Origin of the sequence: Priestia sp. SIMBA_032 (assembly GCF_046535215.1) — a bacterium.
In the GTDB taxonomy this organism is placed as follows: domain Bacteria; phylum Bacillota; class Bacilli; order Bacillales; family Bacillaceae_H; genus Priestia; species Priestia aryabhattai.
Genome location: NZ_JAWRXD010000001.1, coordinates 346,028 through 461,370, shown reverse-complemented (window position 1 = coordinate 461,370; position 115,343 = coordinate 346,028). Strand labels below are relative to the sequence as shown.

At 38.2% G+C, this 115,343-nt stretch carries 120 protein-coding genes, 1 other RNA gene and 2 riboswitches (1 of these 123 cut by a window edge); of the genes, 91 read left to right on the top strand and 30 right to left on the bottom strand.

The features are described from left to right. The 5 genes in view from coxB to ctaG are tightly spaced (at most 57 nt apart) and all read left to right on the top strand, a layout consistent with a single transcriptional unit that may run on beyond the window. Window positions 1-29: the 3' end of a cytochrome c oxidase subunit II gene (gene coxB, locus SB717_RS02320; RefSeq protein ID WP_410903132.1), read on the top strand. 1,027 nt of this gene lie to the left of the window's left edge; only the last 29 of its 1,056 coding nucleotides appear in the window; the start codon falls outside the window, past its left edge; it ends in the stop codon at window positions 27-29. Between the two features lie 34 nt (window positions 30-63). Beyond that, window positions 64-1,929, top strand: a complete 1,866-nt coding sequence (gene ctaD, locus SB717_RS02315; protein ID WP_045293824.1) for a cytochrome c oxidase subunit I — start codon at window positions 64-66, stop codon at window positions 1,927-1,929. Next, window positions 1,929-2,549, top strand: coding sequence for a cytochrome c oxidase subunit III (gene ctaE / locus SB717_RS02310; RefSeq protein ID WP_013056081.1), 621 nt, complete (start codon window positions 1,929-1,931; stop codon window positions 2,547-2,549). Before ctaD ends, ctaE begins: the two co-directional genes overlap by 1 nt. A 4-nt stretch (window positions 2,550-2,553) precedes the next feature. Then, window positions 2,554-2,886, top strand: coding sequence for a cytochrome c oxidase subunit IVB (gene ctaF / locus SB717_RS02305; protein WP_014460982.1), 333 nt, complete (start codon window positions 2,554-2,556; stop codon window positions 2,884-2,886). 57 nt (window positions 2,887-2,943) lie between these two features. Further along, on the top strand, window positions 2,944-3,882 hold the full coding sequence (gene ctaG, locus SB717_RS02300; RefSeq protein WP_081350922.1) for a cytochrome c oxidase assembly factor CtaG: 939 nt from the start codon (window positions 2,944-2,946) through the stop codon (window positions 3,880-3,882). 36 nt (window positions 3,883-3,918) lie between these two features. Here ctaG and SB717_RS02295 read toward each other — a convergent pair whose 3' ends face one another. Further along, the gene (locus SB717_RS02295) at window positions 3,919-4,278 is read right to left on the bottom strand and encodes a YugN family protein (RefSeq protein WP_034653451.1); all 360 of its coding nucleotides are present in this window, start codon (window positions 4,276-4,278) and stop codon (window positions 3,919-3,921) included. Between the two features lie 185 nt (window positions 4,279-4,463). Here SB717_RS02295 and SB717_RS02290 point away from each other — a divergent pair, with 185 nt between their 5' ends. The 4 genes from SB717_RS02290 to SB717_RS02275 all read left to right on the top strand — a co-directional run bounded on the left by SB717_RS02290 (window position 4,464) and on the right by SB717_RS02275 (window position 7,692). Continuing rightward, window positions 4,464-4,883 (top strand): CBS domain-containing protein, encoded by a 420-nt coding sequence (locus tag SB717_RS02290; RefSeq protein ID WP_410903131.1) that lies wholly within the window; start codon window positions 4,464-4,466, stop codon window positions 4,881-4,883. 189 nt (window positions 4,884-5,072) lie between these two features. Then, a complete protein-coding gene (locus SB717_RS02285) occupies window positions 5,073-6,089 on the top strand; it encodes a CAP domain-containing protein (RefSeq protein ID WP_410903130.1) in 1,017 nt (338 codons plus the stop codon). A gap of 84 nt (window positions 6,090-6,173) precedes the next feature. After that, a complete protein-coding gene (locus SB717_RS02280; protein WP_014460979.1) occupies window positions 6,174-6,950 on the top strand; it encodes a sporulation protein YpjB in 777 nt (258 codons plus the stop codon). Window positions 6,951-7,014: 64 nt separating this feature from the next. Next, entirely contained in the window at window positions 7,015-7,692 is a 678-nt protein-coding gene (locus SB717_RS02275; RefSeq protein ID WP_013056088.1) for a zinc metallopeptidase, read from the top strand. A 29-nt stretch (window positions 7,693-7,721) separates the two neighbouring features. Here the strand turns inward: SB717_RS02275 and SB717_RS02270 are convergent, their stop codons facing one another. Then, window positions 7,722-8,588, bottom strand: coding sequence for a YitT family protein (locus tag SB717_RS02270; RefSeq protein ID WP_013082317.1), 867 nt, complete (start codon window positions 8,586-8,588; stop codon window positions 7,722-7,724). A 312-nt stretch (window positions 8,589-8,900) separates the two neighbouring features. Here SB717_RS02270 and SB717_RS02265 point away from each other — a divergent pair, with 312 nt between their 5' ends. From SB717_RS02265 to SB717_RS02175, 19 genes are all read left to right on the top strand, one after another. Next, window positions 8,901-9,230, top strand: a complete 330-nt coding sequence (locus SB717_RS02265) for a nucleotide pyrophosphohydrolase (protein ID WP_013056090.1) — start codon at window positions 8,901-8,903, stop codon at window positions 9,228-9,230. Between the two features lie 13 nt (window positions 9,231-9,243). Next, complete coding sequence (gene dapB / locus SB717_RS02260) at window positions 9,244-10,044, top strand: 4-hydroxy-tetrahydrodipicolinate reductase (RefSeq protein ID WP_013056091.1); 801 nt, start codon at window positions 9,244-9,246, stop codon at window positions 10,042-10,044. 12 nt (window positions 10,045-10,056) lie between these two features. Then, entirely contained in the window at window positions 10,057-10,455 is a 399-nt protein-coding gene (mgsA, locus tag SB717_RS02255; protein ID WP_013056092.1) for a methylglyoxal synthase, read from the top strand. 10 nt (window positions 10,456-10,465) lie between these two features. Next, window positions 10,466-11,176: a bacillithiol biosynthesis deacetylase BshB1 gene (gene bshB1, locus SB717_RS02250; protein WP_074678396.1), complete on the top strand. Its 711-nt coding sequence runs from the start codon at window positions 10,466-10,468 to the stop codon at window positions 11,174-11,176. Then, complete coding sequence (gene bshA, locus SB717_RS02245) at window positions 11,177-12,304, top strand: N-acetyl-alpha-D-glucosaminyl L-malate synthase BshA (RefSeq protein WP_410903129.1); 1,128 nt, start codon at window positions 11,177-11,179, stop codon at window positions 12,302-12,304. Window positions 12,305-12,319: 15 nt separating this feature from the next. Further along, entirely contained in the window at window positions 12,320-13,513 is a 1,194-nt protein-coding gene (locus tag SB717_RS02240) for a CCA tRNA nucleotidyltransferase (protein WP_098621483.1), read from the top strand. Then, complete coding sequence (locus tag SB717_RS02235; protein WP_335707013.1) at window positions 13,498-14,487, top strand: biotin--[acetyl-CoA-carboxylase] ligase; 990 nt, start codon at window positions 13,498-13,500, stop codon at window positions 14,485-14,487. The genes SB717_RS02240 and SB717_RS02235 overlap by 16 nt, the downstream gene beginning before the upstream one ends. A gap of 272 nt (window positions 14,488-14,759) precedes the next feature. Then, the gene (gene panB / locus SB717_RS02230; protein WP_028407963.1) at window positions 14,760-15,593 is read left to right on the top strand and encodes a 3-methyl-2-oxobutanoate hydroxymethyltransferase; all 834 of its coding nucleotides are present in this window, start codon (window positions 14,760-14,762) and stop codon (window positions 15,591-15,593) included. A 1-nt stretch (window position 15,594) separates the two neighbouring features. Beyond that, a complete protein-coding gene (gene panC / locus SB717_RS02225; RefSeq protein ID WP_410903128.1) occupies window positions 15,595-16,452 on the top strand; it encodes a pantoate--beta-alanine ligase in 858 nt (285 codons plus the stop codon). After that, on the top strand, window positions 16,453-16,836 hold the full coding sequence (gene panD, locus SB717_RS02220; protein WP_028407965.1) for an aspartate 1-decarboxylase: 384 nt from the start codon (window positions 16,453-16,455) through the stop codon (window positions 16,834-16,836). It abuts the gene before it with no gap. Between the two features lie 202 nt (window positions 16,837-17,038). Further along, on the top strand, window positions 17,039-19,840 hold the full coding sequence (gene dinG / locus SB717_RS02215; RefSeq protein WP_074678390.1) for an ATP-dependent DNA helicase DinG: 2,802 nt from the start codon (window positions 17,039-17,041) through the stop codon (window positions 19,838-19,840). An 88-nt stretch (window positions 19,841-19,928) separates the two neighbouring features. Next, entirely contained in the window at window positions 19,929-20,726 is a 798-nt protein-coding gene (locus SB717_RS02210) for a ComEC/Rec2 family competence protein (protein ID WP_074678388.1), read from the top strand. A gap of 188 nt (window positions 20,727-20,914) precedes the next feature. After that, window positions 20,915-21,085 (top strand): YpmA family protein, encoded by a 171-nt coding sequence (locus SB717_RS02205; RefSeq protein WP_013056102.1) that lies wholly within the window; start codon window positions 20,915-20,917, stop codon window positions 21,083-21,085. An 11-nt stretch (window positions 21,086-21,096) separates the two neighbouring features. Beyond that, window positions 21,097-21,585, top strand: a complete 489-nt coding sequence (locus tag SB717_RS02200) for a cell wall elongation regulator TseB-like domain-containing protein (protein WP_025749368.1) — start codon at window positions 21,097-21,099, stop codon at window positions 21,583-21,585. A gap of 133 nt (window positions 21,586-21,718) precedes the next feature. Beyond that, window positions 21,719-22,903, top strand: coding sequence for a pyridoxal phosphate-dependent aminotransferase (locus tag SB717_RS02195; protein ID WP_410903127.1), 1,185 nt, complete (start codon window positions 21,719-21,721; stop codon window positions 22,901-22,903). 155 nt (window positions 22,904-23,058) lie between these two features. After that, on the top strand, window positions 23,059-24,351 hold the full coding sequence (gene asnS / locus SB717_RS02190) for an asparagine--tRNA ligase (RefSeq protein WP_074678384.1): 1,293 nt from the start codon (window positions 23,059-23,061) through the stop codon (window positions 24,349-24,351). A gap of 336 nt (window positions 24,352-24,687) precedes the next feature. Further along, window positions 24,688-25,395, top strand: a complete 708-nt coding sequence (locus tag SB717_RS02185; protein ID WP_045293840.1) for a DnaD domain-containing protein — start codon at window positions 24,688-24,690, stop codon at window positions 25,393-25,395. Between the two features lie 140 nt (window positions 25,396-25,535). Continuing rightward, entirely contained in the window at window positions 25,536-26,207 is a 672-nt protein-coding gene (nth, locus tag SB717_RS02180) for an endonuclease III (protein WP_013082330.1), read from the top strand. Beyond that, the gene (locus SB717_RS02175; RefSeq protein ID WP_410903126.1) at window positions 26,194-26,694 is read left to right on the top strand and encodes a YpoC family protein; all 501 of its coding nucleotides are present in this window, start codon (window positions 26,194-26,196) and stop codon (window positions 26,692-26,694) included. The genes nth and SB717_RS02175 overlap by 14 nt, the downstream gene beginning before the upstream one ends. A gap of 35 nt (window positions 26,695-26,729) precedes the next feature. Here SB717_RS02175 and SB717_RS02170 read toward each other — a convergent pair whose 3' ends face one another. Both SB717_RS02170 and recU read right to left on the bottom strand, forming a co-directional pair. After that, window positions 26,730-29,570, bottom strand: a complete 2,841-nt coding sequence (locus SB717_RS02170) for a PBP1A family penicillin-binding protein (protein ID WP_410903125.1) — start codon at window positions 29,568-29,570, stop codon at window positions 26,730-26,732. Between the two features lie 63 nt (window positions 29,571-29,633). Continuing rightward, on the bottom strand, window positions 29,634-30,233 hold the full coding sequence (recU, locus tag SB717_RS02165) for a Holliday junction resolvase RecU (RefSeq protein WP_045293843.1): 600 nt from the start codon (window positions 30,231-30,233) through the stop codon (window positions 29,634-29,636). A gap of 73 nt (window positions 30,234-30,306) precedes the next feature. Here recU and SB717_RS02160 point away from each other — a divergent pair, with 73 nt between their 5' ends. Continuing rightward, a complete protein-coding gene (locus tag SB717_RS02160; protein WP_074678378.1) occupies window positions 30,307-31,302 on the top strand; it encodes a DUF2515 family protein in 996 nt (331 codons plus the stop codon). Between the two features lie 11 nt (window positions 31,303-31,313). Here the strand turns inward: SB717_RS02160 and SB717_RS02155 are convergent, their stop codons facing one another. Beyond that, window positions 31,314-31,415: a hypothetical protein gene (locus SB717_RS02155; protein WP_016763465.1), complete on the bottom strand. Its 102-nt coding sequence runs from the start codon at window positions 31,413-31,415 to the stop codon at window positions 31,314-31,316. Window positions 31,416-31,642: 227 nt separating this feature from the next. On the opposite strand from SB717_RS02155, the gene SB717_RS02150 reads away from it, so the two are divergent. Further along, window positions 31,643-31,897, top strand: a complete 255-nt coding sequence (locus tag SB717_RS02150; RefSeq protein WP_029325131.1) for a hypothetical protein — start codon at window positions 31,643-31,645, stop codon at window positions 31,895-31,897. A gap of 45 nt (window positions 31,898-31,942) precedes the next feature. Continuing rightward, window positions 31,943-32,293: a YppE family protein gene (locus tag SB717_RS02145; protein ID WP_013056113.1), complete on the top strand. Its 351-nt coding sequence runs from the start codon at window positions 31,943-31,945 to the stop codon at window positions 32,291-32,293. Window positions 32,294-32,648: 355 nt separating this feature from the next. Here SB717_RS02145 and SB717_RS02140 read toward each other — a convergent pair whose 3' ends face one another. Further along, window positions 32,649-32,819: a hypothetical protein gene (locus SB717_RS02140; RefSeq protein ID WP_165573332.1), complete on the bottom strand. Its 171-nt coding sequence runs from the start codon at window positions 32,817-32,819 to the stop codon at window positions 32,649-32,651. A gap of 125 nt (window positions 32,820-32,944) precedes the next feature. Continuing rightward, complete coding sequence (locus SB717_RS02135) at window positions 32,945-33,139, bottom strand: YppF family protein (RefSeq protein WP_013056115.1); 195 nt, start codon at window positions 33,137-33,139, stop codon at window positions 32,945-32,947. A gap of 229 nt (window positions 33,140-33,368) precedes the next feature. On the opposite strand from SB717_RS02135, the gene SB717_RS02130 reads away from it, so the two are divergent. Beyond that, a complete protein-coding gene (locus tag SB717_RS02130) occupies window positions 33,369-33,782 on the top strand; it encodes a YppG family protein (protein ID WP_013056116.1) in 414 nt (137 codons plus the stop codon). 31 nt (window positions 33,783-33,813) lie between these two features. Here the strand turns inward: SB717_RS02130 and SB717_RS02125 are convergent, their stop codons facing one another. Both SB717_RS02125 and SB717_RS02120 read right to left on the bottom strand, forming a co-directional pair. Continuing rightward, window positions 33,814-33,960 (bottom strand): hypothetical protein, encoded by a 147-nt coding sequence (locus SB717_RS02125; protein WP_013082337.1) that lies wholly within the window; start codon window positions 33,958-33,960, stop codon window positions 33,814-33,816. Between the two features lie 145 nt (window positions 33,961-34,105). Then, window positions 34,106-34,648: a CotG/ExsB N-terminal domain-containing protein gene (locus SB717_RS02120; RefSeq protein ID WP_410903124.1), complete on the bottom strand. Its 543-nt coding sequence runs from the start codon at window positions 34,646-34,648 to the stop codon at window positions 34,106-34,108. Window positions 34,649-34,818: 170 nt separating this feature from the next. On the opposite strand from SB717_RS02120, the gene SB717_RS02115 reads away from it, so the two are divergent. The 5 genes from SB717_RS02115 to SB717_RS02095 all read left to right on the top strand — a co-directional run bounded on the left by SB717_RS02115 (window position 34,819) and on the right by SB717_RS02095 (window position 40,580). Further along, the gene (locus SB717_RS02115) at window positions 34,819-35,904 is read left to right on the top strand and encodes a CotH kinase family protein (protein ID WP_410903123.1); all 1,086 of its coding nucleotides are present in this window, start codon (window positions 34,819-34,821) and stop codon (window positions 35,902-35,904) included. 130 nt (window positions 35,905-36,034) lie between these two features. Then, window positions 36,035-37,186 (top strand): spore coat protein, encoded by a 1,152-nt coding sequence (locus tag SB717_RS02110; RefSeq protein ID WP_410903122.1) that lies wholly within the window; start codon window positions 36,035-36,037, stop codon window positions 37,184-37,186. A gap of 64 nt (window positions 37,187-37,250) precedes the next feature. Next, on the top strand, window positions 37,251-37,913 hold the full coding sequence (locus tag SB717_RS02105) for a DUF2642 domain-containing protein (RefSeq protein WP_074678370.1): 663 nt from the start codon (window positions 37,251-37,253) through the stop codon (window positions 37,911-37,913). A 167-nt stretch (window positions 37,914-38,080) separates the two neighbouring features. Next, a riboswitch (SAM riboswitch) is annotated at window positions 38,081-38,198 on the top strand. A gap of 71 nt (window positions 38,199-38,269) precedes the next feature. Further along, entirely contained in the window at window positions 38,270-39,415 is a 1,146-nt protein-coding gene (locus tag SB717_RS02100; RefSeq protein WP_074678368.1) for a trans-sulfuration enzyme family protein, read from the top strand. Further along, window positions 39,399-40,580, top strand: a complete 1,182-nt coding sequence (locus tag SB717_RS02095; protein ID WP_410903121.1) for a trans-sulfuration enzyme family protein — start codon at window positions 39,399-39,401, stop codon at window positions 40,578-40,580. Before SB717_RS02100 ends, SB717_RS02095 begins: the two co-directional genes overlap by 17 nt. A 35-nt stretch (window positions 40,581-40,615) precedes the next feature. Here the strand turns inward: SB717_RS02095 and SB717_RS02090 are convergent, their stop codons facing one another. From SB717_RS02090 to SB717_RS02075, 4 genes are all read right to left on the bottom strand, one after another. Next, complete coding sequence (locus tag SB717_RS02090; RefSeq protein ID WP_074678364.1) at window positions 40,616-40,882, bottom strand: hypothetical protein; 267 nt, start codon at window positions 40,880-40,882, stop codon at window positions 40,616-40,618. 62 nt (window positions 40,883-40,944) lie between these two features. Further along, window positions 40,945-41,604 (bottom strand): SIMPL domain-containing protein, encoded by a 660-nt coding sequence (locus SB717_RS02085; protein ID WP_074678362.1) that lies wholly within the window; start codon window positions 41,602-41,604, stop codon window positions 40,945-40,947. 228 nt (window positions 41,605-41,832) lie between these two features. Beyond that, window positions 41,833-43,311, bottom strand: coding sequence for a sodium/proline symporter PutP (putP, locus tag SB717_RS02080; RefSeq protein WP_074678360.1), 1,479 nt, complete (start codon window positions 43,309-43,311; stop codon window positions 41,833-41,835). A gap of 292 nt (window positions 43,312-43,603) precedes the next feature. Beyond that, on the bottom strand, window positions 43,604-44,149 hold the full coding sequence (locus SB717_RS02075) for a YhcN/YlaJ family sporulation lipoprotein (RefSeq protein ID WP_410903120.1): 546 nt from the start codon (window positions 44,147-44,149) through the stop codon (window positions 43,604-43,606). A gap of 111 nt (window positions 44,150-44,260) precedes the next feature. Here SB717_RS02075 and SB717_RS02070 point away from each other — a divergent pair, with 111 nt between their 5' ends. The 3 genes from SB717_RS02070 (at window position 44,261) to SB717_RS02060 (ending at window position 45,204) form a co-directional block, all read left to right on the top strand. Next, on the top strand, window positions 44,261-44,428 hold the full coding sequence (locus SB717_RS02070) for a hypothetical protein (RefSeq protein ID WP_176547858.1): 168 nt from the start codon (window positions 44,261-44,263) through the stop codon (window positions 44,426-44,428). Window positions 44,429-44,707: 279 nt separating this feature from the next. Continuing rightward, on the top strand, window positions 44,708-44,911 hold the full coding sequence (locus SB717_RS02065; protein ID WP_013056130.1) for a cold-shock protein: 204 nt from the start codon (window positions 44,708-44,710) through the stop codon (window positions 44,909-44,911). A 104-nt stretch (window positions 44,912-45,015) separates the two neighbouring features. After that, window positions 45,016-45,204: a hypothetical protein gene (locus SB717_RS02060; RefSeq protein ID WP_074678358.1), complete on the top strand. Its 189-nt coding sequence runs from the start codon at window positions 45,016-45,018 to the stop codon at window positions 45,202-45,204. A 277-nt stretch (window positions 45,205-45,481) separates the two neighbouring features. Here the strand turns inward: SB717_RS02060 and SB717_RS02055 are convergent, their stop codons facing one another. The 3 genes from SB717_RS02055 to SB717_RS02045 form a co-directional block, all read right to left on the bottom strand. Continuing rightward, complete coding sequence (locus tag SB717_RS02055) at window positions 45,482-45,793, bottom strand: DUF6509 family protein (protein ID WP_074679389.1); 312 nt, start codon at window positions 45,791-45,793, stop codon at window positions 45,482-45,484. A 160-nt stretch (window positions 45,794-45,953) separates the two neighbouring features. Continuing rightward, window positions 45,954-47,465 carry a sensor domain-containing diguanylate cyclase gene (locus tag SB717_RS02050; RefSeq protein ID WP_410903119.1) on the bottom strand — a complete coding sequence of 504 codons (1,512 nt, stop codon included), beginning with the start codon at window positions 47,463-47,465 and terminating at the stop codon, window positions 45,954-45,956. Between the two features lie 150 nt (window positions 47,466-47,615). Then, complete coding sequence (locus tag SB717_RS02045) at window positions 47,616-47,867, bottom strand: hypothetical protein (RefSeq protein WP_013056134.1); 252 nt, start codon at window positions 47,865-47,867, stop codon at window positions 47,616-47,618. Window positions 47,868-47,988: 121 nt separating this feature from the next. On the opposite strand from SB717_RS02045, the gene SB717_RS02040 reads away from it, so the two are divergent. The 6 genes from SB717_RS02040 (at window position 47,989) to rnpB (ending at window position 53,835) form a co-directional block, all read left to right on the top strand. Next, window positions 47,989-50,259 (top strand): DEAD/DEAH box helicase, encoded by a 2,271-nt coding sequence (locus SB717_RS02040; RefSeq protein ID WP_410903118.1) that lies wholly within the window; start codon window positions 47,989-47,991, stop codon window positions 50,257-50,259. A 4-nt stretch (window positions 50,260-50,263) separates the two neighbouring features. Beyond that, window positions 50,264-51,514 carry a ribonuclease H-like domain-containing protein gene (locus SB717_RS02035; protein WP_074678354.1) on the top strand — a complete coding sequence of 417 codons (1,251 nt, stop codon included), beginning with the start codon at window positions 50,264-50,266 and terminating at the stop codon, window positions 51,512-51,514. A gap of 346 nt (window positions 51,515-51,860) precedes the next feature. Next, window positions 51,861-52,331 (top strand): CotD family spore coat protein, encoded by a 471-nt coding sequence (locus tag SB717_RS02030; RefSeq protein ID WP_410903117.1) that lies wholly within the window; start codon window positions 51,861-51,863, stop codon window positions 52,329-52,331. A 63-nt stretch (window positions 52,332-52,394) separates the two neighbouring features. Continuing rightward, window positions 52,395-52,946, top strand: coding sequence for an SLOG family protein (locus SB717_RS02025; RefSeq protein WP_098621469.1), 552 nt, complete (start codon window positions 52,395-52,397; stop codon window positions 52,944-52,946). A gap of 104 nt (window positions 52,947-53,050) precedes the next feature. Then, window positions 53,051-53,383, top strand: coding sequence for a cell division regulator GpsB (gpsB, locus tag SB717_RS02020; protein WP_013056140.1), 333 nt, complete (start codon window positions 53,051-53,053; stop codon window positions 53,381-53,383). 63 nt (window positions 53,384-53,446) lie between these two features. Further along, window positions 53,447-53,835, top strand: an RNA gene (gene rnpB, locus SB717_RS02015) — RNase P RNA component class B. A 156-nt stretch (window positions 53,836-53,991) separates the two neighbouring features. Here rnpB and SB717_RS02010 read toward each other — a convergent pair. Beyond that, window positions 53,992-54,246 carry a hypothetical protein gene (locus SB717_RS02010; protein WP_410903447.1) on the bottom strand — a complete coding sequence of 85 codons (255 nt, stop codon included), beginning with the start codon at window positions 54,244-54,246 and terminating at the stop codon, window positions 53,992-53,994. 148 nt (window positions 54,247-54,394) lie between these two features. On the opposite strand from SB717_RS02010, the gene SB717_RS02005 reads away from it, so the two are divergent. The 7 genes from SB717_RS02005 to SB717_RS01975 all read left to right on the top strand — a co-directional run bounded on the left by SB717_RS02005 (window position 54,395) and on the right by SB717_RS01975 (window position 61,080). Further along, window positions 54,395-54,739: a lmo0954 family membrane protein gene (locus SB717_RS02005; RefSeq protein ID WP_410903116.1), complete on the top strand. Its 345-nt coding sequence runs from the start codon at window positions 54,395-54,397 to the stop codon at window positions 54,737-54,739. A 36-nt stretch (window positions 54,740-54,775) separates the two neighbouring features. Further along, window positions 54,776-55,402, top strand: coding sequence for a PspA/IM30 family protein (locus tag SB717_RS02000; RefSeq protein WP_074678346.1), 627 nt, complete (start codon window positions 54,776-54,778; stop codon window positions 55,400-55,402). Window positions 55,403-55,537: 135 nt separating this feature from the next. Continuing rightward, complete coding sequence (liaF, locus tag SB717_RS01995) at window positions 55,538-56,266, top strand: cell wall-active antibiotics response protein LiaF (RefSeq protein WP_074678344.1); 729 nt, start codon at window positions 55,538-55,540, stop codon at window positions 56,264-56,266. Beyond that, the gene (locus SB717_RS01990; RefSeq protein WP_098621467.1) at window positions 56,263-57,309 is read left to right on the top strand and encodes a sensor histidine kinase; all 1,047 of its coding nucleotides are present in this window, start codon (window positions 56,263-56,265) and stop codon (window positions 57,307-57,309) included. The genes liaF and SB717_RS01990 overlap by 4 nt, the downstream gene beginning before the upstream one ends. Then, entirely contained in the window at window positions 57,302-57,928 is a 627-nt protein-coding gene (locus SB717_RS01985; RefSeq protein ID WP_045293864.1) for a response regulator, read from the top strand. Before SB717_RS01990 ends, SB717_RS01985 begins: the two co-directional genes overlap by 8 nt. Before the next feature lie 132 nt (window positions 57,929-58,060). Beyond that, window positions 58,061-59,728, top strand: a complete 1,668-nt coding sequence (locus SB717_RS01980) for a glycoside hydrolase family 13 protein (RefSeq protein WP_074678340.1) — start codon at window positions 58,061-58,063, stop codon at window positions 59,726-59,728. 209 nt (window positions 59,729-59,937) lie between these two features. Beyond that, window positions 59,938-61,080: a THUMP domain-containing class I SAM-dependent RNA methyltransferase gene (locus tag SB717_RS01975; protein ID WP_410903115.1), complete on the top strand. Its 1,143-nt coding sequence runs from the start codon at window positions 59,938-59,940 to the stop codon at window positions 61,078-61,080. A gap of 44 nt (window positions 61,081-61,124) precedes the next feature. Here SB717_RS01975 and SB717_RS01970 read toward each other — a convergent pair whose 3' ends face one another. After that, entirely contained in the window at window positions 61,125-61,253 is a 129-nt protein-coding gene (locus SB717_RS01970; RefSeq protein ID WP_013056148.1) for a hypothetical protein, read from the bottom strand. Window positions 61,254-61,412: 159 nt separating this feature from the next. On the opposite strand from SB717_RS01970, the gene SB717_RS01965 reads away from it, so the two are divergent. Beyond that, the gene (locus tag SB717_RS01965) at window positions 61,413-61,907 is read left to right on the top strand and encodes a hypothetical protein (protein ID WP_410903114.1); all 495 of its coding nucleotides are present in this window, start codon (window positions 61,413-61,415) and stop codon (window positions 61,905-61,907) included. 34 nt (window positions 61,908-61,941) lie between these two features. On the opposite strand, the gene SB717_RS01960 is transcribed toward SB717_RS01965, so the two are convergent. Genes SB717_RS01960 through SB717_RS01945 form a run of 4 tightly spaced genes read right to left on the bottom strand, consistent with a single transcriptional unit; the run spans window position 61,942 to window position 66,081 of the window. Next, window positions 61,942-62,754 carry a carbohydrate ABC transporter permease gene (locus tag SB717_RS01960; protein ID WP_410903113.1) on the bottom strand — a complete coding sequence of 271 codons (813 nt, stop codon included), beginning with the start codon at window positions 62,752-62,754 and terminating at the stop codon, window positions 61,942-61,944. A 14-nt stretch (window positions 62,755-62,768) separates the two neighbouring features. Then, window positions 62,769-63,722 (bottom strand): carbohydrate ABC transporter permease, encoded by a 954-nt coding sequence (locus SB717_RS01955; RefSeq protein WP_410903112.1) that lies wholly within the window; start codon window positions 63,720-63,722, stop codon window positions 62,769-62,771. Then, window positions 63,706-64,953, bottom strand: coding sequence for an ABC transporter substrate-binding protein (locus SB717_RS01950; protein ID WP_410903111.1), 1,248 nt, complete (start codon window positions 64,951-64,953; stop codon window positions 63,706-63,708). Before SB717_RS01950 ends, SB717_RS01955 begins: the two co-directional genes overlap by 17 nt. 36 nt (window positions 64,954-64,989) lie before the next feature. Next, window positions 64,990-66,081 carry an ABC transporter ATP-binding protein gene (locus SB717_RS01945; RefSeq protein WP_410903110.1) on the bottom strand — a complete coding sequence of 364 codons (1,092 nt, stop codon included), beginning with the start codon at window positions 66,079-66,081 and terminating at the stop codon, window positions 64,990-64,992. A 332-nt stretch (window positions 66,082-66,413) separates the two neighbouring features. Between SB717_RS01945 and SB717_RS01940 the strand changes: the two genes are divergently transcribed. The 5 genes from SB717_RS01940 to SB717_RS01920 all read left to right on the top strand — a co-directional run bounded on the left by SB717_RS01940 (window position 66,414) and on the right by SB717_RS01920 (window position 72,605). Further along, window positions 66,414-66,593, top strand: a complete 180-nt coding sequence (locus SB717_RS01940) for a hypothetical protein (protein WP_013056154.1) — start codon at window positions 66,414-66,416, stop codon at window positions 66,591-66,593. A gap of 224 nt (window positions 66,594-66,817) precedes the next feature. Further along, on the top strand, window positions 66,818-68,755 hold the full coding sequence (locus SB717_RS01935) for an ATP-dependent DNA helicase (RefSeq protein WP_410903108.1): 1,938 nt from the start codon (window positions 66,818-66,820) through the stop codon (window positions 68,753-68,755). A 124-nt stretch (window positions 68,756-68,879) separates the two neighbouring features. Continuing rightward, window positions 68,880-70,397 (top strand): carboxypeptidase M32, encoded by a 1,518-nt coding sequence (locus SB717_RS01930; RefSeq protein ID WP_410903107.1) that lies wholly within the window; start codon window positions 68,880-68,882, stop codon window positions 70,395-70,397. A 97-nt stretch (window positions 70,398-70,494) separates the two neighbouring features. Continuing rightward, a riboswitch (purine riboswitch) is annotated at window positions 70,495-70,596 on the top strand. A gap of 103 nt (window positions 70,597-70,699) precedes the next feature. Beyond that, on the top strand, window positions 70,700-71,293 hold the full coding sequence (locus SB717_RS01925; protein WP_098621459.1) for a xanthine phosphoribosyltransferase: 594 nt from the start codon (window positions 70,700-70,702) through the stop codon (window positions 71,291-71,293). A 1-nt stretch (window position 71,294) separates the two neighbouring features. Continuing rightward, window positions 71,295-72,605: a nucleobase:cation symporter-2 family protein gene (locus SB717_RS01920; RefSeq protein ID WP_098621458.1), complete on the top strand. Its 1,311-nt coding sequence runs from the start codon at window positions 71,295-71,297 to the stop codon at window positions 72,603-72,605. Window positions 72,606-72,742: 137 nt separating this feature from the next. Here SB717_RS01920 and SB717_RS01915 read toward each other — a convergent pair whose 3' ends face one another. Then, on the bottom strand, window positions 72,743-73,603 hold the full coding sequence (locus tag SB717_RS01915; RefSeq protein ID WP_200508350.1) for a LysR substrate-binding domain-containing protein: 861 nt from the start codon (window positions 73,601-73,603) through the stop codon (window positions 72,743-72,745). Window positions 73,604-73,733: 130 nt separating this feature from the next. On the opposite strand from SB717_RS01915, the gene SB717_RS01910 reads away from it, so the two are divergent. From SB717_RS01910 to SB717_RS01865, 10 genes are all read left to right on the top strand, one after another. Further along, complete coding sequence (locus SB717_RS01910) at window positions 73,734-75,158, top strand: NAD-dependent succinate-semialdehyde dehydrogenase (RefSeq protein ID WP_410903105.1); 1,425 nt, start codon at window positions 73,734-73,736, stop codon at window positions 75,156-75,158. Window positions 75,159-75,601: 443 nt separating this feature from the next. Beyond that, the gene (locus SB717_RS01905) at window positions 75,602-76,144 is read left to right on the top strand and encodes a GNAT family N-acetyltransferase (protein ID WP_410903104.1); all 543 of its coding nucleotides are present in this window, start codon (window positions 75,602-75,604) and stop codon (window positions 76,142-76,144) included. Between the two features lie 224 nt (window positions 76,145-76,368). Next, window positions 76,369-77,454: a type III polyketide synthase gene (locus SB717_RS01900; protein WP_410903103.1), complete on the top strand. Its 1,086-nt coding sequence runs from the start codon at window positions 76,369-76,371 to the stop codon at window positions 77,452-77,454. A gap of 5 nt (window positions 77,455-77,459) precedes the next feature. Next, window positions 77,460-78,017, top strand: a complete 558-nt coding sequence (locus tag SB717_RS01895) for an isoprenylcysteine carboxyl methyltransferase family protein (protein ID WP_410903102.1) — start codon at window positions 77,460-77,462, stop codon at window positions 78,015-78,017. A gap of 374 nt (window positions 78,018-78,391) precedes the next feature. Beyond that, window positions 78,392-82,009 carry a dynamin family protein gene (locus SB717_RS01890; RefSeq protein WP_410903101.1) on the top strand — a complete coding sequence of 1,206 codons (3,618 nt, stop codon included), beginning with the start codon at window positions 78,392-78,394 and terminating at the stop codon, window positions 82,007-82,009. 5 nt (window positions 82,010-82,014) lie between these two features. Continuing rightward, window positions 82,015-82,788: a nucleotidyltransferase domain-containing protein gene (locus SB717_RS01885; protein ID WP_016763500.1), complete on the top strand. Its 774-nt coding sequence runs from the start codon at window positions 82,015-82,017 to the stop codon at window positions 82,786-82,788. Continuing rightward, window positions 82,785-83,042 (top strand): DUF2533 family protein, encoded by a 258-nt coding sequence (locus tag SB717_RS01880; RefSeq protein ID WP_013082381.1) that lies wholly within the window; start codon window positions 82,785-82,787, stop codon window positions 83,040-83,042. The genes SB717_RS01885 and SB717_RS01880 overlap by 4 nt, the downstream gene beginning before the upstream one ends. Window positions 83,043-83,147: 105 nt before the next feature. Continuing rightward, entirely contained in the window at window positions 83,148-83,462 is a 315-nt protein-coding gene (locus SB717_RS01875; RefSeq protein WP_013056168.1) for a hypothetical protein, read from the top strand. A 130-nt stretch (window positions 83,463-83,592) separates the two neighbouring features. Continuing rightward, the gene (locus SB717_RS01870) at window positions 83,593-84,054 is read left to right on the top strand and encodes a divergent PAP2 family protein (protein WP_013056169.1); all 462 of its coding nucleotides are present in this window, start codon (window positions 83,593-83,595) and stop codon (window positions 84,052-84,054) included. Window positions 84,055-84,115: 61 nt separating this feature from the next. Next, entirely contained in the window at window positions 84,116-84,391 is a 276-nt protein-coding gene (locus tag SB717_RS01865) for a DUF6123 family protein (protein WP_074678303.1), read from the top strand. 6 nt (window positions 84,392-84,397) lie between these two features. Here the strand turns inward: SB717_RS01865 and SB717_RS01860 are convergent, their stop codons facing one another. Further along, the gene (locus SB717_RS01860; RefSeq protein WP_016763502.1) at window positions 84,398-84,796 is read right to left on the bottom strand and encodes a reverse transcriptase-like protein; all 399 of its coding nucleotides are present in this window, start codon (window positions 84,794-84,796) and stop codon (window positions 84,398-84,400) included. A 219-nt stretch (window positions 84,797-85,015) separates the two neighbouring features. On the opposite strand from SB717_RS01860, the gene SB717_RS01855 reads away from it, so the two are divergent. From SB717_RS01855 to SB717_RS01845, 3 genes are read left to right on the top strand one after another with little or no spacing between them, the layout of a single operon-like run. Then, window positions 85,016-85,669 carry a ribonuclease H family protein gene (locus SB717_RS01855; RefSeq protein ID WP_016763503.1) on the top strand — a complete coding sequence of 218 codons (654 nt, stop codon included), beginning with the start codon at window positions 85,016-85,018 and terminating at the stop codon, window positions 85,667-85,669. 29 nt (window positions 85,670-85,698) lie between these two features. Next, entirely contained in the window at window positions 85,699-85,881 is a 183-nt protein-coding gene (locus tag SB717_RS01850; RefSeq protein ID WP_013056173.1) for a zinc-finger domain-containing protein, read from the top strand. Window positions 85,882-85,937: 56 nt separating this feature from the next. Beyond that, complete coding sequence (locus SB717_RS01845; RefSeq protein ID WP_013056174.1) at window positions 85,938-86,210, top strand: DUF2564 family protein; 273 nt, start codon at window positions 85,938-85,940, stop codon at window positions 86,208-86,210. A 59-nt stretch (window positions 86,211-86,269) separates the two neighbouring features. Here the strand turns inward: SB717_RS01845 and cspD are convergent, their stop codons facing one another. Then, window positions 86,270-86,473 (bottom strand): cold-shock protein CspD, encoded by a 204-nt coding sequence (gene cspD / locus SB717_RS01840; protein ID WP_013056175.1) that lies wholly within the window; start codon window positions 86,471-86,473, stop codon window positions 86,270-86,272. Between the two features lie 275 nt (window positions 86,474-86,748). On the opposite strand from cspD, the gene SB717_RS01835 reads away from it, so the two are divergent. The 3 genes from SB717_RS01835 to SB717_RS01825 all read left to right on the top strand — a co-directional run bounded on the left by SB717_RS01835 (window position 86,749) and on the right by SB717_RS01825 (window position 92,956). Further along, entirely contained in the window at window positions 86,749-87,036 is a 288-nt protein-coding gene (locus tag SB717_RS01835; protein ID WP_028414029.1) for a hypothetical protein, read from the top strand. 305 nt (window positions 87,037-87,341) lie between these two features. Then, window positions 87,342-88,583, top strand: coding sequence for a bacillibactin exporter BcbE (bcbE, locus tag SB717_RS01830; protein ID WP_410903100.1), 1,242 nt, complete (start codon window positions 87,342-87,344; stop codon window positions 88,581-88,583). Between the two features lie 167 nt (window positions 88,584-88,750). After that, on the top strand, window positions 88,751-92,956 hold the full coding sequence (locus SB717_RS01825) for a tetratricopeptide repeat protein (RefSeq protein WP_410903099.1): 4,206 nt from the start codon (window positions 88,751-88,753) through the stop codon (window positions 92,954-92,956). Between the two features lie 30 nt (window positions 92,957-92,986). Here SB717_RS01825 and SB717_RS01820 read toward each other — a convergent pair whose 3' ends face one another. Then, window positions 92,987-94,282 (bottom strand): purine/pyrimidine permease, encoded by a 1,296-nt coding sequence (locus tag SB717_RS01820; RefSeq protein WP_074678293.1) that lies wholly within the window; start codon window positions 94,280-94,282, stop codon window positions 92,987-92,989. A 252-nt stretch (window positions 94,283-94,534) separates the two neighbouring features. Between SB717_RS01820 and SB717_RS01815 the strand changes: the two genes are divergently transcribed. From SB717_RS01815 to SB717_RS01760, 12 genes are all read left to right on the top strand, one after another. Next, window positions 94,535-95,359, top strand: a complete 825-nt coding sequence (locus SB717_RS01815) for a M55 family metallopeptidase (protein ID WP_098621445.1) — start codon at window positions 94,535-94,537, stop codon at window positions 95,357-95,359. Between the two features lie 14 nt (window positions 95,360-95,373). Continuing rightward, the gene (locus tag SB717_RS01810; RefSeq protein WP_410903098.1) at window positions 95,374-96,303 is read left to right on the top strand and encodes an ABC transporter permease; all 930 of its coding nucleotides are present in this window, start codon (window positions 95,374-95,376) and stop codon (window positions 96,301-96,303) included. A gap of 1 nt (window position 96,304) precedes the next feature. Continuing rightward, on the top strand, window positions 96,305-97,243 hold the full coding sequence (locus SB717_RS01805; RefSeq protein ID WP_071276052.1) for an ABC transporter permease: 939 nt from the start codon (window positions 96,305-96,307) through the stop codon (window positions 97,241-97,243). Window positions 97,244-97,247: 4 nt separating this feature from the next. Further along, window positions 97,248-98,246: an ABC transporter ATP-binding protein gene (locus SB717_RS01800; protein WP_098621443.1), complete on the top strand. Its 999-nt coding sequence runs from the start codon at window positions 97,248-97,250 to the stop codon at window positions 98,244-98,246. A gap of 23 nt (window positions 98,247-98,269) precedes the next feature. Then, window positions 98,270-99,913: a peptide ABC transporter substrate-binding protein gene (locus SB717_RS01795; RefSeq protein ID WP_074678284.1), complete on the top strand. Its 1,644-nt coding sequence runs from the start codon at window positions 98,270-98,272 to the stop codon at window positions 99,911-99,913. A gap of 88 nt (window positions 99,914-100,001) precedes the next feature. Next, on the top strand, window positions 100,002-100,946 hold the full coding sequence (locus tag SB717_RS01790; RefSeq protein WP_410903097.1) for a S66 peptidase family protein: 945 nt from the start codon (window positions 100,002-100,004) through the stop codon (window positions 100,944-100,946). Between the two features lie 31 nt (window positions 100,947-100,977). Further along, window positions 100,978-101,886, top strand: coding sequence for a C40 family peptidase (locus SB717_RS01785; RefSeq protein WP_410903435.1), 909 nt, complete (start codon window positions 100,978-100,980; stop codon window positions 101,884-101,886). A 12-nt stretch (window positions 101,887-101,898) separates the two neighbouring features. Beyond that, complete coding sequence (locus SB717_RS01780; RefSeq protein ID WP_410903096.1) at window positions 101,899-102,906, top strand: ABC transporter ATP-binding protein; 1,008 nt, start codon at window positions 101,899-101,901, stop codon at window positions 102,904-102,906. A gap of 14 nt (window positions 102,907-102,920) precedes the next feature. Further along, a complete protein-coding gene (locus SB717_RS01775; protein ID WP_410903094.1) occupies window positions 102,921-103,682 on the top strand; it encodes a serine hydrolase in 762 nt (253 codons plus the stop codon). Window positions 103,683-104,024: 342 nt separating this feature from the next. Then, on the top strand, window positions 104,025-104,576 hold the full coding sequence (locus SB717_RS01770; RefSeq protein ID WP_013056190.1) for a hypothetical protein: 552 nt from the start codon (window positions 104,025-104,027) through the stop codon (window positions 104,574-104,576). Between the two features lie 109 nt (window positions 104,577-104,685). Beyond that, window positions 104,686-105,213 (top strand): GNAT family N-acetyltransferase, encoded by a 528-nt coding sequence (locus SB717_RS01765; RefSeq protein WP_098621437.1) that lies wholly within the window; start codon window positions 104,686-104,688, stop codon window positions 105,211-105,213. Between the two features lie 86 nt (window positions 105,214-105,299). Next, window positions 105,300-108,068 carry a bifunctional diguanylate cyclase/phosphodiesterase gene (locus SB717_RS01760; protein ID WP_410903093.1) on the top strand — a complete coding sequence of 923 codons (2,769 nt, stop codon included), beginning with the start codon at window positions 105,300-105,302 and terminating at the stop codon, window positions 108,066-108,068. Between the two features lie 38 nt (window positions 108,069-108,106). Here the strand turns inward: SB717_RS01760 and SB717_RS01755 are convergent, their stop codons facing one another. Both SB717_RS01755 and SB717_RS01750 read right to left on the bottom strand, forming a co-directional pair. Then, window positions 108,107-108,943, bottom strand: coding sequence for a TIGR03943 family putative permease subunit (locus tag SB717_RS01755; protein WP_410903092.1), 837 nt, complete (start codon window positions 108,941-108,943; stop codon window positions 108,107-108,109). Window positions 108,944-108,959: 16 nt separating this feature from the next. Further along, window positions 108,960-109,829, bottom strand: a complete 870-nt coding sequence (locus tag SB717_RS01750; protein WP_410903091.1) for a permease — start codon at window positions 109,827-109,829, stop codon at window positions 108,960-108,962. 261 nt (window positions 109,830-110,090) lie between these two features. On the opposite strand from SB717_RS01750, the gene SB717_RS01745 reads away from it, so the two are divergent. The 4 genes from SB717_RS01745 to SB717_RS01730 all read left to right on the top strand — a co-directional run bounded on the left by SB717_RS01745 (window position 110,091) and on the right by SB717_RS01730 (window position 113,922). Continuing rightward, window positions 110,091-111,041 carry an ABC transporter substrate-binding protein gene (locus tag SB717_RS01745; RefSeq protein WP_098621433.1) on the top strand — a complete coding sequence of 317 codons (951 nt, stop codon included), beginning with the start codon at window positions 110,091-110,093 and terminating at the stop codon, window positions 111,039-111,041. 90 nt (window positions 111,042-111,131) lie between these two features. Continuing rightward, window positions 111,132-112,139 carry a FecCD family ABC transporter permease gene (locus tag SB717_RS01740; RefSeq protein WP_045294378.1) on the top strand — a complete coding sequence of 336 codons (1,008 nt, stop codon included), beginning with the start codon at window positions 111,132-111,134 and terminating at the stop codon, window positions 112,137-112,139. After that, entirely contained in the window at window positions 112,136-113,116 is a 981-nt protein-coding gene (locus SB717_RS01735) for a FecCD family ABC transporter permease (protein WP_045294379.1), read from the top strand. The genes SB717_RS01740 and SB717_RS01735 overlap by 4 nt, the downstream gene beginning before the upstream one ends. A gap of 20 nt (window positions 113,117-113,136) precedes the next feature. Beyond that, the gene (locus SB717_RS01730; protein ID WP_098621430.1) at window positions 113,137-113,922 is read left to right on the top strand and encodes an ABC transporter ATP-binding protein; all 786 of its coding nucleotides are present in this window, start codon (window positions 113,137-113,139) and stop codon (window positions 113,920-113,922) included. 27 nt (window positions 113,923-113,949) lie between these two features. Here the strand turns inward: SB717_RS01730 and SB717_RS01725 are convergent, their stop codons facing one another. Next, entirely contained in the window at window positions 113,950-114,249 is a 300-nt protein-coding gene (locus tag SB717_RS01725; RefSeq protein WP_410903090.1) for a transposase, read from the bottom strand. 78 nt (window positions 114,250-114,327) lie between these two features. Continuing rightward, a complete protein-coding gene (locus tag SB717_RS01720; RefSeq protein ID WP_410903089.1) occupies window positions 114,328-114,888 on the bottom strand; it encodes a TVP38/TMEM64 family protein in 561 nt (186 codons plus the stop codon). Between the last annotated feature and the right edge of the window lie 455 nt (window positions 114,889-115,343).

The window sequence follows — 115,343 nt, the reverse complement described above, 5'->3', positions numbered from 1 at the left end:
ACTATTTAATGAGTTTAAAAGAAAAATAAACGTCCAGTCGTTTTTAAAAGGGGAGGTTTAACGATGAGTACACTCAGTCAAAAGAAGGGTGTAGGTGGAACAATTTGGGACTTTATGACAACCGTTGATCATAAGAAAATCGCCATTCTTTATTTAATTGCCGGCGGTATCTTTTTTCTAGTCGGAGGAGTGGAAGCGCTATTTATACGTATTCAGCTGGCTATACCAAGCAATGACTTTGTTAGTGCAGGAACGTATAATGAAATTTTAACAATGCATGGAACAACGATGATTTTCTTAGCTGCCATGCCGCTTCTTTTTGCTATGATGAATGCAGTTGTTCCGCTGCAAATCGGAGCTCGAGATGTAGCATTTCCATTTTTAAATTTGTTAGGTTTTTGGTTGTTTGCCTTTGGGGGACTCTTTTTAAATCTAAGCTGGTTTTTAGGAGGAGCACCTGATGCAGGTTGGACATCATATGCTTCGCTGTCTATTGCGTCGCCTGGTCACGGAATTGATTTTTATGCGATAGGTTTGCAGATTTCCGGAGCCGGGACATTGATTTCAGGTATCAACTTTCTCGTAACAATCATTAACATGAGGGCGCCAGGTATGACTTATATGCGTATGCCGCTGTTTACGTGGACGACGTTTGTTGCATCAGCTCTTATTTTGTTTGCGTTTCCAGCACTGACGGTTGGATTGTTTTTAATGATTTTTGACCGCTTGTTCGGCGGAAACTTTTTTGACGCCACAATGGGTGGAAATACGATTATCTGGGAACATCTTTTCTGGATATTCGGTCATCCGGAAGTATATATTTTAATTCTTCCAGCGTTTGGTGTTTTCTCGGAAATTTTACCTACTTTTTCAAGAAAGAGATTATTCGGGTACTCGTCGATGGTTTTTGCTACCGTATTAATCGGATTTTTAGGGTTCATGGTGTGGGCTCACCACATGTTTACAACCGGACTTGGTCCGATTGCAAATGCCATTTTTGCTGTCGCTACGATGGCCATCGCCGTTCCAACTGGAATTAAAATTTTCAACTGGCTGTTTACGCTTTGGGGAGGAAGTATTGAGTTTACGTCTCCAATGCTTTACGCTGTCGCCTTTATTCCGTCATTTGTTATCGGAGGAGTAACAGGAGTTATGGCAGCTGTAGCACCTGCAGATTATCAATTTCAAGATTCTTATTTTATCGTCGCTCACTTCCATTACGTTATCGTAGGCGGTGTCGTATACGCTATATTAGCAGGTGTCACATACTGGTGGCCAAAAATGTTTGGGAAGATGTTAGATGAAAAGTTAAGCAAAGCAACGTTCTGGCTCTTTTTGATTGGTTTCCACTTAACGTTCTTTATTCAGCATTTCTTAGGCCTAATGGGGATGCCTCGCCGCGTATGGACGTTCTTGCCTAATCAAGGTCTCGACCTTGGAAATGCAATCAGTTCATCAGGAGCTGCTTTCATGGCGGTTGCTACGCTCATTTTACTTGTTAACATTATAAAAACAACTGCCAAAGGACAAAGAGTAGGAGGAGACCCTTGGGGGGACGGACGTACATTAGAATGGGCTATTTCATCTCCGCCTCCAGAGTATAACTTTAAACAAACGCCGCTTGTACGCGGGTTAGATGCATATTGGATTGAAAAAATGGCAGGAAATAAAGAAATGACGCCAGCCGAACCTCTTGGTGATATTCATATGCCAAACTCGTCGTTTATTCCATTTATGATATCGCTTGGAATGTTTATTGCAGGGATTGGCTTTTTGTATCGAAATGATCATGCGTGGGGAGATGTTGTAGGGATTATCGGAATGATTGTCATGTTTTTATCGATGTTCTTCCGTTCATGGATTGATGATCACGGCTTTCATATTCACAAAGAGGACTTAGTTGATGATGACAAGGAGGCGAAGATGTAATGGAGACTGAACAAAAGCTAACTGCTGAAACTTTCCCTGCTTCGCCTGAAAAAGCAACGCTTGAAGGGAAAAATAAATTTACCGGCTTTTGGCTCTTTTTAGGCGGAGAGACGGTTTTGTTTGCTTCACTTTTTGCTACTTATTTAGCTTTGCGTAATTCAACGATGTCAGGGCCTAAGCCAGAAGAATTGTTTGATATTAAGCTTGTTTTTGCAGCCACCATGATTTTATTAACAAGTTCACTAACAAGCGTATATGCTATGTATCATATGAAAAATTTTGAATTTAAAAAGATGCAGCTATGGTTAGGCGTTACGTGGCTTTTAGGTTTAGCGTTTTTAGGGCTAGAAATTTATGAGTTCAGGCATTATGTTCATGAAGGGCATACGTTTACAAGCAGCGCATTCGGTTCTTCTTTCTACGCGCTGGTTGGGACACACGGAGCTCACGTAACGTTCGGATTGCTTTGGATTGGTTCTTTGATGATTCGAAATGCGAAGCGAGGGCTAAACTTATATAACGCTCCTAAATATTATGTCGCAAGTTTATACTGGCACTTTATCGATGTTGTGTGGGTCTTTATTTTCACGGTTGTATATTTAATGGGAATGGTGGGATAAGCTGATGACGACAAATCAATCAAACTCAGATAACCCAAGGCTCAATTTAGAGTATCGTAAAAAAAGAAACGCAGAAGATATGAAGATGCAAGTTATCTCTTTTGCGATGATGTTGTTTTTAACACTAATTGCTTTTTTTGCGGTTTATCAAGAGTTTAGCGGATGGTACATTATGCCGGTGATTGTGCTCTTGGCTGTTGTTCAAGTCATCTTTCAACTTTATTATTTCATGCATATGAACCACAAAGGACATACCATACCAGCATTTTTCTTGTATTCAGGCGTATTGGTAGCTCTTTTAACCATTTTAGCTTTTGTAACCATTATTTGGTGGTAAAGAGAAGGGCTGGCATACGCCAGTCCTTTTCATCATCTGTAGAAGGAGGAATAGACGTTGATTAACAATTTGCAGATGTTTGGTTTTGAAGCACTTTGGAGTCCTTACTATTTTTTAACCATTTGTCTGGTGACCGTCTTATATTTTGTCATCGTTGGTAGATGGAGAGGGAATTTTATAGGAGCGGCGGCCGTAGACAGAAAAACAAAAGCGTATTTTGTTATCAGCATGGTTCTTTTATATATATGCAAAGGAGGACCTGTAGATTTACTGGGGCATTTTATGTTTAGTGCTCATATGACGCAAATGGCAATTGTTTACTTGGTGATTCCTCCGCTTTTTATTTTAGGAATTCCGCCGTGGTTAGCTCGTTCTGTTATTTATGTAAGAGGGGTTAAACCTGTTTTTAAATTTTTTACAAAGCCCCTAATTGCACTACTATTATTTAATGGGTTATTTTCTTTGTATCATATTCCGCTGCTTTTTGATGTTATTAAAACGGATATGACGCTTCACGGAATCGTGAGTGTTGTATTATTTATCGCTGCATTTTGTATGTGGTGGCCACTCGTTAATCAGCTAGAAGAAGAACAAACGCTAAGTTCTTTAAAAAAGCTTGGATACATTTTTGCAGATGGTGTACTCCTTACTCCAGCGTGCGCGCTGATTATTTTTGCAAACCATTCTTTGTATGCAACGTATACAGACTCAAGCGCTTGGGTACAAGCTCTTTCCCTTTGTGTACCGCCTTCTATGATTGCAAGTTTAGGGCAGCTTGCTCCCGAGATGTTTAATACGCTGCCTCCCGTGGAAGATCAGCAGCTAGGCGGCGTTATTATGAAGATTATTCAAGAAATTGTGTATGGAACGGTTTTAGGATTTATTTTTTTTCAGTGGGCTCGAAAAGAACGAGAGAAAGATACGTACATGCCCGATTTTACTGAGCCTCAAGATATAAAACCAAAGGAATTTTCGACTACTCCTCCTTTGAATTAAAAAAAGCGCAGTGTGATTACTGCGCTTTTTCTAATTCTATAGCTGAACGGTTTCAAGCTGTGATTTGATTTGTGCTAATATCTTTTCACACTGTTCTACAAGAGATGGTGGAAAGTATTCGCCGTCTCCATATTCTACACCGTGAGGATAATAATGTTTGCCTAGCAGAGGTGTCATAAGGTGAATAACAGCATGCCTGCCCCCTACATCGCCTGAAATAGCATGTCCTTGGACTCGCAAATAGAAGGTATCTCGCTGAAACTCGAATTTTCGATCGTACGTGACGCGTTCATAATCCCATTGTCCGGCGCGGACCAGACCAAATTGATGCATAATCTCATCTAATAAATCTAAATCAACCTTTAATGAATCAAATTTTGCATATTCAAATTTCATATGAACTCCCTCCCAAAACAGATATACCCCAATTAAATCATAAGCCGAATGGATAAAACTTGCAATATCTAATAAGGAAAAATGTAAACGTTATCTATTTTTATTTAAACGTTTTAAATACGAAAGTTTACTAAAAAGTTGGTCACACTATAAAACGAGCACACGATGTAAAGGAGGATGAAACAATGAAAACTGTACAAGAGGTAATGACAGCTGATACGGAAACATGCACCACGCTTGATAACGTATATGAAGTAGCAGTGAAAATGAAGGAATGGAATGTAGGAGCAATTCCAATTGTCGATAGAAATCAGCTAGTAGGAATGATTACAGATCGAGACTTAGTTATAAAAGGCATCGCAGAAAAGAAGCCAAATTCAAGTAAAGTAACGGATGTTATGAGTGAAGAGCTTATCACTATTACAGCAGAAGCCTCTGTAGAAGAAGCTTCTAAGCTTATGGCTCAACATCAAATCCGTCGTCTTCCTGTTGTGGAAAATCAAAAGCTAGTAGGGATTGTATCGCTAGGTGATTTGTCAACGTTTCGCTATGCAAATGAACGCGCAGGAGAAGCGCTCTCAGACATTTCAGAACAACCGCATTAAAAAGCGAAGCCAACTGTTTGCAGGATATTCGTAAATAGTTGGCTTTTTCTTTTGTTTCCTTCATACCAATAGCTATTTTTTTTTGAATGCATGTATAATAGAGATAAAAATAAGTTAAACAGGTAAAGAAAACAGGTGTAAGGAGAGGAAGAAAAGCTGAAAAAAGTTATTTTTATTCTCGTATTAATAGTGGCATTTGTATACGCGGAGGATTATTTACCTCAGCTAGAAAAATATCTAACGGGTCAAAATAGTGAGCAAAACCAAACGGATTCCAAAAGTCAGCCCACACAAGAAGTGGCTTCTTATGAAAAACAAAATGAAAATATGATGAAGCTCATTGGAGATCATTCAGAACAGTTAATTGGAATGCTTGGAGAGCCGGATCGTATTGATTCTTCTGCATATGGCTATGACTGGTGGATTTACAAAAAGAATCGTCAAACATATGCGCAGGTAGGAGTAGAAAATAATCAAGTCGTATCTGTATACGTCATTGGCTCAAAAACAAATACAGATCCTTTTGAGATTGGTGAGAATCGAGAGGAAGTAGAAAAAAGAGTTTCACTTTCATCCCAACTCACGCTTCAAAAAGACGGAAATGAATACCGATTTCGTCTGAGTGAAGAAGATATGAAAATGCGTCCAATTATTAAATATGGAGATGTATACGTCCAACTATATTTTGATCAGTTCCTTAATACAATCTCAAGTATTCGAATTATGGACATGGAGACGCTATTAAAACAGCGTCCGTACGAAATTGTTTATCGCGGCGAGCTTCCTACAGCTCCGTCATTGACAGCAGAGGAGTGGAAAAGTGTCCAAGAAGGGGAAGAGCAGCAAATTATCGATATTACAAATGTAATTCGAGACCGGTTTCAGTTGTCACCTTTAGCTTGGGACGAAGCCACTGCCGGAGTAGCTTATTTACACAGTAAAGAAATGAGTGATTTAAACTATTTCTCTCACGTTTCACCAGCACAAGGTGATTTAGGCAACCGTCTGCAAAAAGGTGAGGTAGTATACCGTATAGCGGGCGAAAATATTGCCTCGAATTATCAGGATGGAATCGCTGCGGTTGAAGGGTGGCTTAATAGTGAGGGACATCGTAAGGCTTTACTCAATAAAGAGTTTACGCGTCTTGGTGTAGGTGTATATGAGAAATATTATACGCAAAACTTTATCACTCCGATGAATGAATAGTAAGATTAAAACTTCCTTTTGAAAATAGGTCTACTCTTGTCCTCTTTCTCATAAGTTTTAGTAGAGGTTAGAGGAGGGACGAGAATGAAAGGAAGAATAGTAGGAATATTGCTCGTACTTTTCTTTGCATATACGACTACTGTACATGCAGCTGAAGGGCAGTGGGAAAAGCTTGATAACTTATCTGATCAAACGCTATCGCTTGTAGAGCAAAAGGAGTATAAAGCAGCCCAACATTTGTTCAGAAACTTTTCGAATGAATTTACCAGTCTCAATACAGCTTCTTTGGGCGTATCGGCCGAAGATATACGTATTTTAACTCTTTGTTATGAACAGGTAGAAAGGTCTCTTTTATCTTCTGATTCCAGTGATGAAGAACGTCTTCAAAAAGCTACTCAATTTCGATTATTAGTCGATGCGCTGCACAGCAAGCATCAGCCTATGTGGACTGAGCTCGAAGGCAGTATGCTAGCAACATTTAAAGAGATGCGAAATGAAGCGGTAAAAGGAGAACAAGCGGCCTATGAAGCGCAGCTTAAGCAATTTTTGAAGGAATATGATATGATCTTACCGAGCGCGCAGGTAGACGTGTCGTCTCCCTACGTACAGCGTGTGAGCGCGGACGTTCACTTTTTACAAACTGAAGGAACGCTAAGTGAGATTAACGATGAGCAGTTTAACCAAATGGAACAAAATTTAAAAGATTTTTTTGAACAAGTAAAAGAAAATCGTACAGACCCGTCTTTTATTTGGGTTACAATTACCACCGGAAGTATTATTATTGCTACACTTTTTTATGTAGGAGCGCGAAAATATTTCGCTGACCAGAAAAGAAAGTCAGCCAGAGGGCGTAATGATTGACGTAAAAGCGCAGAATTGTCTAAAATAAAAGAGTAGTCAAACATATAATGAAAGGTGTGGGTAAATGAGCTTTTTGATTTATTTTCTCATTATTATCCTTGTGCCAATTTGGGCACAGTTTAAGGTGAGAAGTGCTTACAAAAAATATTCACAAGTAAGCAACTCATCAGGAATGACAGGCGCAGAAGTAGCAAGAAAAATTTTAGATGAAAACGGGTTGTACAACGTTCACGTAGAGCCTGTAGGCGGATTTTTATCCGATCACTACGATCCTCGTTCAAAAGTCATTCGTTTGTCAGAAGACAACTATTACGGAACGTCTGTCGCAGGTGCTGCCGTTGCGGCTCACGAAGTGGGACACGCGATTCAAGACAAAGAAAACTATTCGTTTTTACGTCTTCGCCACTCGCTTGTACCGGTGGCAAGCCTTGGATCAAACGCTTCTTGGATTTTAATTATGATTGGAATTATCGCGTCGATTAAGCCGTTGCTATTGTTAGGTATTATCTTCATGGCAGCAGCGGTCGTATTCCAAGTTGTAACACTGCCTGTTGAATTTAACGCTTCAAGCCGAGCGATGACGCAAATCGTCTCAGTCGGAGCGATTCGAAATGACGAAGAGCGCGAGACGCGCAAAGTGCTTAACGCAGCGGCTTTAACATACGTAGCAGCCGCAGCAGTAGCAGTTCTTGAGCTGGTTCGTTTAATCATGATTTATACAGGAATGAATAACGACGACTAATAAAAAAATACCGCATTAGCGGTATTTTTTTATCTTTCAAGCGGCTTTTTATTTTCATCAAGGGTAAATCCTTCGCCTAAGACATCATGAACATCGGTAACTGCAACGAATGCGTGTGGATCTACAGAAGTAATAACTTGCTTTAAACGGAAAATTTCATTTTTACTAACCACGCAGTATAGCACGTTGGTATCTTGCTTAGAAAAAGAACCTTGTCCTTTTAAAATCGTCACGCCTCGATCCATTTCTTTCATAATTTTATCCGATATGGCTTCGTTATGATTTGAAATGATCGTTGCGCCTTTGGCGGCATACGCGCCGTCTTGCATAAAGTCAATAACCCGTGCAGCGACAAAGACTGCAACAAGTGTGTACATAGCTTCTCGGTAGGATAAATAAATGAGAGACGCACTAATCACAATAAAGTCAAATAGAAACATCGTTTTCCCCATATTCCACCCGATATATTTTTGAACAACGCGTGCGATAATATCGACTCCTCCCGTTGTTCCTCCAAACCTGAAAATAATACCAAGACCCACTCCAATAAAAACACCGGCAAAAAGAGCTGCTAGAGTCATATCATGGCGCAGGGGCATATTCACCGGGAAACGCTGGAATATCCATAAAAATAGTGATAAGCTGACGACTCCGAGCATGGTATAAATAAAGGCTGTTCTCCCTAATAGTTTCCATCCTACAAAAAACAAAGGAATATTTAACACTAAGTTAGAATAAGAGGGATCAATGTTAAATAAGAAAAATAAAAGCAGGGTGATGCCTGTGAATCCACCTTCAGCTAAATTGTTTTGCATGTTAAAATTGACAAGTCCAAACGCAAATATGGCAGCACCAAGCAGTATAAAAATAATATTTTTTAATCTGAGACCTTTCATACTTACAAACCTCCTATGACCGTTTTTGCACTACCTTATCATAAAGGAATATATTTCATTTCGTAAATAACTATCGAAAAGATTTTTGAAAATAGTAAAAAGTGATGACGTTTCTTCTAGTGCTATGTATTAGTAGTATCCTCAATTCGTAAAATATAGACAGATTTTTGAGAATTAAGGGAAACATGAGGAATATTGTGAAAGAGCATCTGATAAAGGCTTGGTAAGAAGAAGTAATTACACTAAATAATTTGAAGTAAAGATGTTATAATAGTAAGCTGAGTGTACTTCTAAAAGAGGTGAAATAAAAAGATGTCAAAAAAAACGATGGAGCAAATGCAGCAAGAAGTTGATGCATATATTAGCCAATTTAAAGAAGGATATTTTAGTCCTCTTGCTATGCTTGCGCGCATGTCGGAAGAAGTGGGCGAATTATCGCGCGAAATTAACCACTATTATGGTGAAAAGCCGAAGAAAACGACTGAAGCAGAACGTACGGTCGAAGAAGAAATGGGCGACATTTTATTTGTATTAATTTGCTTTGCAAATTCATTAAATATCGATTTACAAGAAGCGCATGATCGCGTTATGAATAAATTTAATACGCGTGACAAAGATCGCTGGACGAAAAAAGAAGACTAAGGAGAGATAAAGAATGGACAAAATTCGAATTGTACTTGCAGGACCAAGAGGTCGTATGGGAAAAGAAGCCGTATTATTAATAGAAGAAACAGAGCATTTTGAATTAGTAGCAGCGGTAGATCGTATTAATGAGGGAAAATACATAAGTGATATTGAAGGAATGCCAAATGTACAAGCGCCAATCTACACGGATATTGAAAAATGTTTTCAAGACGTTAAGGCAGATGTTTTAGTTGATTTGACAACACCTGAAATTGGGCGCGTTCATACTAAAACAGCCCTAACATATGGAGTAAGACCTGTCGTAGGAACAACGGGCTTTTCAGAAGAAGATTTAAAAGAATTAAAGCAGCTTGCTGAAGAGAAAGAGCTTGGCTGTATCATTGCACCTAATTTTGCGATTGGCGCTATTTTAATGATGAAGTTTTCACAAATGGCAGCTAAATACTTCGATGATGTTGAAATTATTGAAATGCATCACGATCAAAAGTTAGATGCACCATCAGGAACAGGCTTAAAAACAGCGGAGCTTATCAGTGAAGTTCGTGAAGCAAAAAAACAAGGTCATCCTGAGGAAAAAGAATTGCTAGAGGGAGCACGCGGTGCAGATTATGAAGGAATCCGCCTACATAGCGTACGTTTGCCAGGACTGATTGCTCACCAAGAAGTGATGTTCGGAGGATTTGGACAAACATTAAAAATTCGTCATGATTCATACAACCGTGCTTCTTTTATGTCAGGTGTGAAGCTAGCTGTTGATACAGTTATGAACGTAGACACACTTGTATATGGGTTAGAAAATATTATTGACTAAGGAGCGAGAAAAATGAAAATCGCCTTAATTGCACATGATAAAAAGAAAAATGATATGGTACAATTCACAACAGCCTATCAAGCGATTTTACAGGAACATTCGCTGTTCGCAACAGGAACAACAGGAACGCGTATTTCAGAAGCAACAGGTTTGAAGGTTCACCGCTTTCAATCAGGGCCGCTCGGAGGAGATCAGGAGATAGGAGCTTTAATTGCTCAAAATGAAATGGATATGGTTATTTTTTTCCGCGATCCGTTAACAGCTCAGCCCCATGAACCTGATATTTCAGCTCTGATGCGTCTCTGTGACGTCTATGCAGTTCCTCTTGCAACAAATATGGGAACAGCAGAGATTTTAATTCATGGACTTGAACGAGGCGATTTGCATTGGCGTTCAATTATAAAAAAATAGGGTGAAGATAATGAAAGAAACAATAGATATCCTTGCCTTTGGTGCCCATGCCGATGATGTAGAAATCGGCATGGGTGGAACCATTGCAAGAATGAGTGAACAAGGTTTGAAGGTAGTTATTTGCGATTTGACGCAAGCTGAACTTTCTTCAAATGGAACGGTTGAACTTCGAAAACAAGAAGCGACCAAAGCGGCTGATGTCTTAGGTGTTCATGAGCGAATCCATCTGAATTTGCCAGACAGAGGTTTGGTTTTAAAGGCAGAGTATATAGCTGAAATTGCATCAGTCATTCGCACGTATCAACCAAGGATTATATTTGCTCCTTACTTTGAAGATCGTCATCCTGATCATGGAAATTGTGCAAAACTTGTAGAAGAGGCCGTGTTTTCTGCGGGCGTTAAAAATTATATCGATGATAAAAAGCAAAAAGCTCATCGTGCTGAGTCTCTTTATTTCTATATGATAAATGGATTTCATAAGCCAGATTTTATCGTAGATGTATCAAGCACGTTTCAAAAGAAAGTAGCTAGTCTAGAGGCTTATGAAAGTCAATTTATAAAAACAGCAGATACGTTTGATACGCCGCTGGTAAACGGATATATTGAAACGGTAGAGAGCAGAGAGCGATTATTTGGCAAAGAAGTCGGGGTAGCATACGGTGAAGGTTTTTTATCTAAAAAACCGATTTTGATGTACGACGATTTAGTAGGTGGAAAATAAATGAAGTTAAAAATTGGTATTACATGTTATGCTTCCGTTGGAGGTTCAGGAGTGGTAGCAACGGAGCTAGGGAAGCTGCTGGCTGAAAAGGGGCACGAAATTCATTTTATTTCCTCTAGCATGCCTTTTAGATTGACGAAAGTATATCCAAATATTTATTTTCACGAAGTAGATGTAAATCAGTACTCCGTCTTTAAATACCCTCCGTATGATCTGGCTTTATCCAGTAAAATGGCTGAAGTGGTTAAAAGAGAAAAGCTTGACATTATTCATACGCACTATGCAATCCCCCATGCCGTTTGCGGGATTTTAGCTAAACAAATGGTAGAGCACGAAGTGAAAATTGTGACGACTCTTCATGGGACAGATATTACGGTTCTAGGAGAGGATCCATCGTTAAAAGATTTAATTAAATTTGGAATTGAAAAATCAGATGCAGTGACGGCTGTATCTCAGTCACTTGTTGATCAAACTCACCATTTAATTAGTCCAGATAAAGAAATTGAAACGATGTATAATTTTATTGATGAACGAGTTTATCATAAAAAAGAAGTTCAGTATTTAAAAGCGGAGTACGGCATATTAGAAAATGAAAAAGTCGTTATTCATATTTCAAACTTTCGTCAAGTCAAACGAGTTACAGATATAGTCAAAACATTTGCTATTATTAATAAAAAGCTTCAGTCTAAGCTGCTGCTTGTAGGAGACGGCCCTGAAATGACGGTTGTGTCTCAATTAGTAAGAGAGCTAAATCTTCAAGATTCTGTGTTATTTCTGGGGAAACAAGAAAATGTAGCAGAATTATATTCGATTAGCGATTTAAAACTGTTATTATCTGAAAAAGAAAGCTTTGGGCTTGTACTTTTAGAAGCTATGGCTTGTGGTGTTCCATGCATCGGAACAAATATAGGCGGAATTCCCGAAGTAATTGAACACGAAAAAACAGGATATATTTGCGAAGTGGGAGATGTCGAAGAGGCAGCAAGCAAAGCAATTCAGCTACTTGAAAATGAACAGCTGCATCACCAAATGAGGGAAGCGTCTCTAAGCGCAGTTAATCATAAATTTCATTCAACAGAGATTGTGAGTCAATATGAAAAACTTTATTATAAATTGGTACAGGGTTGAAGAATGGAGGAAGTTATGAAAGAACCGTTCATTCATCCGCTTTATATTATTGAAAAACTGGAGACAGCCGGTTACGAAGCGTATTTTGTTGGAGGAGCGGTTAGGGATCTCATTTTAAATCGGACGATTGGAGATATTGATATCGCTACGTCAGCTAGGCCTGAACAAGTGATGGAACTCTTTCCTAAGACGATTCATGTAGGAATCGAGCATGGTACGGTTGTCGTTGTCCATGAGAACGAGACCTATGAGGTAACTACTTTTCGCTCTGAGGGAGAATATGATGATTTTCGTCGTCCCTCGTCCGTTACGTTTATTTCGTCTCTTATAGAAGATTTGCAGCGTCGCGATTTTACAATCAATGCAATGGCTATGAATGCAAAAGGAGAAATCATTGATCCATTTAATGGAAGAGAAGATTTACGAAACCAGTTAATTCGCACTGTCGGAAATGCTAAAGAACGCTTTCATGAAGATGCTCTTCGTATGATGAGAGCCGTTCGCTTTGTCAGTCAGCTGGCGTTTTCGCTGTCTGATCAAACTAAAAGAGCCATTCAGCAATACGGTGAACTGCTGAGGCATGTTTCTATTGAACGCATTACAGTTGAATTCGAAAAAATGCTGAGCGGAAAGCGTCCGTCTTTAGCATTAGCACTTGTAGCAGATACGGAGCTGTATCGCTACTTGCCCCAATTGAATGTAGATCCGCAAAAATTCCGATCTGTTTGTGCACACGATTGGATGATGCTACAGCGAGTATCGGAGTCATGGACACTTCTGGTACATCTACTCGACATTCAAGACAAGCAGGCATTTTTTAAAAGCTGGAAATTATCTAATAAGCAAATTAAAGATATTCAGCTTCAGTCTATTGGTCTTCGAGACGTTTTGGAAAATGGATGGTCAAAACGCATCATGTATACAATTGGAGAGCAGGCCAGCGTAAGCGTGAACCGTATTTTACAACTTCTTCGAAGCAACGAGCATATGAATGAACATGAGCTTCTTTACATCTATAACGAGCTGCCTATTCATTCTTTAAAAGATTTAGATATAAATGGTCAAGATCTCTTAGCGTGGACAGGTAAAAAGGGTGGTCCATGGGTGTCTCAACTGTTAAAAGAAATTGAGGAGAAAGTTCTATACAATGAGTTAATGAACACGAAATCTTCAATAAGAAAGTGGGTGCAGTCTTGCAGTCAGATATAAGAAGAACGCTGCTTGAAATGTTTACGAACGCAGATGGGGACTATGTGTCCGGCCAAAAGATCAGCGATTTATTAGGCTGTTCAAGAACAGCTGTATGGAAGCATATCGAAGAGCTGCGAAAAGACGGCTATGAACTTGAAGCTGTTCGTAAAAAAGGCTATCGCATTGTTGGGAAGCCGAACAAAGTAAGCAGCAACGAGCTTTTATTAGGGCTCCAAACAACAAAAATCGGTCAGTATATTCATTATGAGGAAAGCGTGCATTCTACTCAAAAAATTGCTCATCGAATTGCTCAAGAAGGAGCAAAAGAAGGAACGGTCGTAGTTGCTGAAGAGCAAACGGCAGGGAGAGGAAGACTTGATAGAGCGTGGTATTCCCCAAAATATACTGGTGCCTGGATGAGTATTATACTGCGTCCTTCTATCCCTCCGCAGCAGGCTCCTCAGCTGACTCTACTATCAGCAGTGGCTGTTGTACAGGCCATTCAAGAAGTGACGAACCTTTCTCCAGACATTAAATGGCCTAATGATGTTTTATTAAATGGGAAGAAGCTAGTTGGGATTTTAACAGAAATGCAGGCTGATTTTGACCGGATTCATTCGGTCATCATTGGAATCGGCATTAATGTGAATCAACAGGAAACGGATTTTAATGAACAAATCAAACACATTGCCACATCTTTACGTATTGAAAAAGGTGAAGAAATTAATCGTGCAGCTTTGATGCAAGCGTTTTTCTTAAAGTTAGAAACCCTTTATGAAGAATACTTAAAAAATGGCTTTGGTTTAATTAAAGTTCTTTGGGAAACGTATGCGATCAGTATTGGCAAGCGAATTATAGCACGCACGATGACAGCCAACATTGAAGGCTTTGCAAAAGGTATAACGGATGAAGGCGTTCTATTGATTGAAGATGACCAAGGAGTTATACACCGAATTCATTCTGCAGATATTGAGCTCTCTGCTAAAAAATAGTAGAAAAATAAAGAAATTTTTATTATAATACGAGTATCAAGGTAGTATCGCAAGAACTTCACTTGATACTCGTTTTTTTATTTTTAATACGACAATAAATCTGCCTTGATCCATTAAGGACTAGGACAGAGGGATGACGCGTAGGTAAGCACATTAGGTAAAGTGTGCTTTTTATAGATAAAGTCTGTCAAAGTCCTTCTTCCTTTTATAGGTAGAAGGACTTTTTGTGTGCAGACGTGCGCTCATCTCCTCTGAGAAGGAGGAGAAAGTTAGTGAAAACAAAATTAGATTTTTTACGTATGAAACAGAACAATGAACCAATTGTGATGCTGACTGCCTACGATTATCCGTCAGCTAAGTACGCTGAGGAAGCAGGCGTAGACATGATTTTAGTAGGCGATTCTCTAGGAATGGTCGTTTTAGGATATGACTCTACGATTCCTGTAACGGTAGATGATATGATTCATCATACAAAAGCGGTTAAAAGAGGAGCTGCTGATACATTTATCGTCACCGACATGCCATTTATGTCCTATCACGTGTCGAAAGAAGACACGATGAAAAATGCTGCTCGTATTATGCAGGAAAGCGGAGCTCATGCTTTAAAAGTAGAAGGTGCAAAGGATGTTCTTTATACAATTTCAGAATTGACGCAAGCTGGTATTCCGGTTGTTGCACATCTCGGGTTAACTCCTCAGTCTGTCGGTGTCCTGGGCGGTTATAAAGTGCAGGGAAAAGAAGCGAAAGAAGCCAAACAGCTAATCCAAGACGCGATCAAGTGTGAGCAGGCGGGAGCTATTGCTGTTGTATTAGAATGTGTTCCTAAACAAGTAGCAAAACAAGTAGCTGAACGCCTGAGCATTCCAACAATCGGAATTGGAGCAGGGGCGGACACGGATGGTCAAGTACTTGTATACCACGATGTATTAACGTACGGAGTCGAACGTGTGCCAAAATTTGTTCAGTCATTTGCAAAAATAAATGAGCCTATTTTACAGGGGCTTTCTCAGTATGTAAGTGAAGTGAAAAAAAGAGAGTTTCCGAAAGAAGCACATACTTTTTCAATGAAAGAAGAGCAGTTAACGGCACTGTACGGAGGGAAATAAGATGAAAGTCATTACAACAATTAAAGACATGCAGCAGGAGATGAAAAAAGAAAAGCAGCTTGGACGTTCAATTGGATTTGTCCCGACGATGGGCTATTTGCATGAAGGCCATGCTACTCTGCTTGGAGCAGCTCGCACAGAAAATGAAGTAGTGGCGCTAAGTATTTTTGTGAACCCGACTCAATTTGGACCAAATGAAGATTTTGATACGTATCCAAGAGATTTTGAACGCGATGAGCGCGTGGCAAAAGAAGCTAACGTCGACTATTTATTTTATCCTTCAGTAGAGGAAATGTATAAGTCAAGCCGTTCAGTTGCTATAACAGTGACGGATCGTGTAGACGTATTGTGTGGACAGAAGCGTCCCGGTCATTTTGACGGAGTAGCCACGGTGCTAACAAAGCTTTTTCACATTGTAACACCAGATCGTGCATACTTTGGTAAAAAAGATGCACAGCAAGTTGCTGTGGTAGATGGTTTAATTGAAGACTTTAATTTCCCCGTGGAGCTTAGAGCAGTAGATACGGTGAGAGAAGCAGATGGATTAGCTAAAAGTTCTCGTAACGTATATTTAACAGATAAAGAAAGAGAAGAGGCACCTGTTTTATTTAAGAGTTTACAAAGCGCTCTGCAGCTTCTTGAAAGCGGAGAGAAGCAAGTAGAACTCATTAAACAGACCATTCAAAAAGAAATTGAGCAACATACGAGTGGTAAAGTGGATTATATCGAGGCTTATACGTATCCAGAGCTAAAAACGATTAAGCAAGCCGCTGGAAAAATCATTATCGCTTTAGCCGTTCAATTCTCTAAAGCTCGTTTAATTGATAATGTAATTGTAGACGTACAGGGGGATAACTAAATGTTTCGCACGATGATGAACGCTAAAATACACAGAGCTCATGTAACCGAAGCCAACTTAAATTATGTTGGCAGCATCACCATTGATGAAGATATCATCGACGCAGTAGGAATAGCGGCAAACGAAAAAGTGCAAATTGTAAACAATAATAACGGAGCTCGCTTGGAAACGTACGTGATTCCCGGCGAACGAGGGAGCGGCGTAGTTTGTTTAAATGGAGCTGCTGCAAGACTCGTGCAGCCTGGAGATATCGTCATCATTATCTCTTATGCGCTCGTAGCAAATGAAGAAGTAGCTCACCATCATCCAACCGTAGCGATTATGAATGAGCAGAATAAAATCCAACAATTGCTTAAACAAGAACCAGCTGGTACAATTCTATAAGAACAGTCCCCCTTTATGAGGGGGATTTTTATTTGAATACATACGCTAGTAAGTGAACGGTATAAACCTCTATACACACTAAAGTAAAACTTCTATGTATGAAAGCCTCTCTGTTTTTCACGAGAAGGAGTTGCGCTTTTAAAGCATATAGAGCAGGCTTTCACTTTATACTATAAAAAGACAGACTTGCGAGGTGTTGACCGTGAATAAACGCTTTGTTGTGGTAGATCTTGAAACGACGGGACATTCTCCAAAACAAGGAGATAAAATGATTCAATTTGCTGCTGTCATAGTAGAAAACGGCAAAATTGTTGAACGTTTTTCTAGTTTTCTAAATCCTGGTATGGATATTCCGCCTTTTATTACACAACTAACTAACATTCAAAATGATATGGTGAAAGATGCGCCTTTATTTGAAGAAATTTCACCTAAAATTATAGAATTGCTAGATGATGCTTATTTTGTTGCACATAATGTGGCATTTGATTTAACTTTTTTACAAGAAGAACTCTATCAGTGCGGGATGGAGACGCTTTATAATTCAACCGTAGATACCGTCGAACTGGCCCGGATTCTGCTGCCTACAGTTGATGGGTACAAACTTAGCCAATTAGCTGAGTATTTACATATTGAACATGAAAACCCACATCAAGCAGATAGTGATGCAGAAGTAACGGCACGTATTTTACTTTTACTAATTGAGAAATTAAAGAAGCTACCTCTAACAACCTTAAAGCAGCTGTATGCGCTAAGCCTGCACTTTAAAAGTGAAATTGGAGAACTGATTCAACAAGTTATAGATGATAAAAGTTATGCTGAGGATGATTCTTATGAATTTATACATGGTATTGCGCTAAACAAATATCAGCCGCATTCAGCTAATGAAAAGCAGCACTCTCATACTTACGAAATATTTGAAACTGAAAAGCAAAAGCTGTTTCATCAGGCTCTGCCATTGTTTGAAGAACGAAAAGGGCAGTGGGAGATGATGAACTTTGTACAAGAGTGCTTTGCAGGTAACGAGCATGCTTTAATTGAAGCGGGGACCGGTATCGGTAAAACCTACGCTTATTTAGTTCCTGCCGTGTTTTATGCTTCTGTTCATCACCACCCAGTCATTATCTCAACCAACACGGTAACGCTTCAGCAGCAAATCATCGAAAAAGATGTGCCTATTCTAGAAAAGATTGTTCCGTTTCCTGTTACAGCAGCTGTTTTAAAAGGAAGAGAACACTACATTAGTATAAGAAAATTTATTCAGCTCTTAAAAGAGCGCAATAATAATTACGATGCGATTCTCACAAAAGCGAAGCTGCTTATCTGGCTGACGGAAACGGAAACGGGCGACAGCGATGAAATAAACCTGCCTTCTGGCGGCAAACTTTTTTGGGAACAGCTAAATGAAAGCAATCCGTCTCCAAGTGACTTTAAGCATCCTTGGAAACTTTATTCTTTTTATGAACGAGCGCAGAACAGAGCGCAAAATGCCCATATCGTAGTGACAAATCATCGCTTGCTGTTGATGGATGTGATGAGTAATCATGAGCTGCTGCCTGATTATGAACAAATTATTATTGACGAGGCTCATCACTTAGAAGACATTGCCGGAGAAGAACTGGGAGAGCGCTTAGATTATTTTGCAGTTCATGCGCTATTAAACAGAATCGGAACTATTCAAGACAAAGGGCTGTTAAAAAAAGTTCATCATACGTTTGTAAAATATAGCATCGAGCTTAACACTGAACTTCTTCAAAACCTGTTTGTGCAGCTTCATTCTGAGTGCGATGACTTATTTCGCTTGATTCATTCTTTTGTCCAAAAAAGAATCGGCAATCAGCAGGGCGAGATTGGAAGAAGCAGCTATCGATATAAAGTGGAAAAGGAGCATGGGCATTACTGGACGGCTATTCAAGAAGCAGCGTCGCGCATTCGTTTTTTAATTCACGATCTTTTTACATGGAATGATGGGGCAAAACATTCCTTTGACGAACTATATGACAAAGTCACAAAAAATGAACAGTCGTCTCTTCATGAATTTCAAACGGCTGTTAAAGGATTTGAGCATATATCTCAGCAAATAGAAAAGCTTTTGTTCAAACAGCAGAGCAATTATGTAACGTGGTTTGAGATTGAGCCAAAAGGAGCAGCGAATGCTACGTATATCTATAGTCAGCCTACTTCTATTGCCGATACGCTGGCTGATGAATTTTTCGCTAAGAAACAAAGCGTTATTTTAACTTCGGCTACATTGACGGTGAATGGAACATTCGATTACTTAATTCAAGAGCTAGGGTTATATGACTTTCAGCCTGCTCAACTCATTCTTCCTTCCGAGTTTGATTATGAGAAGCAAGCTCGAGTGTATATTCCTCAAGATATGCCTGCTGTTAACGAAGTATCATTATATGAGTATAGCGCTATGATGGCAGAAAGTATTCTTGACGTAGCTAAAGTAACAAATGGCCGTATGCTGGTGCTTTTTACTTCATATGATATGTTGAAAGCTACGTATGGTTATTTAAAAGAGTTAAACGATCTTGAAGAGTTTGTCCTGCTCGGTCAAGGAGTCACAACTAGAAATCGTAATAGACTGCTAAAGGACTTCAGCCAGTTTGAGCATTCCATTCTTTTAGGTACAAACAGCCTGTGGGAAGGAATTGATCTGCCAGGAGATTTATTATCATGTCTCGTAATAGTCAGACTTCCTTTTTCATCTCCAAATCAACCTCTGCTGACAGCAAAATTTGAGCAGATGAAAAAAGAAGGAAAAAGTCCTTTTATGAATTATTCACTTCCTCAGGCCGTTATCCGTTTTAAACAAGGATTTGGACGGTTGATTCGTTCCAAAAGTGACCGAGGAGCTATATTTATTTTTGATAACCGTATTACGCGAACAGCATATGGGTACCATTTCCTTCACTCGCTTCCAAAAGTCCAGGTTGTTCAAAAAACGTTTTCGAATATCTTACTGGACTACAAAGAATGGTGGAATGAAAAGACTTGAGCATACGCTTAAGTCTTTTTTTATGCATACTGTTTCTTCACTTGAGAGACGATAGTAATATACTATGATAAGCAAATGAGGACAGTGTATGATTAAAATATTGCTAAGTGCTGTACTGTTTTTTAGTTTTATGAACTATTCGGTTTCAGCAGCCGTCATTAAAAACGTAGATTTTGGTTTGCAAGCTGATGAAGTAGTGATTACCTTTCTACCTCTTTCCGCTGGAGAAGCGAGTTTGATTCAAGACGGAAGCGGTAAGACTATTTTGATAAATACGGGTAATGCATCTTCCTATCCCGAGCTAAAGAAGTGGTTGAAGCGATATAAAGTAAAAAAAATCAACCAATTAGTGATTACAAAACAGCAAAAGTACTATGATTCAAATGTTCAGCGAGCTGCGAATGATTATCATATAGATCGTATTATTGTCCCCGCTCAGTACCAGGCGGAATTTCAAACAGAGAAGTGGAAAGAAAATGATTTATTTCAGTTAACAAATAATATACACGTTGATGTCTTGCATGCATCGAAGCAAAAAATAGCGGCTATGGATCTATTATTTACGATCGGAGAACATCGGATTCTATATGCAATGAGCAGCTCAGATGAAGTAGAAGAAAAGTTTTTACGCATTCCTCTTACCCATGTAGATGTATTGAAAATTCCTGATTTTGGAGAGGGAACATTTTTTTCGAATGCATTTTTGAAGCAATTAGATACACAGCTTGCGGTTGCGTTTACGAAACCAGGCCGTTCCTATTCCCCTCGACTGCTTTCAAATTTAACAGCTGAATGGATTGAATTATATGATGTAAGAGAGGGGAGCGCTTACTCTATTAAAATGTCGCTAAAATCCTATGATGTGATGAAATTTTCTGCAAAATAAACAAATTTCCTTTTGCAAAAAGAGGTAAATTCCTTATAATATTATATATGTTTACTTATTTATTCGGTTTTTACGCAAAACGTACAGACGGGATTGATGAGTGAAAAAGATGACGATGGTTTTTGATACCTGTTATAATACGGATATCGTCATTTTTGCGTCGTGATAGACGAGCTAGGAGGTTTACAATGGAAAGCAGGATTGAAGTATTATCAACTGTCCGCGTGGAAAATTCCTCGGATTTATATAAAATTGTTGATAGTTTGAATCGCACGTTGAAAAAGCAAGATTTGATGTTCGGATTAGCGTTAGATGAAGAAGATCAAAGCAAAGCTGTATTTACAATTTATCGTACATAAGTAGGGATTTTATGAAAAAGTTAATTATTGTAGCCGTAGCTGCTGTGCTTTTAATTATCGGGGGCATTTCTTTTAGTATTTATCACTCGTCCGTGAAGGATGTGCAGTCTGCTGAAGAAAAAGCAGCATCCCAAGCAAAAAAAGAATTTAATTTGAAATCTGTTACAAGCACCCAGCCATATTTCGGCAATCATGCATTTTATGTAGTAGAAGGTACAAACCGAAGCAATCAAAAGGTAATTGCTTGGATGCCTAAAAGCAAAAAACAAACAGCTGTTTTAAAGAAAGCAAGCAGCGGGATCACAAAAGAAAAAGCCATTTCTATTGTGAAAAATGATAAAAATCCGCAGGAAATTAAGTCGGTGCGCCTAGGCATTGAAAAGAAAAAGCCGCTGTGGGAAGTAACATATGTGGATAAAGATAAGAAACATTTAACATACTATTATCTTGATTTCTCTAGCGGTGAATTTATAAAACGATACAGCTTATCTCAATCATAAATCGTTTATACCATATGAAATGCCATATGTGTCATAATATAAGATTTCAGCGCTTTATGAAAATGAAGCCAATTTTTTATCTATAATCAGCCCGCGGGCTGATTATAGCTTTAGTTCATAGGGGGAGATTTTAGTGAAGTTAGCAAAACGTGTATCAGCATTAACGCCATCATCAACATTAGCGATTACAGCAAAAGCGAAAGAATTGAAAGCGGCTGGTCATGATGTGATTGGGCTTGGAGCAGGGGAACCTGATTTTAATACGCCGCAGCACATTTTAGAAGCGGCTGTTACAGCAATGAATGATGGTCAGACAAAATATACGCCAGCAGGCGGCCTTGCACCATTAAAAGAAGCGGTAATTCAAAAATTCAAACGCGATCAAGGCCTGACGTATTCACCTTCTGAAATTATTGTTTGTACAGGTGCTAAGCACGCACTGTATACGTTATTTCAAGTTCTGTTAGACGAAGGTGACGAAGTGATTATCCCAACTCCTTACTGGGTGAGTTATCCTGAGCAAGTAAAGTTAGCAGAAGGTACACCAGTATTCGTTGAAGGTTCTGAAAATAACGAATTTAAAATCACACCTGAACAATTAGAAGCGGCTATTACTGCTAAAACCAAAGCTGTTATTATCAATTCACCAAGCAACCCAACAGGTATGATTTACACAAGAGAAGAGCTTCAAGCTTTAGGAGAAGTTTGCTTGAAGCACGATATTTTTATCGTATCAGATGAAATTTATGAAAAGCTTGTATATGGTCAAAATGAACATGTATCGATTGCACAGCTTTCACCAGCATTAAAAGAAAAAACAATTATCATTAACGGTGTTTCTAAGTCACATTCCATGACGGGCTGGCGCATTGGATATGCGGCTGGTGATGCTACAGTTATTAAAGCGATGACAAACCTAGCGAGTCACAGCACGTCAAATCCAACATCTATTGCTCAATATGCAACAATTGCTGCTTATAACGGTACTCAGGAGCCGGTGGAAATGATGCGACAAGCTTTTGAAGAGCGTCTAAACGTAATTCATGAAAAGCTGATTAACATTCCAGGGTTCTCATGCTTAAAACCACAGGGTGCTTTCTACTTATTCCCTAATGCAATTGAAGCTGCAAAATTAACTGGTTTTGATACAGTTGATGCATGGGTAGAAGCTATTTTAGAAGAAGAGAAGGTAGCCTTAGTTCCTGGATCAGGATTCGGTTCACCTGAAAACGTACGTCTTTCTTATGCTACATCACTAGATCTGCTAGAAAAGGCATTGGAACGAATTCAATCATTCATGACTCGTCATATGAAATAAAAAAGATTATATTTAAAAACAAAAGAGCCTTTTAGCACAAATTACGCGTGTTAGAAGGCTCTTTTTGTTTGTTACTTGTTATTATGTTTGTCGAAATGTATAATAGGATGGCATACATAATTACGAAATGTAAGTTTTTTGGAGGGATATTAATCGTGAAAATTACGATTTCAGAAGCAAGCAAGCATGTAGGAAAAGAAGTAACAATTGGTGCTTGGTTAGCGAATAAACGTTCAAGTGGTAAAATTGCCTTTTTACAGCTGCGCGATGGATCAGGATTCATGCAAGGAGTAGTTGTAAAAGCTGAAGTAGAAGAAGAAACTTTTAAATTAGCTAAATCTATGACGCAAGAATCATCACTATATGTAACAGGTGTGGTACGTGAAGATGAGCGCTCACCGTTTGGCTATGAGTTAACAGTTACAAGCCTCGAAGTTATTCATGAAGCTGTTGATTATCCAATTACGCCAAAAGAACATGGAACAGAGTTCTTAATGGATAACCGTCATTTATGGCTGCGTTCTAAACGTCAACATGCCGTTATGAAGGTTCGTAACGAAATTATTCGTGCAACGTATGAATTCTTTAACGAAAACGGGTTTACAAAAGTAGATCCTCCAATCCTAACAGGAAGTGCTCCTGAAGGAACAACAGAATTATTCCACACGAAATATTTTGACGAAGATGCATATCTTTCTCAAAGTGGCCAGCTTTATATGGAAGCAGCGGCAATGGCGCTTGGAAAAGTATTTTCATTCGGTCCAACGTTCCGCGCTGAAAAATCTAAAACACGTCGTCATTTAATTGAGTTTTGGATGATTGAACCAGAGATGGCTTTCTACCAATTCGAAGATAACTTGAAAGTACAGGAAGAGTATGTGTCTCATGTCGTACAGTCTGTTTTAACAAACTGTAAGTTAGAGTTAAATGTACTAGGCCGTGATACATCTAAGTTAGAACAAATTAAAGCGCCATTCCCTCGTATTTCCTACGATGAGGCTCTTAAATTCTTACATGAAAAAGGATTTACAGACATTCAGTGGGGAGATGACTTTGGAGCACCGCATGAAACGGCTATTGCAGAAAGCTATGACAAGCCGGTATTCATTACACACTATCCAACGTCATTAAAACCCTTTTATATGCAGCCAGATCCAACAAATGAAGACGTAGTATTATGTGCAGACTTAATTGCACCAGAAGGCTACGGAGAAATCATTGGAGGCTCTGAACGTATTCATGATCAAGAGCTTTTAGCTCAGCGTGTAGAAGAGCACCAACTAGATACAGAAACGTACAAGTGGTATTTAGAGCTTCGTAAGTATGGCTCAGTTCCACATTCAGGATTTGGTTTAGGCCTTGAGCGTACGGTAGCATGGATTAGCGGCGTAGAACACGTTCGTGAAACGATTCCATTCCCACGCTTATTAAACCGTTTATACCCGTAAGGAAGTAAAAAAAGTATTCTGACTTTTATAGTCAGGATACTTTTTTAGCTTTTTTTATGAATCATAAAAAGAAAAGAAAAACGAGGCTTTTACTTATATCACAAGGAAACAAAGGTAAACATAGAAGAGAGTCTAACTTAAAAGGGAGTTGCAATTCTCGAAAAAATAAGTTAGTGTAATATTCTTGGAAGGAAGTCATCGTTCGTATATATTTTATATGTGCAGAGCAATGGTACGGTTTCAGCGGAAAGTTTTACATAGAAGCTTTTTTAGCTTCGAATAATTATTACTTTGACTATAAACTTCATGATATACTAACTACTGAGGTGTTCGGATATGAAAAAAGAAACGTTAATTGAATGGTTTGAACAAGGCACAGTTTCAATTCCGAAGCTGCTGTTTAACCACTATAGCGATTTGGGAATGAACGAAACGGAATTCATGACGTTAATGCATATTTATGTTTCCATTGAAGGCGGTGAAGGTTTCCCGACACCTAACGAATTGGCGGCAAAAATGAGTATTTCAAGTGCTGTCTGTATGGATACGCTGCGAGCATTAATTCAGCGCGGCTTTTTATCTATTGAGCAAGATCAACAGCAAAACGCCCTTATTTGCGAACGTTATTCATTAAAACCGCTTTGGGAAAAGCTTATTCATCATATGATGCACGAAACAAGAGAAGTAGAAAAAAGCGAAGAAGAACAAGAAGAGCTTAATTTATATACAATGTTTGAAAAAGAGTTTGGCAGAGCATTGTCTCCGTTTGAATGCGAAACGCTAGCGATGTGGATTGATCAAGACCATCATGATCCAATTATTATTAAAGCGGCACTAAGAGAGTCGGTGATGTCTGGAAAATTAAACTTCCGGTACATTGATCGTATTTTATTTGAATGGAAGAAAAATGGCATTCAGACCATTGATCAAGCCCGCAAGCATAGCCAAAAATTTCGTCAAAATCAACAGCCCAAAAAACTATCTTCTGTTAACCCTTCTCAGTCTACATCAGCCATTCCTTTTTTTAACTGGCTAGAGCAATGACAGGATAAAAAGCTGCTTCAAGATCCAAGTAATTGAATCTTGAAGCAGCTTTTTTAAAAGAGTATGGACAAAAGTAGCATTTGACAGGAACCCTATTGTAAAATAGGAGGGAACTACCTGTAAGAAGAAGGAGAACTAGTATGTTAACGTTAAAACAAATCAGACAGTGCCTAGATGCTATGGCAGAAATGTTTCCTGACGCCCACTGTGAGTTAAATCATCGGAATCCCTTTGATTTAGTCATTGCTGTGGCGCTATCTGCTCAGTGCACAGATGCTTTAGTCAACCGCGTAACAGCGGATTTATTCAAGAAATATCAAACGCCTGAAGACTATTTAGCCGTTTCGTTAGAAGAGCTGCAGCAAGATATTAGATCAATCGGCTTATATAGAAACAAAGCTAAAAATATTCAAAAGCTCTGCCGTATGCTCATTGATGAATACGGAGGAGAAGTTCCAACAGATCGTGATGAGCTGACCAATCTTCCAGGAGTAGGGCGTAAGACAGCTAATGTTGTTGTATCCGTAGCTTTTGGAGTACCGTCAATAGCAGTAGATACGCATGTAGAACGTGTAAGTAAACGCCTTGGAATTTGCAGGTGGAAAGATTCCGTTTTGGAAGTAGAAAAAACGCTGATGAGAAAAATTCCGAAAGATGAATGGTCCGTTACGCATCATCGACTTATCTTTTTTGGACGCTATCACTGTAAAGCACAGTCTCCTCAATGTCATGTCTGCCCGCTTCTTGATCTTTGCCGAGAAGGCAAGAAACGAATGAAAGGAAAAGAGAAGAAGACAAATGTTACCGATTGAAGTGCCGTCACATTTCATATGCGAACCATTTTATTCAAAAGAAGATCGGGTTCTTGAAACAGATAAAAAAAATAGAAGAAATTATTTTGCTTATGATATTTTATACGATGTACATAAAGAAACGAAAACACCTTGGAGGGATGTTCAAAAGAACATACGGCCATTTTTTGAAAAGTGGGAAACTCAAAAGGAAGAACTGTATACGCTTTTTTCTCAGCGAAAAGCAAAAGAAGCAGCGCCTTGTATGAAACAAGCTGCTGCTATGTATATTAGTTTACTGTTTTGGATTAATGGACAGCCCGTTCGGCGTTTAAATCGGCTGCAAGAAGACATAGCGGACCTAACCTATAAGCCTATTAACTGTGCTGAGAGACTTATGTTTTTGCTGCAGCGAGTTTCTTCTTATCAAGCGTATATTCAGCTGACAGAATTATTTAATGAACTGCGTAAGCAATATGCAAAAATGCTTATTCTTCACAAGAAATAAAGCCCCTACACGTGTAGGGGCTTTTTACTGCTACGTTAATTTTCAGTTGTTGGCTCTTGCTGCGGTGTAGCAGATGTTGACGGCGTCGATGGTGTAGCAGGAGTTTGTGGTGTTTGACTTCCTGAGTCACTTCCACCGTTGTCTGCTGGAGGAGGAGTTGTGCCTCCATTATTATTGTTGTTGCCGTTATTACCTTCGTTAGCATTGCCGCTATCGTTATTGTTATTATCGGTATTGCCACTATTGCTACCGCCGCTATTGCTGCCATTATTGCCATTATTGCTGTTTTGGTTATCATCCGGCTGAGTAGATGAATCATCACCTTGATCAGAGCCGTTGTTTTGATCAGTGTTGCTATTGTCTTCATTTTGATTATCGTCCGTTGTTCCATCATCTTCAGGCTTAGTAGAATCATCTTCCGTAGCTTGATCTGATGAATCAGGGACTTTTACAGAAGAACTAGCGCTTTGGCCCGTATTTGTTGTTACGGTGAAACTATACGTTGCGCCTGGTGCTGGGTTGGAAATTGTCTTTCCACCGGCTCCTGCGCCAGATGCGAGTTGTTCAGAACCGTTAGGAGATGACATTGTGACTGTAAAGGTCGTATCACTGGCTGCGTTTGATGCTGACCAGTTAACTGAAATTGCTCCTCCGCTATACGAAGCAGTAATTTTTGGCTTCACATCTTTATTGTCTTTATTGTCTTTTTTCTCTTTTTTGTCCTCTTTTTTATCTTCTTTCTTTTCTTCTTTTTCTTTTTTCACAAACGTTTGAGATACTTTTGTCGGTGCAGTACCGCGCACAAAGTATTCTTTCGTAATTAAGCTCGAAGGAGTAGAGCCGCTTGGGCGTTTTAAGTCTTTGCCCGTTGGTTTTTCCACGGAACGTTCAACTACGCTGTCCGGCTGCTTGAAACTTCCTTTAGGTTTGCCTTCAGAAATATGAGTAATAACATGCTTAAAGATATTTTTTGCCATGCCTGTTTCATTAGGACTTAAAATATAGCCGTCTTTAGCAGTTTCATAGCCTGTCCATACGGAAATCGTATAGTTTGGCGTAAACCCATTAAACCAAACGTCTTTTTCACCAGCGTCTGGAATATTGTATCGTTGCTTTTCTGCAGCACTAAAGTTCGAAGTTCCTGTTTTACCGGCAATTTCTAATCCTGGTGTACGAACAGCACGAGCTGTACCATAGGATTCGTTTACAACAGATTTCATCATGTCCGTCATCATAAATGCCGTGTAATCTTGCATTGCGCGTTTTGGTTTTGGCGTTAAATCAATTTCTGTTCCATCAGGAAATTTTACCTTTGTCACTGTATGCGGTGCATTGTACATACCTTCATTTGCAAAAGCACTATAGGCTCCAGCCATTTGTAGAGGTGTAACACCTGTACGGAAGCCTCCGATAGAATAAGATTCAGAATAAGCTTCGCCGTCTTCTTCATCTAATTTTAGCCCAAGGCCTGTAGCGAACTCTTTTGCTTTGTCCGCACCGGTTGCTTGAAACGCTTTTAAAGCAGGGATGTTCAGTGAACGTCCTAAAGCTTCACGCGCTGAAACCCAACCTTTATAGTTGCGTCCAAAATTTCGGATTGGCGTGCCGTTTGAATAATGATATTCTTCATCTTTTATTGGTTGTCCAGTAGACCACTTTAAGTTCTCAATCGCTGGACCGTAATCTAAGATTGGCTTAATTGTTGAGCCGGGCTGACGTCTCATATTTGTTGCAAAGTTTAAGCCGCCTGATACTCGATTACGTCCGCCTCCAATTGCTTGAATACCGCCTGTTTCATTATCTACAACGACAAGACCTGCTTGGAATTTATCGTTCGGGAAGTTGACTACTTTGTTATTCATCACATCATCCACATAGTCCTGAGCATTAGTGTCAAGCGTTGTATAAATTTCTAAGCCCGCAGAAAATGGATCCGCGTCTGTTTTCTTTTTTACTTCCTCGATTACTTGATCAATAAATACATCGTACTTAGATGTTGATTCAGTTTGTTTAGCTAAATGAGCCTGTACATCTACTTGTTTTGCTTTGTCGGCTTCGGCTTGTGTAATGAAGCCGTTTTTAGCCATTAAGTTTAATACTGTGTTACGGCGTTTAGTAGCATTCTCTGGGTTTGTAACTGGGTTATAAGTAGTTGGCGCTTTTGGTAAGCCCGCCAACATAGCAGCTTCATCAAGAGTTAAATCTTTTACGCTTTTAACTCCGTAAAATTTCTCAGCTGCTCGTTCAATACCGTATACTTCACCTGATGCGAAATATATTTTGTTTAAATACATTTCAAGAATTTGTTGCTTCGAATATTTGCGCTCAAGCTGGTAAGCTAACCACATTTCTTGTACTTTACGTTTAACCGTCTTCTTTGGTGATAAGAACGAGTTCTTTACCACTTGCTGAGTAATCGTACTACCGCCCTCAGCACCGAAGCCGTTTTTAAAGTTCGCCATTAATGCTCCGCCAATACGGTAAAAGTCGACGCCGTGATGTTTATAAAAACGAACGTCTTCCGTAGCGATAAATGCGTTTTTGACGACTTGAGGGATTTCATCGTATTGCACATATGTACGTTTTTGAGCTCCAATTTCTTTTACAACTGTCTTTCCATCGTTTGCATATACTTTAGATGAAAAAGAGTTTTTTAATACCGAGTCATCAACTTTTGGAGCATCGCTTATCATGGCAAAAAAAGTTCCCACTCCGGCAATGAGCCCGATGATTCCTATCAGTAAAACTGCGGCAACAATTTTACGAAATAGGCCTCCTTTTTTCTTCTTTTTCGGTTTTCCTTGAGATTTACCTTCTGGTTTGTTGTCATTCATAGCTCTTCGTCGTTCTTCACGAGAGCGATAATTATCTGACATAAAAACTCCTACCTTTCAACGCATTGTAAGAGAATGATTTCCGTAAACATATATATCATACTCTTAAAAGTATAATTTATCTATAGTTTTTATGTAATCGATTCTCGGATGGTAACCAAGTTCGATGAAATGTCCTTTTTTTTCAATATCTGCCTTAGGGATTGATTTTCGTCCATCTTTTTTCATGGCATCCCAGTAAGGAAAAAGGAACTGTGCTTCGAACAAGTATATTTCTTGTAAAGTAGAGAACATTAATATAACGAAACAAACCCCGTTTTGTTTCACAATTTGCTTCATATGTTCAATTTGATGTTCATGAAAATTACGCAGAGGAAATGAGGTTTTATTTCTCGTTTCTTTTGCTTCAAAGTCAAGGTGTTTTCCTTTATAGACGCCATTATAGTCTGTAGTAGAAGCCTGTTTAAAATAAGCTTCTTTGATAACAGCGGCACTTCTCTTCGGATAGTCTACTTTTACAATTTGAACAGGGGTTGGTTTTTTGTGAACAATGGCTATTCCTTTTGAAACATAGTATTCATTTGTTTCGTTTAAATCGTCCTCCAGCGTCATACCACGATTGCTATAGCTAGCTTCTAGCTTTTTAGGGGAAGGACTGCTGGTATTCAATGGCTTATAGGCCTTTCCGTTAGGATAGCGAATCATAACCATCACTCCTTTAGTGTAAATCTATTAAACAAACAAATTCTATTATACCAAATCCTACAAATAAAAATAGATGAAAGAAGATGAAGAGATGTCACTCAATAGTTCGGAACAAGCGCTGTTGACGGCGATTAAAAAAACAACAGACAAGCTGAATATTGATAATATATCAAGAACCCAAGCTTATGCAACTTTTTATCATAGATATCCTGAAGTAAAGTGGGCATTTCTCGCAAGTATGGTATCCCGAAACGCAGGGTGGAATATGTGTGATTTGCAAGGGAAAATCATGAAAAAAGCGTTATCAAAGCAAACGCGCGATTTATTATTTTTGACGTACGAAAGAGCAAATTGGCTTATTTTCAAAGATGCCTTCCCGCAATTACTATTGTATGCTGTTTCGCGTAAAAAACATGTCTCTTACCTTCATTTACTTCCCTATTTAAATGTTTCATCTTTTATCGAAGAGAAGTGGAGGCAATTTATGCAGAAACCTTGTGAACTGGAGCTTATTCATGCATTAATTGTGAATGAGCAGCACGTTATTCAAAAGCCCGTTATTGAACAGCCTTTTTATCAAGATAAAGTGTTTAAAAGTATGCTGTTTTTTTTTCAAGATATATTCCACTTTAGCTCCGTCCTTTTTCCTACTACAAAAGGGGAGCTATACGGTTGTTCTGTTCATGATTTTACAAAAGTAAATAATCGGATTGATTTGGGGAAGAAATTAGCGGCTTTATTATTTCATGAAAAGTATTATCCCTCGTTTTATGAATTTTCTTTGAAAACAAAGCATACGGGTTCGAGATATGATTATGAGCAGTATTTTGTGGATGAAACCAGTTGCTGTACACCTGCACTTCGAAAGGTGTATCCGGCTATTAGACATCATGAAAAAAAGAGAGAAAAATGGTTTTTAACAAAAAAAGAGGAACAAAAGCTCATGAAAAAGCCACATTTTCCAAAGAAAGTTCATTTTACAAAGTGGTATCTTCAAAAGCAAAAGCAGCTGCATATATTAATGAAAGTAGTGCAAGTAGTTAATGTAAATAAAAACGGTCACAAGTGACCGTTTTGTTCTTAAGTAGAAGGCTGGTTAGGACCGTTTAACTTTTTAGGATCACCGTAGGTTTTTGTTTCAGGCTTATTTTTAGGCTGTGATTTTTGCTGTTTGTTGGCCATATCTAGGCACCTCCTATCATGTTGTAATGAACGTTCAGCAGCAGAATGTATCCGCTTAGCTGAAATGTCTATACTAGTGTTTTCAATATGTTCTCTTTCGATTCACCATAAATGAAAATGTCGAAAACATCTTTCTTTGACGAATAGAAACTAGTTTTGTCATGTGTGAAGGGACATTGAATAAAAAAGAGAATACGTTATGCAAAGGAAAATTTGGAGGGATGGCGATGAAACAAAGTATGGTTAAAACAAGCGAAATGATGACTTTATTAGATAGCTTACTAGAGCAAGTAGATTTAGTGGATAAAACGATGTCTACATCTATAAATGAAGCATTTACACATTGTGAAGAAACATATATGGAACAAGTTCATCGCATTGACCAATCACTGCAAGAAATTGAAGTAGCTGTGTATGAAAGCATGCCTTCCGAAACAGAATGGAGTAGAAGCCGAAGAGAAATGGTTCTTCATACAGTATAAAGATTGTTTATGTTACAATAGTCATCGTAGAGGTGACGAATAACGATGAATGAAGATGTGAAAAAAAGTACGGAGATCATGTTTCAATATAATGAAGTAGCTGTAGAACGATTAGCGTCTATTCAACAGGAAGAAAATTATGAAGTGAAATTTTTTGAAGAAGTAAAGCCTTATGGAGATATTTTCTTCAAAGAACTTGATGAATGGGCTAGTCTCGTAACGGAATGGCTGAAGAAAGAGCGACCAAAATATATTCATGTTAATCAAGTAGAGACGTTAAAAGAAAATTTACAAAACGTTGTACTACAGTCATTTTATCCCGAGACGCGAGAAAAGCGATTTAAAAAGATGTATCACTCAAATAAGTATGTGCTCGAGTCGATATTGAATAATTAATCCCGGCCTTCCGTTAAGATCTACAAGGTGGGGATTTTCTATGTATGAAATGGTAACAAAAGTATTTTACTCGAAGTGAAAAACGAACTATCGATCATTTTTTGATTCGTAGTTCGTTTTTTTGATGATCAGCATAGGTTTCATCTGTTTCGTTCCGTCGAGTAGTTGATTGGAGGGCAAGGCGAAGACTCCTGCGGGAAAAGCGAAACAGATGAGACCCCGCAGAAAATGAAGCCTTGCACGGAGATCAACTGCGGGGTCATAAGCGGTTCAGCTCATGTATCCCATTTGTTCGTTTCTAGATTGGATTCATTTTGTTATGTCCCAGCCTCTTTTTATCATGATCAATAAAAAGTTAATCAAAATCTTTTTGAGATTGGATAGAAACAGCTGGGTGATCTTGTGAAGCGACTGTATCGATATGATAATCAACTTTTTCGGTATGTTTAGAAGCAACGGCGTTATTTGTTTTATTTACTGCACTTTGTCCCTGTTTTTTGTGATCAAAATGTTTTCCACGACTCATGAGATAGACCTCCTTTATTGAATACTACGTTAAAGCTTTTATAGTATAAACAAGTCAAAAAAGAAGTATGTGTCCACTTTAAAGGAAACAAAGAAACCACCGATTTCTCGGTGGTAGTAAAAAAATTAATCGTCTTGTGCACTAAAATCGGGCTTAGTAGCTCCAATTTGTTCGAGTTCACGTACAGCGGCTTTGTAATTCATAGGAGTTAAAAAACCTTTTAAATACTGCTGCTGAGCAAAATCGAGTAATTCATTACTTGACTGCGGCTCATACTGTTTCACCGCTATAAAAGCTTCTTGAAGTTCGTTCACATACATGTAAATTCCCTCCTAATCCCCATTTGTGCCACTACGTATCGTAGTATCACTTGTTCTTATCGTACCATATATTTAAATAATCTCGTTTTTTTGAAAAATTTAAACTTTCGACAGAAACCTACATATTTTTGAATGCGTTCTCCAAAAGTACAAGTAGACGAACGTCACCTCTTATTTCTGCATACATACTATATATTATGTAATATTAAAAAGGAGGTATTGATTTTGCATGTATACAAGTAAGCACTATCCGTATTATGAGCAACATCAACCAGAACGTTTTGATTTAAGTCAGGTACATCCATTTCCGCAGTATCATCAGCAACCATGGACGGAAGCTTATATGCCGCAACATCCGTACGCTCAGCAACAAATGCCTTTTGGTCCTCAGCAAATTCCCTATATGAACGGAATGTACCAGCAGCCCATGTACAATAATGCAGGTGCGCCTTTTAATCCATACCCTAAAGCTCAGCAACAAAAGCCTCAGCCTTCTCAGTTTCAGTCATTAATGTCCCAGTTTAAATCAAGTGATGGCAATTACGATATGAACAAGATGATGAATACTGCAGGGCAGATGATGGGAGCTATGAACCAATTAACATCCCTAGTAAAAGGATTTTCCGGGATTTTCAAAGTATAAGGACTAGAAGGTGTTTTCTAGTCCCTGCTTATTATTTCTTCTTTTGATTTTTCAAATAGTTTTCTCCAAGAAGTGTAAATACTTCATTGTAAGTTAATCCAGACTGAGCATTTAAACGTTTGACTTCTTCGATATCTGTTGTTGATGAAGTTGAAATTTGATGTTTGTTTTTTTTCATAAAACCTCTCCTTTTCTATGTAAAATGAATAACGCTCCATCTTAGTATATTTCCAAATGTTCCTCTTCTATAAGTGGAAAAAAACGCCGAAGACGCTCATGGCTCTTCGGCGTTTTTTTTCAATAAAGATGAGCGTTTAGAGAAATTAAGAACGGCGAGAGCGGCGAGCTCCACGAGAAGAACGGCGGGTACTTCGGGAAGAGCGGCGAGTAGAACGGCGAGTAGAACGGCGAGAAGAGCGGCGAGTAGAACGGCGAGTAGAACGGCGAGAAGAGCGGCGAGTAGAACGGCGAGAAGAGCGGCGAGTAGAACGGCGAGTAGAACGGCGAGTAGAACGGCGAGAAGAGCGGCGAGAAGAGCGGCGAGAAGAGCGGCGAGAAGAGCGGCGAGAAGAGCGGCGAGTAGAACGGCGAGAAGAGCGGCGAGAAGAGCGGCGAGTAGAACGGCGAGAAGAGCGGCGAGTAGAACGGCGAGTAGAACGGCGAGAAGAGCGGCGAGTAGAATGGCGAGAAGAACCACGAGAAGAACGACGAGAAGAACCACGAGAAGAACGACGAGAAGAACTACGAGAAGAACGGCGACGTCTTGTCAGAGGGCCGGCAGTCGGCTCTTGAAACATAAAAGATTTTAATTCTGTACACTCCAGGGCCTCTGCAGCTTCTTTAATTTTTTGAGCTGTAATATGCAATTAAAAAACCTCCTATATATTGGACTAGGTATTGTCTTAATAGGATACGTTGCAGTATTGATTTTTGATATAGGGCAAAAGTGGAATTTACATAAATAGTTGATAGGATGAGGTATCACGGTGAATTTGAGGTTCATATAATTTATTAATTGAAGAAAGGTGGTCAAGTAATGAAACAAAAAGAAATTCCTCAATACGCTTTGTTTGTAAATGTAAAAGATTTAAAAGAAATGCACAGAGACATTTGGTCAGAAGAAGTCGTTCAGGCAACGATGAAATTTAACAAAAAGCGCTACGATATTGATTTGTTGCTAAGAGGCTCACATATTCGGAAGATGAAGAAAAAGTCATATTTTATTGAATTTTATTCCCCAAAAATCTTTCAGCATTCTAAAGAAATACATTTGAACGCTGAATACAAAGATCCATCCCTTATGCGCAACAAATTATCCCTCGATTTTTTCTCCTCCTTAGACGTTTTATCTCCTCACTCTCAGTTTGTTACCCTCACGATTAATGGGAAAAACGAAGGGGTATATCTTCAGCTCGAATCGGTAGATGAACTATTTTTGAAAAAAAGAAATTTAGCGGATGGATCCATATTTTATGCAGTGGACGGAGATGCTAATTTTTCTTTAATGAGTGATTTGGATAAAAAGCCGAAAACATCCCTATTATCAGGTTATGAAGATAAAGTAGTGAAACAAGGAGATGAGGAAAAATTAGAACAGTTTATATTTAATGTTAATACATGGACAAATACAGAATTCGAACAGAATATTGAGAAGTATCTAAACGTCGACCGGTACTTATCTTGGTTAGTTGGTATTATTTGTATGCAAAATTATGACGGTTTTGTTCATAACTATGCTCTATATCGAGACCATGACAGTGGACGCTTTGAACTGATTCCATGGGATTATGATGCGACTTGGGGAAGGGATGTAAATGGAAAAGTAATGGAAGGAGATTATGTCCGTGCACAAGGATTCAACACTCTTACAGCTCGTTTGTTGGCAGTAGATGGAATTAAAAAGCATTACATTCAAAAGATGAACAATGTTCTAAATAATCAATTTACAGTGGAATATATGAAGCCCATTGTCTATCAAATGCACGAAGAGCTTAAGCCTTATATTTTGAAAGATCCTTATGTAAAAAAAAATATAGAACAGTTTTATGAGGAGCCGGCATTTATTTTATCTTTTATAAAAGACCGAACAACATATATTAAAAATAATCTTCTCACTTTTTAGATACCGTAGAATGATAGGCAAAAGTGGAATTTGTTAATAATAGGCAAATGTACGAAATCAATAGCTGTACATGATACGTATATATACAGTATGAATGACCAATATGGATGACTAACAAGGAGGAAAAAGAATGGAAAACTATTATTATTATTATGGGCAAAATCAAGGTCAAAATTCAAATCCAAACCGAAAACGCAGCCACAGCAAAAATGCAAATCGGCCTGATAAAGGCTATTCTTCGCAGTTTAAACCTTTAAAAGGAAGAATGGTGACTGTTTATCGAGGAGGTCCTGAATCAAAAACAGGTTATTTACTTGATGTTCAGTCTGATTATTTAATATTAGCAGTAGAAAACGATAACAATAATAACAGCGATGAAAACAATAATGAAGGAAATAACAACCAAAACAATCAAAGCAATCAAAACAACCAAAACAACCAAAACAACCAAAACAATCAAAATAATCAACAAGAATATACGGTTGTATATTATCATTTATCCCATGTTAAGAGTATTACGGAAGATGCTGTGTCAAATTCAGCACAGACGTTTACCGGGTTTGATAATGAGGGTACTTTAGAGTTGTATAGAGGCAAGACATTTGCTAGTACTTTATCATTACTGAAAAGTAAATATGTTCAAATAAATCAAGGCGGTCCTGAGAAAAAAGCAGGCCAGCTACTTGACGTATTAGGTTCGTCAGAGTCTGCTTACCTTGTGTTACTGTCGGAAGATGATGGTGTTGTCTATATCAATGTTGAACATGTAAAAAGTATAAGTGAATATCAAAATGATAATAACAATAATAACAATAATAACAATAATAACAATCAAATGAATAATCAATTTGCTACAAATCAGGAACCAACTTATATGAAATCAAAAACCTTTAATAATTTATTTACTCATCTATCACACAAATGGGTATCAATCAATGGTGGCGGTCCAGAGGCTGTAGAAGGTGTATTGGTGCAAAGCCGGAATGGTACTTTTACCCTTGTTCAAGACAATCAAGTATTACGCTTACAACCAAGACATGTTAAAACCATTTGTGTAGGAGCAAAAGGATCTTTTAAACAAAATAATAATCAAGATGATGAGCAGAAAGAGGAAAATACAAAAACTGAAGACGGAGGATCAGCAGAAGGCGTTTCAGAAGGTCGTACAGGAAGAAGCCGCACAGGTTCATATTCCTCAAGAAAAAGCCGCCGCACAGATTCACACTCGTCAGCGTCAAGAGAGCAAGTCATCCAAACAAAAAATTATCGCTGGAAAGCATAATGAATAAGAACAAAAAAGGTGCTTATAAAGCACCTTTTCTGTCATATAGGAAAGGGGGAGGAGAATGAGTATAAATCGCTATATTAATAAAATTGTAGAAGTAGATATTTCAGGGAATACTAAGTTTATTGGCAGACTTGTTGACTTAGGGTTAGATGTCATGATTTTGTATAATGGACATGATTATTTGTATATTCCTCTTTTACACATGCATCGTTTGCAGGAAGTATCGGAAGAAGACTATACGGTTTTACGTGAAATAGAAGAGAACTTAATAGAAGAAAGTCAGCGGATTTCCTATCGTAATATTTTACAGCAGGCAAAAGGGAAATTTATTGAAATTTATGTGACAGGAGGGAAATCATTGCACGGCTATATTACAAGCGTGCTGAATGATTATCTTGTGTTTTATTCTCCAGTGTATAAAAATGTCTTTGTTTCTCTGCATCATTTGAAATGGCTTACCCCTTACAGCAATGAGTTAACCCCTTATTCTTTAAGTGACAAAGAGCTACCAGTAAGGCCCGCCTCTGCACCTTTTGTCAGAAACTTTGAAGAGCAGCTTAAAAAATATGAAAATCAACTGGTTGTATTAGATTTAGGGGATCAATCAGAAAAGATTGGCGTACTTAAAGAAGTTTCTAATAATATTGTTGAACTAATTACCGCAAATGGAGAAAGTATCTATTGGAAGCTAGCTCATGTAAAATCTGTGCACTTGCCTTAGAAAAAGAGACCTCGCTGTCGTCTCTTTTTTTTATGTGCTTATCAGGACAAGTATATTGAATAAACAAATGAGACGATTTAAATTTTTTAGAAAATTATGTTGACAATAAAGAAAATCTTTATTAAAGTTAGTAACAACAAACGTTAACCACCAACAATTATATAGAACTCTTATCAAGAGTGGCGGAGGGACTGGCCCTGCGATGCCCGGCAACCATCAAATGAAACATTCATTTGAACGGTGCTAATTCCTGTGGAACATCAGTATTGTTCTAACAGATGAGAGAAATCGTGTATAAACGAACACTCTTTCATCTGTGAAGAGTGTTTTTTATTTTGAGTTAAGGAGAGAAATAGATGAAAATTGAAACTTTATTAGTTCGTTCAGGAGTAGGTCGTGACCCTTCAACAGGTTCTATTACAACCCCCATTTACCAAGCATCAACATTTGCTCACCCTGCTTTAGGGCAAAGTACAGGATTTGACTATGCACGTACGGCAAACCCTACTCGTACAGCATTGGAAGAAGCAATTGCTGCTTTAGAAAAAGGCGAAGTAGGAGCAGCATTCGCTTCAGGAATGGCGGGTGTAATGGCAGTTTTAGCACTATTTAAAAACGGAGATCATTTAATTGTATCAGAGGATTTATACGGAGGAACGTATCGAGTACTAAATGAAATCTTTTCAGAGCAAGGAATTACTGTTTCGTACGTCAACACAGCCCATCTCGAGCAAGTAAAAGATGCGCTTCGTCCCAACACGAAAGCTTTATTTATTGAAACACCTACAAATCCAATGATGCACGTAACTGATTTGCCAGAAGCAATTGCGTTAGCTAAACAGCATGATTTGCTTACTATCATTGACAATACATTCATGTCCCCTTACTATCAGCGCCCTTTAGAGCTTGGAGCAGATATTGTGATACATAGTGCAAGCAAATACATTGGAGGTCATAATGATGTAGTTGCTGGTCTTGTAGTCGCTCGATGTAGTAGCTTAGGAGAGAAAATTCGTTTTTATCAAAATGCAGCTGGGGCAATCTTAGGTCCACAAGATAGCTGGCTGTTATTGCGCGGTGTTAAGACGCTAGCGCTTCGTATGGAAAAGCATAACGAAAATGCACTGAAAATTGCAAATTGGCTTACTGCTCATGATCTCGTGGAAAAAGTGTATTACCCTGGTCTTGAAACACATCCGGGCTATGAAATTATGAAGAAACAAGCAACTGGATTTGGAGGCATGATTTCTTTTGCTGTCTCACACCCTGACATCGTGTCCACGCTTTTGGAAAATGTCAAAGTTATTACATTTGCAGAAAGCTTAGGAGGCGTAGAAAGTTTAATGACATTCCCAGCTCGTCAAACACACGCGGACATTCCGGAGGAAATTCGAAATCGTGTTGGAGTAACAAACTGTTTACTGCGATTATCAGTTGGAATTGAGCACGCAGATGATTTAATTAAAGATTTGAAGGAGGCATTTGATGCATACCAACAATAATAAACATAGATTTGGTACGAACTTAATTCATGCAAATACAGGAATTGACGGTCATTTTGGAGCGGTTAACGTACCTATTTATCAGGTATCTACATTTAACCAAGAAGATGAGACGAACGACGGCCGCTATGACTATTCTCGCTCAGGAAATCCAACTCGTGAGGCTTTAGAAAACACCATTGCTCAGCTAGAAAATGGATACGCTGGCTTTGCTTTTTCATCAGGTATGGCTGCTATCTCCTCGGTGTTATCTATTTTTGAATCAGGGGATGAAATTTTAGTTTCACACGATACGTACGGCGGGACATATCGTGTATTAACACGATTATTTTCAAAGTTTGGTATCAAAACAACTTTTGTTGATACAACGAAGGTTGAAAAAGTAGAAGAAGCTATCACAAAAGATACGAAGGCTATTTATGTCGAAAGCCCTTCAAATCCATTTTTACAAGTAACGGATATTAAAGCAGTAGCAAGTTTGGCGAAGGAGCGCAATGTTCTTACAATTGTGGATAACACGTTTTTAACACCTTATCTACAGCAGCCGATTGACCTTGGTGTAAATATTGTAATTCATAGTGCTACAAAATATATCAGCGGTCACAGTGACGTCATTGGCGGTCTAGTTGTGGTAAGCGATGAAAAGCTAGCGGAAGAAGTAAGGTTTGTACAAAATGCTTTTGGTGCTATCTTAGGACCACAGGATTGTTTTTTACTGCTTCGAGGCATTAAGACATTAAAAGTTCGTTTAGATCAACAGTTAAAAACAGCACTGCAGTTTGCAAAGTGGCTTGAAGAACAATCTCTAGTGAGCCGTGTATACTACCCAGGTTTAAAAAGTCATCCAGACCACAGACTCATTTCAGAACAAGCAAATGGATACGGAGCTATGATTTCTTTCCAAGTACAGGATGAAAAAGTAGCACGACATATTTTGCAAGGAGTCAAATTGGCTTCAATTGGCGTTAGTCTAGGTGCAGTTGAATCCATTCTAACGCATCCTGCAACAATGTCTCATGCAAGTATCCCAAAAGAAGTACGTGAAGAAAAAGGAATTACTGATTCACTTCTTCGCCTTTCAGTAGGGTTAGAGGAATTCGAGGATTTGAAGCAAGACTTTAACGCTGTTTTTCAAAGCTTAGAAGAAAAAGCGTTAATTAAATAAAAAAAGGACTTCCATCAAGGAAGTCCTTTTTCTTGTTATATACAGCTATCTAAAAGGTTTGTGTATAGGGACGTAAGCGCAACTTTTTCATCAGAGGAAAGACTGCTGTTTAGAATTCTTTTGATGCCAAGATGATATTTTACATACGGTGTTTGCCGAACGCGTGGGTGAGTCATTTCATCTTTTAAATCTTTCAGAATGGCTTCGTGAAGCTGATCTTCACTTGCCATGGCTTGGTTAGAAGCGAACGAACGGTTCAACCATAGGGTCTGATAAGCTGCTAGTAAATGTTCAGAAGTCATTGTGCAAAGAGCTCCTTTAGATTAGTTTCTTCATTATAATAATTTATATTTTACCATAAGTATTAATACGTGTACGTAACTTTTACAGAAGCAGATACAGTCAAGGACTGAGCTTGAATAGGGGGAGAGGCTGCTAATAACTTAGGCGAGGAGCCAGATGACTGATAGACGGGTCCTTCTTCGATTAAAATAGGGATTTGGTTAATAGGGAGCTGCAGCGTGTTGGCAATGGTAAAGGCCTTTTCTTTAGCATTTAATAAAGCTTTACTTATCGCTTCTTGTTCATATTTATCATCATTTGTAACGTGAAATTGAAGGTCTTGCGCTACGTTGGCTCCGCTTGAAAACGTAGCGTTATAGACATCGCCTGCTTGTTTTACATCTTGTACTCTTACTCTAAATAAGTGCTGTACTTCGTATCCTGTAAGAGTGGATTTTCCATCGCTGTAATCATATTTAGGATTTATGGTGAATGAAGCTGTGTCAATTTGCTGGTCGTTGATTCCAAGATTTTTCATCTCTTGCAGCAAAGTGTTTGAAACAGCTGAATTTTCTTTTAAAGCTTCTTGAACATCTCGGTTTTCCGTACGAGTTCCAATCGTCATGGAAATTTCATTTGGAATGGCTGAAGCAGTTCCTTCACCAATTACTTTAATTTCTCTATTTTGTGTATCTACGCGCAATTGTTGTGTAGGTTCATAAGGGAAATAAGAATGTTGCATACAAAAACCTCCTTTATTGATCTTTAATATATATGATAAGCAAAGGAGATTAAAAACAAAAAGAGATTGAGACATAACTAAATCAACCGCTAGAAGAAACTATATACATAAAACCTATATTCACCTTACCAATAAAAAATCCGAACGAATTTGATTCTTCATCAAGAATCTCGATTCATCGTTCGGATCTTCCTTCAACTAACGTACTTTTTTTCAGTTTCTTTTTGTTTATTTCGATTCTTTTATTAAGGTTTCTTTCATTTCAATGAATTGATTTTGAACATCGTTTGACGGTTTCTTTGTTAGTAAACTTACAATAATAACAGCTAATAAGCTGAAAAAGAACCCAGGAATCATTTCATAAAGAGCATCCTTCAATGGAGTATTTACCCAAATTAATACTGTAGCAGCACCTACAATCATCCCTGCAAGGGCTCCCCATCGAGTCATACGCTTCCAGTAAAGACTTAGTAAAATAGCAGGACCAAAAGCTGAACCAAATCCAGCCCATGCGTATCCAACCAGTCCTAAAATCGTATCGCTAGGTTTTAAAGAAAGCAAAATGCCAATAATTGCAACACCTAAAACCGCAGCTCTTCCAACCGTTACAAGCTCTTTGTCAGAGGCTTTGCGTCGGAAAAATGTTTTATAAAAATCTTCTGTAACAGAGCTTGCCGTTACAAGCAGCTGAGAAGAAATCGTGCTCATAATTGCTGCTAGTAAAGCTGCATATAAAAATCCAGTAATTAACGGATTGAAGAGTATATCCGCAAACTTAATAAAAATAGTTTCAGGGTCTGTTAGTTTCATACCCGTTTTTTCTACATATGCAATTCCAACGAGCCCTGTCAGCATAGCGCCAATAATTGAAATGATCATCCAGCTCATTCCAATACGGCGTGCGGGTTTTAATTCTTTAACAGAAGAGATAGCCATAAAACGGACGATAATATGAGGCTGGCCGAAATAGCCAAGTCCCCAGGCTAAGAAGGATATAATACCTAAAACGGTCGTACCTTTAAAAATGTCCAGATATGCTGGATTAATGTCCTGTACAATATCCATCGTTGTGTTAATGCCTCCAACATTGGTGAAAGCTACAATGGGTACTAAAACTAAAGCAAGAAACATAATAACACCTTGAACAAAATCTGTTAAACTAACAGCTAAAAATCCACCGAAAAGAGTGTAGGCAATAACAACAGATGCTGTTACAAATAAGCCAATTTGATAATTTACACCAAATGCCGATTCGAACAATCTTCCGCCTGATACCATACCAGCTGAAGTATAAAGAGTGAAGAAAATAAAGATCACAATCGCTGATACTGTTCGAAGAACCTTGGCATGGTCGCCAAAGCGATTTTCAAAAAAGTCCGGAATTGTAATGGAGTCATTCGCTACTTCGGTATAAGTGCGAAGGCGCGGAGCGAGGATTAAATAATTTAAATAAGCACCAATAGATAAACCTACCGCAAGCCATAAACTTGAAAGACCTGTCACATACATGGATCCCGGAAGACCCATTAGCATCCATCCGCTCATATCTGAAGCGCCTGCTGAAAGCGCAGTAACAGCCGGACCTAGTCCACGTCCGCCTAGCATGTAACCTGATACGTCTTGCGTTGTTTTTGTGTAGGCATACCATCCTATTCCAAGCATTCCTACAAAATAAATGCCCAGTGAAATATAAACACCAATATCCACAAAATCTCCCCTTTATGCATTTTTTATGCATGAAACGAGCACTGCTCGCCATGCAAACATCTTATGGTTTCTAAAACTAACAAACTTTTCCCTTACTATCAACCCACAAAAACGTAAATTACCTAAGTCTAAAATCCCCTAAACCTTTATACTATAGAAATGAAATCGTTTTCAAAATAAAGTAAAATAAAAACATTCAGAAAAATATAACTGTATTTTTTATGCACTATTTTATGCAATAGGTAAAATAAAAAGAGCATTTTATAAAATGCTCTTTTGACATTCATGTATATTAGCGCGAATTCGGGAATACGCGTCGAACAACTTCCGAAAACTCGTCAAACAGTCCAGAAACAGGCTTGCCGGTTTGAAGCTTGTCTACATATCCGTTCATACGGTTTACAAAGTCAGGGTTTGTTGATACAAACACTCGATGAACACTGCCGTCAGCTTTTCTCACTTCATGTGCGATCTTATGCTCCATATCTTTTGTGAGATTACCTTCTTTGTTATCATCTAATACAGCTGCTACATAAGCTGTATGGTCGGTTACGATTACGTTAGCATCTTTAACGTTTTTTAATGCTACGATACGATCAGCAGCCACATCCGCTACTCTCATTCCGCCGGACTGGTTATATTGTTCTTTTTCGTTACGCTGTACATCTTGCGTATCGTTTATGTCATTCATTTTCGTTTTATTGTTTCCATTTTCATATGTGACGTTGCGGACTGTATCATCATCAATGACGCCATCTTTACCTTGATCTGCTGTGCTGCAGCCGAATAAAGAAAGGGTCGTCATGCAGCCTACAACAAACAAAAACGATTTCTTCATGATAGTATCACTCCTTATAAGTTTTAACCTTTCTTATAATTTGTTAAAAACGCGTGAAACATACATGAAAAATACAAAAAAGCCTATACTATCGAAAAAGGAGGAATATGTATGAGTGGAATTCAACAAAGCGTATTTGTTCTTCATACAAAAGAAGAAAACCATGAAGAAACAACAACGTTTGCGTTAACTTCAGAAGAAGCTAAGCTGTTATTTGAGACCCTGCAAAATAAGCGAAAAGAAATTATCGACGCCCATATTGATAACATGTTGACGTAAGGAACATAAATATCTTGCAAAACGGATGAGACATACATTAAGAATGGCCAAATATTTGCATTCTACATATAGGTATAGTATAATGTAAACGCAACCAAATATAATTAATACTATGTTTTGACCATATACTCGAATTAGATTTAGTGAAAATTCACTTGTTATAAAGGAGATCTACTTCGCGTAGGTCTCTTTTATAATATGTGAATTTTTTATTTACGGTATAAATGTAAATATAGAGTAACATATTAAAATTTTTACATTTTTTGGAGGTTTTTTTACATGGCTACTACAGGTACAGTAAAATGGTTTAACAGTGAAAAAGGCTTCGGTTTTATCGAAGTACCAGGCGAAAATGACGTATTTGTTCATTTTTCAGCAATCCAATCTGAAGGCTTCAAAACATTAGAAGAAGGCCAAAAAGTTGAATTTGAAATCGTTGAAGGCCAACGTGGACCTCAAGCGGAGAATGTTGTAAAATTATAATTCAACGCTACATATGAAAGCTGCCGATAGGCAGCTTTTTTTGTGCAAATTTGTTTTATTTGTATGATTAAGAAAATAGATTAAAGTAGGGGAGAAGGGAAGGCATGAGTTCATTTCATTGCTGTGCCACATGTCAACATTTTCAAAGCGTTAAATTGGATAAGGGAATGAAGTATCAATGCAAAAGACTAGGCTATGAAACCCGTCCTTCTTATCAGTTTACGTGCTGGGAGCCAAAAGAAGTGGTTAAAAAACTAATGGAAAAACGAAATCAAAAAGAGATTGATACATAACGAAATCGATCCCATCTAAAGACGAACAAAGAACAAATGGAATTGATTCTCTAGTATGAATTGCTTGTTACATCGCTGTTGGTTTCCGTGCAAGACTGCGCTTTCCGCGGGCGGGCGCTAAGCCTTGCCCTCCAATCAACAGCTATAAGCACCTACATACATGAAACCTACGTTCATCATCACTACGAAAAAATCCGAACGAGTTGGATTCTCCATCAGGAATCTCAATTCATCGTTCGGATTTTTACTAAATTACTTTTGTTCCAGCCTCTTTTAATTATTCCTCGTTATCTGTACCTTCCTCTGAAGGTAAATGCTTCCCGCAAAACTCTTTGACAGCTGCTTCTTCCTCTTCTTCAAGGTCGAAGTCTAATACTTTATTTGTTGAAACTTCGTAGAAATGAGTTTGGGCAATAGAAGTCTTATCTTCGCCTTTAATATATACTACGCGTAGTGCTAAGTCGCTGCCGGTATATAATTCATCCTCTTCTTCTACCTCAATGTATAAATGAAATTCATAGCGTTCACCTAGAAGGAGACCAAATGGATCCTGCAATTGTTCAGCTGTATATTCTTTAATTGTAAACATATGTACGTCCTTTCCATATATCAGTAAAATACTTGCATCATCTATTATAGTTTTTCTTTGTAAAGAAAGAAAGTGCATGCGTAATTCATGCACGGATTTATTCCTTGATCATTCTATTTAGCGATTCTACTTGATGCGATAGCGCAAGGGCTTCGATGATTTACTTAAAGATGGAAGAAACGCGCGTATGTTTTTGCTTATACATGGCAGCATCTGCTTTTTGAATTAATGTATCTAGGTTGGTGTCGTCTGAAGGCGCACATATAATAAACCCGTAACTTGCAGACAGTGTATATGGCTTCTTAAATTTTTTCTTTTTATCTTCTAGCTGTTCATTAATATTTTGCCACAGCTCGTGTACGTATTCTTCCGTTTGTCTAGGAGCAATTAATAAAAACTCATCACCTCCGTAGCGAAAGAGCGTATCATCCTTGCTAATATAACCACTAATTGATTCTGCTATTGTTTTAATAAGCCAGTCGCCTTCTCTATGACCGTATTGATCATTTACTAGTTTTAAAGAATTAATATCGATAAAACACAATAGAAAAGATGTATGATTGGTTTTAGCTCTCAGCAGTTCCAGCTGCAGTTTTTCCATTCCGCTTCTTCGATTTAAAATTCCGGTTAGCATATCAGTTGAAGCGTGCAAGCTCAATTCATGCTCAACCGCTTTTAAATCGGTTATATCGGTAATACCTGCGAGTATGCAGCTTTCGCTTTGATACTCTAGTAATTCATAATTGATCATAACCCACTTAGAATCTCTATATTCACGTGCTTCTAGGATATAGTTTTTTACATATTTCTCTTGTTGAAGACGTTTTAAAATCTCCTCTCGATCTTCATCGGTAGGATAGATTATAAATCCGTCTATTTGATCCAGATCTTGAGAAGCAAGATTGTAAAAATGAATAGCTTTATTGTTAATGAGCAGCACTTTGTGGTCGGATAATCTCGTTAATAGTAAAGGATAGGGATTAATGTTGAACAGCGTAAAAAAATTACGTTCGCTTTCTTTTAGCTGTAAATGACTCATATATTCTTTGTGACGGTATGTATAAAGAATGTATGAAATAAGTAAAGCGATAGCAACTGCTGCAGTTGTATTAATCTGCTTTGAAATAAGAGAAAAAGAATCCGGTACATATCGTGATAAGCCGTATAGTAGAAAAAGATGGTTAGGAATAAAAATGATGCACAGATGTTTTAATTTCATAGGACATAAAACAGCTGTGGAAATCAAAAGCATCATATATACGTCTATGCGACCTGTGAAAAGCTGACTGTTAATAGTAGAAAGTGCTGCAGCAAATACGTAATAAAATATATAGCCATATACAATGGTGCTTAAGTAGTTAGCAAACCGCTCTTTTCTTTTACTAAAATAATAGAAGAATAAATAAAGAGAAGAGAGAGCGAAACTACTGAAATGAATGCCAATTAGTGTATGTCTAAATTGAGATGTCCCCGCATGTTGAAGTAAAGAAAATCCTATATAAATATAAATAGGGTAGGAAATGACAAGAGCAACTGAAACTAGCTTGACTCTCTGTTGAAGCATTTCTGCATTCGTTTTATCGAACATTGTATCTTCATTAACTTCTCTTCCTGAAGGAAAATGAAATTTCTTCAGAAAGGAGAAAGGTAAAAGCGAAAGAAGAAATGACATGACCATCATCTCCATATCTTTTTTTAGGTATTTTAGCATGTTTGTATAAGAAAAGACATGAATTTTTCAGATGAAAATGTCTGGTTTTCCATCAAGAAAAAGCACTAAGAGTTATATGAGTAAAGGTGAGACCAAAGGGCCCCACCTTTTTTATTGAAGTTTATTCGATTCAGCATGCCGTACAAACATGGTTTCATCTTCTACTAATCCGCAAGCTCCGCACTGAATGCGTTTTTGGGGTCCGTTATAAGCAGCGTGAAAGGCATCGAGCGTATCGTTTGTGTATTCTTCTACGACGTCTCCGCTTCTTGGGTCCATTTTTACAGGTTTTGCATTTTGTTCAATGATATTAAAGCGCGTTCGATTTGTTTTGCAGCTGGGGCAAAGATAAGGGCTTCCCATTTTTAACATCTCCTTGAAAAATTTACTGTATTAATACCATGTCCGATTCCACCAAAAACATACAAAAACTTATGGTTTTCTATCGAACGTTCATTCGTTAAAATAGAAGCAGGTGATGAAAATGAGAATACGAAAAAACTTACAAGAAGTAATAGATATCTTGCAAACGAATCCATCGTATCAGCAAAATATTGTTCATTGGCATACAATCGAAGAGAAAGAAGCTAAAACTGCGCCATTTCCAGCTTCTTTGCATACGAAACTGCGGGAAGCGCTTGAGAAACGAGGAATTGGTTCGCTTTATACGCATCAAAAAACAGCGTTTGATTTGGCGACAGCTAAGAAAAATGTTGTAGCCGTGACGCCAACAGCCTCTGGGAAAACACTGTGCTACAACTTGCCGGTACTGCAAAGTATTATGGAGAACGATCAAGCTAGAGCTCTTTATTTATTTCCAACAAAAGCGCTTGCCCAAGATCAAAAAAGTGAATTAAATGAAATCATTGAAGAAATGGAAGTACCAATCAATAGCTACACGTATGATGGAGATACTCCGGCAAATATCCGTCAAAAGGTGAGAAAAGCGGGGCATATTGTTATTACGAATCCAGATATGCTTCATTCAGCTATTTTACCCCATCATACTAAATGGGTATCACTGTTTGAAAACCTGAAGTACATTGTGATTGATGAACTTCATACGTACCGCGGTGTTTTTGGAAGCCACGTAGCCAACGTTATACGCCGGTTAAAGCGAATTTGCCGCTACTATGGAAGCAATCCTATCTTTATTTGTACATCAGCGACCATCGCTAACCCAAAAGAACTTGCTGAACATTTAACGGGAGCTCATGTTATGTTAGTAGATAACAACGGAGCGCCTAGCGGCCGCAAGCATTTTATTTTTTATAACCCGCCTATTGTTAATAAACCTTTAAACATTAGAAGAAGTGCTACGCTCGAAGTGCGAAATATCGCAGGAGAGTTTTTGAAAAATAAAATTCAAACGATTGTATTTGCACGAAGCCGAGTGCGAGTGGAAATTATTTTAACGTATCTGCAGGAGCTCGTAAAAAACCAGCTTCAAAATAAGTCTATTCAAGGGTACCGCGGAGGATATTTGCCGAAGCAGCGACGCGAAATAGAAAGAGGACTTCGAGAGGGAAGCATTTACGGAGTAGTCAGTACGAATGCTTTAGAGCTAGGAGTCGATATCGGGCAGCTGCAGGTGTGTGTGATGACAGGTTATCCAGGCACGGTTGCAAGCGCTTGGCAGCAAGCAGGACGAGCAGGGAGACGTCACGGAGAAGCTGTCATTGTGATGGTCGCAAGTTCAAGTCCGCTTGACCAGTATATGATTCAGCATCCGGATTACTTTTTTAGCAGAAATCCAGAAACAGCTCGAATTAATCCTGATAATCTTGTTATTTTAGTCGATCATTTAAAATGTGCGTCCTATGAGCTGCCGTTTAAGCAGGGAGAAACATTTGATGGGGTAGAAATTGAAGACGTTCTGGAGTTTTTGCAAGAAGAACGAGTGATTCATTTTAGCGGAGACAAATGGTACTGGATGAATGATTCGTTCCCAGCTCATAATATCAGTCTGCGCTCTGCATCCCAAGAAAATGTTGTCATCATTGATCAATCGGACGTTGCAAATGTGAAAGTAATTGGAGAAATGGATCGCTTTAGTGCCATGACGCTTCTTCATGATGAGGCGATTTACTTGCATCAAGGCATTCAGTATCAAGTAGAATACTTGGACTGGGATGAGAAAAAAGCGTATGTTCGTGAAGTCGATGTAGATTATTTTACCGATGCAAACTTGGCGGTTAACTTGAAGGTTCTAGAAGCTGATAAAGAACGACTGGAAGGAGCATATTCAATCGGTTATGGCGATGTAATGGTCAGCGCCATGGCGACGATATTCAAAAAAATAAAGTTTGAGACGCATGAAAACATAGGGTCAGGCCCCATTTCACTTCCGGAAGAAGAGCTTCATACAAATGCCGTGTGGCTAAGCTTTGAAAAAGAACAGTTTCACGAATCTGAAAAACGATTGGAACAAGCGCTCATTTCCGTGGCAAATGCCGTTCAGTCAATTGCACCGCTTATGGTGATGTGCGATCCTTCTGATTTACATGTAGTGCCTCAGATAAAGGCGGTGCACAACGAACAGCCGACTATCTTCTTATATGACCGATACCCGGGAGGCATTGGCCTAAGCGATAAAGTATACGAACAAATGAATGATGTGCTAAGTCAAACCAATCAATTGATTGTAAATTGTTCTTGCGAAAGCGGCTGTCCGTCTTGTATTGGTATGGAAGCACAGGGAGAACACGCAAAAAGCGATGCGCTCGTACTGCTACAACAACTTCAAAGTAGGTGAATTCGTGTCTTTTAAAAATAAATTAAACCGTATGAAAAAGCATCTTCATGTTACAGAAGCAAAGCCGCCGATTGAAAGTAACCCGCAGCGGCCTAAGAGTGCGTCTATTCCCTATGAGCAGGAATGGAAGGGAAATCATGCTGTGCCTTACTTTTCCGAAGATAGCTACTGTATGATCAGAGAAGTGGTTTACCCGCTCGACTACAAGCATGGACATTATGAATTTAATGAGCTGAAAAAAGTAGTGGAAGTATGGAATCAGTCTACAGTTGCTCATCCGCTTTCATCAAAAGGCCACACATATTCAGATTTATTTTTCTTTGATACGGAAACGACGGGGCTTAGTACAGGTACGGGAACGACTATCTTTTTGCTAGGATATGCAAGGGTGCTAAAAGATTCCGTCGTTTTTCGTCAGCATATATTAACCGAGCCAAGTGGAGAAGTAGCATTTTACGAAAGTTTTTTAAAAGAAGTAGACTACACGACGCTTGTGACTTATAATGGGAAATCTTTCGATTGGCCTCACGTGAAGACTCGCCATACGCTATTGAGAGATCATTTGCCCAAGCTGCCTAAGTTCGGTCACTTTGATTTACTGCATGCGTCAAGAAGGCTGTGGAAACACAAAATGAATTCGGTTAAGCTTGCGAATGTCGAAAAAGAAATACTCGGAATTGAACGAGTTGATGATATTCCAGGTTTTTTAGCTCCCATGATTTATTTTGATTTTATTGAAACGAAAAATCCAAGAGGCTTATTCGACATTATGAAACATAATGAACATGATATTTTATCACTTATTACCTTATACATTCATTTATCAAAACATCTCCTTACTAGCGAGGAGTTTACAGAAAAAGAAACATATGAAGTAGCAAGGTGGTATGAGCAGTTAGGGGAGAATAAGCACGCTTTCTCTCTTTATCAGGGCGTAGCGGAAAAAGAAAAAGAGGAGCATAAAAAAGCTCAGCTAGCGATGGCTTATCATTATAAAAAAGAGAAGCGTTGGAAAGAGGCAGTGGACATGTTTGAACCCTTGGTTCAAACATGTGAAGGTGACGTCGCTATAGAAGCATTGGTTGAGCTAGCAAAAATTTATGAGCACCGTCTCAAAGATGTTTATCAAGCACTTCTATATACTGAGCTAGCCTCAGAGAAGTGGAATCAACTCAAAGAAATGCCTAAAAAAACGTCAAAGGAAGCGCTTGAAAAAAGACTTCTTAGACTAAAAAATAAATCAGCTAAAGCATAGACTTCAGCTGATTTATTTTAAAATATTCAGAATTATTATTCTTTTGTTTTTGTGGATGTTTTATATTGTTCTATTTTTCAGTCATTGATAAAATTAGTCAATGTAAGACTGATTCTTACAGCTTAAAAACAGAACTTTGGTGAGATGGAGAGAGGCCTCATGAAAAATGTGATTTTAGTATCATTTTTCGCATTAATTTGTTTAACAGTAATTGTCTTAAGCAGTTTGAAAAATTCGTATAACTCCTTTATGTAGGTCAAAAATAGGTGTTTGTCTTAGTACATGTACATTGCCCTTCACATATTGTAATAGTGTAATAACTAAACAGTGAAAGGGGAAAAAGGATATGTATCCAAGACCAACAAAATGTATGCCACCAATTGTGCATCCAACAAAATGCTGCACGCAGTTTACTTCTCAGGAGGTAGTAGTACCTCACATTCATCCAAGTCATAATACATTGGTGAATCATACAAATGTGAAGCACGTACATTACTTCCCGCAAACGCAATCTGTTGTAAATGAAACTTCAAACCAACAGTTTTTTGGCGGCGCGCAGCAATATCCAACTCAAGTAGGAGGAGCAGGTTATCCAGGTCAAATGGGAGGCTATTCAGGCCAAGTGGCAGGTGCTGGTTATCCAGGTCAAATGGGAGGCTATCCAGGCCAAGTGGCAGGTGCTGGTTATCCAGGTCAAATGGGAGGCTACCCCGGTCAAGTAGCAGGTGCTAGTTATCCGGGACACAAAGGCTGCGGCCAAGGAAGCTGTCATACAAAAGGCGCGCATCAAGGACCAAATTCAGGGTATTTTAGATAATGTACGCTAATAGGAGCTGATTACATCAGTTCCTATTCTATTTTGTTATAAAGGAGTTATATAATGAAGGTGCTAACAGTTACCGGTTATAAGCCATTCGAACTTGGCATTTTTAATGAAAAACATCAAGGTATTACATATATAAAAAAAGCGCTCTATAAAAAATTACAGGAATTAGTAGAAGATGGATTAGAATGGGTATTGATTAGCGGCCAGCTAGGAGTAGAAATTTGGGCAGCAGAAGTGGTATTTGATCTTCAGCTCGATTATCCCGAGCTTCAGTTAGCTGTTTTAACACCATTTTTGGAGCAAGAAGAAAAATGGAATGAAGCCAATAAAGAATTGTATGAATTCGTCTTAAGTCAAGCAGATTATGTAGATAGCATCACAAAAAAGAAATATGAAAGTCCAGCACAGTTTCGGTTGAAAAATCAATTTTTAGTAGAAAAAAGTGAAGGTATTTGTTTAGTTTACGACGAAGAGCACGAAGGAAGTCCTAAATATATGTTAGAAACGGCTAAAAAACGTGCTGAACGAGAAGAATACCCTATTATAACGGTGACGTCTCACGACTTACAGGATATCGTGGATGAAGAAAAATTTTCGTCTTTTTAACGCCACTTGGCGAAACATTTTAAAAGATAAATTGACATTTGAAGCTATTTTTGAAAAAATGAATTATAATAAAGATAAGGTTTATCGTATTCGAGGTGATAGAGATGTTAGCTGATAAAATTCGTTTAACGGCCAAAGAAATTTTAGAAAAAGAATTTAAAACAGGCATGAGAGGCTATAATCAAGAGGAAGTAGATAAGTATCTAGATTCTGTTATTAAAGATTATGAAGCATTTCATGAAGAAATTGAAGCATTGCAAACTGAAAATTTACGCTTAAAAAAGCAAGTAGAAGAGTTATCTAAAAAGCCGCAACAACCTTCGTTTACCCCGCCGCCGGCTCAACAGCAGCAGCAAGCGGGTACGACAAACTTTGATATTTTAAAACGTTTGTCGAACTTAGAAAAACATGTGTTTGGAAGTAAATTATACGAATAACCTAAAAATAGGAGTTGCATTCAACTCCTATTTTTATTATACTAAGGAAAGTCGTTATCAATAACGTTTGGGTAATTGCTGCATCACACATGAGGATGTAGAGGAAAGTCCATGCTCGCACAGACTGCGATGTCTGTAGTGTTCGTGCCTAGCGAAGTCATAAGCTAGGGTAGCTGTTAAAAGCTAACGGCGGGGAAAAAGCCTAAGTCTTTTTAAGATATGGCTTGACTACTCTGAAAGTGCCACAGTGACGAAGTCTTATCAGAAATGATAAGAGTGGAACGAGGTAAACCCCTCGAGCGAGAAACCCAAATAATGGTAGGGGAACTTTCTGGAAGGAACTGAACGGAAGGAAGGACAAAATGGTTACATTTTGTAGATAGATAATTGCCACCGGAGTACGAGGTAGCTAGCCGCTTGCAGTACAATGGTACAAAACATGGCTTACAGAACGTTATTGAAAAGCAATCGACAATAGTTGTTATACACTATATTTTAATCCAACCCAGCTCTTCCTGTAATGGAAGAGCTTTTTTTATGTCGAAAAGAGGCTAAGACAAAAGTATTTGAGTTGAAGTAAAAACCGGACTGTTGATCAAAAATATTGATTAACAGTCTGGTTTTTTGTTGTCATGATGAACGTAGATTTTATCTATTTCGTTGTTTCTAGTAGTTGATTGGAGAGCAAGGCGAAGACTCCTGCGGGAAAAACGGAATGGGTGAGACCCCGCAGGAGCGTAGCGACGAGGAGGCTCAGCGGCCGCCCGTGGAAAGCGAAGCCTTGCACGGAAATCAGCAGCGATGCAATGAGTAATCCCTACTAGCTCATTTATCTCATTTGTTGGTCTATAGATGAAATCCATTTAGCTATGTCTCAATCTCTTTTTTATACAATCAGGCTGAGCTTGTTGTCAGCCTCAGGTCTTAGGAGAAAATAAAGCTCTAGCTCGTTTTGAAAAAACGTTATCATCCTTAAACTAAGTATATAGAGAAGCGAAAGGAGGAAACAAAATGAAAAAAATTGGTTTGTTTTTGATTGGAGCGGTAGCTGCTATCGTTCTTCTTGCAAATGCTGGTCCCCTGGTAGGACTTGCAATTGGCTTGGTTATTTTGTACGTAGCATTTAAAGGGTTTGTTAAAGCAGAGACCCCCTTTAAAAAATGGCTCTGGGGGTTTATTGGTGTCGTCGTACTCTTAACAACCGTTTCAAACCTTCCGGCCCTTGCTGGTATCATCGCAGCAGTCGTACTTTATATTGTATATAAAAAGTGGAACAGCAGCAGCTCTATAAAAACGGAAAAAGAAGATCCGTTTAAGCACTTTGAACGTCAGTGGGCTGACTTAAATCAAAAATAATAAAATTTCACTTTATTATCTAAGGAGATGAACAAAATGAGAAACTTATTTACTCGAATGAAAGAAACGATTTCTGCAGACCTTCATCAATTGCTTGACCACAAAGAACAAAAAAATCCAATTGCTGCGTTAAATCACTATTTGCGTCAATGCGAGCAGGAAACCGAAAAGGTAAGGCAGCTTGTTGAGCGACAGCACACGTTAAAAGAACAGTTTAATCGCGAGTACCATCTGGCCCTTGACATGATGAAAAAACGTCATGAGCAAGCACAAGTAGCACAAGCAGCTGAAGAAACGGAATTACATGAATTTATTTTAAAAGAACATGCTCACTACGAAGAGAGAGCAAAGCGTGTAAAAGAATCTTATGAAGACGCATCCAAGCAGTTAGAAGAGCTTGAACAAAAGTATGAAGAAATGAAGCATAAGGTAAAAGATATGCATATTCGCCGTATGGAACTAATGGGGCGCGAAAATATTGCCCGTGCGCATCACCGTATGAATTCAGTAATGAAAACGGAAGCATCATATGCGTCCTACAGTCAGTTTGACGAAATGGAAACCTATATTGACCAGCTTGAAAATCAAATTAATACAAATTATTATAGACAAACGGTAGACAGCAAGATTGCTGAATTAGAAAAAAGAGTAAAATCATCGTAAAAAATCAGTGTTTCTGCATAAAACATGGTATTCTAAAAAAGGCGTAGGTTTCTGCGTCTTTTTAAGGTGAGGGAATAGATATCTGCAGCATCCAAAGAACGCTATGTCATCTACGAGGAGAAAGGAGAGGGAGCTGTGCAAAACGTAAACAAAACAGAATCTCTTATGTTCATTTTTATTTGCAGTTTATTTGTCCTGTTTATTGAAATTATGTTTTTTCACAGCGGCTTGATCTTTTCTGTATTAATTGCCGGTGCGTTCATGTATATTGGACGAAAAAAAATGAGAAGAAAACTAGGGCGTATTTTATTTTGGATTGGCGTTATTGGGCTTGTGTTGAACATATTTAATACGGTTGCATTTAAGTTTTTAGTTATTGCTCTTTTCCTGTATTTTTTACTTAGATTTATTCAATCACGAAAGCACCCGGTTGAATTTAGACCAACTGACGAGTTTACACAGCAGCCAAACCAAAGTTTGGTGCAGGTCCGGCCGGTTTTGACAAACAAACTTCTTGGTAGTCAAAGAACAGAAGACTCCGTATACGAATGGGATGATATTAATATTCAAAGCGTATGGGGAGACATTGTGGTTGATTTAAGCAATACCGTTCTACCAAAAGGCGATGCGGTTATTTTTATTCGTCAAGTGTTTGGAAATATTAAAGTGCTCATTCCTTACGAAACGGAAGTATCTGTGAATCATTCTAAACTAGCAGGAAACATAACGGTTTTTGGACATCAGAGCGGCTTTTCGTTCAACGAAAATTTGTCTATTAAAACAGAGGAATTTGATCAATCTGCTCATAGGGTGAAGATTGTTACAACTGTTGTGATTGGAGATTTAGAGGTGCAAAGGATATGAGTATTCTTCAACGGCAGTTATTATGGGGGATTTTTTTAAGTTTTTTTGTATTTGTATCCGTGCTCCTTACCGTGTTTTTTGCATATCCTGTTTTTCAACTTAGCGACTTATGGAAAACAAGCGTATTTGGCATGCCTTTTGTGCTATTTTCCTTCAGTTTAAGCCTTACGATTGGAAGCGTGATTGGAGGAATCATGGGGTTTATGTGGAGACAGCAGTGGACATATGTTGAAAACCGATTATATGAAATAGAAAATGGCCACCGGCATATGTCGGCAAATGAACCGCTTATTCAAGAAACGTCTCGAATTATAAGCCGTTTAAACAAAGTAGATCATAAAATGATTCTTCAAGCACAGCAATCTCAAAAGATGGCAACGGAAAAAGTGGAAAATCAGCAAAAACAAGTACAAGAAATTGTTTCTCAGGAAAGAAATCGGCTTGCTAGAGAACTGCATGACTCCGTTAGTCAGCAGCTATTTGCCGCTTCTATGCTTATGTCTGCTATTACAGAATCCAATCTTACGCTACAAGACTCTGAAGCTAAGCAATTAAAGATGGTTGAAAAAATGATTAATCAATCACAGCTTGAAATGAGGGCTTTGCTTCTTCATCTTCGTCCTGCAGCATTAAAAGGGAAATCGCTACAGGCTGGAATGAAAGAACTGATGAATGAGCTTGCTCAAAAAGTACCGCTTGAATTAAATTGGAAAATAGAAGGATTTGAACTTGATAAAGGCATTGAAGACCACTTGTTTAGAATTTTGCAAGAATCCGTATCAAATACGCTGCGTCATGCAAATGCAACAGCTTTAGATGTGCTGCTGATCAAACGTGATTTTTCTATTATTTTACGTATTGTTGATAACGGAGTTGGTTTTGATGTAGAAAAGGAAAAAGTCGGATCGTACGGCCTGCAAAATATGTATGAACGCGCAGTTGAAATTGGAGGCACATTAAAAATTATTAGTTTGCCCGACAAAGGAACAAAGCTAGAAGTAAAAGTACCGTTAGTAGAAAGAGAGGAGAAGCAAAATGATTAATGTACTGTTAGTAGATGATCATGAAATGGTTCGTATTGGCGTCGGAGCGTATCTGTCGGCTCAAACAGACATTCATGTGATAGCTGAGGCATCCAATGGCCAACAGGCCGTTGAATTAGGGCTTCAGCTGCGCCCGGATATTATTTTAATGGATTTAGTTATGGAAGAAATGGACGGGATTGAAGCAACAAAACAGCTTATTAAGCAGTGGCCGGAAGCGAAAGTAATTATTGTCACTAGCTTTCTAGATGACGAAAAAGTATATCCCGCTCTAGAGGCAGGAGCAACAAGCTACTTATTAAAAACGTCTAAAGCAGGAGAAATTGCAGCTGCTATTCGCCGTACATATGAGGGGGAATCTGTACTAGAGCCCGAAGTAACCGGTAAAATGATGTCTAAAATGAGAAAACCGTCTTTACCTCATGAAGAACTGACAGCTCGTGAAATGGAAATTTTACTTTTAATGACACAAGGCAAAACAAATCAAGAGATTGCAGACGAATTATTTATTGCGCTAAAGACGGTAAAAACACATGTGAGCAATTTATTAAGTAAGCTGGATGTACAGGACAGGACTCAAGCAGTCATCTATGCCTTTAAACACAAATTAGCGCAGTGAGAATCGTTATTCAAAAGAGAATAACGATTTTTTTTGTGAAAAACCTATTTTTTTGCATGTATTCATTATAAAATAGCGATATGCGTAAAGGCGAACGCTTACGTAAAAGCACTATTTTGAGGGGTTGAGCACATGGAAAAGAAATGGTGGAAAGAAGCTGTTGCGTATCAAATCTACCCGCGAAGCTTCATGGATTCAAACGGCGACGGAATTGGTGACATCCAAGGGGTTATTTCAAAATTAGACTATTTATCTGATCTTGGAATTGATGTCATTTGGATTTGCCCGATTTATCAGTCTCCTAACGACGATAATGGCTACGATATCAGTGATTATAAAGATATTATGAAAGACTTTGGAACAATGGAAGACTTTGATGAGCTGCTAGATGAAGTTCACCATCGCGGAATGAAGCTGATTATGGATTTAGTTATTAATCATACTTCAGATGAACACCCTTGGTTTTTAGAATCCAGGTCTTCTAAAGAGAATCCTTATCGTGATTATTATATCTGGCATGAAGGTAAAGATGGAAAAGAGCCAAACAACTGGGAATCTATTTTTAGCGGATCAGCTTGGGAGTTCGACGAAAAGACAAAAGAATATTACATGCACGTATTTTCTAAAAAACAGCCCGATTTAAACTGGGAAAACGAAAAAGTACGTCATGAGCTTTATGAAATGGTTAACTGGTGGTTAGATAAAGGAATAGACGGCTTTCGTGTAGATGCTATTTCGCATATTAAGAAAGTGGCCGGCTTCCCAGATCTGCCGAACCCTGAAAAGCTAGATTATGTGCCATCGTTTGAAGGGCATATGAATCGGCCGGGAATTCAAGAGCATTTAAAAGAGCTAAAAGAAAACACGTTTGCCAAATACGATATTATGACGGTTGGAGAGGCAAATGGTGTAACATCGGATAGCGCAGATGAGTGGGTAGCTGAAGATGGCGGAAACTTCAATATGATTTTTCAGTTTGAGCATATGGGACTGTGGGATAAAGGAGAAGAAAAACCGCTTGATTTAATCGAGTTAAAAACAATTTTAACTAATTGGCAAAATGGTTTAGAAAAAATCAACGGCTGGAACGCTTTATATTTAGAAAATCATGACCAAATTCGTTCTGTAAATAAATTCGGCAGCACAGCTTACCGAGTGGAAAGTGCAAAGTGCTTAGCTGCACTATACTTTTTAATGAAAGGAACACCGTTTATTTATCAAGGACAAGAACTTGGAATGACCAATGTTAAGTTTGATTCTATTGATGATTATGATGATGTTGGTATGATTAACTACTACCGTATTCAGCGTGAAAAAGGCGATTCACATGACGAGATTATGAAAGTTATTTGGGAAACAGGCCGCGATAATTCAAGAACGCCAATGCAGTGGAACACAGAAAGAAATGCAGGATTTTCTACTGGGAACCCTTGGATGAAGGTAAATCCAAATTACGTAGATATTAACGTAGAAGAGCAGAAAAATGATAAGAATTCGGTACTGAATTTTTACAAACAGCTCATTAAAATTAGAAAACAGCATGATGTGCTGGTGTATGGAACTTATAATCTGTTGGCAGAAGAAGATTCCGCTATTTACGCGTATACGCGAACATTAGAAGGTAAAACCGCTGTTGTTATTTGTAATATGTCACCGAATAATCAAACGTTTGAGTTTCCTTCAGAGAGCTCATTTGCAAACAGAGAAGTGCTGATTCATAATTACCCGTTGGATAAAAACGAAACGCTTGGACAATGTACGCTGCATCCATATGAAACACGTGTATACTTACTTTCATAAACAAGTTGAGCAACCGATTGCGCAACTGTAAAGTGGAAAGCTTTTAAAAACAAATTTAGATGCGACATAGGTAAAGAAACTGCTGGCTCTACCAAGAGCGAGCAGTTTCTGCATTTTGATAAAAAGACGGAGAAAGCTTTGACTACGGCGCATGTATATGGTACTTTTACACTTAGTGTAGATAATTAGAAACAAAATGAGGTTGAAAAATGGCGAAATATAAAATTATTGCAACAGCAGCAATGGGAATTGAAGCACTAGTCGCTAAAGAAGTGCGTGCTTTAGGATATGAATGTGAAGTAGATAATGGCAAAGTTATCTTTGAAGGAGACGAGCTTGCAATTGCTCGCTGCAATTTATGGCTTCGTACAGCAGATCGAATTAAAGTGCAGGTCGGACAGTTCAAAGCTCGTACGTTTGATGAGCTTTTTGAACAAACAAAAGCATTAAATTGGGGAGATTATTTGCCCGTAGATGCACAGTTTCCTGTATCGGGAAAATCAGTTAAATCTAAATTGTTCAGCGTATCAGATTGTCAAAGCATTGTGAAAAAAGCAATTGTTGACAGCATGAAAAAACATTATAACAAAACAACAGGCTGGCTCGAAGAAACAGGGTCAACGTTTAAAATTGAAGTAGCGCTATTAAAAGACGTTGCTACATTAACAATTGACGCAAGCGGTGCAGGGCTTCATAAGCGCGGTTACCGCGTAGGACAAGGGGAAGCCCCTTTAAAAGAAACGTTGGCAGCAGCTTTAATTATGCTAACGCCGTGGAATGCGGATCGTCCGTTTGTCGACGTTTTTTGCGGTTCTGGTACAATTGCTATCGAAGCAGCGCTTATCGGTCAAAATATCGCACCAGGGTTTAACCGTGACTTTTTATCAGAAGAGTGGCCATGGATGTCAGCAAGTATTTGGGAGAAAGCGCGCGAAGAAGCAGAAGACTTAGCGAACTACGACCAAGTGCTAGATATTGCTGGTCATGATATCGACCATCGTATGGTAAAAGTAGCGGAGCAAAATGCATTTGAAGCTGGACTTGGAGATTTAATTCAATTTAAACAAATGCAAGTGCGCGATTTTACGACGCCAAAAGAATATGGAATCATTATTGGTAACCCTCCGTACGGCGAACGTTTAAGCGATCGTCCTTCTGTTGAAAAAATGTACGCTGAAATGGGCGAAGCGTTTTCTAAGCTTGATACGTGGTCGATTTATATGCTTACATCTCATGAACAGTTTGAACAGTACTACGGTAAAAAAGCGACGAAAAAACGCAAATTATTTAACGGATTTATTAAAACAGACTATTATCAGTACTGGGGACCTCGTCCTCCACGCAACGATTAATAATACAAAGCCAAGCGGTGTAAAAACCGCTTGGCTTTTTTACGTTATTTCTTTTTTAAACCGCGATAAGCTAGCATTCCAAACATGCCTATCCCGAGCACGACAATTAATAAAATAAACCAAAACGTGGCATTAAGCAGGTATTTATATAGTCCGTCATAATAATCATGCATGTACTCACCCCATTATGTTTTTTTATAGTATGGGCGAGTAACAGGGCAATATATGTATTCATTTCTTTTCAATAGCAGGATTAAAACGAGAAATGATTAGCTTATTTCTAACATATTTACGAAAGGGAAATCTTATACTACAACCTAAGAGTTAATAAAATGAGAAAAAATCAATCAGCACGGGTTTTTGGCGTGATGATACTTCTTTCATGGTTAACCATCCCTTTTATAGGACGACAGCATATTAAGCGCTATTTATCATCTACTATGTTTATTTCCTTTTTAATTATGGTTGAAAGCTATATTGCTGAAAAAAAGAAGTGGTGGATATTCCATAATCCTCCTCATCCATATTTAACAGGTGAAGCTGCTTTACTTTTAGGTCCATTTTTAGCAGGTTCTTTATGGATTAAACAGTTCACATATGGCCATTTTGGAAGGTATATGTTATTAAATGCAATCGTAGATACATTTTTTGTTTATCTTTTTCAACGAGCTATGAGCCGTGCCAAGCTTTTTAGGGTAGGCACATTTAAAGAGTACCATTTGCTAGGTATCTTCCTGTTAAAAGCTGCTTTAATGTACGTTTACCAACATCTAGTAGTAGAGAAACGGAAACCTCAGCGTGCTTTAAAAAATAATCCTATAGAATAAAGGAGCAGGCAGGGAAGCGTGATTTTCTTGCCTGCTATTTTAATGCCCCAGATGTCATTCCTGAAATGAAATGCTTTTGCAAAAACACGTACGCAATCAATAATGGAATAGAAGAAAGAACGACTGCTGAAAACAGCATAGGGTAATTGGTTAGAAATTCTCCTTGAAAGTCCAATAATGCAATAGGCAGCGTTTTTACTTCTTTAGATTTTAATAATAGCAAAGGGAACAACAGATCATTCCACACAATCACAAACGAAAAAATCCCTACTGTAGCCATTGATGGTATTGAGAGTCGAAGAGCGATTTTCGAATATATTTTCCACTCTGACGCTCCGTCCATGCGAGCGGCTTCGAATAGTTCCTTTGGCAAAGTTTTCATAAACCCCGTTATAATAAACACACCGATGGGAAGCAAAAAACTTATGGAGACGATAATGACGCCTGTTAGCGTATTGACCAGTCCAAGCATATTCATCAGCAAAAAGACAGGAATCATGTTGACTTGAGTAGGGACAATCATTCCGCAAACAAAAAAGCCGTATACAATCCATCCAAGCTTTTGAGGCAGCTGAATAATAGCGTAAGCAATCATGCTTGAAAACCATAGAATAAAAAACGTGCTAAAGACGGTAACAATCACGCTGTTTTTAATATAGCCAAAGATGGGTTCATTGACGAGCAGCTGTTTGTAATTTTCAATATTCCAGCCTGCTGGTAATCTAATTGGGTTGCTGTAAAGTTCAGGCGTTGTTTTAAAGGTTGTTAATAAAATCAGGCTTAAGGGCAATAGAATGATTAAACCGTATATCCCTAAAATCAGATGTCTGAATGGGTTTTGTTTCATAAAAGAATCTCCTTTTACATTTTGGTCAGGCGAAGTACGCGAAATTGAAGAAACGTTAAAAGAGCAATCACAATCATAAATACAGCGGAAATGGCAGAGGCATAGCCAAAACGAAAATTAATAAAAGCTTCGTGGTAAAGAAGTGTCGAAAGAATTTCAGTTGAGTTGGAGGGACCTCCATTTGTCATTGCAATGATTAAATCAAATGCTTTAAAACTTTGTATGGTCGTATAAGCTACAACCATTGTCGTAGCTGGAGCTAAAAGAGGCCACGTAATGCGCTTGAATTTTTGCCATCTTGTTGCTCCATCAATACTAGCAGCTTCATATAACTCACTGGGAATAGCTTGAATTCCAGCTACAAAAATAATAAGCATTTGACCAGTATGTGCCCAAAATTGTACAAAAGCCAAGCTGTAAATGGCGATATGTCCATTTCCAATCCAAGACTGGGTCCAATGCTCAAGGCCTATTTTACTTAAAAATAGGTTAACTCCTCCAATGTTGGGGTCATACATAAAGTTCCATGTGAACGCAATCGACACGGACGAAATAATCGTCGGTACAAAAAAGAGTGAGCGATAAAATGTATTCCATGCAGAATTTCTATAAAGTAAGAGTGCAAAGCCTAAGCTCAATAACGTTTGAAAGATCAGCACGCCAATTGTGAACTTTAAGTTGTTTGTAAGAGACTGTGTAAAAATAGCATCGTTTGTTAAAAGTTCTTTGAAATTTTTAAACCCTACAAATGAGAACTGAGAAGACAATCCATTCCAATCAGTTGTGCTTAAAAATAAAGCAGAAAGTGTTGGCAATGCAAAGAAAACAGTATATATGACAAAACCGGGAAGTAAAAACAACCATAGATGTCTTTTTTTAGAGATATTTTTAAATGAAAAGAGAGGAAAAGAGAACGAAGGGGTTCTCTTTTCTTCTTCTTGAATAGACGTATTAGTTTTTAGCGACACGTTCTACCTCTCCTTGTGCTTTTTCAGCAGCTTTTTTCGCTGACATACCGGATAGTACGTCCTGTACAGATGTTTCAACAGCTTTTGATACGCGCTCATTTAAAATGGTAAATCGAGGTTGGAAGACCGTTTTTTTGTCTTTCCACTTTGCGCTTTCTTTCAGTTCAGGTGAATCATATTTCACGTCTTTGACCGTTAATAACTGGCCAGTAGCATTTGCATACTCAGAAGAAATCTTTGGATCTGCAAGGAACGTTAAAAATTTCTTAGCAGCTTCTTTGTGTTTTGATTTTTCAGCAACGCCTAATAAGAATGTCGTGGTATGAACACCTTCGTATTTTGCTTTATCTTGATCGACTGTAATCGGCGCAAGCAAACCTTGATCAATCTTTGGATTTTGCTGTTTGACTGTAGCCATCATATAAGAACCTTGAGCAAGCATTGCGCCTTTTTCCTGAGCAAAAAGTGCTGCAGCACTTTCTTTTTTCGTACCAAGAGTATCTCTTTGGAAGTAGCCTTTGTCATTTAATTCTTTAATTTGAGATAGTGTTTTGATAAACCATTCATCAGTTAGCTTGCGCTTGCCCGTTTCTACTTCGTAAAGGGCGTTATTTGTAGGTTCGTTATTCATAATCATTGGATTAATAAATTGAGAAGGACTTACGTCTCCTGAAAATAAAATCGGCGTGTATCCATTTTTCTTTAATGTTTCAGATGTTTTTAAAAAGCTATTCCAGTCTTTAGGAACATCTAAATTTAGTTTTTCAAAAATTCCTTTGTTATAGACAGGGATGTTATAGACTAGCTGATAAGGAAGAGCATATTGCGTATTATCCGCTTTACCCGCTTGGATTAGCTTTTCGTCAAATTTGCTGAGTAAGTTTTGGTCGTCCAGCTTTGCAAAACCATTTGCTTTGCGAATCGTTTCAAATTGACTTCCTGGAAAACTAGCAAATACATCGATGCCTTCTCCAGATAGTAGAGATCCTTGAATTTGTGATTGATAGGAATCAGAAGGAAAGACGGTCATCTCTACATGAATATTTGGATTTTTCTTTTCAAATTGCTCAATGATAGAATCAAAGGCTTTCGTATCTTCTCCTCGCCAATGCGTAAAGTTAATGGTTACTTTTTTAGAAGAATCGCTGCTGTCGCCGCTTGTTGAACTGTTTTTACCGCAGCCCGCGATGATTACAGTGAGCATTGCTAACAAAATTAATAATTTTTTCATTTTAGTTCCCCCATTTATAGAATTCTTTTTAGATAGTTAATGGTCAATTTTGATACGGCTGGTAGATGCTTGGTCAAAGAAATGAGCATGATTCATATGAAAATGAAACGGAAAGTGCTTACGAACTTGGATATGTTCATCCCCAGGGATTTTAGCCACAAAGAGCTGGTCTCCTAAACTGCTGTATAGTATGTACTCTGCTCCTAATAACTCAGACACATCTACCAATAATGAAATATGAGGAGCATCAGAAGAGGCACGCGTAATATGTTCCGGTCGAATTCCTACAGTAACGAATTGATTATTGTAGCCTTTTTTATGCAACGAATGCATTTGATTTTCTGTCAGTTGAAACTCATGTCCGCTGATGTGCAGTTTGCTGTTCACTACTTTTCCTGTGAAAAAGTTCATTCCCGGTGATCCTATAAAACTGGCTACAAACGTATTCTCTGGAGTATTATACACTTGCATGGGTGAACCTATTTGCTGAATTTTACCGTCTTTCATAACTACGATTCTGCTTGCCATCGTCATAGCTTCTGTTTGATCGTGGGTTACATAAATGATGGTCGTCTGAAGCCTCTGATGAAGCTTACTGATTTCAGCACGCATTTGTACGCGAAGCTTCGCATCAAGATTAGATAAAGGCTCATCCATTAAAAAAATTTGGGCATTCCGTACAATGGCTCTTCCTAAAGCAACCCGCTGACGCTGACCTCCTGATAATGCTTTTGGCTTGCGTTTTAAATAGGGTTCTAAGTCTAAAATACGAGCGGCTTCACGAACGCGCTCATCAATTTCTTGTTTTGGGACTTTGCGGAGCTGCAAGCCAAATGCCATGTTGTCGTAAACCGTTAAATGAGGGTAAAGTGCATAGTTTTGAAACACCATTGCAATATCTCGGTCCTTAGAAGGTAAATCGTTTGCACGATCTCCATTAATAAGCAGTTCTCCTTCTGTTATCGATTCAAGGCCGGCGATCATTCGAAGGGTAGTGGATTTGCCGCACCCTGAAGGTCCTACAAATACAATAAATTCTTTGTCTTGAATATGAAGATTGAAATTATCAACTGCAAGACTATCTTTTCCGTATTTTTTATACACATGCTGTAACTGCAGTTCTGCCATTTTTTCTCCTTTCAGCAGGCTTTTAAAAAAATAAAAGCCTCTAATTGCACAGACGGATTGTACGTGTATCTGGCAATTAGAGGCTATCGGTTGACCGGTAAGCCTGGAGTATGTAGTTTTGAGTGATTGAATCTGTAAGTAATTTTAAAATATATTATTCCTATATGTCAAGTGAGAATTAAAACATTTTAATAAGTTCGATTATTTTCTTAAATGCAAGAATCCATTTATTAAGCTAGAGATGCTGGTTTTGAGAATAAAATAAACAGCTGGTGTATAGAATGATAGTATTCACTTTTATAGTAAGCACTACAGAGAGAGGATGTTTATAAATGGATAGAAACACGCAGTTCACTATGATTCGTCAAGCGTTGGAAAACAGCTATCATTTAATGCAGCAGGGAATAGAAGTTAGCGGAGAGACGCTTACTCAGCTGGAACAAGCAAAAGCCGAGTATGAAGCGGCCTTTTTATTGTCTCAGTCTACGGACTCAAAGTTCCGCTGTAATTAATTTTTTAATAGCACTTATTCCGTTTGCGTTCTATATACCCAGCTTTTATATAAAAAGGTTCTGTCCTTACAGGCAGAACTTTTTTATGTTCAACTCTTTTTATTGACATTTTAGGTAAAGTAGTCAATAATTAAGTTTTGCTTACGTGAGAAATTTACTAGATAAAAAGAAGTGAAACTAATTTTTATTGATAGATATTTACATAAATAAAGGAGTCAGTATCGATGATGAGAGAGCGGTTGCCTTTTACAATTGAGCGGGATGAAAACTTTTTTGACAAATTAAATGAATGGATAGGTGATGTTTTTTATGATCATCTTCCGGACGCAGGGTTAGAACTTCGGGATGAACAAATTTTTATGGCTTTTCAAATCGAACGAGCTTTTAAAGAAAAAAATGTAATATTTGCAGAAGCAGGTGTAGGAACAGGGAAAACCATTGTGTATTTACTGTACGCTATTTGTTATGCAAGATATATTGGCAAGCCAGCTATTATTGCCTGTGCGGATGAAACATTAATTGAACAGCTAGTAAAAGCCGAAGGAGACATTGCCAAGCTCTCTGGCATTTTAGATATTAACATGGATGTTCGCTTAGCAAAATCTCAAGATCAGTATCTGTGTTTAAAGAAATTAGATGCTGTGACAGCACGAACAGATAATGAAAACATTGAAGAAATTTACGATACGCTTCCTGATTTTGTTCATGATCATAGCGGTATGCAGTCGTTCTATCACTACGGAGACCGTAAAGAATATCCTCATTTAACGGATGAGGAATGGAATCAAATTAACTGGGATACGTTTCAAGACTGCTCTTCCTGTGAGCAGCGTCATAGATGCGGCTTAACGCTTTCACGTGAGCACTATAGAAAAGCACATGACTTAATTATTTGCTCTCACGATTTTTACATGGAACACATTTGGACATATGAAGCCCGTAAGCGTGAAGGGCAGCTTCCGCTTCTTCCTGAAAGCAGCTGTGTTGTATTTGATGAAGGTCACCTGCTGGAATTTGCTGCACAAAAGGCTTTAACATATCGCATTCAAGAAGATACGTTAGAGAACTTATTAACGCGTCTATTAGAGAATGACGTGCGAGAAGAATTTGCTGTGAAGATCGAGCACGCAATCGATGTATATGCAATGTTCTTTGACCGTTTAAGTGAAGCAAGCACAGAAATCGTTGGTTCTAGCCGTAAAGAAGTAGCCCGCACGAACGGATTACAAAGTGTAGGAAAAGAACTTTTATCGCTGCTTGAGCATATCGGAAACGAGCTTGTGTTTGAGAGTGAGACCTATACAGTAGACGAATATACGCTGCGAATTGTAGATGAGTACCTAGATCAAATTGATTATTCGCTGCGCTTATTTATGGACAACGAAAATGCCATCTACTGGGTGGAAGAAAACAACTGGCAGCTGACGTTGGTTATTATGCCGCAAGCAGTAAAAGACGTCTTAAAAGAACGAGTATTTGCGAAGAAAATACCGTATATTTTCACTTCTGCCACTCTTTCAGATAACCAATCGTTCGATTATTTAGCATATAGTTTAGGGATTGCAAAGCCGCTTTCTTTTTCGGTTGAATCGCCATTTGATTATGATGAGCAAATGAAAATTGCGGTAAAAAATGTTTCCGATGATCAAGAAGAAACGTTTGCTGAAAAATTCGCCTTTGCTGTTGCTCAGCTCGAAAAAACGAACGGACGAGCACTTTTATTATTTAACAGCAAAGAAGAACTAGAGATGTTCAAAGAAGTTTCCAAAGAGTTAAATCAGTACACATTTTTATTTGAAGGCGATCAAGAGATCAGTAAATTAGTATCTCAGTTCCAAAGAGAAGAAGAAACGATTTTATGCGCTGTTCATTTGTGGGAAGGGTTGGATATCCCTGGACCTTCGCTATCTAATGTAATTATTTGGTCTCTGCCGTATCCGCCAAATGATCCGGTCTTTGAAGCAAAGCGCAATCAAGTAGTCGATCCATTTTGGGATGCGGATATGCCATATATGCTTCTTCGCTTAAAGCAAGGAGTTGGAAGGCTGATTCGCTCTCATAACGATAAGGGTCTAATCACGATCTTTATGCCAAAAAGCACAGATTCAAAAGTGCGTTCAATCATTGAACAAAATGTTCCAACGAAAATAGAAAATGTATAAAAAAGCGCGGTGGTAGCCGCGCTTTTTTATATGTATAATAGATTGAATATTCAGTTATATACATGCCGTTACTATTATGATAAAATAATTTATGGTGAAATAAGGAAAGTAAGGAGGAAAAGCAATGAGAGAAGACATACAGAAAATTGAGAAACAGTTTTATGAATACATGAATAAAATCAAAAGTTATCATGAGGCAATCGGAGTGATGTACTGGGATTTGAGAACGGGTGCTCCAAAAAAAGGGGCAGATCAACGTTCTGAAGTTATTGGCATGATGTCATCAGAAGCGTTCAATCTTTCTGTTTCTGATGAAATGGCAGTTTTTATTGAGAAGTTAACGAACCCTGAGTCACAGCCTTACATAAACGATATTACGAAAAAAGCAGTGGAAGAATGTAAAAAAGAATATGACTTAAATAAAAAGATTCCTCCGCATGAATATAAAGAATACGTTACATTAACTTCAAAAGCGGAGTCGGTTTGGGAAGACGCAAAAGAAAAAGCAGATTTTGCTTTATTTCAACCGTACCTCGAAAAAATTGTAGCGTTCAATCAGAAGTTTGTGGAGTATTGGGGATATGAAGGAAACAAATATAACCGTTTATTGGACCTTTTTGAACCGGGGATGACAGTTGAAATCTTAGACGAGGTATTTGGAAAGCTACGGGAGCATATTGTACCTCTTGTTCAGCGAATCGCCGGGTCAAATACAAAGCCGGATACGGAATTTTTATTCCGTACTTTCCCAAAAGAAGCGCAAAAGCAATTTAGTCTAGACGTGTTAAAAACACTCGGCTATGATTTTGAAGCGGGGCGACTTGATGAAACGGTCCATCCTTTTGCTACTGGCTTAAACCCGGGAGATGTGCGCATCACAACTAAATATGCCGAAAACGATTTCCGAACGGCTATTTTTGGAACGATTCACGAATGCGGCCATGCTTTATATGAACAGAATATTTCAAAGGATCTTGTTGGTACGGTTCTATGTGAAGGTACTTCAATGGGAATTCATGAATCACAGTCGCTATTTTTTGAGCAGTTTGTCGGGAAAAATAAAGCATTTTGGCAGCATCATTACGACGTACTAAAAAAGCATGCGCCGGAACAATTTGATGCTGTAGGTTTAGATGATTTTTACCGAGGAGTAAATGAGGCAAAACCGTCGCTTATTCGTATTGAAGCAGATGAGTTAACGTATCCTCTTCACATTATGATTCGTTACGAAATTGAAAAAGGATTAATAAACGGGGAGTATAAAGTTGAGGATTTACCGGAAATTTGGAATGAGAAATACGAAGAATATTTAGGGGTTCGTCCAAGTCACGATGGAGAAGGCGTGCTTCAGGACGTACACTGGGCCGGAGGAAGCTTTGGGTACTTCCCATCCTATGCTCTAGGCTATATGTACGCAGCACAGTTTAAGCATACCATGTTAAAAGACTTGCCTAATTATGATGAACTATTGGAAAAAGGAGAAATTTCGCCGATCACAAATTGGTTAACAGAACATATTCACCAGTACGGAAAAATGAAAAAACCCCTTGAAATTTTAAATGATGTGACGGGCGAAGGGTTAAATGTAGATTATTTAATTCAGTATCTAGAAGAGAAATATGGAGAAATTTATCACGTATAAAAAGTGCCATAACCGAATATTATGTTTTGTATTGTAAGTGAATGTTCGAAAAAATATTTTTTGGATATTTTCAAATAAAAGATTTGCTGATATAATACAATTAACTCAATAACGCACTCATATAATGACGAGAATAAGGCTCGTAAGTATCTACCAAACTACCGTAAATAGTTTGACTATGGGTGAGCGATGAAGTTTGTTTTTCACTTTTGTGCGTAAAAGCTCAAAAACATTGCTCTACTCATATACGAGTGCAGCTATGTTTTTGAGCTTTTTTAATACAAACGTTGGAGGAACGAACTATGAAAGCTTTGCAAAACAAAATTTTAACAGATGGTATCGTATTATCGGACACGGTTTTAAAAGTAGACACATTTTTAAACCACCAAATGGATCCTGTACTGATGAAAGAAATTGGAGAAGAATTTGCTTCGCGCTTTGAAAATGCAGGAATTACGAAGATTTTAACGATCGAATCATCAGGAATTGCTCCAGCGATTATGACCGCATTGAAGCTAAACGTTGAGATGGTGTTTGCTAGAAAAAGAAAATCTTTAACACTTCAAGACGGACTCATTACATCAAAAGTATATTCATTTACAAAAAAAGAAGAAAATGAAATTTCAGTTGCTGATAAATTTATTCAAGAAGATGACGTGATTTTAATTATTGATGACTTTTTAGCAAACGGCCAGGCGGCATTCGGCTTGATGGATATCGTGCAAAAAGCAGGTGCTAAAGTAGGCGGCATTGGTATTGTTATTGAAAAAGCGTTCCAAGATGGAGGAAAACAAATTCGTAAATCAGGCGTTAAAGTAGAATCATTAGCGCGCATTCAGTCTTTATCAAATGGTAAAGTTACATTTGCTGAAGATAAACCAACAGTGGAGGTTTAATATGAATAAAGGAAAAGTCTTTTCACTTGGTTTACAGCATGTTTTAGCTATGTACGGAGGTGCGATTGTTGTTCCGCTTATTGTTGGAGGAGCCATTGGCTTGACGCAGCAGCAGCTTACGTATTTAGTGGCGATTGACTTATTTATGTGCGGTGTGGCAACGTTACTGCAAGTATGGAAAAATCGTTTTTTTGGAATTGGTCTTCCAGTTGTATTAGGGTGTACGTTTACTGCCGTAGGACCTATGATTTCAATTGGAGGTTCTTACGGCGTTTCCTCTATATATGGTTCTATTATTGTCGCTGGTTTACTTATTGTCCTTCTTTCTGCTTTTCTAGGTAAATTGGTTAAGTTTTTTCCTCCTTTAGTTACGGGTTCAGTTGTAACGATTATTGGAATTACGTTGATTCCTGTGGCGATTAAAGATTTAGCCGGAGGAGAAGGAAGTAAAGATTTTGGCAGCTTGAGCAATTTAGGTTTAGGCTTTGGCGTTTTGCTATTAATTATAGTTCTGTATCGATTTACAAAAGGATTTATGCGCTCCGTCTCTGTGTTATTAGGATTAGTTGTTGGAACAATTGCAGCGTCTTTTATGGGGAAAGTCGATTTTTCGGGCGTAAAAGAAGAAGCGTGGGTTCATATGCCGCACGTGCTGTACTTTGGGATGCCAACGTTTAATATTATGGCCATTCTGACAATGTTCCTTGTTTTACTTGTTGGCATTGTCGAGTCAACAGGCGTTTATTTTGCCGTTAGTGATATTTGTAAAAAAGAAGTGGATGAAAAAGATTTGTCTAAAGGCTATCGTGCAGAAGGATTGGCGATTTTATTAGGCGGATTTTTTAACGCATTTCCTTATACAGCGTATTCTCAAAATGTAGGACTTCTACAGTTGTCAGGTGTTCGCACAAGAAATGTTGTATTTGCAGCGAGTGGAATTTTAATCGTTTTGGGTTTTCTACCTAAAATCGCAGCCGTGACGACAGTTATCCCGAGCTCTGTCCTTGGAGGAGCAATGGTAGCCATGTTTGGAATGGTAATCTCTTCAGGTATAAAAATCCTTAGTCAAGTTGATTTAGCCAAACAAGAAAACCTTCTTGTAATTGCATGTTCGGTTGGCATGGGTCTAGGGGTGACAGTTGTACCTGAACTCTTCAAAAACTTACCAGAGAGTCTTCAAGTTCTTACTGGAAGCGGTATTGTAATGGGGAGTTTTACAGCAATCTTTTTAAATATTGTCTTTAATATGATGAAATCACCACGTACGCAGGTTGCAGAAACAAAGTTAGCAAACGAAGTAGTATCGAAATAAAAAGAGGCTAGAACAAAAGTATTGTAGTTGAAAAGATCCGAACGATTAATCGTTCGGATCTTTTCATTGTCCAAGGGAACATAGCTTTAACAAGCGATCCATAGCAGATCATTTGTCCAATTTGTTCGTCTTTCCTATTAAGATCGTGTTTTGAAAAAGAGTGTATAAAGCATTTTCCCCACGTCAGGGTTTTTTGCCACTAATGAAATTTCTCTTTTGAATTTGAAGTCTGTAATGGGTAAAGCTTTAATGTTTGAGCTTTGTAAATGGCGCATAAAAATTTCAGGGAGAATTGAAATACCTAAATTAGCTGAAATAAATCCCATAATACTTTGAGCAAATTCAATTTCATTGGCAATGGGGATTTTTAAGTTATGACGATTGTACGCTTTTTCTACTAGTGTCCGAACATCGCACCCAGGTGGAAGAACTACAATGGGTTCTTCTTTGAAATCTTCAAATGATACGTTTTCTTTTTCAGCTAACGGGTGCTGATCGTTCACAAATAAATAGAAGCCTTCTTTAAACAATAGTTTTGACCAGTAAGCATGTTGAACCTCTCGATCATCAAATAAAGCCCCGTCAATTTTATTGCTTTCTAACTGCTCTAACAAATCATAATAGTGATGCGAGGTTTTTATATCAATATGGCGATTGTGGTCTTTAGCAGAAGCCAGTTGATAAGGTAAGTAAAAAGCAGCCATACTTTGCCATGTTCCGATAGTTAAATCACAAGCTTTTTGCGTAGACACTAATTTTTTTTGAAGAGCATGAACACTTGAAAGTATGGATTCACCTTCTTGTAAAAGAATTTCACCTGCTGAGGTTAATTCTACTCCTGTAGCGGAGCGAATAAATAATGTTACTCCTAAATCTTCTTCTAGTTTTCTCATTTGCTTACTAAGTGCAGGCTGCGTCATATGCAGCTGTTCGCTTGCTTTGCTTAAGCTTTTTGTTTTGGCTGTTTCAATAAAAGACTCAAGCCATTCTGTTTTCATATTTATCACCTATAACCTTTTGTTATACCCATAGTATAGAGGGGAAGTTCTCATAAATCAACGAAGATGCTAGTGTATATAGTGTAGTTAACACAGCACAAAGAAATTCACACAACTAGGAGGATGAACGATGTATCCAAACAAACTTTATATTAACGGTGAATGGACAACAACAGAAGAGAAAATTGATGTGATTAATCCAGCAACAAAAGAAGTTATAGGACAAATTCCAAAGGCAGGCGCAAAGGAAGCAGCACTTGCCGCTGATGCAGCGGCGACAGCTTTTAAAACATGGTCGAAAAAAACCGCTCAAGAGCGCAGTGCTATTTTAATGAGATGGCATCAACTAATTGAAAATAATAAAGACGAACTAGCAGAAATTATGACCACGGAACAAGGCAAACCATTTGCAGAAGCAAAAGGTGAAGTGCAGTATGGCAATGATTATATTGCTTGGTTTGCTGAAGAGGGGAAGCGTGTATATGGTGAAACGATTCCAGCTCATCATACCCATAAACGTATTACGGTTAAAAAACAGCCTGTTGGTGTTGTAGCAGCTATTACACCATGGAACTTCCCTGCAGCAATGATTACGCGTAAAGTGGCCCCAGCTCTTGCAGCAGGATGTACAATTGTTTTAAAACCATCTGAAGAAACACCATTTACAGCATTTCGTTTAGTAGAGCTCGCAGAAGAAGCGGGCGTTCCAAAAGGTGTGATCAATGTTGTTACGGGAGATGCAGCAGCTATTGGTGACACATGGCAAAAAGACGGACGCATCCGAAAATTAACATTTACTGGTTCAACAGCGGTAGGTAAACATTTAATGCGCGGTGCTGCTGATACTGTAAAAAAATTATCGCTGGAATTAGGCGGTCACGCACCGTTTATCGTAACAGAAAATGCAGATTTAGATGCTGCTGTAAACGGCGTAATTGCTTCTAAGTTTGTCAATGCAGGTCAAACGTGCATCTGCACAAACCGCGTATATGTACAAGAATCCATTGCAGATGCTTTCGTTGAAAAATTTGCAGCAAAAGCGGCGGAATTAACAGTAGGAGATGGATTAGAAGAAGGTACACAAGTTGGACCGTTAATTAACGACAAAGCGGTTGAGAAAGTAAAAGCACAAATTGCGGATGCAAAAAGTAAAGGAGCTAAAGTTGTGGTTGGAGGACAAGCTATAACAACTAAAAGCGGTTTCTTTATGGAGCCAACAATTATCACAAATGTAACTGATGACATGAATTGCATGTTTGAAGAAACGTTTGGACCATTGGCACCTGTAGCAACATTCAAAACAGTAGAAGAAGCCGTAGGACGAGCAAACAATAGCCCTTATGGTTTAGCTGCTTACGTATTTACAGAAAACATTAAAGAAGCAACGTTTGTATCTGAAGAATTAGAATACGGCATTGTAGGAGTAAATGATGGCTCTCCATCTGCAGCTCAAGCTCCATTCGGCGGCTTTAAAGAAAGTGGTCTTGGACGTGAAGGAAGTCGTTACGGCATTGAAGATTATTTAGAAGTAAAGTATATCTCAATGGGACTTTAATAAAAAGTAGGACAAAAATATTTTAGTCGAAGTGAAATACGAACTAGCAACTAATAATCAAAATTATTGGTTGTTAGTTCGTATTTTTTTGTTGGTAAGATCGACGTCGCTTTCATGTGTTTCGTTGCTTCTAGCTCATTAATCTCGTTTGTTCGTCTTTAGGTTGGATTGATTGCGATGTGTCCTAGCGTCTTTTTGTGTACTTTTGTAAAGAAAATTTGAAATAATAGTTCTTTAACGCAATTAATTGCATTTCTAGGATGTCTGTGCAAGAATAAATATTTCAAAAATGGTTTAGCTGTGTTTAAAGCGTGGGTAATACAACAAATGCACATGGTTGCTTGTTAGATGAAATGAAAAGCAGAACTTTACCACTGATAAATTACGCAAGCTAGAACCAAAATAGTAGTACTGAATGGTGAAAAATATAGGAGTTGATATAGATGATTACAGTAGAGAAAAACATAGTAAAATTTAAAGCAAAAGACGGACGTGAAGTCACTATACGCCCTGCACAGGCAAGTGATGCAGAGCATATTACAACAGCGGTAAGAGAAATTATTGAGGCTGGAGAATTTATTCAAAAAGATGAGCCGCGCACAGTCCAAGAAGAGCAAGATTTTATTGCATCAGTAGAAAAGAACAATCACATGTACGTTGTAGCTGAAGTCGAAGGTGAAGTGCTTGGAATTGCACGTGTTCTTAGAGGCGAAATTAAAATGAAGCACCACACGGGGCTCTTCCGTACATGGCTTATTTCAAAAGCACAGGGAATGGGAATAGGAAAACAATTTATGAATTATACGCTAAACTGGTGCAAAGAAAATAATCTTCATAAACTTTCTTTAACTGTGTTTGCCTCTAATAAAGTGGCATACGAATTGTATAAAAAGGTAGGTTTTGAACAAGAAGGCGTTATGAAAGAACAAGCTTATTTCAACAATGAATATGTAGATGAAATCTACATGTCCATTTTCTTTTCATAAAAAATAAGCACTTATTTTCATCAATCCATAAATTGTATCTGTACATTCAGATTATTTGCGCTATAATAAAAGTGCACAACAAACATACACTTCTTCAAAACGTAGACTTTCCTGAGTTACAGGAAAGTTTTTTTTGTTTCCCCTCCATTCCACTAAAAAAAGAATTGAATAAATCCCCAGCTATTACAAATGTTAAATGTAACGCAATCAAAGAGGTGAAGTGTATGCCAAAGATTATCTCAGTTGGATTTGGAGTTCCCCCCTATGAATTAACTCAGCAAGACACGCTGCTATTTGCAAAAGAACTTTTTTCCGAATCGTTTAAAGATATTAATCGTCTGCTGACCGTTTTTCAAAATGGTCAAATCGAGAAACGTAATTTTGCCAAAGACTTATCTTGGTTTCAAGAAGACCATACATTCGAAGAAAAAAATGATGCTTTTATAGAATCTGCTGTTGAATTAGGTACAAAAGCAATTGAAGACTGCTTAACAAATAAGAACTATGTAAGTACTCCTTTGCCGTGTGGAGAAATTGAGGCAATTTTTTATGTTTCAACAAGCGGTTTAGCTACGCCTAGCATTGAAGCGCGAATTATGAATAAGCTTGCGTTCTCAGACCATACAAAAAGAATTCCTATTTGGGGATTAGGATGTGCTGGAGGAGCGTCTGGGCTTTCAAGAGCTTATGAGTATTGCAAAGCCTTTCCGCGTGCCAAAGTCCTTGTTTTATCCATTGAGCTTTGCAGTTTAACTTTTCAGCGAAATGATCGTTCAAAAAGCAACTTAATCGGTACGTCTTTATTTGCAGATGGAGTAGCGGCTGCTTTAGTCGCAGGTGACGAAGCTGATACCACTTTTGCCCTTGCAAAAAGCTATCCTAACATTTTACATACACAATCGACGCTCATGCCCAATTCAGATGATGTAATGGGGTGGGAGATTAAAAATGATGGACTATTTGTTGTCTTTTCAAAAGACATTCCCACGATTATCGATTCGTGGTTAGGCGGAGAAGTTGAGTCATTTTTACAAACTCAGCATTTGACCAGTCGCGATTTGAAGCATTTTGTTGCTCATCCTGGAGGGAAAAAAGTGCTTGAAGCATATGTATCAACGCTGTCGTTAAGCGAAAATATGATTGCTGATTCCCTAGATGTACTTAAAAACCATGGAAATATGTCTTCGGCAACCGTATTGTATGTGCTAGACCGCTTTATGAAGAAAGAAATTTCGAGTAAAGAATATGGTTTATTAACAGCTCTTGGCCCTGGATTTAGTTCTGAAATGCTTCTATTAGAGTGGAGGTAAAGCGATTGTTTTTTTATAGCTTTTTTGTATTTATTACCTTACAGCGTCTATGTGAATTGGTTATTGCCAAAAGAAATGAAGCTTGGATGAAGAAGCAGGGAGCATACGAAGCTGGTCAAAGTCACTACAAATGGATGGTAAGCATGCATGCCGCTTTTTTTGCTGCTCTTTTTACGGAAGTGTACGTGTTAAACGATGGAATGTATCACTTTTCTTTTTTGTTGTTTAGCTTTTTTGTGCTTGTGCAGCTTGCAAGAATATGGGCTATTTCTTCGTTAGGAAAGTATTGGAATACGAAAATTATCGTTTTGCCTAATGCGAAGGTTGTGCTAAGAGGTCCTTATCGTTTTATGAAGCACCCTAACTATACAGTAGTAGCGGCAGAATTGGTGTTAGTTCCGCTTATGTTTCAGGCATACTGGACGTTAGCTATTTTTTCTGTTTTCAATTTGTGTATATTAGCCGTCAGAATTCCCTTAGAAGAGCAAGCGTTAACGAATGAAACAAATTACGGCGAAGTGATGCAAAACAGGGGACGTTTCTTTCCTATAAAAAAATCTTAAAACTAATTGAAAATGATTATCTTTCATGATAAGATGAAACAAATGATAAAGATTATCAATTTCATCAAGTAGAAACGGTGGTGGACGTAATGGTTAGTCTTTTTGTGATCGGAGCACTTGCTACATATGTTGGCGTCACAACGTATGTAATGAAAAATATTGAAAAAGCCCAAAAGGCGTAACATACATGCGATGAATAAAAAAAGCTGTCAAATTATTGACAGCTTTTTTTATTGTTTTTGTAACTAAAAATTCAGTTTTTTATGGGAAAACGCATGCGAATCAAGTAAAATAGAGAAAGAATAAGCAGAAATGAAGATAGATAGAGCACATTTAAATACAGTCTTGAATGAGGCAAAAGGGGTAGAGTAATAATGGGTAAAGTGAGTGTGAAACATCAAGAAAATCTCCGATTGGAAGCATCTCTTTTTCATTTACATAAGCAATTTCAAGCAGCTGGAGATGAACAGCAGGCAGCAAAAGCAATACAGCTGTTAAAAAAGTGGGTGAACGGCGAATTTGTTATAGCATTTTGCGGACATTTTTCGGCTGGAAAATCGAGCATGATTAACGAATTAATGGGGCAAGCAATTTTGCCTGCAAGTCCTATTCCAACAAGCGCAAACTTAGTATCAGTAAAAGCAGGGGATGAGCATGCAACCGTTTATTATCGCAAACAGCCGCCGGTGCGTTATGAAGCACCTTATGAGTATGAGCAAATTAAGCAGTTTGCTGTGGATGGAGATGAAGTAGAGTCCATTCATTTATCGATAGATACAGATGCTATTCCTAAAAATGTTGTGGTGATGGACACACCGGGAATTGATTCAACAGATGATGCGCATCGTGTATCGACCGAGTCAGCTCTTCACTTAGCGGACGTTATTTTCTACGTGATGGATTATAATCATGTGCAGGCAGAATTAAATCTTCAATTTGCAAAACAGCTGCAAGAAGCTAATAAAACGCTTTATTTAATTGTAAATCAAATCGATAAACACCAAGAAGATCAGCTAACATTCCAAGCATTTAAAGAATCTGTAGAAACGTCATTTTTAAAGTGGAATGTGAGACCAGAAGGAATCTTCTATACATCGTTAAAAGAGCCAACCAACCGTCATAATGACCTTTCGTACGTAAAATCTCTATTACTTGCTATGATGACGGAAAAAGAAAACCGGCATCAGCATATTCAACATGCGATGCAAATGTTAATTGACGATCACCTTGCCTTTATTGAAGACCAAGAAGAAGAAAAGTTAACGATTCATGACGAGCTGCGCCATAAGCTGACGCTTGAGAATCATGAAATGAATAAGAAGCAAAAAGAGCAGCTTCTCGAAAAAGAAGCGGAAATAAGGCGTGCTGAAAAGCAGCTAGCAGAAACGTACCAACAAGAAACAGGTAAGATACTAAGCAACGCCAATTTAACACCATATGAAATGAGAGAAAAAGCTAGGCTGTTTTTAGAAACGACAAAGCCTGATTTTAAAGTAGGTCTTTTATTTGCTAAGAAAAAGACCGAGGAAGTAAAAAAAGAGCGGCTGACGTTATTTTTTGATGATATGAAAGAACGAGCAGCTTCTCAGCTGCAGTGGCACTTGCAGCAATATGTGCAAGAGCTGGTGAAAAATCAAAATCTTACCGATCCGGATCTTATACGCCAGGTTCAGCAGTTTGAAATTCCGTTAGAGCCGCATGATTTAATTGAAACGGTAAAGGCAGGAGCTACGATTAATGGTGATTATGTTTTAACGTACGCAAAAGATGTAGCCGATCATATTAAGAAAAAAGCGACGCGATTATTATACGAGCTTTATGCGCAAATTGAACAGAGCAAAATTGAGCAAGATGAAGTAAAGCGTAAAAAAATTTATCAACACTTGCAGGAATGTGAAGTATTTGAAGAAGCGTATACATCTCTTCAGGAAATGAAATCAAAATTGGCACGTACAAAAGCTTTGCTTCAATCTTTACAGCAAACTGATGACGATCTAACGGCAGAAGATAAAAACGAGTTGTCATATATGTTACAAGAAGAATATGAAACGGGCATCATGAAAGCTGAAGAAAAGCAAGAAGCTGTGAGTGAGCAGCAGTTAGTTACACAGCCTGAGGAAGCTGTGCATGAAACAGGAACGGAAAAGGTTCTTCAAGATGTATCAGCTGTTCTCGAACAGCTCCGTTCATTTGGAAAGTTAGACCGCTTTATTACAAGGCTTCAAGAAAAGCGTAAAAAGCTATCAAATCAAACGTTTACTGTAGCTTTATTCGGAGCATTCAGTGCCGGTAAGTCATCTTTTGCTAATGCGTTGATTGGAGAAAGATTACTTCCAGTATCTCCGAACCCAACAACAGCAACCATCAATAAAATTATGCCTCCAACAGAAAAACGGCCGCATAAAACAGCTGTTGTACAAATGAAAACAAACGAGCAGATGATCCAAGATTTAAATGGTGCACTTAAGCTGTTTCATCATGAAGTAGAATCAATTGACGAAGCGCTAACAATTATTCCAACTCTGCAGGCAACAGAAGAGCTGCAGCTGCATTTGTCGTTTTTACAGGCAGTAGAAAAAGGCTACGGCGAAGTCAAGCAGCATATCGGTTCAGAAGTAGTAGTGGATACAGAAGGATTTCATGATTATGTAGCCAAAGAAGAAAAAGCGTGTTTTGTTCAATTTATTAACCTGTATTATGACTGTGAATTTACTCGCTTAGGCATTACGCTTGTTGATACACCCGGAGCTGATTCAATCAATGCGAGACACACTGGAGTAGCGTTTGGGTATATCAAAAATGCAGATGCCATTTTATTTGTAACGTATTATAATCATGCGTTTTCAAAAGCTGACCGCGAATTTCTTATTCAGCTTGGCCGTGTAAAAGATGTATTTGCGCTTGATAAAATGTTTTTCTTAGTAAATGCAGCGGACCTAGCCAGCTCGGATACAGAGCTGCAGTTAGTTCAGACGTACGTAAAAGAGCAGCTTGAACAGTATGGTATACGCTTTCCGCGCTTATACCCGGTATCAAGCTTGCAGGCTTTGCAAAACCACGAGGATAAAATGTTTCTGCCATTCAAAAATGCGTTTTACCGCTTCATAAATTATGAATTACCAGAGCTTGCTATCCAAAGTGTCTATGCAGATTTCGAACAAATTTTAGCAGTTTCCAATGAAATGAAACAGGTGCAAACAAAATCAGAAGTGGATAAAAAGCGGTACATTCAATCTCTTCACATAAAAAATGAGCAGGTAGCAGCAAAACTGCATGAAATTCATTTTGAATATGAACAACAGCAGTTTGACCGAGAATTAGAAGAGCTCTTATTTTATGTAAAAAAACGTCTGTTTGTGAGGTACGATGACTTCTTTAAAGAAGCCTTCAGTCCGGCAAACTTAAGGGATGATCGAGGTGAAAAGCAAAAGCAGCTGCGCCTTTGTTTGCAGGAGTTGTTAACGTCTATTTCCTTCGACGCAACGCAAGAAGTGCGTGCGACCACTTTGCGAATCGAAAAATACATCGTAAAATTAATCGAAGACTGGCATCGAATGATCATTACAAAGCTACAGCGCTATGAACCGACGTTTACTCCAACGTTGAACTCGTTAGAGCCTCCAAATGGCAGTGAAGTTGTGACAAGTCATCAATTTGATGAGAATGAATCGTATCAAAAAGAGCTTTCACTGTATAAAAACAATAAAAGCTTTTTTGAAAAAAATGAGAAAGTAAAGCTTCACGCTGCTTTACTAGAACGTATTAAGCCGGATGTTAATCACTACATTGCGAAAGAAGAAGCCGCTCTTCATTCACACTATACCCATTTAGTGAATCAGTACGTTCTAGCGCATAAACAGTCTGTATCTGAAGAATGGTATGATTATTACAAACAGCTGCAAGCGGCCGTGTCTGAAGAATTTCCAATTCAAGAATTGGTAAGTACAATGACGGTGCTAGAACATGTATTGGAGGAAAGAAAGGGTCATTAATTTTTATGTCTACACACATAAATAAACGTTTACAGGAAATTGAAAAAGAATATAATGTGGAAATTTTGTTTGCATGTGAATCAGGCAGCCGTGCTTACGGACTCGACACGTTAGCGAGTGATTTTGACGTCCGCTTTATATACAAGTATAAAGCATCACGCTATCTTCATCTCAATAGACCTCAAGAGGTCATTAATGTAGCAGAAGGCAATTATGATATGCAAGGGTGGGATTTGTACAAAACCATTTATTTGTTTACAAAATCAAACCCTTCGCTTTATGAGTGGCTATGGTCACCTTTTGTTTATTATCAAAAGCCATCGTTTGCTGAGCCACTGCGGCAAATGATGGCTCAATCATATTCCTTAAAAGCATTGGGGTATCATTATTTTAAAATTTTAACGATAAATAGTAAAAGAAATCTGACATCTTCTGTTACAATAGAGGATATAAAAGTGATGCTTCAACTGATTCGTGCATTTTTATCACTGAAAGTAGTAGTAAAGCAGCGCAGTTTCCCTGTCATTTTATTTGCCGATTTATGTAAGCAGGCAAATCTCGACGATAGGCAGCAATCCATCATTGAGCAATTTGTACAGTGCAAGATAAGCGGGAAAGTTGCTTTTAATGAAAAGATGAAAAACTTTTTGGACAGCATTAAGAAAGAAGCTGCAGCGATAGAAAAAAGCTTAAAAGAATTACCGGAAAAGCAAATCAGTTACGAGGACATTAACTTATTTTTACTAACTCAGCATAATATAATGGAGGAACGAACATGAGTGTACATAAAGAAATTTCAGCCCATTCTAAAAAACAACACGAATTAGTACGTGCTTTTGCAAGCTTAGAAGCTCGACGCGAGCAAGCCATTGAAGCAGCTGTGCTTCTTTGCAAAGAAGGGAAACCCTTTTCTGTAGACGGTATTAATGCTGTAACAGCAGAAATTAATGAGCTGTCTCAAAAATATACCATCATTCCAGGCCGTAAAGTAGTGACAGAAGAAATGGTTAAAGAGTACGTAGCAAGAATATAAACGTGCTAAGCTCTGGTGTTTTTACCTTAATTTGAACAGGATATGACGTGCCGCTTGATCCATACTAATAGTGTACCAACGAGGTACAAATAGGAGGAGATAGCGATGGGTCGTCAAAAATTAGGTAATAAAAATGCGCAAGCGAATAACAATGCAAAGCATAATTATAACCAAGAGTTCTCTTCTGAGTTTAAAGCAAATCAGGCTCAAAAAGCAAAACGTGCAAAAAGTGCAAATGACACTTATGCTGGGGAGTTTGCTTCTGAGTTCAACGTGCAACAAAACCAAAACAATTCTGTTAACAAGAAGTTAGAAGCTAATAAAAGTGCAAATAATCAATATGGCCAAGAATTCGGCTCATATGCTGAAGTTGAATCTGCTAAAATGAATAATGCTGCACAAAAAAAGCGTAAAAAATAACAGAACTGTTTCCAAAAGCGCCGGGATTAGTCTGCTCTGTCAGCAGATTAGCCCGGCGTTTTTTGTTGGGCAATATTTGCTTGGGTACGAGATGTCAATCCATCGCAAACTATAGATGAGGTGAAGCAATATGAATAAAGGAATTGTCATTGCTCTTTCATCAATCGGTTTAGCCCAAGCCTTAAAAATCCCCATTAAAAAGTATCAAACAGGAAAATGGGATATGCGGATGATTGCTGCGTCGGGTGGAATGCCAAGCTCTCATTCAGCCGGCGTATCTTCTTTAGCGACCTATGTAGCGTTAAAAAGAGGTGTTTCTACGATTGATTTTGCGTTAGCATCTGTTTTTGGAATTATTGTGATGTACGATGCACAAGGAATTCGAAGGCAGACTGGCGAAATTACTATTAAAGTGAATACGTTAGATGAAGAAATTGAAAAGCTTGCGGGTCTTCCAGACGGAGGCTTTCACGATTTGACGGAACAGCGCTTGAAAGAAATGCTTGGGCATCAGCCCGAAGAAGTGATTGGCGGAGCCATTTTAGGAGTAGCACTTGGAGCAATTGGCTATTTTTTAGAAGGGAAATCATAGTCAAATAGCCAAAAGTAAGCTAAGATAAAGAAGAATCTCTGCAAAAGGATGGGACGAAAAAGTGATAAAAACAGCTCAAACCGTTGAAGAGTATCTTCTTTATCTTGAAGAAAAAGGCTTTTATTTAGCAGAAGATGCACGTGGATTTATTTCATTTGGTCAGCAGTATACGCGTGCAGCTGACGAGATGGTCATATTTACAATTGAATGGACACTAAAAGTACAAAAAGAATTTGACGGCAGTTTTTTTGTATCGCTCCTCGAGAATTTGACATCAAATCGTATTAGCAATCAAAAACAAGCCATTCAATATTTAAAGTCATCAGGTATGATTTAAGCAGGATTACATTCCTGCTTCTTTTTGATTAATGGCTTGTCTGGCCAGCTGATCAGCACCTGCATTTTGAGAGCTAGGGATCCACTTTATAAAAAATAACTCAAATTGACTGGACAATTTGAGGGCTTCTTCCAGTAAAGGAGCAAACGCTTTATTTTTAACGTATTCTTGGTTCATTGCGCGGTCTACTAGCTGAGAGTCCGTTCTAAAAGATACGCTCGTATACTTTTTTTCTAAACAAATTTTTAATGCATGAAGAAGTGCATGGTACTCTGCTTCATGATTCGTCATTGTCCCAAGAGCAATAGCGTAACGATGATGTTCACCATTTCCTTTAATTAAAATACCAGCTCCAGAAGGACCAGGGTTGCCAGCAGTGGCTCCGTCTATATAAACTTCAATCATCATACAGCCTCCTTGTTAAAACAATATAAGCTTAAACCATGTTTTTTCATCAATAGTATTGTATCATAAGTACTTCAGCTATTTTATATTAGCACGTATAAACGCTAAAATCCGCTTATTAGGTAAGAAAACTGTCATGAAAAGACATAATAGAAGATAAAATACAAAAAAGCAGAAAAAGTGTTGAATTCAAAATTGCTGATGAAAGGAATGCTCGTTATGAATTTCCAAATTGAATGGCATTATAAATCCTCGAAACATAAACAGTTAATTTTCACATCCGATTTCACAGATGCAAATGAGGCGCTAATGATTGTGGGTGATTTAGAAAAAACAGGTCGAACGAAGGAAATTTTTCTACTTGATGAGCAGCAGCAAAAATGGACTGTAAAAGAAGCGAAAAAGCTCTTACAGGAAGTACAGACAGAGCCTCACGATATTGTGGCATATTTTGACGGAGGCTATGAGCATGATACGCTGTTAGCGGGGCTTGGGGTTGTGATTTATTTTAAACAGAACAACAACTCTTACCGAATACGACGCAACTCAAGGCTTCAAGAGATTGAATCAAATAATGAGGCAGAGTATGCTGCTTTTTATTATTTAATACAAGAGCTTGAGGAACTTGGTGTTCATCATATACCGGTAACGTTTAGAGGTGACTCTCAGGTTGTATTAAATCAGCTGGCTGGGGAGTGGCCCTGTTTCGAAGAAGAGTTTAATCGGTACTTAGATCGAATAGAAGATAAAATGCAGGAACTTGGTATCCGACCGGTATATGAGCCTATTTCAAGGAAGGAAAATGAAGAGGCTGACCAGCTTGCGACTCAAGCTCTTCAAGGGATACCAATTGCTAGCAGGAAGCAAGTGTAACACACAGAACGAAATGGAGATGAACGAGAGTGGAACGTAAACAATTATTAGAAGAAGTAACGGAGTTATTGGATTACTACTGTAGTGATTGTTTTGTGAAAAAAACGTTTAACAAAGAAAAGGGCAAAACATACGCTCAGACGTTTTGTATTAAAGAGTGTACCGTAGGAGAAAAGATTAAGCAGTATGGAGATTTGCTGACTAAAAAGTAAGCGTGTATAATTTGCCGGCAGCAGCTTCATTCTATCCATATGGAGGTGTTCTTTCAATGGATAAGTTTTCAAATGAAGAAGTAACAACAGGATATAATGATTTAAAACAAGTAGAAGTGTCTATTCAATCTGCTCAAAAGATGATTGGGACAGCTACGATGAGTATGAGTCCTCAGCAGCTTGAAGAGGCAACGAATGCGCTTAATGATGCAAAAGCACAGCTTCAATCTGCCAAAGCTCATGGCACAGGAGTAGACGAGCAATTTCTTCAGCAGTGCATGCAGTCTATTCAAACATGTGAACAGCAGCTTACTGAGGCCAAACGCTAGGTATAACAAAAAAGAGACTCGGAAAAGAGTCTCTTTTACTATAAAATAAAAAGATCTATTTATGATAGCTTAGTGACATTAGCGGCTTGCGGGCCTCTATTGCCTTCTACAATTTCAAAAGATACCTCTTGTCCTTCTTCCAAGGATTTATAACCTTCGCTTTGGATGGCAGAAAAATGTACAAATACGTCGCTGCCGCCTTCAACTTCAATAAAGCCATAGCCTTTTTCATTGTTGAACCATTTTACTTTACCATTTTGCATAACTTGAATCCCCCTAGTACTGTGCAGCATCATGCTGCTGAAACTCGAATTATCATTTCCAATAGAGGTAAATGATTGTTTATATTATATAATAAGAAGAAATAAAATTTCAATATTAAAATTTAATTTTTCTGAAAATTAAATTTTATTTAACGTGAACGTAGTCTATTTTTAATAAAAAAATTTCTTGCTAGATGAAAAATAACTGAAAATTTAGTTTATAATAAAAGTATAGTCAGCATAATTTTAACGCGGTGATAAGGAGTGGGTCGTGTATGTATCGTACACAAATAAATGGAAAAGAAATCATTTTGTTATTTTCAACGCTCGAAGCAGCAAAGAGCCGCAGCAGCCTAGAGAAAGAACAAATTTATAAGCGAGTATTGCATTTAAATGAGCAGCTGTTAATGTTTCAAAATGGAACAAGCTTCACCATTGGTGATCCGTTAGGATTAATTGTAGCTCAAGTGAAAAAAAGCGATTTGACAACCATATATATCGAACATATTATTGATAAACAGTTTATGTATGATGGAGATGGTCATCGAGGTGAAGTAGTGTAATAAGAAGATGACGCCTATATATGAAGAAGCGTACGGAAATACTCGTACGCTTCTTCATATATAGGATTAAAAATATGTGTTTTTACAAGTATTAACAGGGATAAATAACAAAGTTCAATAAATTAAAGAAGAACAGTGAAACCATGAATAGCAATCACCTTTTTAGCTAAAAAATATAGATACACATCATCTTATGTAATGAGATAGTTAAGCTTTAAAATCAATGAACACGAGAAGTTTTATAAAGCTTAAATTGAAAAACGTGTGATTGTGACGTTAATTAGAAGTAAGGTTTGGAGGACGCTATGGAAAGTAGAAAAAAATTGGATTTACTTGCTCTTGCTTCTGTACCACTTATCATGACCCTCGGAAATTCAATGTTAATTCCGGTATTGCCGGTGATTGAAAAACGTCTACAGATAAGCTCGCTGCAGGTATCCATGATTATCACGGTCTACTCAATTTTTGCTATTTTTTTAATCCCGATTGCTGGTTATTTATCAGATCGATTTGGCCGCAAGAAAATTATTATTCCTAGTTTGCTGCTTGCTGCAGTAGGAGGGGCTTTAACAGGCTGGGCTTCATGGCAAATGGCCAATCCTTTCTGGGTTATTTTAATTGGGCGCGCGATTCAAGGAATAGGTTCAGCAGGAGCTATGCCTGTTGTGATGCCTTGTGTAGGAGATATGTTCAAAGACGAGCAGGAAATTACAAAAGGACTAGGTTTAATTGAAACAGCTAATACGTTTGGGAAAGTACTAAGCCCAATACTGGGAGCTTTTTTAGCCGCTATGATTTGGTTTCTTCCTTTTTGGTTCATTCCTATTCTTTGCCTTATTTCGATTCTTTTGGTTATCTTTTTAGTGAAAGTTCCGAAAAATGATAGCTCTTCTGAATCTGAACAAAAAAAGAAAAATATTACGCAGTTTTTGAAGGATTTAAAGAAAACGCTCAAAGAAAATATTGGATGGCTTATGGCTATTTTTATTTTAGGCGCCATTATTATGCTTGTATTATTCGGTGTTTTATTTTACCTATCCACCATACTAGAGGAGCGTTATCATATTGTGAATACGAAAAAAGGTTTAATAATGGCTATTCCTTTGCTAGCTTTATCTATTTCTTCTTTTGTGGCAGGAAAAAAAGTAGGAAATAATAAAATCGTTATGAAGTGGTCTGCTTTTTTTGGCTTTTTATTGTTAACATGTTCTTTCATCATTTTATTTTTTAATACGTCTCTTTTTAGTATTTTACTCACTTTAGTGCTTGGTGGAATTGGAATAGGAGCAGCTCTGCCCAGTCTTGATGCACTTATTACAGAAGGAATTGAAAAGGAAGAGAGAGGAACCATTACGTCTCTTTACAGTTCGATGCGCTTTGTCGGAGTAGCAGCTGGACCTCCTCTTTATACATTGCTTATGAAGTGGTCGGACATGGCTGTGTTCCAAACGTCTCTAGTAATTAGTGCAGTAGGGGCAATTTTAGTTTTAAAAGCTATCAAACCAAAACCTGAAGGCGGCGTAAAACTGAAGAAAGCTGAAGTATGATTTTACGGGGCTGTCTTATGATAAAAGACAGCTCTTTGCTATTTAAAGACCCGTCAATATGCTTAAATTTAGATTGTGTCTAGAAAAAATCCTTGAAATTTCTTATACTTCAATTTATAGACAGCGTATGCAATAGTTCTTATTTTATTGAATAAGGTGGTTTTGAATTGAGTATAAATTATCAGAAATTAAAAAGCATGGTGGATCATTATCAAATATTTGATCTTGTAGCGTATATAACAGAAGAAGTACAAAGCCTTCAACCAAAGAGCCTTGCGGGGGTTGTGAAAGAATGGTTAACACATTTACAAACGGAAGAAGAGCTGTACGAGCTTATCCGCTTTTGTGATGAGGCTTTATTAAATCGTTTAAGCCGAATGTTAACGACATATGGCTATCGTCGATTTGGCTCGATTCGAATGGTGACTCTTTATTGCGATGATCTCCTGCGCGAAGGCAAGATACTAGACGCTGATGATAGACTTTCTTTATTAATTTCTCAGCTGGATACGGAATCAGTTAACAAGGAACAGCTTGAGAAAATCTATTTTTTAAAGGTAAGAATTCTTTTAGAAATGAAACAAGTGGATGAAGCTTCTAAGTGGATGAAACAAGTAGCGTCACATAACCAAAAGGGTATGGCTGACAGATGGGGATATTTTTATTTGCAGCTCAACGACAGAATGAAAGCTGAAGCCTGCTTAAAAGAAGGAACAGCATATAAGGAGAATGGAGATTTTTGCTATGCAATGCTAGCGGACTTATATGCGTACGAAGGGAAGCATAAACAATCGCTTGAAACAATTAACGAGGCTATTGTTCGCTATCCACAGCTTCCGTCTTTATATATGGATAAAGTGATGCGATTAAAAGATTTAAAAGAGTATTCTCTCTTGCTTGAAACGATTGAATTTATCGACTCAAAGTTACCCTATCACGATTATCAAGATTTTTTTACGCTGCTGCGCGCCGACATTTATTTTGAACAGCAGCAGAAATCTCAGCTTACGCATCTGCTCTCGACCAAGCGATGTTTAAAAGATTCACCTTATCAAAAATTAATCGGAAAGCATACAGACGATAAATTTAGTACAATCAAGCTTCCGATTGTGCCCATCGTTCAAAAAGATAATTATTGCGTGCCAGCCAGTATGAGTATGATGTTAAGGCTTTTACATACCGAAAAAACACAGGATGAGATTGGAACGCTTATTTACGGAGGCTTAGGATCCAAATTATCAACTGCGGTGAGCTACTTTGAATCTCTTGGCTTTGCAGCGATGTTTTTCACAGGCACAGTGGAACAGTTTAAAGAACTATTAGACAAAGGGCTGCCTATTTTGGTCAGTCTGGAATTTGAACAAGCTTCCCACGTTCAAGTTGTATTTGGCTATGATGATGAACTTGAACTTTTCCATGTGCAAGATGCTAATTTTCTAAGTCCAACGTATGTAGAATATAAAAATTTTGATCAGCACTACGCTAATTCGGGGTTTTTATCAATTGTTGCTTCTCAAGAGGCAGCGGATCTCGCTTCACTTTCTAAAGAGCAAGATGAGTTTGTTCGTCAGCTGTATGACTTAATCGAACTAGTTGAAGCGGATGAAGAAGCGTACATTAACGATCTTGTTTCTTTATTAAAAGCAAATGAGCATGTGCCATTTGCCGCTATTTACAGTATGAAGCATTTGTACAGAAAAGAGCATGAAGCTTATATTCGTACATGTATTAATTATGTGTTAGAGAAATATAGCAATCATGATTATCTTAAGCTTCACGGCGCATATGCCTATTTTAAACTTGACGACAGTAAGGGAGCATCTTCTTTGTTACACCACATAGATAACAAAAAGCATAGCTCTTTTTATCACTATCTTAAAGGGAGAATTGCGCTGGATGAAGAGAAATATGATGAGGCTGTTGAAGCACTGCGCAGCTCGCTGCAATTAGACGTAGAGCAGCATTTGAACTGGAGCTATTTAGCACTTGCATACATGTACCAAGGAAACCTCGAAAAGGCTTTTGAATGCTCGACTATTTCCTTAAATATGTATGGCGATGAATCTTATACACAAATCAATCACGGACTTATTTTAATGGAGAAAGAAAGATACGCAGAAGCCAGAAATCTTTTCGACGCGTTATTAAAAGAAAACCCAAAAGATGCGCACAGCTGGTTTGAAAGAGCCCGTTGTGATGAACAGTTAAAAAAGTTTCGTAAAGCTTACCGGGGATTTCAAATAGCTAAACAGCTTTTGCCGACTGTTCCTTATCCATATCTTTCAATAGCTGATCTGCTACAATATCAACTAGAAAAAACGGACGAAGCTGAAAGCTATCTCAAAGAAGGCATGAAGCATCTCCCGAGCGACATGACAATTCGAGGAAGACTAGGCGATTTATACGTCGCGAATCAAAGGTACGAAGAAGCTATTGCTCTGTATAAAGAAGGCTTAAAAATAGAGGAAGATGCCCTTATGTATTTGGGCTTATCTTATGCGTATTTAGAAACAGGTGAACATTTAACGGCCGTTGATACGCTCACGCTTATTGCGCAGAAGTTTTCATCGAACAGCGACGTCATGTTGGATGCAGGCAGCATGCTTTTAGATGCAGCAAAACAAAAGGAGCTAGACAATCAAACGATAGAGTTTGGATTTGCTCTTTATGAAGAAGGAATTCATTTTGCTCAAACAGCGTTAGATGAAGTGTTAGAAGCATATACGGGTTATTTAGAAGAGACGGCTTTACTGACTCGTGGAATTAAGTTTTTAACCGCAGAACATCAAGAGCACCCTGATGAGATTTTGTACATGTGCTATTTAGGCATATTATACGAACAAGCCAAGCAGCTAACAAAAAGTGAGAAACTTTATCATCAAGCGCTTCGTATCAAGCAAGATGCTTTGCCATATTATCGATTAGGTGAAATATATCAATCAATGAATCGCATTACTGAAGCAAAAGAAGCCTTTCAAAAATGCTTAACTCTTGATAAAATATTTGAAGCCGCTTGTATGAAGCTTGCTGAAATGGCTTGTGAAGAACAAAATCGTACGGCTGAAAGAAATTGGCTGTTGCAATGGATACAGCTGAATCCTATGGAAGTAAACGTTGAGCACGCAGCTTCACTTTGTGAAACAGAGAAAGAGTATGAAGAGCTGTTAGAGGTATTAAAGAGCGTAGAGGAAATTGTGCTGCCTCAATGGCTCGCTGACAGCCAGGCTCATGTGTATCGCTTAAAAGGAGACGTTTCACAGGCTGAAACGTATCTAGAGAAGGCCCTTGAACTGGACTCACAGAATCCTGCTATTCGCCATCATCAGGCAAAATGGCTCATCATGGAGCAGAGATATGAAGAAGCTAGAAAAATTCTTACAGAGCTGCTAAGTGAGGATCCGGAAGATTACGCTCTATTTCAAACATTCGTGTCTAGCTTTCCAAATGGAAAAAAACTGTCCGGGCTTACGGCAGATTTAAAAAAGATAAAAATGGAAAAACAAGGCAAAAGCTCGTTATTTAAAAATGCAGCCGAGGCTTTAAATGAGTATGCTGATTCGATTGTAGAAGAGCAGCAAGGATCTATCTTCAAACGAAGCTTAGCCAAATTCAAAGCAAAAGCAAAAACGATTACGCTGCTTGGCTTAACGATTGAACTGTATGAACTTGCAATAAAAACGGATAGGAATAATAAAGAGGCTGTGCATGCATTTGCGGCTTTTTACGAAGAGAAAGGATTAATTGAAGATAGCATCACCGTGCTGAAAAAATCGCTGCATCAAAGCTGGGATTTTGATGTTGCCTATCATTTAGCCAATATACTCGTTAATATCCATGAAAATGAACAGGTTGCACATGAAGCGCTAAACTTAGTTCAAAAACTTCTCAAACAGCAGCCATATCATATAGATTTGCAGATATACCGAGCATTTATTTTGAGTAACCTTGAAGAGGTAGAAAAAGCCGAGGCAGCTTTTCAAGAATTACTTCAGCAGGAGATTTATCAGCCTGACATATATGCAGGACTAGCAAAACTGTATAATAAAACGGAACGTTATCATGAAACTGTTCAGCTTCTTCAAAAAGCAATTGAACAGCGTCAAGAGTATGAAGGGATGTATACTGATTTAGGTATCGCGTATCATTTAGAAGGTGAAACAGAAGCAGCAGCTTCGCTTATGATAACCAGAGTAGAAAGTGGAGACGAAGATCTTTTTATTCGCTATAACTTGGCATGCTATCTAGCTGTTCTTGGAAAAACTGCTTCTGCTCAGGAAGAGTTGGATTATGTTTTAGCGCACGATGAAACGGGAGAATTTTATGAAATGGCTATGGAAGACGATGAACTAAAAGGATTAACGGTAAAAAGATAAAAAAAGAAGCTGAGTTTCAGCTTCTTTTTTTTATCCTTCTTTTGCATCTTGTCTTTTCAAAGAAAGTGATTCGGAAATTTCCAGTACAAGAATGATAATGGTGCCAAGAACTAATCCGTTGCTTAAAAACGTAGTAACTAAAGGTGGCAGCGTTGAAAAAGCTTGGGAAGGCAAAAACATAACCCCTATCCCCGACAGCAACGCAATACCGGCTTTTTTCATTGCTTTTTCGGGCTGTTTGGCATGCTTGAATTCTCCAATTCCAAGAGCCATCATACCTGTAAAAACAGGAAAGATTGCCGCGTATCCGACGGCAGGAGGAAGAGCGGACATAATGGACGTTAAAGGAGTAAAGATACTCAGAAAAAGCAAAAAGCATGATGCTACAATAAAAGGAACTCGGCTATAAAGATTTGTAGCTGAAATAAATCCACCGGAACCTGAAATAGGAACGGCACCGACACCTGAAAACAATCCTCCAAGCAGCTGACTTATACCCGAAACCATCCCGGAACGCTTAATATTGTCTTTTTCAATTTTTTCTCCTTTGTGTTTATAGACAGACTCAACAACACGAATAGAAGCGAGCATGTTTGTAATTAAAATGAGCGTCACAAAAAAAGCAGTAACAACCATATTCCATTCAATGCGAGGAGCTCCAAATACGAACACTTTAGGTATGTAAAATAACTGCGCCTGAAACCCGATAGGTTTAGCTAACCCTAGCATTGCAAATACTCCCCATCCTACACCAATACTAATAATAATGCTGAGCTTATTTAACGTCCGGTGCGATAATAAATAAAAAGTCAGCAGCAAAATCGCAGCTGAAGTCAGCGCAATTGGAAGTTTAATAGCTGAATTCGTTTCTGTAATGCCAAACATTCCTTTTAAAAAGGAACCGCTGAGCTGCGTCACTAATAAGATTAAATATGTACCGGTAACTGTCGGGGTAAAGTATTTTGCTAGTTTATCAATGAGACCAAACAGGCTCATCAAAATAGCAATTATCCCGCTTATAAGGAGAGTGAACTGGAGCACGCGGAGCGTTTCGGAGTGAGAACCAAACAGAACGGTTCCAAGACTCGCATACAGAGAAAAGACGCCCCACCAAACGCCAGCCGGCCCTTCCATGATGGGGTATTTATGCCCTATAAATACCTGCAAGAGCCCAGATAAAGCCAAAATAAATAACGTTCGCTGTAAAAATTGAATAGAATCCGCTGCGTTTAAATGAAATTGAGAAGCAATTACAATAGGAACAATCATACTATTAGAAATCATAAATAAAAACCATTGTAGCGAAGCAATGGAAACTCGAAACATTCTTAACACCTCAATTAATGCCGGCGAGCGGCTGAATGAACCAACAGGTTGCTCTATTATTTTACCATGGGATTTCCAATTTGTAAGCGATATCTTGTTAAAAGGGCGGTGAGTAAAGTGTCAAAAAATTCAATATATTGTTGTAAAAAGAAGAAAGATAATTTATAATTTTCTTACAATTATAAATTATAAACATAAGAATAATTTATAATGAACTGACTAACAGTCAAGGAAGGAGGAGGAATAAGACAATTGAAACTATATCTGTCGGTTGATATGGAAGGGATTACGGGACTCGTCGATCACACAAATGTTCTGCGAGAGAAAGAGAATTATGAAAGAAGCCGCAAAATAATGACGGATGAAGCAAATGCAGTCATTTATGCAGGGTTTAGAGAAAAGTGCTCAGAAGTTGTGGTAAATGACAGTCATTCGAGTATGAATAATCTCCTTGTTGAACGGCTTCATCCAGAAACTCAGCTTATTTCAGGAAGCGTAAAACCATATTCAATGGTACAGGGATTAGATCAGACTTTTGATGGTGCTATGTTTCTAGGGTATCATGCTAAAGCATCCATGCCCGGTGTCATGTCTCATTCAATGATATTTGGTGCTCGCAATATGTACATAGACGATATGAATATTGGAGAGTTAGGCTTCAACGCATACGTCGCAGGCTATTACGGCGTGCCAGTTTTAATGGTAGCCGGTGATGACCAAACGGCGCTGGAAGCACATCAGCTTATTCCAAACGTGACGACTGCTATCGTCAAACAAGCCATTTCACGTTCTGCAGCCAAAACATTAACCCCTAAGAAAGCAGAACAATTACTTCAAGAAAAAACAGCCGCAGCTATTCAGCACAAACACCTTATTAAACCTTTAATTCCACCTAAACATCCAACCTTACGAATAGAATTTGCAAATTACGGTCAAGCAGAGTGGGCACATTTAATGCCGGGCACAGAAATTGAACCTGGAACGACGACCGTTCGGTTTCAAGCAAAAGATATTTTAGAAGCTTATCAGGCCATGCTTGTTATGACTGAATTAGCTACGCGCACAACATTCTGTTAGAAGGTGGGATAAAGGTGAAAAGTTATATTTTGAAACGATTTTTATCCATGCTTGTTACGCTGTGGGTAATTGTGACCTTAACCTTCTTTTTAATGCATTCGATTCCTGGGTCTCCATTTAATGAAGAACGAGCGACAAGCGATGCAGTTCAAAAAAACCTGGAATCATTTTATCACTTAGATGAGCCGCTAGCTGTGCAATATATTCTTTATTTGAAATCCATTGTTACCTTTGACTTTGGTCCTTCTATTAAACAGCCGTCTCAAACGGTTAACGACCTTTTAGGAAGAGGGTTTCCAGTGTCATTTGAACTTGGAATGGTGACGTTAATTCTTGCGGTGATTTCGGGTATTACACTAGGCATTATCGCTGCTCTTAAAAGGAATGGAATAATTGATTACATTGCGATGAGCATAGCAGTTATCGGATTATCGGTTCCAAATTTTGTTATGGCCACGTTGTTAATTCAACAGCTTTCTGTTAATTTTAAAATTTTCCCTGCCGCTACGTGGACGAGCCCTTTACATATGATTCTTCCGACTCTAGCTCTTGCCACAGGTCCTATGGCTATTATTGCACGCTTGACTCGCTCAAGCATGATAGAAGTATTAACTCAAGATTATATTCGAACAGCGCGTGCAAAAGGGCTTTCGCCAGTGAAAATTGTCTTTAAGCATGCGCTTAGAAATGCTTTAATGCCTGTTATAACAGTTCTTGGAACGATTGCAGCCAGCGTATTAACCGGCACATTTGTTATTGAACAAGTCTTTGCTATTCCTGGGATGGGAAAATATTTTGTGGACAGTATTAATACGAGAGACTACCCCGTAATTATGGGGACTACGGTCTTTTGCAGTTCGATTCTCATCATTATGCTTTTTTTAGTAGACATTGCTTACGGAATACTTGATCCACGAATCAAACTGTATAAGAAGGAGGGATAATGTGCTGGAAAAACAGGAGTATAAGCAAATTCCTGATGAGTGGTTTACGCCAAAGAAAAAAAAGAAATCTGAAGCCGAAGCAGTTGTAAGGCCGAGTCTTTCTTATTGGCATGATGCATGGCGCAGGCTTGTAAAAAACAAGTTGGCTATGCTGGGACTCTTTTTTTTAGTCATCCTTGTTGTGATGGCTATATTCGGCCCTATGTTTTCACCGCACAGCGTAACAAAAGCTTCTTTTACAGAGCAAAACCTTCCTCCTTCAGCTAGTCATTGGTTTGGAACGGATGACTTAGGCAGAGATATGTACACTCGGACATGGTACGGAGCTAGAATCTCTTTATTTGTAGGATTGATGGCAGCGCTTATTGATTTTATCATCGGTGTCATTTACGGAGGGTTCTCAGGCTATAAAGGCGGAAAAACAGATAATGTCATGATGCGCGTCATTGAAATTTTATACGGTCTTCCTTATTTATTAGTGGTGATTTTACTGATGGTAGTCATGGGCCCTGGGCTTTCTACGATCATTGTGGCACTTTCCGTTACAGGTTGGATCGGGATGGCGAGAATTGTACGGGGGCAAGTGTTGCAAATAAAAAACTATGAATACGTGCTTGCATCCAAAACGTTTGGAACAAAAACTAGCCGTATCATTAAACGGAACCTGCTTCCAAATACGATGGGACCGATTATCGTTCAAATGACACTAACCGTACCCACTGCCATTTTTGCTGAAGCTTTTTTAAGCTTTTTAGGACTGGGTGTACAGGCTCCTTATGCCAGCTGGGGAGTAATGGCAAACGATGGTTTATCAACGATTCTATCAGGCTATTGGTGGCGTTTGTTTTTTCCTGCTTTTTTTATTTCTCTTACCATGTTTGCTTTTAATGTCCTTGGGGACGGACTGCAAGATGCACTTGATCCGAAATTAAGGAGGTAAGAAAATGGAAAAAATGATCGAAATCAAAAACTTACACGTACAGTTTTCAACTTACGGAGGGCAAGTTCAAGCTGTAAGAGGCGTTAGTTTTGATTTACATAAAGGAGAAACACTAGCGATTGTAGGAGAGTCAGGGTGCGGAAAAAGCGTAACATCTCAAAGTATTATGAGGTTAATCCCGACACCTCCGGGCAGGATCACAAGCGGCTCTATTTTATTTAAAGGCCAGGATTTAACGAAACTATCAGAAAAAAAAATGCGAGATATTCGAGGCGCTGATATTTCGATGATTTTTCAGGATCCAATGACTGCGCTTAACCCAACTCTTCGCGTAGGTGAGCAAATTGCAGAAAATATTATGCAACATGAAAACATCTCAAAAGAAAAAGCTAAAGAAAAAGCATTTGAAATGCTGGAGCTAGTCGGAATTCCAAATCCTAAAGAACGCCTAAAGCAATATCCTCATGAATTTAGCGGGGGAATGAGACAGCGTATTGTCATTGCAATGGCCCTTATATGCAATCCCGAAGTGCTAATTGCTGATGAACCTACCACAGCTCTGGACGTCACGATACAAGCGCAGATTTTAGAATTGTTTAAGGATATTCAGCAGAAAACGGATGTATCCATTGTCTTAATTACCCATGATTTAGGTGTAGTTGCTCAGGTAGCTGATCGTGTTGCCGTAATGTATGCAGGAAAGATTGTAGAAATTGGAACAAGAAGAGACATTTTTTATACGCCGCAGCACCCGTATACAAAAGGGTTGCTGCGTTCAGTTCCTCGGTTAGATTTATACGAAAGTGAGCTTGTGCCTATTGCAGGATCACCTCCTGATTTATTTGCACCTCCATCCGGATGTTCGTTCGCGCCTCGCTGTCCTTACGTAATGGAAGTGTGCGATCGCATGTATCCTGTATCTACAAAGCTGAAAGAAAGTCACCAAGTGCACTGCTGGCTTCAAGATGAGAGGGCCCAAAAATTTGTAACAACTATAAGCTAGATTTATAGATAAATAGAGAACTTATGAAAGAGGGGGAAATGATGAAAAAAATAGGGTCTTTACTAATGATGTGTGTACTTATATTTACACTTGCTGCCTGTACGGCCACAAAAGATTCAGGCGCGGAGCCAGAAAAGAAGAGCGGTACAGCAAAAGAAGACGGTAAGGTCCTTTATATGAATAATGGCGCAGAACCTACGTCTTTTGATCCGCCTATCGGGTTTGATTCATATTCATGGAATATGCTTAATAACTTAATGGAAGGGCTGACTCGTTTAGGAAAAAGCGATGAGCCTGAAGGAGCAATGGCCGAGAAATGGGATATCTCTGAGGACAAAAAGATCTATACGTTTCATTTACGAAAAGATGCTAAATGGTCAAATGGAGATGACGTCAAAGCAAGTGATTTTGTATTTGCTTGGAAGAGACTGTTAGATCCTAAGACTGGTTCTCCAGCGGCGTTTTTAGGTTATTTTATTCAAGGTGGAGAAGAATTTAATACGGGTAAAGGCAGTGCTGATCAAGTAGGGGTAAAAGCGCTAGATGACAAAACTTTTGAAGTTACGCTTAAAAGTCCTCAAGCTTACTTCTTAAGCGTAGTTTCCAATCCAGCATTTTTCCCGATTAATGAAAAAGTAGCAACAAAAAATCCGAAATGGTTTGCAGAAGCAGATTCGTTTGTTGCTAATGGTCCTTTCAAATTAACTCAATGGAAGCATAACAGTAATCTAGTAATGGAAAGAAACGATCAGTACTGGGATGCTGAAAATGTAAAGCTTGACAAGGTAAAATGGGCAATTGTTGAAAATACAAACACAGAATATCAAATGTATCAAAATGGAGAGCTAGATGTTTCTGAAATTCCATCGGATTTAAGTGAAAAGCTGTTGAAAGATGGAGATGTTCATATCGAAGACCAAGCGGGAACTTACTTCTACCGCTTTAACTTAAATAAAGAGCCCTTTCAAAACAAAAATATCCGTAAAGCATTTGCAATGGCTGTAGATCAAGATCAAATTGTTAATTTTGTTACAAAAAATAAAGAAAAACCAGCTCGCGGTTTCGTATCATACGGATTTAAAGATGCAGATGGAAAGGATTTCCGTAAAACGGGCGGCGACTTATTAAAAACAGACGGCAAAGAAGCAAAAGCACTTCTGAAAAAAGGAATGAAAGAAGAAGGATATAAAAAGCTGCCAGCTGTTACGCTAACATACAGTACAGACGATACGCATAAAAAAATAGCAGAAGCACTGCAGCAAATGTTCAAAGAAAATCTAGGTGTAGATGTAAAGCTTGCCAATATGGAATGGAATGTTTTCCAAGAAGAACAAAAAGCGTTAAAGTTTCAGCTGTCACGAAGTTCATTTTTAGCTGATTATGCAGATCCAATTAACTTTTTAGAGAGCTTCCAGACGGGTCATTCAATGAATCGTACAGCTTGGAGCAATAAAGAATATGATGAGTTAATTAAACAAGCTATGAACGAAACGGATAATAAAAAACGTTTTGAGCTTATGTATAAAGCAGAAGGTATTTTATTTGATGAGATGCCGATCATCCCTATCCATTTCTACAACTATGTGTTTTTAATAAAAGATAACGTATCTGGGATTGTTCGTCATCCTGTTGGCTATTTAGATTTGAAGTGGGCAGATAAACAGTAAAGTGGAACTTTTCGTCAGAGGGGATTTCAATTCCCTTCTGACCCAAGTTTCACTTTCTTCATTTCTTTACACAAAAGGAGTGTAACAAATGATCAAACCAAAACGATTACAAAAAGGTGATACAGTAGCTGTTATTGCACCTGCTAGTCCGCCTAATCAGCACAATCTAAAAAAAGGACTAGAATATTTAAAGGAAATAGGATTAAACGTCGTAACGGGTGCGCATTTATATAAAAAAAACGGGTACTTGGCAGGGACTGATGAACAGCGAGCAGCCGATATACATGCGATGTTTGCCAATAAGGAAGTAAAGGCAATTATCTGTGCATGCGGAGGGTACGGGACTGCTAGGCTTGCCTCGCAATTAAACTACGATTTAATCAAGCGAAACCCAAAGATTTTTTGGGGATATAGCGATATTACGTTTTTACATACGGCTATTCATCAGCGCACAGGTTTGGTTACCTTTCACGGGCCAATGCTTTCGTCGGATATCGGAAAAGAAGATGTTCATATAGAGACGAAGCAATCTTTTTATCAATTATTTTCTCACCGTTCTTTTTGCTATACGGATCAAATTAGTTCGCTCGACACTATTTGTGAAGGAGAAGCAACTGGTCAGCTGATAGGAGGAAATCTTACTTTGCTGGTAAGCACGCTTGGCACACCATTTGAACTAGATACGAAAAATAAAATTTTATTTATTGAAGATATTGATGAAGAGCCGTATGAAATTGACCGCATGATGACACAGCTGTATATGGCCAATAAACTGCAGGATGCAGCGGGAATTATTATCGGAGATTTTCATAACTGCTATCCTAAAAAACGTACCGAGTCGCTTTCATTGGAAGAGGCATTAACAAGTTACCTAACTTCTTTAAAAAAGCCTGTTATGAGAGGGCTTCGCATCGGACATTGTTCTCCTCAAACAGCTGTGGCGATTGGAAGTTATGCCACGATGTCGACGTATGAACGAATGGTGGAATTTGAATCCGGTATTACATTACCAAAAGATAAAGTCGAACGCTGAAGGTTAAACCTGCGGGGAGGAGAAATAAGTGGTGGATAAAAAAACGTATTACGTTTGTGTGGCTGTGGCGACTGTGTGGACTTTCTATGACTCTTGCAGAGAAATAGATGACAATGCAACAAGTGTCCCAGTAAAACTAGATAAATGGCTAGAGCAATTAACGTATGCACGTCGGTTGGAGCTTTGTGAGAAAAATTTAGTTCAAACGCAGCTGTTACTAGGAGAAGAAGTATATGTAACGGAACTGAAAGGTAAATGGGCAAAAATCGTTATTCCTTCTCAGTTTTCTTCTAAAGATGAAAGGGGATATCCCGGGTGGGTTCCTTTCCACCAACTGATTTCCCAAGCTGAATATTCTCCATTAAATAAACCAACGGCAGTGGTAACAGCAGCAATTGCGACACTGCAGCTAGCGGAAGAAACCTTGCAAATTAGTTATCAAACGCAGCTGCCTCTTTTAAAAGAAGATAAAGAATGGCTAGAGGTTCAAACGCCGGTTGGCAGTGGGAAAATAAAACGTCAAGATGCTGTTGTAATAGAGGATAGAAACCGTAAAGCAACAAAAGGAACTGGAGATATGATTATTGCAGCAGGAGAACAGTTTTTGAATCTTCCATATTTATGGGGTGGCATGAGTGCTTGGGGATATGATTGTTCCGGGTTTGCCTATGCTACTCATAAAGCAAACGGCTATCTTATTCCAAGAGATGCCACCGATCAAGCAAGGCAAGGCAAAGAAGTAGGATTAGACTCTATTCAACCTGGAGATTTATTGTTTTTCGCTTATGAAAAAGGGAAGGGGTCTATCCACCATGTTGGTATTTGTTATGGTAACGGAAAAATGCTTCATTCACCTAAAACGGGTAAAACCATCGAACTGATTGAATTAAAAGGAACGCTTTATGAAGAAGAGCTGTGCGCAGCCCGGCGCTATTATTAGGAGGTGGCAGTTATGACAACAAAGCATTTGTTAGAAGTAAAGCAGCTGAGCAAGTATTTTTCGATTACGGATAAGCAGGTTTTGAAAGCAGTAGACGGCGTGTCTTTTCATATTTCAAAAGGAGAAACCTTTGGACTTGTTGGTGAATCCGGCTGCGGAAAATCAACTGCCGGGCGAACAATCATTGGGTTGTATAACCGTACATCGGGAGAGGTGCTTTATAAAGGGAAAAACGTGCATGAGCTATCAGAGAAAGAGAAATTTGCTTTTCATCGTAATATGCAAATGATTTTTCAAGATCCATATGCTTCACTAAATCCTCGTTCTACCGTAAAGGAAATTATCTCGGAACCAATGGAGGTTCACGGACTTTATTCGAATAAAAAAGAAATGCTGAACCGGGTGTATGAGCTGCTAGAAGATGTGGGGTTAAATCGTGATCATGCCAACCGCTATCCTCATGAGTTCAGCGGCGGGCAGCGCCAGCGCATAGGGATTGCGAGAGCTTTAGCGTTAAATCCAGAATGCATTATTGCAGACGAACCTATTTCTGCTTTAGATGTATCTGTACAGGCGCAAGTAGTTAATTTATTAAAAAAACTCCAAAAAGAAAAAGGGTTAACTTATTTATTTATTGCACATGACTTGTCGATGGTAAAGCATATAAGCAGTCGGATTGGAGTTATGTATTTAGGGCATTTAGTAGAATTAACAACAAGTTCGGAGCTGTATCAAAAACCGCTTCACCCTTACACTCAGGCTCTGCTGTCAGCTATTCCTATTCCTGATCCTGACGTTGAGGATAATCGCAAGCGAATTGTTCTTAAAGGAGAATTGCCAAGCCCAATGAACCCGCCCTCGGGCTGCGTGTTTAATACGCGCTGTCCTCTTGCAGTAGCAGCCTGTAAGACTCAAAAACCAGAGTGGCAGGAAGTTGAAGACAATCATTTTGTGGCCTGTCACTTATACAATCAAAAGATAATGAGCAACAACTATATTGAAACAGCTGCGACAAAATGATGGAAAAAGCAAGGATGAAAATACAAGATACCATTACTAAATGGAAGCAGAGTAATAACGGGCTTATACGCATTCATATTGAAGGAAAAGAATCCATACGGATTAATTCTTTTATCCAACAACGAGCAGCAAGTACAATCAAGCTGCTGCTTGCAATAGAAGCGTTTCGTCAAATTGATGAAGGCATCTTGACTTTAACATCTGTCATTCAAAGAACGGAAAAAAACACGGTTGGCGGAGCAGGCGTACTTGGAGCTCTTCCGCGGTTAACACATATTAAAGTGGAAGAACTGCTTACCCTTATGATAATTGTTTCTGACAACACAGCTACAAATGAGCTCATTTCTTTAGTAGGATTTGAAAAAATTAACGAATGTGCTAGAAATATGGGATTAAAGAAAACGGTTTTAAACCGCTATATGATGGACGAGACCGCTGTTAAACAAGGGCTTGATAATTATACGTGCGCCTCTGATGTAGTAGAATGTCTAAGGGAAATATATGAAGGAAACCTTTTGAAAAAATCTAGCCGCGAAAAAATAATGAGAATGCTAGAAATGCAGCAGTTTCAGCATAAGCTTCCAGCACGTATAGGATCAGTGTTTCAAGCTGCGAATAAGACTGGAGAACTACAGGGGGCAGAACATGATAGTGCCATTCTCATGCGAGGTAACGAAACGTATTATGCCGTTGTTTTGATAGATGGACTAAGTGAGAATGAACAGGGAAGGAGATTGATTGCTGATATTGGATACCTTCTTTCATCTAACATCTAAAAATCTTTTGACCATCTACTTCAATAAGCCGGATTGGTTTGGTCTCTTTTTATTTAATGCCTTCTATCAAAGAGAAACTCACATTTACTAATAATAAATGCTTGTCTTCTTAAATTTTGGTGAGACTATTGTTTGCTGTGCTGGATTTGTGCTAGTAATAAATAAACATGTTCTGTTTCATAAAATTTTATGAAAAAATAATGATAAATCATTCATCCTATACCAACTTATTCATATTTTTTATATAATAGAATAATAGTATATATTTTAAACGAATAGTGAATGTCTATGCCGATCAGCAAGGAGCATGAAATTATTCGATTCATAAATGGTGGTGTATGTATGGCAAACGAACATGTAATGATAGATATTATAAAAGCATTTAAACGCAACTCAACTGAATCCATTGCCATGGATTTAATTAAGGAAGTGAGAGGGACATTTAGTCCATTACCTAAATATATAGCGGACTTAATTGATGAGCTGAGAAAATTAAATTTAAAAGACGAAGTGATCAGTGTAATCTTGTATCAATCTGTATATGTGGCAGATCATCAATTTAATATTAAAGATACCATTACCAATCGTCAGTTTGTAAAAGATACGATTGAAATGGGCAGAAGATGGGTGCATCAGTACGGCCGAATTGAAACGGTAGAAGAAGCAATTCATATTGCAGAGCAAGTATCTACAAAAGAGGACTTGCCCCATCATTTGCAAACAGCAACAATTGACGAAAAAATTACGCTTGAGGTGCAGCTTGATCATCAAACGTATGAAATGTTAAAAAATATAGCGGTTTATTATGATCATCATTCCTATGAACAGTCAATGACTGTAGCAATTAATCGTTTATATACCCAGTTGCGCGATGCACAATCAAAAAATAGTTAAATGTCAAATCTCACATGTTCCGTGCACCATGTGAGATTTTTTAAGAGGTGAAAGAGGCGCAGATGAAAATGTCTTGCTCCATCATTCATCAAAAGGAGGGAGAACATTGATGAGGGTATATTTATCTCCTCTTCAAAAAAAAGATGCTTCTAAAGTTTTTGCATATTGGTCGGATGAAGAGGTTACTAGATATATGAATATTGAGCCCTTTACGACGCTTTATCAGGCGGAAAGCATGATTGCGCTTCTACAAAGTTTGATGAAAGAAGGGAAAGCAACACGCTATGCTATTCGATTAAAGACTTCCGATGAGATTATTGGAACCTGCGGTCTAAACCGTATTGACTATGGTAAAAAGCAAGCAGAAATAGGGTATGATTTAGGCAGACCTTTTTGGAAAAAAGGCCTCATGACAGAAGCGCTCTGCCTTTTACTAGAAAAAGCTTTTGAAGAGTTTCATATACGGGAGATTGAAGCAAAAGTTGATCCTAATAATAAAGATTCAATTACTCTTTTAAAAAAATTCTCGTTTCAACTAGAAGAGGCGTATGAGTCAGATGATTGTACGTGTTTATACACCGTCAACAAGGAAAAAGTGAGTGCCATATTGTCAGGACGTTCAAAAGACAAGAAGTAAATCAAACAGAAGTTCTTTTGAAATAGTAAATATTTTTAGGCCTTAACCGATAACAAAGAAAAGAACGAATTGAAGGAAGGTCATGAATGAATCATCATACACATTTACTAGAAGGGACGTACAATGAGTTACTCGTTACACTCTCTTTCCTTATCGCTATTACTGCGGCGTACGCTTCTTTTGGGTTAGCTAATCGTGTGAAAATTTCCCGGGCAAAATTTATTCAGTTTTGGTTAATCAGCGGGGCATTTACATTGGGAGTAGGCATTTGGTCAATGCATTTTATCGCGATGCTTGCTTTTCACTTGCCCGTAGATGTTTCATACAATTTATGGTTTGTTCTTCTCTCAATATTAGGAGCGATAACAGGATGTTATATAGGCCTTTACCTCATTCACAAACAAAAGAAAAGCATGAAGGCACTCACCATTGCGGGGAGCTTTATGGGAGCTGGAATTGTTTTTATGCACTACTTGGGCATGATGGCAATGGAGCCAATTATGATTTCATATGATCCATTTATCGTTTTTCTCTCTATTCTTATTGCTGTTGCTGCTTCTAATACAGCTTTATGGCTTGGTTTTTACTCAAAGCTAAATGAAGGGAAGCTTACCGTTTTTGCTAAGCTTATTTGTTCTACTATCATGGGTATTGCTATTGCTGGTATGCACTATACGGGCATGCAGGCAGCTTCTTTTTCAGGAATGTCAATGTCTGAACAATCAAACGGTTTTGCTTTAAATCCAATATACTTATCCGCCGTTATTATTTTTTTTATTGCCTGCCTATTTACGGCTGTGTTTTTAACCATTTTTATGGATCGCCGCGTACAAAAACAAGAAGTGTTAAAATGGGCTTTTTTTGAATCGGCCCTGGATGCTATTTTGGTGATTGATGAAAAAAGACATGTTTTATCGCTCAATTATGCGGCAGAAACGCTTTTCTCTCTTAAAGCATCAGATGTAATCGGGAGTGATGTTGTTAAGCTGTTGCCATTCTATAAATTTTCTTCTCTACAAGACGGACGAACTGAGCACTCCCTTTTGATAAGTAATAGAGAAGTTACGGTTGAGATAACGGTGATGGCGGTAGCGATTGAAGAGACGGTTGAGTATATGCTGTATATCCGCAATATGACGCAAGAGCGTGAAGCGGAAAAAACGTTGATTGAAGCAAAAAATCGCTATGAAAACTTGTTTTACTCCTCTCCATTGGCAATTATGGTCCATCGAGAAAAAGAGATCGTGTCCGTTAATGATGCTATGATTCAGCTTTTAGGAGTAAGTGAAGACCAGCTCGTTGGTAAATCGTTATATGATTTCTTTTCATCTGAACAAATTCCTGATATTAAAAAAGGATTGAAGGCAGTAAAAGATAGAAAAGATGAGCCAAGACCTCCATTAGCTCAGTTGAAAATGTTTAATGCGTTAGGTAAGGAACTCTTTTTAGAAGTAAAATCTACGCTCATTCAAATTAATGGAGAGACGCTTTTTCAGACAGTAACTAGAGATGTAACGGAGCAGAAAACAGCTCAAGAATCGCTTCAATATATGGCTTTTCACGATATGCTAACAGATTTACCAAATAGAAGTATGTTTTCAAACATTGTAGAGAAATCCATTGATTCAGCAGCTGCTTCAGGAAAAAAGCTTCATTTCTTATTTTTAGACCTCGATCGTTTCAAACAGGTAAATGACACGCTTGGTCATCATGCTGGAGATCAGCTTATGCTTCAGGTTGTCGATCGAATGAAGAGCTGCCTAAGAAACCAAGATGTGCTTTCGCGTTTTGGAGGAGATGAGTTTTTAGTTTTACTGCATGATAGGGCAAATGAAGAAGTGAAAAAAATCTGTCAATCATTAAATGACTGCTTATCCACTCCTTTTGTAGTGCTATCGAGAGATGTTTATTTAGGGGTAAGCATCGGAGTTAGTTTGTTTCCTAAAGATGGAAGTTCGCTTGAAGTGCTAGTTCGCCATGCTGATTTAGCGATGTACGAAGTCAAAAAACAAGGGCGTAATCATTATCTGTTTTATCAAAAACAAATGCAGGTTCATACTACGCGACGAATGAGAATTGAAGATGGTTTACGCAAGGCTTTTGAGCTGGGCGAAATGGAGCTTCACTATCAGCCCAAAGTCAATATTCAAAGTGGCCATATTGTTGGAGTGGAGGCTTTGATCCGGTGGACTCATGCCGAGATGGGCGTCATTTCTCCTGCAGAATTTATTCCGATTGCTGAAGAAACAGGCGTTATTGTTACACTGACGAAATGGGTATTAAAAAAAGCGTGCCATCAAAATAAGTATTGGCAGCTTCAAGGACTACCTCCCTTAAAAATGAGTGTGAACATATCAAGCGTGGATTTTGGTACAACGGATTTTGTTGATTATGTGTTAGATGTCTTGCGTGAAGTAGAGTTAGAACCACGATATTTGGAACTTGAAATTACGGAAAGTGTAACGATGAAGCATGTTGAGCAAACAATCGAAAAGCTACAAATTTTAAAAGATGCAGGAGTATTTATTTCGATTGATGATTTTGGCTCAGGATATTCCTCATTCAGCTATATTCAGAAGCTGCCTATTCATACGCTGAAAATTGACCGGTCTTTTATTAAAGATTTAGATCCTAATACAACGGAAGTATCGATTGTCAGAGCCATTATCACACTAGCCAAAAGTTTGCAGCTGTCCGTCGTAGCAGAAGGTGTAGAAGAAGTTGAACAAGTAGAACTTCTTCATAAAGAAAAATGTGATGAAGTGCAGGGATACTATTTCTCCAAACCGATTTCAGCGGAAGAATTTTATGAGGAATTTCACAAAATCGAAGAAAAAATGGAATTTGTTCATTAATGTAAAAAGCCGTTCTTATTTAAAAGAACGGCTTTTAATTATTGGTTATTTCGATATACATAAGGATCCTTTGGAGTCTGCTCACGCTTCATTTTTGTTACTTTCAAAACAGGAATGGTTTTTTTGAACGGCTGATAGTACATTGTACTAACTTCGCCTGTAACAGTTGCCCAGTCATCATTTTTAAAAGCAGCGTCATCTGGAAACTCAATGAGCATTCCAAATACCCCTGAATCTGCAATACAATGAATAATACCAAAACGAAAAAGAAAATACTGATTCTTTTTTAGCTCCTTTGTTTGATACATAAATCCTTTAAAAGAAATGGTTTTGCCACTGAATTCACCAGGATATCGGTAAATAGTTTCCATTGCATTTAAAAATTCCTCATCTTCTAAGTTGATATTATCTTCTTTAGAAAATTTTTTAAGGTCACGATGAATCATTTGGTCATAGGCTTCTTCGCCGTAAAAAGAACTTGTGTCCGGCTGTAAAAATTGATGAGAAGAATAAGGATCTTTTTTATCATAAATTGGAAAATGAAATCCTTTAGCTTCAACAATGTTAGAATCCAGGGTTGCGACAGGTAAAAATAAGACAGTGAGTACAGGTAAAATATAAATTGGGTACCATGCTCCTCGTTTCCATTTGCTTTCTTGATGGTTATGGGCACATCCACAGCTACAATCATCATCATGTTTTTTAGGACCTATCATGTAAAAGATTAATTCTGCGATAGTTAAAAACCAAAGTACAAAGATAGTACAAAATGAAATCCAAGAATATTTCATATTAATATATTTTGAGATATCCCCAGTTGCATGAAGGTGCATGAAGATGAACGTAAACCCTATTAAAATTAAAATACGAATCATGCTAAATCCCTCCTTATTAATGAACAATTAAAATCGAAACAATAAGTACTAAAATAAAAACATAAGCTAAAAGTGTAAAGACAAATTTAGTCTTAAACTGGCTTAGCATCATCAGCGTATTCTTAATGTCAAACATTGGACCAAATACCAAGAATGAAACAATAGCACTGTCTGTAAACGTACTGCGAAACGAGGAAGCGATAAACGCATCTGCAGAAGAACAAAGCGATAATACGTATGCAAGTCCCATCATTACCGCGTTTGATGAAACATCGCCTTGTCCTAATGAAAATAGGGTAGATGTCTTAACAAACGTCTGCATCCCGGCTGCAATTAATCCTCCGATAATCAGAAATTTCCCAACAGAAAAAAACTCATCAATCGTATGACGGGTAGCTTCTGAAAGCTTCGCACTCATTTTTTTGGGGGAAGTACGCAGATGAACCTCACGTTTCGTCTGAGGTGTTTTAAACTGAAAACTTAAAATGAGACCTACAAGTAAGGAAACAATAAAAGCTACTCCTGCACGATACAATACTATCTTCCAATCATTCCCGAAGGCTACAAAGGTAGAAAATAAAACAACTGGATTAATAATAGGACCTGTTAGCATAAAAGGAATAGCAGCGTAAAGAGGAACTCCTTTTGCCATTAAACGTCTAGTAATAGGAACGATTCCACATTCGCAGGCTGGAAAAAGAGCTCCAATCAAACTAGCTAATAGGACAGCGCCTATTTTATTTTTAGGAATAACTCGAGCCATCATTTCATCAGTTACAAAAATTTGAATAATTCCTGAAATGATTACGCCTAGTAATACAAAAGGAAGGGCTTCGATGAGAATACTAATAAATATAGTATTCATTTGTAATAGAGACGAATTCACTATCTTCACTCCAAATTAAGATTATTTAAAAGTGCATTAGTGCAATAAAGTTGAATGTGGTCAACTTATAGATAGTGTATCGTAAAAAAGGAAGGGAATAAAGCTTTTTCAAGAAAGGGATTAAAAGGATTTTTCTGTTATTTATTCAAAAAATGTCCCATATTACGAGAAAACTATTGACGCAACTTTAATTAACAGATAACATTGATGATAATGATTATCAGCGTCAAAAAGAGTATATACATAGGAGGAAGCGTTAAAATGAAGCAAGTTAAAAAGTTTAGACTTGCCAGTATAGCTGCTATTGTTTCTATTTTATTTGTTCTAGCAGGATGCGGGTCAACTCAAAATTCATCAAAAGAAAATTCAGATAATAGTCAAAAGGTATCTGTTCAGCATGAGCTTGGGAAAACAAAAGTTCCTAAAAATCCAAAAAAAGTCGTTGTCCTTGAACTATCTTTTGTAGATGCTTTGCAAGGTTTAGGAATGAAGCCAGTAGGAATTGCAGACGACAACAAAAAAGATATGATTGAAAAACTCGTAGGTGGGAAAATCAATTATACTTCAGTAGGAACACGTCAACAGCCAAATTTAGAAGTAATTAGTTCCCTGCAGCCGGACTTAATTATTGCCGATGTGCAGCGCCATAAAGCAATTTATAAAGAATTAAACAAAATTGCACCTACAATTGAATTGAAAAGCCGTGAATCTACATATGAAGAAAATATAGATTCATTTAAAACAATTGCGAAAGCAGTAGGAAAAGAAAAAAAAGCAGAACAGCGCTTAAATGAGCATGAAGAAACAATTTCAAAATTAAAAAATGAGTTAAAAGAAGAAAGTGGTCAGACAGTCTTACCAGCAGTTGTCAGAGATACTTCTTTCCAAGCGCATACGTCTTCTTCTTATGACGGAGAGTTCCTTGAAAAGCTAGGGTTGAAGAACGCTGTGAAAAACAAAGAAGCATATGCTGAGATGAATTTAGAACAGTTGTCAGACATTAATCCAGATATTTTAATCCTAGCAAATAACGAAGGTAAACTTGTAACGGATGAATGGAAAACAAATCCTCTTTGGAAAAATTTAAAAGCTGTTAAAAATGATAAAGTTTTTGTAGTAGACCGTGATTTATGGACAAGATTCCGAGGAGTGATTTCAGCTGAGGCAATTGGAAAAGATACGGTTAAGTTACTAAACAATAAGCAGCAGTAACATAACAGAGTCTGACAAAGAGGCGAGAATAGTTATTCTATTCTTGCTTCTATTTGTTTAGAAAAGAAAACTGTAGAAAGTGTGTTGGAAATGACAAATCTTGTCCAAAAGCAAAAAATGAATAAATATATTGTGCTGCTAGCTAGCGTTTGTTTGTTAATCATCGGAATGATTTTGCATGTGGCTGTCGGATCTTCTGCTGTCAGCTTTACAGAAGTAATTAAGGCAATTTTTGCGCCTGATGACTCTAAGCAGACAACAATCGTACAGACGCTTAGACTGCCAAGAGCTGTGCTGGCAGCTCTTATTGGAGCCAGCTTGGCAGCTGCTGGAGCATTGATGCAAGCCATTACACGAAATTCGCTTGCCTCACCCCAAGTGTTTGGGGTAAATGCTGGTGCTTCATTAGCGATTGTAATAGCTTTTATTTTATTTCCTGACCTTACCTCTCAATCAACTGTGTATATTGCCTTTTTAGGAGCAGCTTTAGGAGGAATGACTGTTTATTTGTTCGCATCGGGAGGAAAGACAACTCATGTGAAACTAGCACTTGCCGGAATGGCTGTGCATTTATTTTTATCGTCACTTACTCAAGGAGTAATTGTGCTAAATGAACAAGCTACGGACGTTTTGTATTGGCTTGTAGGTTCTATTAACGGGAAAGACTGGACTCATGTAAAAATTCTTTTACCTTGGTCGTTTCTAGGTCTTCTCCTAGCTTTTGGATCCTCTCGCTCTATATCGATTCTAGTACTAGGAGAAAATATGGCAACAGGGTTAGGAGAAAAGGTAAAATGGATTCGCTTTTTTGCAGGTATACTAGTCATTATGCTCGCCGGTGCATCTGTTGCTGTTGCGGGGCCAATTGGGTTTGTAGGTCTCATTGTACCTCATATAGCTAGAAAATTAGTAGGGGGAGACTACCAGCGAATTCTGCCATTTTCAGCACTACTAGGAGCCATTTTGCTTGTTTATGCTGATGTACTGTCTCGTTTCATTGCATATCCCTTTGAGTCACCAGTAGGGATTGTAACAGCTCTTATTGGAGCGCCTTTCTTTTTATACCTTGCTAGAAAAGGGAGGAATATTAAGCAATGAAAAGAAAGCACCCTTATCAAATGTTAAGTATCTTATTTTTATGTTTAATAATCACGATTGTAATTAGCTTAGGGGTAGGAGCCGTTTATATTTCCCCTGGAGAAATCTTTCAGCAAATAATTGGAAGTTCTCCAGGAAGTTCATTTATTTTAACGAATTATCGTATTCCACGCACTCTCATTGCTATTGTTGTAGGTGCGGCTTTAGCAGTAGCAGGAGCTATTTTACAAGGGATATTAAAAAATCCACTGGCTTCTCCCGATGTTATCGGTGTAACAAAAGGAGCGGGGCTATTCGCCGTTTTCATCTTAATTGTATGTCCAACTGCTTCTATGCTTCTGCTGCCGCTTTCAGCTTTTTTAGGAGCAGCAGCCATAGCCGTTATACTTATGGTGTTTTCCTACTCTCAAGGAGCTAAACCTCATACGCTGGCTTTAGTTGGCGTAGCGTTAGGAGCTATTTGCCAGGCTGGAATTCAGTATTTTATGATTAAGTTTCCAGATGACGTGAATACAACTCTTCTTTGGCTCACAGGAAGTTTATGGGGAAGAGGCTGGAGTGAGCTTTGGATGTTAATTCCTTGTGTTGCACTCGTGCCTTTTATTATTATATTTGCATCTAAGCTCGACATTTTAAACTTAGGAGATGAGATTGCAGTTGGCTTAGGAGAGCGAACGAAATACGTTCGTTATACACTATTGAGTATGGCTGTGATATTGACAGGGTTATCTGTAGCAGTGGTTGGGTCAATTGGTTTTATTGGTTTAATTGCTCCTCATATTGGCAGGAGGTTAGTAGGAAGCCGTTCGAAATTCTTGTTACCAGTTTCAGCAGCAGTAGGTGCTTTATTCCTGCTAATTGCTGATAGTTTAGGAAGAGGGGTTATGCCGCCCGTTGAGATTCCGGCTGGAATCGTAACAGCTGTTATTGGCGCCCCTTATTTTCTATATTTACTGCGCCGTGAGCAGAAAAAATAGAGGAAAGGAGGAACACAGTAATGACAAAATTAACTGCTGAAAAACTTTCACTATCATATGATTCAACTTCTGTTATTCGTAATATTGACCTTCACATTCCAGAAGGAAAGGTAAGCATAATCATTGGATCAAATGGCTGTGGAAAATCAACAATCCTTCGTTCATTGGCCCGTTTATTAAAGCCTGCAGAAGGAAGTATATATTTAAATGGAAAAGATATTCATCGTCATTCATCAAAAGAAGTAGCAAAAAAACTAGCTATTTTGCCTCAAGCTCCTGAAGCTCCTGAAGATTTAACAGTAAAAGAGCTGTGCTATTACGGTCGTCACCCTCATAAGGGCTTATTTGCTCGCTATTCTGCTGAAGATCATCAAGTTGTAGAGGAGGCTTTACAGGCAACCAAACTGTCTAATTTAAGTCATCGTACACTGGATGCTCTCTCTGGAGGACAGCGTCAGAGAGCATGGATTGCAATGGCATTGGCACAGGGTACGGAGCTTCTGCTTTTGGATGAGCCTACCACATATTTAGATTTAGCTCATCAGATTGAAGTGCTTGAACTTCTTCGTTCCTTAAACCAAAAGAGAAATTGTACAATTGTGATGGTCTTACACGATTTAAACCAAGCAGCTCGCTATGCAGACCATTTAATCAGTATTTCAAACGGTCAGATTTACAAAGAAGGTTCTTCTGCTCAAGTATTTACAGAAGAAATGATAAGAGATGTGTTTAATTTATCCTCAACTATTATTCAAAATCCGGTTGATGGTTCACCTTTATGCATACCAACTGGAATTATAAAATAAACTGCGTTTTAAAACAGCGTACTATTTTTACATAGTACGCTGTTTTACATTTAAGGTCAGAGTTAACAGTTTATACAATACATAGATTCCAAGGTATGCACCGGTTAATAAAAAAGCTGAATTTAAAAAGATTGCATGAATGCTTGTCATAAAAACAGTATGGTTTTTTAAGATACGGTAGATAGAAGCAGCAGCTATATTTCCAAATACTAGCGCCGAAAGAAGGGCTAGCGTATTAAAAACTAGCTCTGCTCCTTTCCATTTGAGTGAGAAAAAAAGCATGATAACAGGAACAATAATACTTCCAGAAACAAACAGGAAAATCAATAGACCATCTCCAGTACGTTATCTTATTACAGTTACATAAGATAAAGTTTTTACTTATTTTTAGATAGTCTTCCCTTTTTATGGTCTGTTAAGCTTTTTTTTCCATTTTTTACTTATATAAAAAAGTGAAATAATGGATAAAACCACTAAGATGATTTTGCCTTGCATAGATCCTTGTGAAATATGATAAATCGAATAAACTTCAATAAAAAGCGCTGGAATTTTTCCAAGTGCGCTAGCAGAAATGAATACCGCAAAGGAGCCTTGTCCTACAGCGCTGAAGAATGTAATGAGGCCTGATGGAACAAAGGGAAGCAATCGCAAAGAAAGAATAAATATAAAACTCTCTTTCCCTTGTACGCGCAGCGGCTTTAGCCACTTGGAGTGAGAAGGTGTTTTTGTATGAACAAGTGTACGGAAACCTTTTCGGTACAGCCAAAAAGAGAGAGCTACACCTAAAACTTCTCCAATAAAAGAAAGCAAAAATCCGTTCCAAAAACCAAATAATTTTACATTTACAAACGTAAGGGGGGCGCTAGGAAATACGCCCGTAATGCTAATAAGGATGTTCAAGAGAACATTAATAAGCTCTGCTGCTTCTAAGTGTTCAAGCAGAAATGTTTGAAGGTAGTCAGCCATGTTATACTCCCGTTTATGTTTTATATGTAGGGCTAATGTAAGCTCATTTTCTACTATTATATAATTTTTGGCATGAAATAAGCAGTATGCAGTTTATAAAAAACGAAACAGGGTAACTACTTACTAATGAAAGATGATTTACTGATTTGAAGGGATGGACAACTCATGTTGAAATTTTTGCTTGTTATTGTGGTTGTATTATTAATTATTATGATTTTTAAACGCATTATCCGAAAATAAAAAAGCTAACTAAGCAGCTCGTGAGACCTTTCTCACGAGCTCTTTTGCGGAGCTATTCAGCAGCTCAACAATATACTTTTTACTGTGATGAATATCACTGCAGCTAGGGGAATGAAGAGGTATGATAGAAATGGGAGGGAGGTATATGGAGCTATTATTCTATCTCAGCACTTATTTATCAGGGGGAGCTATCGCATTATGGCTAATTAATGCAG

Excerpts from the sequence above, each read along its gene's own strand:
- ctaD (WP_045293824.1), top strand. The coding sequence starts at position 64 with ATGAGTACACTCAGTCAAAAGAAGGGTGTAGGTGGAACAATTTGGGAC.
- ctaE (WP_013056081.1), top strand. The coding sequence starts at position 1,929 with ATGGAGACTGAACAAAAGCTAACTGCTGAAACTTTCCCTGCTTCGCCT.
- ctaF (WP_014460982.1), top strand. The coding sequence starts at position 2,554 with ATGACGACAAATCAATCAAACTCAGATAACCCAAGGCTCAATTTAGAG.
- SB717_RS02295 (WP_034653451.1), bottom strand. The coding sequence starts at position 4,278 with ATGAAATTTGAATATGCAAAATTTGATTCATTAAAGGTTGATTTAGAT.
- SB717_RS02290 (WP_410903131.1), top strand. The coding sequence starts at position 4,464 with ATGAAAACTGTACAAGAGGTAATGACAGCTGATACGGAAACATGCACC.
- SB717_RS02280 (WP_014460979.1), top strand. The coding sequence starts at position 6,174 with ATGAAAGGAAGAATAGTAGGAATATTGCTCGTACTTTTCTTTGCATAT.
- SB717_RS02275 (WP_013056088.1), top strand. The coding sequence starts at position 7,015 with ATGAGCTTTTTGATTTATTTTCTCATTATTATCCTTGTGCCAATTTGG.
- SB717_RS02270 (WP_013082317.1), bottom strand. The coding sequence starts at position 8,588 with ATGAAAGGTCTCAGATTAAAAAATATTATTTTTATACTGCTTGGTGCT.
- SB717_RS02265 (WP_013056090.1), top strand. The coding sequence starts at position 8,901 with ATGTCAAAAAAAACGATGGAGCAAATGCAGCAAGAAGTTGATGCATAT.
- dapB (WP_013056091.1), top strand. The coding sequence starts at position 9,244 with ATGGACAAAATTCGAATTGTACTTGCAGGACCAAGAGGTCGTATGGGA.
- mgsA (WP_013056092.1), top strand. The coding sequence starts at position 10,057 with ATGAAAATCGCCTTAATTGCACATGATAAAAAGAAAAATGATATGGTA.
- bshB1 (WP_074678396.1), top strand. The coding sequence starts at position 10,466 with ATGAAAGAAACAATAGATATCCTTGCCTTTGGTGCCCATGCCGATGAT.
- bshA (WP_410903129.1), top strand. The coding sequence starts at position 11,177 with ATGAAGTTAAAAATTGGTATTACATGTTATGCTTCCGTTGGAGGTTCA.
- SB717_RS02240 (WP_098621483.1), top strand. The coding sequence starts at position 12,320 with ATGAAAGAACCGTTCATTCATCCGCTTTATATTATTGAAAAACTGGAG.
- panC (WP_410903128.1), top strand. The coding sequence starts at position 15,595 with ATGAAAGTCATTACAACAATTAAAGACATGCAGCAGGAGATGAAAAAA.
- panD (WP_028407965.1), top strand. The coding sequence starts at position 16,453 with ATGTTTCGCACGATGATGAACGCTAAAATACACAGAGCTCATGTAACC.
- SB717_RS02210 (WP_074678388.1), top strand. The coding sequence starts at position 19,929 with ATGATTAAAATATTGCTAAGTGCTGTACTGTTTTTTAGTTTTATGAAC.
- SB717_RS02205 (WP_013056102.1), top strand. The coding sequence starts at position 20,915 with ATGGAAAGCAGGATTGAAGTATTATCAACTGTCCGCGTGGAAAATTCC.
- SB717_RS02200 (WP_025749368.1), top strand. The coding sequence starts at position 21,097 with ATGAAAAAGTTAATTATTGTAGCCGTAGCTGCTGTGCTTTTAATTATC.
- SB717_RS02185 (WP_045293840.1), top strand. The coding sequence starts at position 24,688 with ATGAAAAAAGAAACGTTAATTGAATGGTTTGAACAAGGCACAGTTTCA.
- nth (WP_013082330.1), top strand. The coding sequence starts at position 25,536 with ATGTTAACGTTAAAACAAATCAGACAGTGCCTAGATGCTATGGCAGAA.
- SB717_RS02175 (WP_410903126.1), top strand. The coding sequence starts at position 26,194 with ATGTTACCGATTGAAGTGCCGTCACATTTCATATGCGAACCATTTTAT.
- SB717_RS02170 (WP_410903125.1), bottom strand. The coding sequence starts at position 29,570 with ATGTCAGATAATTATCGCTCTCGTGAAGAACGACGAAGAGCTATGAAT.
- recU (WP_045293843.1), bottom strand. The coding sequence starts at position 30,233 with ATGATTCGCTATCCTAACGGAAAGGCCTATAAGCCATTGAATACCAGC.
- SB717_RS02160 (WP_074678378.1), top strand. The coding sequence starts at position 30,307 with ATGAAAGAAGATGAAGAGATGTCACTCAATAGTTCGGAACAAGCGCTG.
- SB717_RS02155 (WP_016763465.1), bottom strand. The coding sequence starts at position 31,415 with ATGGCCAACAAACAGCAAAAATCACAGCCTAAAAATAAGCCTGAAACA.
- SB717_RS02150 (WP_029325131.1), top strand. The coding sequence starts at position 31,643 with ATGAAACAAAGTATGGTTAAAACAAGCGAAATGATGACTTTATTAGAT.
- SB717_RS02145 (WP_013056113.1), top strand. The coding sequence starts at position 31,943 with ATGAATGAAGATGTGAAAAAAAGTACGGAGATCATGTTTCAATATAAT.
- SB717_RS02140 (WP_165573332.1), bottom strand. The coding sequence starts at position 32,819 with ATGAGTCGTGGAAAACATTTTGATCACAAAAAACAGGGACAAAGTGCA.
- SB717_RS02135 (WP_013056115.1), bottom strand. The coding sequence starts at position 33,139 with ATGTATGTGAACGAACTTCAAGAAGCTTTTATAGCGGTGAAACAGTAT.
- SB717_RS02130 (WP_013056116.1), top strand. The coding sequence starts at position 33,369 with ATGTATACAAGTAAGCACTATCCGTATTATGAGCAACATCAACCAGAA.
- SB717_RS02125 (WP_013082337.1), bottom strand. The coding sequence starts at position 33,960 with ATGAAAAAAAACAAACATCAAATTTCAACTTCATCAACAACAGATATC.
- SB717_RS02115 (WP_410903123.1), top strand. The coding sequence starts at position 34,819 with ATGAAACAAAAAGAAATTCCTCAATACGCTTTGTTTGTAAATGTAAAA.
- SB717_RS02110 (WP_410903122.1), top strand. The coding sequence starts at position 36,035 with ATGGAAAACTATTATTATTATTATGGGCAAAATCAAGGTCAAAATTCA.
- SB717_RS02105 (WP_074678370.1), top strand. The coding sequence starts at position 37,251 with ATGAGTATAAATCGCTATATTAATAAAATTGTAGAAGTAGATATTTCA.
- SB717_RS02100 (WP_074678368.1), top strand. The coding sequence starts at position 38,270 with ATGAAAATTGAAACTTTATTAGTTCGTTCAGGAGTAGGTCGTGACCCT.
- SB717_RS02095 (WP_410903121.1), top strand. The coding sequence starts at position 39,399 with ATGCATACCAACAATAATAAACATAGATTTGGTACGAACTTAATTCAT.
- SB717_RS02090 (WP_074678364.1), bottom strand. The coding sequence starts at position 40,882 with ATGACTTCTGAACATTTACTAGCAGCTTATCAGACCCTATGGTTGAAC.
- SB717_RS02085 (WP_074678362.1), bottom strand. The coding sequence starts at position 41,604 with ATGCAACATTCTTATTTCCCTTATGAACCTACACAACAATTGCGCGTA.
- SB717_RS02075 (WP_410903120.1), bottom strand. The coding sequence starts at position 44,149 with ATGAAGAAATCGTTTTTGTTTGTTGTAGGCTGCATGACGACCCTTTCT.
- SB717_RS02070 (WP_176547858.1), top strand. The coding sequence starts at position 44,261 with ATGAGTGGAATTCAACAAAGCGTATTTGTTCTTCATACAAAAGAAGAA.
- SB717_RS02065 (WP_013056130.1), top strand. The coding sequence starts at position 44,708 with ATGGCTACTACAGGTACAGTAAAATGGTTTAACAGTGAAAAAGGCTTC.
- SB717_RS02060 (WP_074678358.1), top strand. The coding sequence starts at position 45,016 with ATGAGTTCATTTCATTGCTGTGCCACATGTCAACATTTTCAAAGCGTT.
- SB717_RS02055 (WP_074679389.1), bottom strand. The coding sequence starts at position 45,793 with ATGTTTACAATTAAAGAATATACAGCTGAACAATTGCAGGATCCATTT.
- SB717_RS02050 (WP_410903119.1), bottom strand. The coding sequence starts at position 47,465 with ATGTCATTTCTTCTTTCGCTTTTACCTTTCTCCTTTCTGAAGAAATTT.
- SB717_RS02045 (WP_013056134.1), bottom strand. The coding sequence starts at position 47,867 with ATGGGAAGCCCTTATCTTTGCCCCAGCTGCAAAACAAATCGAACGCGC.
- SB717_RS02040 (WP_410903118.1), top strand. The coding sequence starts at position 47,989 with ATGAGAATACGAAAAAACTTACAAGAAGTAATAGATATCTTGCAAACG.
- SB717_RS02030 (WP_410903117.1), top strand. The coding sequence starts at position 51,861 with ATGTATCCAAGACCAACAAAATGTATGCCACCAATTGTGCATCCAACA.
- SB717_RS02025 (WP_098621469.1), top strand. The coding sequence starts at position 52,395 with ATGAAGGTGCTAACAGTTACCGGTTATAAGCCATTCGAACTTGGCATT.
- gpsB (WP_013056140.1), top strand. The coding sequence starts at position 53,051 with ATGTTAGCTGATAAAATTCGTTTAACGGCCAAAGAAATTTTAGAAAAA.
- SB717_RS02010 (WP_410903447.1), bottom strand. The coding sequence starts at position 54,246 with ATGGATTTCATCTATAGACCAACAAATGAGATAAATGAGCTAGTAGGG.
- SB717_RS02005 (WP_410903116.1), top strand. The coding sequence starts at position 54,395 with ATGAAAAAAATTGGTTTGTTTTTGATTGGAGCGGTAGCTGCTATCGTT.
- SB717_RS02000 (WP_074678346.1), top strand. The coding sequence starts at position 54,776 with ATGAGAAACTTATTTACTCGAATGAAAGAAACGATTTCTGCAGACCTT.
- SB717_RS01990 (WP_098621467.1), top strand. The coding sequence starts at position 56,263 with ATGAGTATTCTTCAACGGCAGTTATTATGGGGGATTTTTTTAAGTTTT.
- SB717_RS01985 (WP_045293864.1), top strand. The coding sequence starts at position 57,302 with ATGATTAATGTACTGTTAGTAGATGATCATGAAATGGTTCGTATTGGC.
- SB717_RS01980 (WP_074678340.1), top strand. The coding sequence starts at position 58,061 with ATGGAAAAGAAATGGTGGAAAGAAGCTGTTGCGTATCAAATCTACCCG.
- SB717_RS01975 (WP_410903115.1), top strand. The coding sequence starts at position 59,938 with ATGGCGAAATATAAAATTATTGCAACAGCAGCAATGGGAATTGAAGCA.
- SB717_RS01970 (WP_013056148.1), bottom strand. The coding sequence starts at position 61,253 with ATGCATGATTATTATGACGGACTATATAAATACCTGCTTAATGCCACG.
- SB717_RS01965 (WP_410903114.1), top strand. The coding sequence starts at position 61,413 with ATGAGAAAAAATCAATCAGCACGGGTTTTTGGCGTGATGATACTTCTT.
- SB717_RS01960 (WP_410903113.1), bottom strand. The coding sequence starts at position 62,754 with ATGAAACAAAACCCATTCAGACATCTGATTTTAGGGATATACGGTTTA.
- SB717_RS01950 (WP_410903111.1), bottom strand. The coding sequence starts at position 64,953 with ATGAAAAAATTATTAATTTTGTTAGCAATGCTCACTGTAATCATCGCG.
- SB717_RS01945 (WP_410903110.1), bottom strand. The coding sequence starts at position 66,081 with ATGGCAGAACTGCAGTTACAGCATGTGTATAAAAAATACGGAAAAGAT.
- SB717_RS01940 (WP_013056154.1), top strand. The coding sequence starts at position 66,414 with ATGGATAGAAACACGCAGTTCACTATGATTCGTCAAGCGTTGGAAAAC.
- SB717_RS01935 (WP_410903108.1), top strand. The coding sequence starts at position 66,818 with ATGATGAGAGAGCGGTTGCCTTTTACAATTGAGCGGGATGAAAACTTT.
- SB717_RS01930 (WP_410903107.1), top strand. The coding sequence starts at position 68,880 with ATGAGAGAAGACATACAGAAAATTGAGAAACAGTTTTATGAATACATG.
- SB717_RS01925 (WP_098621459.1), top strand. The coding sequence starts at position 70,700 with ATGAAAGCTTTGCAAAACAAAATTTTAACAGATGGTATCGTATTATCG.
- SB717_RS01920 (WP_098621458.1), top strand. The coding sequence starts at position 71,295 with ATGAATAAAGGAAAAGTCTTTTCACTTGGTTTACAGCATGTTTTAGCT.
- SB717_RS01915 (WP_200508350.1), bottom strand. The coding sequence starts at position 73,603 with ATGAAAACAGAATGGCTTGAGTCTTTTATTGAAACAGCCAAAACAAAA.
- SB717_RS01910 (WP_410903105.1), top strand. The coding sequence starts at position 73,734 with ATGTATCCAAACAAACTTTATATTAACGGTGAATGGACAACAACAGAA.
- SB717_RS01905 (WP_410903104.1), top strand. The coding sequence starts at position 75,602 with ATGATTACAGTAGAGAAAAACATAGTAAAATTTAAAGCAAAAGACGGA.
- SB717_RS01900 (WP_410903103.1), top strand. The coding sequence starts at position 76,369 with ATGCCAAAGATTATCTCAGTTGGATTTGGAGTTCCCCCCTATGAATTA.
- SB717_RS01890 (WP_410903101.1), top strand. The coding sequence starts at position 78,392 with ATGGGTAAAGTGAGTGTGAAACATCAAGAAAATCTCCGATTGGAAGCA.
- SB717_RS01885 (WP_016763500.1), top strand. The coding sequence starts at position 82,015 with ATGTCTACACACATAAATAAACGTTTACAGGAAATTGAAAAAGAATAT.
- SB717_RS01880 (WP_013082381.1), top strand. The coding sequence starts at position 82,785 with ATGAGTGTACATAAAGAAATTTCAGCCCATTCTAAAAAACAACACGAA.
- SB717_RS01875 (WP_013056168.1), top strand. The coding sequence starts at position 83,148 with ATGGGTCGTCAAAAATTAGGTAATAAAAATGCGCAAGCGAATAACAAT.
- SB717_RS01870 (WP_013056169.1), top strand. The coding sequence starts at position 83,593 with ATGAATAAAGGAATTGTCATTGCTCTTTCATCAATCGGTTTAGCCCAA.
- SB717_RS01860 (WP_016763502.1), bottom strand. The coding sequence starts at position 84,796 with ATGATTGAAGTTTATATAGACGGAGCCACTGCTGGCAACCCTGGTCCT.
- SB717_RS01855 (WP_016763503.1), top strand. The coding sequence starts at position 85,016 with ATGAATTTCCAAATTGAATGGCATTATAAATCCTCGAAACATAAACAG.
- SB717_RS01845 (WP_013056174.1), top strand. The coding sequence starts at position 85,938 with ATGGATAAGTTTTCAAATGAAGAAGTAACAACAGGATATAATGATTTA.
- cspD (WP_013056175.1), bottom strand. The coding sequence starts at position 86,473 with ATGCAAAATGGTAAAGTAAAATGGTTCAACAATGAAAAAGGCTATGGC.
- SB717_RS01835 (WP_028414029.1), top strand. The coding sequence starts at position 86,749 with ATGTATCGTACACAAATAAATGGAAAAGAAATCATTTTGTTATTTTCA.
- bcbE (WP_410903100.1), top strand. The coding sequence starts at position 87,342 with ATGGAAAGTAGAAAAAAATTGGATTTACTTGCTCTTGCTTCTGTACCA.
- SB717_RS01820 (WP_074678293.1), bottom strand. The coding sequence starts at position 94,282 with ATGTTTCGAGTTTCCATTGCTTCGCTACAATGGTTTTTATTTATGATT.
- SB717_RS01800 (WP_098621443.1), top strand. The coding sequence starts at position 97,248 with ATGGAAAAAATGATCGAAATCAAAAACTTACACGTACAGTTTTCAACT.
- SB717_RS01795 (WP_074678284.1), top strand. The coding sequence starts at position 98,270 with ATGAAAGAGGGGGAAATGATGAAAAAAATAGGGTCTTTACTAATGATG.
- SB717_RS01790 (WP_410903097.1), top strand. The coding sequence starts at position 100,002 with ATGATCAAACCAAAACGATTACAAAAAGGTGATACAGTAGCTGTTATT.
- SB717_RS01780 (WP_410903096.1), top strand. The coding sequence starts at position 101,899 with ATGACAACAAAGCATTTGTTAGAAGTAAAGCAGCTGAGCAAGTATTTT.
- SB717_RS01775 (WP_410903094.1), top strand. The coding sequence starts at position 102,921 with ATGAAAATACAAGATACCATTACTAAATGGAAGCAGAGTAATAACGGG.
- SB717_RS01770 (WP_013056190.1), top strand. The coding sequence starts at position 104,025 with ATGGCAAACGAACATGTAATGATAGATATTATAAAAGCATTTAAACGC.
- SB717_RS01765 (WP_098621437.1), top strand. The coding sequence starts at position 104,686 with ATGAGGGTATATTTATCTCCTCTTCAAAAAAAAGATGCTTCTAAAGTT.
- SB717_RS01760 (WP_410903093.1), top strand. The coding sequence starts at position 105,300 with ATGAATCATCATACACATTTACTAGAAGGGACGTACAATGAGTTACTC.
- SB717_RS01755 (WP_410903092.1), bottom strand. The coding sequence starts at position 108,943 with ATGATTCGTATTTTAATTTTAATAGGGTTTACGTTCATCTTCATGCAC.
- SB717_RS01745 (WP_098621433.1), top strand. The coding sequence starts at position 110,091 with ATGAAGCAAGTTAAAAAGTTTAGACTTGCCAGTATAGCTGCTATTGTT.
- SB717_RS01740 (WP_045294378.1), top strand. The coding sequence starts at position 111,132 with ATGACAAATCTTGTCCAAAAGCAAAAAATGAATAAATATATTGTGCTG.
- SB717_RS01735 (WP_045294379.1), top strand. The coding sequence starts at position 112,136 with ATGAAAAGAAAGCACCCTTATCAAATGTTAAGTATCTTATTTTTATGT.
- SB717_RS01730 (WP_098621430.1), top strand. The coding sequence starts at position 113,137 with ATGACAAAATTAACTGCTGAAAAACTTTCACTATCATATGATTCAACT.
- SB717_RS01720 (WP_410903089.1), bottom strand. The coding sequence starts at position 114,888 with ATGGCTGACTACCTTCAAACATTTCTGCTTGAACACTTAGAAGCAGCA.